General features: G+C 31.9%; 110 protein-coding genes, 1 tRNA gene and 2 pseudogenes (2 of these 113 cut by a window edge). 50 read left to right on the top strand and 63 right to left on the bottom strand.

Features of this window, described 5'->3' with window-relative positions:
* The 5 genes from H2650_RS03330 to H2650_RS03350 form a co-directional block, all read right to left on the bottom strand.
* A protein-coding gene (locus tag H2650_RS03330; RefSeq protein ID WP_255462787.1) for a cytochrome c peroxidase crosses the window boundary here: on the bottom strand, positions 1-925 show its 5' portion. The gene continues 893 nt to the left of window position 1, outside the view; 925 of the gene's 1,818 nt are visible here — the first part of the coding sequence; it begins with the start codon at positions 923-925; its stop codon lies off the left edge, out of view.
* A gap of 67 nt (positions 926-992) precedes the next feature.
* A complete protein-coding gene (locus H2650_RS03335; RefSeq protein WP_188049334.1) occupies positions 993-2,465 on the bottom strand; it encodes an alkaline phosphatase PhoX in 1,473 nt (490 codons plus the stop codon).
* 304 nt (positions 2,466-2,769) lie between these two features.
* The gene (locus tag H2650_RS03340; RefSeq protein ID WP_188049335.1) at positions 2,770-3,354 is read right to left on the bottom strand and encodes an NUMOD4 domain-containing protein; all 585 of its coding nucleotides are present in this window, start codon (positions 3,352-3,354) and stop codon (positions 2,770-2,772) included.
* Between the two features lie 520 nt (positions 3,355-3,874).
* Entirely contained in the window at positions 3,875-5,554 is a 1,680-nt protein-coding gene (locus H2650_RS03345) for a hypothetical protein (RefSeq protein WP_188049336.1), read from the bottom strand.
* Positions 5,555-5,557: 3 nt separating this feature from the next.
* Positions 5,558-7,105 (bottom strand): McrB family protein, encoded by a 1,548-nt coding sequence (locus H2650_RS03350; protein ID WP_188049337.1) that lies wholly within the window; start codon positions 7,103-7,105, stop codon positions 5,558-5,560.
* A 175-nt stretch (positions 7,106-7,280) separates the two neighbouring features.
* On the opposite strand from H2650_RS03350, the gene rpmB reads away from it, so the two are divergent.
* The 3 genes from rpmB to H2650_RS03365 are packed head-to-tail and all read left to right on the top strand — an operon-like array spanning position 7,281 to position 7,915.
* Positions 7,281-7,517 (top strand): 50S ribosomal protein L28, encoded by a 237-nt coding sequence (gene rpmB, locus H2650_RS03355; RefSeq protein ID WP_103806174.1) that lies wholly within the window; start codon positions 7,281-7,283, stop codon positions 7,515-7,517.
* A 27-nt stretch (positions 7,518-7,544) separates the two neighbouring features.
* Positions 7,545-7,727, top strand: coding sequence for a 50S ribosomal protein L33 (gene rpmG / locus H2650_RS03360; RefSeq protein WP_007805817.1), 183 nt, complete (start codon positions 7,545-7,547; stop codon positions 7,725-7,727).
* A 35-nt stretch (positions 7,728-7,762) separates the two neighbouring features.
* Positions 7,763-7,915 carry a DUF4295 domain-containing protein gene (locus H2650_RS03365; RefSeq protein WP_188049338.1) on the top strand — a complete coding sequence of 51 codons (153 nt, stop codon included), beginning with the start codon at positions 7,763-7,765 and terminating at the stop codon, positions 7,913-7,915.
* 53 nt (positions 7,916-7,968) lie between these two features.
* On the opposite strand, the gene H2650_RS03370 is transcribed toward H2650_RS03365, so the two are convergent.
* The 16 genes from H2650_RS03370 to rseP form a co-directional block, all read right to left on the bottom strand.
* Positions 7,969-9,063: a protein NO VEIN domain-containing protein gene (locus H2650_RS03370; protein WP_188049339.1), complete on the bottom strand. Its 1,095-nt coding sequence runs from the start codon at positions 9,061-9,063 to the stop codon at positions 7,969-7,971.
* Positions 9,063-10,160 (bottom strand): DNA cytosine methyltransferase, encoded by a 1,098-nt coding sequence (locus tag H2650_RS03375; protein ID WP_188049340.1) that lies wholly within the window; start codon positions 10,158-10,160, stop codon positions 9,063-9,065. The genes H2650_RS03370 and H2650_RS03375 overlap by 1 nt, the downstream gene beginning before the upstream one ends.
* 2 nt (positions 10,161-10,162) lie before the next feature.
* Positions 10,163-11,563 carry a DNA cytosine methyltransferase gene (locus H2650_RS03380; RefSeq protein ID WP_188049341.1) on the bottom strand — a complete coding sequence of 467 codons (1,401 nt, stop codon included), beginning with the start codon at positions 11,561-11,563 and terminating at the stop codon, positions 10,163-10,165.
* 219 nt (positions 11,564-11,782) lie between these two features.
* Entirely contained in the window at positions 11,783-12,022 is a 240-nt protein-coding gene (locus tag H2650_RS03385; RefSeq protein ID WP_188049342.1) for a hypothetical protein, read from the bottom strand.
* 283 nt (positions 12,023-12,305) lie between these two features.
* On the bottom strand, positions 12,306-12,956 hold the full coding sequence (locus H2650_RS03390) for an NUMOD1 domain-containing DNA-binding protein (RefSeq protein ID WP_188049514.1): 651 nt from the start codon (positions 12,954-12,956) through the stop codon (positions 12,306-12,308).
* Positions 12,957-12,981: 25 nt separating this feature from the next.
* Positions 12,982-14,418, bottom strand: a complete 1,437-nt coding sequence (locus tag H2650_RS03395; RefSeq protein WP_188049343.1) for a hypothetical protein — start codon at positions 14,416-14,418, stop codon at positions 12,982-12,984.
* Positions 14,419-14,834: 416 nt separating this feature from the next.
* A complete protein-coding gene (locus tag H2650_RS03400; protein ID WP_188049344.1) occupies positions 14,835-15,083 on the bottom strand; it encodes a hypothetical protein in 249 nt (82 codons plus the stop codon).
* 71 nt (positions 15,084-15,154) lie between these two features.
* Positions 15,155-16,132 carry a DUF3871 family protein gene (locus H2650_RS03405; RefSeq protein WP_188049345.1) on the bottom strand — a complete coding sequence of 326 codons (978 nt, stop codon included), beginning with the start codon at positions 16,130-16,132 and terminating at the stop codon, positions 15,155-15,157.
* Complete coding sequence (locus H2650_RS03410; RefSeq protein ID WP_188049346.1) at positions 16,113-17,006, bottom strand: AAA family ATPase; 894 nt, start codon at positions 17,004-17,006, stop codon at positions 16,113-16,115. The genes H2650_RS03405 and H2650_RS03410 overlap by 20 nt, the downstream gene beginning before the upstream one ends.
* A gap of 99 nt (positions 17,007-17,105) precedes the next feature.
* Entirely contained in the window at positions 17,106-17,450 is a 345-nt protein-coding gene (locus tag H2650_RS03415; RefSeq protein ID WP_188049347.1) for a hypothetical protein, read from the bottom strand.
* A 224-nt stretch (positions 17,451-17,674) separates the two neighbouring features.
* A complete protein-coding gene (locus H2650_RS03420; protein ID WP_188049348.1) occupies positions 17,675-18,289 on the bottom strand; it encodes a hypothetical protein in 615 nt (204 codons plus the stop codon).
* 868 nt (positions 18,290-19,157) lie between these two features.
* A complete protein-coding gene (locus H2650_RS03425; RefSeq protein WP_188049349.1) occupies positions 19,158-19,565 on the bottom strand; it encodes a hypothetical protein in 408 nt (135 codons plus the stop codon).
* A gap of 25 nt (positions 19,566-19,590) precedes the next feature.
* Entirely contained in the window at positions 19,591-20,046 is a 456-nt protein-coding gene (locus H2650_RS03430; RefSeq protein ID WP_188049350.1) for a hypothetical protein, read from the bottom strand.
* Between the two features lie 507 nt (positions 20,047-20,553).
* Entirely contained in the window at positions 20,554-21,774 is a 1,221-nt protein-coding gene (locus H2650_RS03435) for a site-specific integrase (protein ID WP_188049351.1), read from the bottom strand.
* 229 nt (positions 21,775-22,003) lie between these two features.
* Positions 22,004-22,077: transfer RNA gene (locus H2650_RS03440), tRNA-Asn, on the bottom strand.
* Between the two features lie 103 nt (positions 22,078-22,180).
* Positions 22,181-23,524 (bottom strand): RIP metalloprotease RseP, encoded by a 1,344-nt coding sequence (gene rseP / locus H2650_RS03445; protein ID WP_188049352.1) that lies wholly within the window; start codon positions 23,522-23,524, stop codon positions 22,181-22,183.
* 189 nt (positions 23,525-23,713) lie between these two features.
* On the opposite strand from rseP, the gene H2650_RS03450 reads away from it, so the two are divergent.
* The 8 genes from H2650_RS03450 (at position 23,714) to hflX (ending at position 35,144) form a co-directional block, all read left to right on the top strand.
* Entirely contained in the window at positions 23,714-24,781 is a 1,068-nt protein-coding gene (locus H2650_RS03450) for an NADH:flavin oxidoreductase/NADH oxidase (RefSeq protein WP_188049353.1), read from the top strand.
* Positions 24,782-24,887: 106 nt separating this feature from the next.
* Positions 24,888-25,928 (top strand): Gfo/Idh/MocA family oxidoreductase, encoded by a 1,041-nt coding sequence (locus H2650_RS03455; RefSeq protein ID WP_188049354.1) that lies wholly within the window; start codon positions 24,888-24,890, stop codon positions 25,926-25,928.
* A 276-nt stretch (positions 25,929-26,204) separates the two neighbouring features.
* The gene (locus tag H2650_RS03460) at positions 26,205-27,416 is read left to right on the top strand and encodes an MFS transporter (RefSeq protein ID WP_188049355.1); all 1,212 of its coding nucleotides are present in this window, start codon (positions 26,205-26,207) and stop codon (positions 27,414-27,416) included.
* 434 nt (positions 27,417-27,850) lie between these two features.
* Positions 27,851-30,688, top strand: coding sequence for a carboxypeptidase-like regulatory domain-containing protein (locus tag H2650_RS03465; RefSeq protein ID WP_188049356.1), 2,838 nt, complete (start codon positions 27,851-27,853; stop codon positions 30,686-30,688).
* Positions 30,689-30,698: 10 nt separating this feature from the next.
* Complete coding sequence (locus H2650_RS03470) at positions 30,699-32,054, top strand: DUF5689 domain-containing protein (RefSeq protein WP_188049357.1); 1,356 nt, start codon at positions 30,699-30,701, stop codon at positions 32,052-32,054.
* Positions 32,055-32,154: 100 nt separating this feature from the next.
* Complete coding sequence (locus H2650_RS03475; RefSeq protein ID WP_188049358.1) at positions 32,155-32,604, top strand: FKBP-type peptidyl-prolyl cis-trans isomerase; 450 nt, start codon at positions 32,155-32,157, stop codon at positions 32,602-32,604.
* Positions 32,605-32,805: 201 nt separating this feature from the next.
* Positions 32,806-33,672 (top strand): hypothetical protein, encoded by an 867-nt coding sequence (locus H2650_RS03480; protein WP_188049359.1) that lies wholly within the window; start codon positions 32,806-32,808, stop codon positions 33,670-33,672.
* Between the two features lie 221 nt (positions 33,673-33,893).
* A complete protein-coding gene (gene hflX, locus H2650_RS03485) occupies positions 33,894-35,144 on the top strand; it encodes a GTPase HflX (RefSeq protein ID WP_188049360.1) in 1,251 nt (416 codons plus the stop codon).
* A gap of 123 nt (positions 35,145-35,267) precedes the next feature.
* On the opposite strand, the gene H2650_RS03490 is transcribed toward hflX, so the two are convergent.
* The 7 genes from H2650_RS03490 to H2650_RS03520 all read right to left on the bottom strand — a co-directional run bounded on the left by H2650_RS03490 (position 35,268) and on the right by H2650_RS03520 (position 39,863).
* Positions 35,268-36,116 (bottom strand): DUF3078 domain-containing protein, encoded by an 849-nt coding sequence (locus H2650_RS03490; RefSeq protein WP_188049361.1) that lies wholly within the window; start codon positions 36,114-36,116, stop codon positions 35,268-35,270.
* A gap of 65 nt (positions 36,117-36,181) precedes the next feature.
* Positions 36,182-36,694 (bottom strand): DUF2480 family protein, encoded by a 513-nt coding sequence (locus H2650_RS03495; RefSeq protein ID WP_188049362.1) that lies wholly within the window; start codon positions 36,692-36,694, stop codon positions 36,182-36,184.
* 70 nt (positions 36,695-36,764) lie between these two features.
* Complete coding sequence (locus H2650_RS03500; RefSeq protein WP_188049363.1) at positions 36,765-37,088, bottom strand: SUF system Fe-S cluster assembly protein; 324 nt, start codon at positions 37,086-37,088, stop codon at positions 36,765-36,767.
* Between the two features lie 185 nt (positions 37,089-37,273).
* A complete protein-coding gene (locus H2650_RS03505) occupies positions 37,274-37,687 on the bottom strand; it encodes a GxxExxY protein (protein ID WP_188049364.1) in 414 nt (137 codons plus the stop codon).
* A 70-nt stretch (positions 37,688-37,757) separates the two neighbouring features.
* Positions 37,758-38,177, bottom strand: coding sequence for a SufE family protein (locus H2650_RS03510; RefSeq protein WP_188049365.1), 420 nt, complete (start codon positions 38,175-38,177; stop codon positions 37,758-37,760).
* 23 nt (positions 38,178-38,200) lie between these two features.
* A complete protein-coding gene (locus H2650_RS03515; RefSeq protein ID WP_188049366.1) occupies positions 38,201-38,635 on the bottom strand; it encodes a hypothetical protein in 435 nt (144 codons plus the stop codon).
* Positions 38,636-38,648: 13 nt separating this feature from the next.
* Positions 38,649-39,863: an aminotransferase class V-fold PLP-dependent enzyme gene (locus H2650_RS03520; protein WP_188049367.1), complete on the bottom strand. Its 1,215-nt coding sequence runs from the start codon at positions 39,861-39,863 to the stop codon at positions 38,649-38,651.
* Between the two features lie 164 nt (positions 39,864-40,027).
* Here H2650_RS03520 and H2650_RS03525 point away from each other — a divergent pair, with 164 nt between their 5' ends.
* Positions 40,028-41,392, top strand: a complete 1,365-nt coding sequence (locus H2650_RS03525) for a serine hydrolase (RefSeq protein WP_188049368.1) — start codon at positions 40,028-40,030, stop codon at positions 41,390-41,392.
* A 67-nt stretch (positions 41,393-41,459) separates the two neighbouring features.
* Here H2650_RS03525 and sufD read toward each other — a convergent pair whose 3' ends face one another.
* The 8 genes from sufD to H2650_RS03560 form a co-directional block, all read right to left on the bottom strand.
* Positions 41,460-42,776, bottom strand: coding sequence for a Fe-S cluster assembly protein SufD (gene sufD, locus H2650_RS03530; RefSeq protein ID WP_188049369.1), 1,317 nt, complete (start codon positions 42,774-42,776; stop codon positions 41,460-41,462).
* A 128-nt stretch (positions 42,777-42,904) separates the two neighbouring features.
* Positions 42,905-43,066 (bottom strand): four helix bundle protein, encoded by a 162-nt coding sequence (locus tag H2650_RS15990; RefSeq protein ID WP_370566799.1) that lies wholly within the window; start codon positions 43,064-43,066, stop codon positions 42,905-42,907.
* The gene (locus H2650_RS15845; protein ID WP_370566800.1) at positions 43,003-43,260 is read right to left on the bottom strand and encodes a four helix bundle protein; all 258 of its coding nucleotides are present in this window, start codon (positions 43,258-43,260) and stop codon (positions 43,003-43,005) included. Before H2650_RS15845 ends, H2650_RS15990 begins: the two co-directional genes overlap by 64 nt.
* 46 nt (positions 43,261-43,306) lie before the next feature.
* Entirely contained in the window at positions 43,307-44,059 is a 753-nt protein-coding gene (sufC, locus tag H2650_RS03540) for a Fe-S cluster assembly ATPase SufC (RefSeq protein WP_188049370.1), read from the bottom strand.
* A gap of 11 nt (positions 44,060-44,070) precedes the next feature.
* Entirely contained in the window at positions 44,071-44,343 is a 273-nt protein-coding gene (locus H2650_RS03545) for a Txe/YoeB family addiction module toxin (protein WP_188049371.1), read from the bottom strand.
* Positions 44,334-44,540 (bottom strand): DUF2683 family protein, encoded by a 207-nt coding sequence (locus H2650_RS03550; RefSeq protein WP_188049372.1) that lies wholly within the window; start codon positions 44,538-44,540, stop codon positions 44,334-44,336. Before H2650_RS03550 ends, H2650_RS03545 begins: the two co-directional genes overlap by 10 nt.
* 25 nt (positions 44,541-44,565) lie before the next feature.
* Entirely contained in the window at positions 44,566-46,014 is a 1,449-nt protein-coding gene (gene sufB / locus H2650_RS03555; RefSeq protein ID WP_188049373.1) for a Fe-S cluster assembly protein SufB, read from the bottom strand.
* An 18-nt stretch (positions 46,015-46,032) separates the two neighbouring features.
* Complete coding sequence (locus H2650_RS03560) at positions 46,033-46,362, bottom strand: iron-sulfur cluster assembly accessory protein (protein WP_188049374.1); 330 nt, start codon at positions 46,360-46,362, stop codon at positions 46,033-46,035.
* Positions 46,363-46,607: 245 nt separating this feature from the next.
* Here H2650_RS03560 and H2650_RS03565 point away from each other — a divergent pair, with 245 nt between their 5' ends.
* The 4 genes from H2650_RS03565 to H2650_RS03580 all read left to right on the top strand — a co-directional run bounded on the left by H2650_RS03565 (position 46,608) and on the right by H2650_RS03580 (position 51,533).
* Complete coding sequence (locus H2650_RS03565) at positions 46,608-47,468, top strand: MBL fold metallo-hydrolase (RefSeq protein WP_188049375.1); 861 nt, start codon at positions 46,608-46,610, stop codon at positions 47,466-47,468.
* Positions 47,469-47,541: 73 nt separating this feature from the next.
* Entirely contained in the window at positions 47,542-49,164 is a 1,623-nt protein-coding gene (locus tag H2650_RS03570) for a S8 family peptidase (protein WP_188049376.1), read from the top strand.
* Between the two features lie 67 nt (positions 49,165-49,231).
* Positions 49,232-51,103, top strand: a complete 1,872-nt coding sequence (locus H2650_RS03575; RefSeq protein WP_188049377.1) for a M1 family metallopeptidase — start codon at positions 49,232-49,234, stop codon at positions 51,101-51,103.
* Positions 51,104-51,131: 28 nt separating this feature from the next.
* Positions 51,132-51,533: a hypothetical protein gene (locus H2650_RS03580; protein WP_188049378.1), complete on the top strand. Its 402-nt coding sequence runs from the start codon at positions 51,132-51,134 to the stop codon at positions 51,531-51,533.
* A 58-nt stretch (positions 51,534-51,591) separates the two neighbouring features.
* Here the strand turns inward: H2650_RS03580 and H2650_RS03585 are convergent, their stop codons facing one another.
* The gene (locus H2650_RS03585; RefSeq protein ID WP_188049379.1) at positions 51,592-52,797 is read right to left on the bottom strand and encodes an FAD-binding oxidoreductase; all 1,206 of its coding nucleotides are present in this window, start codon (positions 52,795-52,797) and stop codon (positions 51,592-51,594) included.
* A gap of 538 nt (positions 52,798-53,335) precedes the next feature.
* Between H2650_RS03585 and H2650_RS03590 the strand changes: the two genes are divergently transcribed.
* The 3 genes and pseudogenes from H2650_RS03590 to H2650_RS15850 all read left to right on the top strand — a co-directional run bounded on the left by H2650_RS03590 (position 53,336) and on the right by H2650_RS15850 (position 55,513).
* Entirely contained in the window at positions 53,336-54,397 is a 1,062-nt protein-coding gene (locus H2650_RS03590; protein WP_188049380.1) for a hypothetical protein, read from the top strand.
* A 9-nt stretch (positions 54,398-54,406) separates the two neighbouring features.
* Positions 54,407-54,985, top strand: coding sequence for a hypothetical protein (locus H2650_RS03595; protein WP_188049381.1), 579 nt, complete (start codon positions 54,407-54,409; stop codon positions 54,983-54,985).
* A gap of 18 nt (positions 54,986-55,003) precedes the next feature.
* Positions 55,004-55,513: pseudogene (locus tag H2650_RS15850) on the top strand (transposase).
* A 51-nt stretch (positions 55,514-55,564) separates the two neighbouring features.
* On the opposite strand, the gene H2650_RS03610 reads toward H2650_RS15850, so the two are convergent.
* Entirely contained in the window at positions 55,565-56,503 is a 939-nt protein-coding gene (locus H2650_RS03610) for an L-threonine 3-dehydrogenase (RefSeq protein ID WP_188049383.1), read from the bottom strand.
* A gap of 221 nt (positions 56,504-56,724) precedes the next feature.
* Between H2650_RS03610 and H2650_RS03615 the strand changes: the two genes are divergently transcribed.
* Complete coding sequence (locus H2650_RS03615; RefSeq protein ID WP_188049384.1) at positions 56,725-57,330, top strand: hypothetical protein; 606 nt, start codon at positions 56,725-56,727, stop codon at positions 57,328-57,330.
* Positions 57,323-60,691 carry a transcription-repair coupling factor gene (mfd, locus tag H2650_RS03620; RefSeq protein WP_188049516.1) on the top strand — a complete coding sequence of 1,123 codons (3,369 nt, stop codon included), beginning with the start codon at positions 57,323-57,325 and terminating at the stop codon, positions 60,689-60,691. Before H2650_RS03615 ends, mfd begins: the two co-directional genes overlap by 8 nt.
* Positions 60,692-60,744: 53 nt before the next feature.
* Here mfd and H2650_RS03625 read toward each other — a convergent pair whose 3' ends face one another.
* The 4 genes from H2650_RS03625 to H2650_RS03640 all read right to left on the bottom strand — a co-directional run bounded on the left by H2650_RS03625 (position 60,745) and on the right by H2650_RS03640 (position 63,612).
* Entirely contained in the window at positions 60,745-61,353 is a 609-nt protein-coding gene (locus tag H2650_RS03625; RefSeq protein ID WP_188049385.1) for a hypothetical protein, read from the bottom strand.
* A 74-nt stretch (positions 61,354-61,427) separates the two neighbouring features.
* On the bottom strand, positions 61,428-62,084 hold the full coding sequence (locus tag H2650_RS03630) for an aspartate kinase (protein ID WP_188049386.1): 657 nt from the start codon (positions 62,082-62,084) through the stop codon (positions 61,428-61,430).
* Between the two features lie 110 nt (positions 62,085-62,194).
* Entirely contained in the window at positions 62,195-62,554 is a 360-nt protein-coding gene (locus tag H2650_RS03635; RefSeq protein ID WP_188049387.1) for a YraN family protein, read from the bottom strand.
* 161 nt (positions 62,555-62,715) lie between these two features.
* The gene (locus tag H2650_RS03640) at positions 62,716-63,612 is read right to left on the bottom strand and encodes an LD-carboxypeptidase (RefSeq protein WP_188049517.1); all 897 of its coding nucleotides are present in this window, start codon (positions 63,610-63,612) and stop codon (positions 62,716-62,718) included.
* A 264-nt stretch (positions 63,613-63,876) separates the two neighbouring features.
* Between H2650_RS03640 and H2650_RS03645 the strand changes: the two genes are divergently transcribed.
* The 3 genes from H2650_RS03645 (at position 63,877) to H2650_RS03655 (ending at position 67,407) form a co-directional block, all read left to right on the top strand.
* Positions 63,877-64,986, top strand: a complete 1,110-nt coding sequence (locus tag H2650_RS03645) for an endonuclease/exonuclease/phosphatase family protein (RefSeq protein ID WP_188049388.1) — start codon at positions 63,877-63,879, stop codon at positions 64,984-64,986.
* 38 nt (positions 64,987-65,024) lie between these two features.
* Complete coding sequence (locus H2650_RS03650; protein WP_188049389.1) at positions 65,025-65,555, top strand: 3-hydroxyanthranilate 3,4-dioxygenase; 531 nt, start codon at positions 65,025-65,027, stop codon at positions 65,553-65,555.
* A 304-nt stretch (positions 65,556-65,859) separates the two neighbouring features.
* Entirely contained in the window at positions 65,860-67,407 is a 1,548-nt protein-coding gene (locus H2650_RS03655) for an aldehyde dehydrogenase family protein (protein ID WP_188049390.1), read from the top strand.
* Positions 67,408-67,498: 91 nt separating this feature from the next.
* On the opposite strand, the gene H2650_RS03660 is transcribed toward H2650_RS03655, so the two are convergent.
* From H2650_RS03660 to H2650_RS03680, 5 genes are all read right to left on the bottom strand, one after another.
* Positions 67,499-67,996: a DUF6646 family protein gene (locus H2650_RS03660; RefSeq protein WP_188049391.1), complete on the bottom strand. Its 498-nt coding sequence runs from the start codon at positions 67,994-67,996 to the stop codon at positions 67,499-67,501.
* Positions 67,997-68,038: 42 nt separating this feature from the next.
* On the bottom strand, positions 68,039-68,764 hold the full coding sequence (locus H2650_RS03665) for a metallophosphoesterase family protein (protein ID WP_188049392.1): 726 nt from the start codon (positions 68,762-68,764) through the stop codon (positions 68,039-68,041).
* A gap of 424 nt (positions 68,765-69,188) precedes the next feature.
* A complete protein-coding gene (locus tag H2650_RS03670) occupies positions 69,189-70,328 on the bottom strand; it encodes an ATP-binding protein (protein WP_188049393.1) in 1,140 nt (379 codons plus the stop codon).
* Between the two features lie 85 nt (positions 70,329-70,413).
* Entirely contained in the window at positions 70,414-71,166 is a 753-nt protein-coding gene (locus tag H2650_RS03675; RefSeq protein ID WP_188049394.1) for an SDR family NAD(P)-dependent oxidoreductase, read from the bottom strand.
* A 260-nt stretch (positions 71,167-71,426) separates the two neighbouring features.
* Positions 71,427-72,299 carry an aldo/keto reductase family oxidoreductase gene (locus tag H2650_RS03680; protein ID WP_188049395.1) on the bottom strand — a complete coding sequence of 291 codons (873 nt, stop codon included), beginning with the start codon at positions 72,297-72,299 and terminating at the stop codon, positions 71,427-71,429.
* A gap of 211 nt (positions 72,300-72,510) precedes the next feature.
* On the opposite strand from H2650_RS03680, the gene H2650_RS03685 reads away from it, so the two are divergent.
* From H2650_RS03685 to H2650_RS03730, 10 genes are all read left to right on the top strand, one after another.
* A complete protein-coding gene (locus H2650_RS03685; protein ID WP_188049396.1) occupies positions 72,511-73,515 on the top strand; it encodes a MoxR family ATPase in 1,005 nt (334 codons plus the stop codon).
* A gap of 125 nt (positions 73,516-73,640) precedes the next feature.
* The gene (locus H2650_RS03690; protein WP_188049397.1) at positions 73,641-74,504 is read left to right on the top strand and encodes a DUF58 domain-containing protein; all 864 of its coding nucleotides are present in this window, start codon (positions 73,641-73,643) and stop codon (positions 74,502-74,504) included.
* 91 nt (positions 74,505-74,595) lie between these two features.
* The gene (locus H2650_RS03695; protein ID WP_188049398.1) at positions 74,596-74,955 is read left to right on the top strand and encodes a four helix bundle protein; all 360 of its coding nucleotides are present in this window, start codon (positions 74,596-74,598) and stop codon (positions 74,953-74,955) included.
* A 151-nt stretch (positions 74,956-75,106) separates the two neighbouring features.
* A complete protein-coding gene (locus H2650_RS03700) occupies positions 75,107-76,738 on the top strand; it encodes a hypothetical protein (RefSeq protein WP_188049399.1) in 1,632 nt (543 codons plus the stop codon).
* Positions 76,738-77,739: a VWA domain-containing protein gene (locus tag H2650_RS03705; protein WP_188049400.1), complete on the top strand. Its 1,002-nt coding sequence runs from the start codon at positions 76,738-76,740 to the stop codon at positions 77,737-77,739. Before H2650_RS03700 ends, H2650_RS03705 begins: the two co-directional genes overlap by 1 nt.
* 66 nt (positions 77,740-77,805) lie before the next feature.
* Complete coding sequence (locus H2650_RS03710; protein ID WP_188049401.1) at positions 77,806-78,186, top strand: GxxExxY protein; 381 nt, start codon at positions 77,806-77,808, stop codon at positions 78,184-78,186.
* Between the two features lie 58 nt (positions 78,187-78,244).
* Positions 78,245-79,279 (top strand): VWA domain-containing protein, encoded by a 1,035-nt coding sequence (locus H2650_RS03715; RefSeq protein ID WP_188049402.1) that lies wholly within the window; start codon positions 78,245-78,247, stop codon positions 79,277-79,279.
* Positions 79,280-79,325: 46 nt separating this feature from the next.
* The gene (locus H2650_RS03720) at positions 79,326-80,090 is read left to right on the top strand and encodes a tetratricopeptide repeat protein (RefSeq protein ID WP_188049403.1); all 765 of its coding nucleotides are present in this window, start codon (positions 79,326-79,328) and stop codon (positions 80,088-80,090) included.
* 20 nt (positions 80,091-80,110) lie between these two features.
* Positions 80,111-81,856, top strand: a complete 1,746-nt coding sequence (locus tag H2650_RS03725; protein WP_188049404.1) for a BatD family protein — start codon at positions 80,111-80,113, stop codon at positions 81,854-81,856.
* 106 nt (positions 81,857-81,962) lie between these two features.
* The gene (locus H2650_RS03730) at positions 81,963-82,706 is read left to right on the top strand and encodes a tetratricopeptide repeat protein (protein WP_188049405.1); all 744 of its coding nucleotides are present in this window, start codon (positions 81,963-81,965) and stop codon (positions 82,704-82,706) included.
* A gap of 49 nt (positions 82,707-82,755) precedes the next feature.
* Here H2650_RS03730 and H2650_RS03735 read toward each other — a convergent pair whose 3' ends face one another.
* Positions 82,756-83,262 (bottom strand): CvpA family protein, encoded by a 507-nt coding sequence (locus tag H2650_RS03735; protein WP_188049406.1) that lies wholly within the window; start codon positions 83,260-83,262, stop codon positions 82,756-82,758.
* 147 nt (positions 83,263-83,409) lie between these two features.
* On the opposite strand from H2650_RS03735, the gene H2650_RS03740 reads away from it, so the two are divergent.
* The 3 genes from H2650_RS03740 (at position 83,410) to H2650_RS03750 (ending at position 85,487) form a co-directional block, all read left to right on the top strand.
* On the top strand, positions 83,410-83,766 hold the full coding sequence (locus tag H2650_RS03740; RefSeq protein WP_188049407.1) for a hypothetical protein: 357 nt from the start codon (positions 83,410-83,412) through the stop codon (positions 83,764-83,766).
* 111 nt (positions 83,767-83,877) lie between these two features.
* Positions 83,878-84,897, top strand: a complete 1,020-nt coding sequence (pheS, locus tag H2650_RS03745; RefSeq protein WP_188049408.1) for a phenylalanine--tRNA ligase subunit alpha — start codon at positions 83,878-83,880, stop codon at positions 84,895-84,897.
* Between the two features lie 182 nt (positions 84,898-85,079).
* Entirely contained in the window at positions 85,080-85,487 is a 408-nt protein-coding gene (locus tag H2650_RS03750; RefSeq protein WP_188049409.1) for a hypothetical protein, read from the top strand.
* A 110-nt stretch (positions 85,488-85,597) separates the two neighbouring features.
* Here the strand turns inward: H2650_RS03750 and H2650_RS03755 are convergent, their stop codons facing one another.
* The 4 genes from H2650_RS03755 to H2650_RS03770 all read right to left on the bottom strand — a co-directional run bounded on the left by H2650_RS03755 (position 85,598) and on the right by H2650_RS03770 (position 89,099).
* Positions 85,598-85,813, bottom strand: coding sequence for a hypothetical protein (locus H2650_RS03755; RefSeq protein ID WP_188049410.1), 216 nt, complete (start codon positions 85,811-85,813; stop codon positions 85,598-85,600).
* A 34-nt stretch (positions 85,814-85,847) separates the two neighbouring features.
* A complete protein-coding gene (locus H2650_RS03760) occupies positions 85,848-86,843 on the bottom strand; it encodes an NAD(P)H-dependent glycerol-3-phosphate dehydrogenase (protein WP_188049411.1) in 996 nt (331 codons plus the stop codon).
* A 316-nt stretch (positions 86,844-87,159) separates the two neighbouring features.
* The gene (locus H2650_RS03765) at positions 87,160-88,323 is read right to left on the bottom strand and encodes an iron-containing alcohol dehydrogenase (protein ID WP_188049412.1); all 1,164 of its coding nucleotides are present in this window, start codon (positions 88,321-88,323) and stop codon (positions 87,160-87,162) included.
* A gap of 5 nt (positions 88,324-88,328) precedes the next feature.
* A complete protein-coding gene (locus H2650_RS03770; protein ID WP_188049413.1) occupies positions 88,329-89,099 on the bottom strand; it encodes a type 1 glutamine amidotransferase domain-containing protein in 771 nt (256 codons plus the stop codon).
* An 86-nt stretch (positions 89,100-89,185) separates the two neighbouring features.
* Between H2650_RS03770 and H2650_RS03775 the strand changes: the two genes are divergently transcribed.
* Positions 89,186-90,082, top strand: a complete 897-nt coding sequence (locus tag H2650_RS03775; protein ID WP_188049414.1) for a LysR family transcriptional regulator — start codon at positions 89,186-89,188, stop codon at positions 90,080-90,082.
* Here the strand turns inward: H2650_RS03775 and nadD are convergent, their stop codons facing one another.
* The 7 genes and pseudogenes from nadD to H2650_RS03810 all read right to left on the bottom strand — a co-directional run bounded on the left by nadD (position 90,083) and on the right by H2650_RS03810 (position 95,077).
* Positions 90,083-90,664, bottom strand: coding sequence for a nicotinate (nicotinamide) nucleotide adenylyltransferase (nadD, locus tag H2650_RS03780; RefSeq protein WP_188049415.1), 582 nt, complete (start codon positions 90,662-90,664; stop codon positions 90,083-90,085).
* 25 nt (positions 90,665-90,689) lie between these two features.
* A pseudogene (locus H2650_RS15995) lies at positions 90,690-90,943 on the bottom strand (four helix bundle protein).
* A 121-nt stretch (positions 90,944-91,064) separates the two neighbouring features.
* Positions 91,065-91,643 carry a guanylate kinase gene (gene gmk / locus H2650_RS03790; RefSeq protein WP_188049416.1) on the bottom strand — a complete coding sequence of 193 codons (579 nt, stop codon included), beginning with the start codon at positions 91,641-91,643 and terminating at the stop codon, positions 91,065-91,067.
* Between the two features lie 128 nt (positions 91,644-91,771).
* The gene (locus H2650_RS03795; protein ID WP_188049417.1) at positions 91,772-92,632 is read right to left on the bottom strand and encodes a YicC/YloC family endoribonuclease; all 861 of its coding nucleotides are present in this window, start codon (positions 92,630-92,632) and stop codon (positions 91,772-91,774) included.
* A gap of 181 nt (positions 92,633-92,813) precedes the next feature.
* Positions 92,814-93,710 carry a DMT family transporter gene (locus H2650_RS03800; protein WP_188049418.1) on the bottom strand — a complete coding sequence of 299 codons (897 nt, stop codon included), beginning with the start codon at positions 93,708-93,710 and terminating at the stop codon, positions 92,814-92,816.
* The gene (locus H2650_RS03805; RefSeq protein WP_188049419.1) at positions 93,703-94,059 is read right to left on the bottom strand and encodes an arsenate reductase family protein; all 357 of its coding nucleotides are present in this window, start codon (positions 94,057-94,059) and stop codon (positions 93,703-93,705) included. Before H2650_RS03805 ends, H2650_RS03800 begins: the two co-directional genes overlap by 8 nt.
* 274 nt (positions 94,060-94,333) lie before the next feature.
* Positions 94,334-95,077: a DUF3298 and DUF4163 domain-containing protein gene (locus tag H2650_RS03810; RefSeq protein WP_188049420.1), complete on the bottom strand. Its 744-nt coding sequence runs from the start codon at positions 95,075-95,077 to the stop codon at positions 94,334-94,336.
* A gap of 91 nt (positions 95,078-95,168) precedes the next feature.
* Here H2650_RS03810 and H2650_RS03815 point away from each other — a divergent pair, with 91 nt between their 5' ends.
* Positions 95,169-96,323: a cystathionine gamma-synthase gene (locus H2650_RS03815; RefSeq protein ID WP_370566802.1), complete on the top strand. Its 1,155-nt coding sequence runs from the start codon at positions 95,169-95,171 to the stop codon at positions 96,321-96,323.
* 77 nt (positions 96,324-96,400) lie between these two features.
* Here H2650_RS03815 and H2650_RS03820 read toward each other — a convergent pair whose 3' ends face one another.
* Entirely contained in the window at positions 96,401-97,201 is an 801-nt protein-coding gene (locus H2650_RS03820) for a glutamate dehydrogenase (protein ID WP_188049422.1), read from the bottom strand.
* A 277-nt stretch (positions 97,202-97,478) separates the two neighbouring features.
* Here H2650_RS03820 and gdhA (H2650_RS03825) point away from each other — a divergent pair, with 277 nt between their 5' ends.
* From gdhA (H2650_RS03825) to recO, 4 genes are all read left to right on the top strand, one after another.
* On the top strand, positions 97,479-98,822 hold the full coding sequence (gdhA, locus tag H2650_RS03825) for an NADP-specific glutamate dehydrogenase (protein WP_188049423.1): 1,344 nt from the start codon (positions 97,479-97,481) through the stop codon (positions 98,820-98,822).
* 397 nt (positions 98,823-99,219) lie between these two features.
* Complete coding sequence (gdhA, locus tag H2650_RS03830; protein ID WP_188049424.1) at positions 99,220-100,563, top strand: NADP-specific glutamate dehydrogenase; 1,344 nt, start codon at positions 99,220-99,222, stop codon at positions 100,561-100,563.
* Between the two features lie 126 nt (positions 100,564-100,689).
* The gene (locus H2650_RS03835) at positions 100,690-102,978 is read left to right on the top strand and encodes a two-component regulator propeller domain-containing protein (protein WP_188049425.1); all 2,289 of its coding nucleotides are present in this window, start codon (positions 100,690-100,692) and stop codon (positions 102,976-102,978) included.
* Between the two features lie 49 nt (positions 102,979-103,027).
* Positions 103,028-103,741 carry a DNA repair protein RecO gene (recO, locus tag H2650_RS03840; RefSeq protein ID WP_188049426.1) on the top strand — a complete coding sequence of 238 codons (714 nt, stop codon included), beginning with the start codon at positions 103,028-103,030 and terminating at the stop codon, positions 103,739-103,741.
* A gap of 3 nt (positions 103,742-103,744) precedes the next feature.
* On the opposite strand, the gene H2650_RS03845 is transcribed toward recO, so the two are convergent.
* A complete protein-coding gene (locus H2650_RS03845) occupies positions 103,745-104,437 on the bottom strand; it encodes a WG repeat-containing protein (RefSeq protein ID WP_188049427.1) in 693 nt (230 codons plus the stop codon).
* Positions 104,438-104,521: 84 nt separating this feature from the next.
* Positions 104,522-104,878, bottom strand: coding sequence for a hypothetical protein (locus H2650_RS03850; RefSeq protein ID WP_188049428.1), 357 nt, complete (start codon positions 104,876-104,878; stop codon positions 104,522-104,524).
* Between the two features lie 270 nt (positions 104,879-105,148).
* Between H2650_RS03850 and H2650_RS03855 the strand changes: the two genes are divergently transcribed.
* The 6 genes from H2650_RS03855 to H2650_RS03880 all read left to right on the top strand — a co-directional run bounded on the left by H2650_RS03855 (position 105,149) and on the right by H2650_RS03880 (position 113,651).
* Entirely contained in the window at positions 105,149-107,041 is a 1,893-nt protein-coding gene (locus H2650_RS03855; protein ID WP_188049429.1) for a PQQ-binding-like beta-propeller repeat protein, read from the top strand.
* Between the two features lie 279 nt (positions 107,042-107,320).
* The gene (locus H2650_RS03860) at positions 107,321-107,875 is read left to right on the top strand and encodes a hypothetical protein (protein WP_188049430.1); all 555 of its coding nucleotides are present in this window, start codon (positions 107,321-107,323) and stop codon (positions 107,873-107,875) included.
* 254 nt (positions 107,876-108,129) lie between these two features.
* Complete coding sequence (ileS, locus tag H2650_RS03865; protein WP_188049431.1) at positions 108,130-111,588, top strand: isoleucine--tRNA ligase; 3,459 nt, start codon at positions 108,130-108,132, stop codon at positions 111,586-111,588.
* A gap of 7 nt (positions 111,589-111,595) precedes the next feature.
* Positions 111,596-111,976, top strand: a complete 381-nt coding sequence (locus tag H2650_RS03870; RefSeq protein WP_188049432.1) for a TraR/DksA C4-type zinc finger protein — start codon at positions 111,596-111,598, stop codon at positions 111,974-111,976.
* A gap of 113 nt (positions 111,977-112,089) precedes the next feature.
* Complete coding sequence (locus H2650_RS03875; protein ID WP_188049433.1) at positions 112,090-112,689, top strand: lipoprotein signal peptidase; 600 nt, start codon at positions 112,090-112,092, stop codon at positions 112,687-112,689.
* A gap of 245 nt (positions 112,690-112,934) precedes the next feature.
* Positions 112,935-113,651 carry a DsbA family protein gene (locus tag H2650_RS03880; RefSeq protein ID WP_188049434.1) on the top strand — a complete coding sequence of 239 codons (717 nt, stop codon included), beginning with the start codon at positions 112,935-112,937 and terminating at the stop codon, positions 113,649-113,651.
* 93 nt (positions 113,652-113,744) lie between these two features.
* Here the strand turns inward: H2650_RS03880 and H2650_RS03885 are convergent, their stop codons facing one another.
* A complete protein-coding gene (locus H2650_RS03885) occupies positions 113,745-114,335 on the bottom strand; it encodes a hypothetical protein (protein WP_188049435.1) in 591 nt (196 codons plus the stop codon).
* Between the two features lie 403 nt (positions 114,336-114,738).
* Here H2650_RS03885 and H2650_RS03890 point away from each other — a divergent pair, with 403 nt between their 5' ends.
* Positions 114,739-115,343, top strand: the start of a protein-coding gene (locus H2650_RS03890) for a Y-family DNA polymerase (protein WP_188049436.1). Its footprint extends 670 nt past the window's final position; 605 of the gene's 1,275 nt are visible here — the first part of the coding sequence; it begins with the start codon at positions 114,739-114,741; the stop codon falls past the right edge of the window.

Genomic DNA, 115,343 nt, shown 5'->3' on the forward strand with positions numbered 1-115,343 from the left:
CCACTTTCTCAGCGGTATATTGATATTCTTTTGAAGGAATAAAAGCATTTACATCAAACGCATTTTTATCAAAAATAGTTGTTGCCTCAGGATTGACTACACTATTCTGATCTATATTTTTTATTGCGTTTGTTTTTTGAAAAGCAATCAAATTTTTATAGATTGGATTTAAGAAATTGGTAATAAAGTAAATTCTATCAAAAGCGAAGAAATCATTATTTGTTTGGCAATACTTGGATGCTTCATTACAGCTATTTACTATTTCTTTTACTAGTTTAGTAGATTCGTCTCCATGATAATCCATTTTGCTAATCAAATTGCTAATAGAATTCAAACCTATTTTGGCTTCCGGAATTGATAATTGTGCAAGCGGAGAATCAAATCCTGTAATTCCAAGTGCGAGAATGCGATTTACTTGCATTTTTATAGCGTCCAAAACAAAATCATCAGAAATGGTTATCACACTAATACTTTGTTTAACCTGATTCAAATTTGCTTTGATCATTTTTATCTCTCGAACTAAAGTAGTTTTGTTTTTAGAATCATATTCTGGATAGAGAATTTCTTCAATTACTTGAAAACCATTTGGCGGTAAAAACTTATTTTCGGCAACTTCTAGTTCATCTAATGCAGGACCATTTATAAAACGTGCTGGATCAGGAGTAAAATATTCTACCGCCCATTCTATTTTTTTATAAGCTAGGCGTGTATGTGCAAAAGCCTGTTTTAATTTATTTAGATCCGTTTCTTTTTCAGCCAGTTTCTCAAAATGGTTCGTTTTTAACTCTAGATTTTCAATATCAGCTAATAACTCTTTTTGAACTTTCAAAGGAGTGTATTCTTTTTTGCAGCTTTGTAACATCATTACCAGACTGCAACACAGAATAATACTAATTTTTAGAATACAATTTTGATTGAATTTCATTTTGAGGTAATTATATATACCAAAACAACCTAGTAAAGGTTGTCTTGGTATAATTGATAATCAAATATTATCGTTGTACATTTCTTATTATAACAGTTTGTCCACCTTCTTTGTTGGTATTAACACCGCTTCCGTCAGGGTTTAGGAAAGCATCTTTTTGCCAAGTATGTGGATGAATGTTTAGGATAAATGTATTAGGTACTCCAATTACATCAGATATATCTTCCATTGCACCATATTCCCAACTTCCTAATTTAGTAGTATTGGTTTGATTGTAAGTGGCATTCCAAACTGCATCATCTCTTTTGTGATTCATAGTCATCCAAGGCTTATTTGCCTTGGTTGCGATATTGTATTGCCAGATGTACGAATCGTGTTTTGCATCTGCATAATAGGAATCGCCATCTTCTTGGATGTAAACATAGTTCTCTGTTACACAAATGTTATCTGGATTTATAATTCCAGTTCCAGGAGTAGAGTCGCCCTCAACTACTAATTCTAATTTTCCTATTAATGGGTTAGTATCGTTCAGTACTAACCTATAAACTCTTCCCCACATGGTATATCCTTCTACTGGAGCATTATTACTAGCTTGTCCTGTAGCAGTAAAGTAAATTTCTCTATTATTTTTAGCAGATCCTTTTCTATAATCGATATCTTCAACTCTAGAAAAGCGAATGGCTCCTAAGTTGTTTACTGTTTTGTTTATAGCAGCTCCCGTTAAGTTTTTTGCATTTGGAATTTCTACAAATGATACTTCAAAAGAATTTCCTACTTTCATTGTAGTTTCTACTTGAACCCCATCATTTCTTTTTAAGGCATATAATTTACCGTTATTAAGATCACCAACAACATCACTTACATACATGATAACTTGTCCTGCGCTTGTGTGTCCTGTAGCATATCCTTGATCTTCTCCTATTAGAATTACTGTTTTGCCAGAGTAGGCTGCTTTTGTAAGCGGAACAGCGTTTTCCATGCTTGCTTTTCCTAAAGCAGGTAATACGCGGTCGGTTCTACTTTTCTGGCTACTTAAACTAAATGGATCAATCCCGTGCACCATACTTTCTTCTCCACTTTCTCCAGCTGTTAAAAACATTGGTCCAAACCCGTGAATGGCTGGAGTAGCTAATGTTGCTGAACACAATCGGGTCATTCCTCCAATTCCGTCAACGATGTATTCTCCTTTTACAGGCTTTAATGTTTTATCAAAATAGACTCTTGAAACTGATTTTAAAATCTCATGATTGGTGATCATCATATATCCTTCTCCATTTGGATCTTTCATGAATCCAGCTCCGTCCGGTTGCGCACCATAGACAAATGAAGGTGATTGCGATAAAACATCAGTACTACTGATCAGCGAATTAATTTTTAAGTTTTCAAAACCTTCTTTTGGCACTACTAGAGCAGGCATTGAAGACGTATTAAAATCTATTAATGAATTCGGTTTCTCTTCATTTGAGTCATTTTGACAACTTACAACTGATAAGCTGACTGCAGATAAAATTCCGAGTTGTTTCAGGTAATTAAATTTCATGATTCTTTATTTAAATTATTTTTGACAAAGAAACACGGAACAAATTGTAATGAGGTTAAAGTAGTTTAGGTAAATAATGACCATTTTGTTAAGAGTAAGTAATGGCAATGTTAGTACGTTAATTTTAAGTAAAGGAAAGACAGTGAATAATAGAACTTGATAGATAATGAGTTCTAACGGAAATATTTTATTTGTCATTTAGCAAAAAAAAAGACCATCTGTTTGAGATAGTCTTTTTTTATAATGATTTGAAAGTTTTTTGAATTTTCAATAATTTCTCAATGATTCTATGTCATGATTTGATTTAGACTTTTACTTGGCTCCAATTTTCACCAGTTTTAATTCTTCTAATTTGCATTTCACTTACACCAAACTGTTTGGCAATCATTTTTATTCTAGTAGTTTGATTGGGTTTTGCCAAAAGTTTTTTTATTCTCATTACTTTTGTAACAGTCAATTTTTTACCATCCGACTGTAAATTATGTTCTATCAGATTGATTTGTGCTTGTTTTACAAAAGGGCTTTTTCTTCTGTGCTCTTCCATTTCCTCTTTGGTTGCCCATTTTAGATTTCTATAGTCGTCGTTATCGCGTTTTCTGTCTAAATGTAAAACGTAAGTTTGATCTTCGGATGTTTTAGGAATGAAATATTCTGCTACAAGTTTATAAATAAATTTGTGTTTGTTTTTAATTTTTTCTTCGCCGTAAATTTTATACCTAAACATTCTATAGCCGTCGGTAATACTTCCTTTTAATTCTCTTCCTATTTTTATATTGTCAACAAAACTAATTAATCGTCCTTTGTTTGACACTGCATAACGTAATTTGAGTTTATCCTCGATTTCTATTTCTTTGAACTCTTCGTTTGGGTAAACGATTATCTTTTTCATTTCTTCAAGTTTCATAATAAGTCTATTATAAATTTAAATTTTTCTTTGTTATTCAGGAGTCCCGTCAAAAGCCGGATAATTTAAGTACAATTATAAAATTAAACGCTAGATCTGCTATTTAATATATTATCTGCTGTATTTATTATACTATGTAACAATAGTATTTCTAAATCATAAGTTTTTAAAACGCAAAACGAGTTTAATTTGTGATGTAAATAAAATGTACACTTTAGCAACTGATTCAAATCTAATAAAAAAAGCTTGACATTTATAATGAATCATACTAAAAGCTACTGAATTGGGTGTTTCAAGCTAGTTTTGAACGATATTACTCGCATTAGAAAATAAGGGTATTCACTTTATTCCAAAAAAAAAGACTTTACATTGCTGTAAAGTCTTTTTGTAAAAGCTCCCTCTCTTGGGCTCGAACCAAGGAGTGTGACTAGCAGTGAAATCTATACTTGACGTTAATTTACTTTTTTATGTTACCGAATTGTATGCCTTTACTATATTAAAATAATTAATGTAGATTTTCTATTTTCTTAAAATTTATTAATATTCCTTCAATTTCTTTATCTTCATTATGCTTAGCAAGTAGTAACCTGTTATCAATTGTGCAAAAGCATTTACCATTTAACTTTTTGAAATTAATTTGAATAAATTGTTCATAATCTTCTGGTTCTAAAATTGATTCATAAAATTCAAAATCACATTCTTTACTGCTGTTAAAAAAATCTAAAAAATGATTTCGGAATGTCTTTTTTACCTCTTTCCGAAATGTTTGAATTTCAAATTCATTAAAGTTTGTATAAGCTTTTAAAACGTATAAGAAATTGATCTTATACTGATGTACAAATAAGGTATCTCTATCAAATAATCTTTCTTCAAAGTGATAGGAAGATATGGGACTTCCTTTTTTAGTTATGGAATGTGAGTCGTAATTTGAAATATCATCAATAAATCCATAGATAAAAAAGTTTGGAGAAATATTATAGCCTTCTGTTACTTCATCTCTATATCTTAAATTTCCGATTTGATTTTGATTGTTTTTATTTAGTAAGTCAATATTGAACTGAATTACATTTTTGGCATAAGTAAACTGTTTGTATTTTGATACTTTACCTGCTGCATTATCTGATTTATAGTATTTAGAATCGCCAATATAGAAAATATCACTAGTATCTATTAATGATTTATAATCATAAATATGGTCGATGATTTTGCCATCATTATTGTGTTTTAGCTTATCGATTGTCACACCGTCTACTTCAAGAGTATTTAATTCATTTGAAAATAGTTTGTCAACCATATCTTCAAAAACTAAGTTGTAATTACTTATTGCTAAAAAATCTTCTCTTTTTCTTTTAATACTACTTTTGTCAAATTGCGAAAAATACAATTCACACAATCCATACATTTTTTTTAAAGTATCATTGAAATAACGATGTTTAATTTTTCTAAGTTTGGCACTACCATTTAAGCATAAAATATCAAAAGGTTTACCTTTTGTTAGTTTGAATGATTTATCAATTTTAAGGTTAAGATTGTGTTGTGTGTTAAGATGATTTAGTATAGAAAAGAAATAGGTCAGTAGTTCTTCTTCCGTATTTATTATTTTTTTCTTATTAGTAATTTCAACATATAAAGGTGTTTTTCCGTTTGTCAAAATAGGTAATGACTTTCTAATTGTTTTTTCCCATTTTGGTTTTTTGGTTTGATTGGAGATAAACTCTACGTGTTTGAATAATATTTGTTGTTTGTTCTTTTTATAGAAGTTTACAAAGCTTAACAACAAGTCAAGAAAGGAATATTCTTTGTCTCCTAAATTGGTATTTAGTTCAAAAGTTTCTGTATTATGAATTATTGAAGTGTCATTATACCGTTTTTTAAATTCAGACAAACTATTGTAAAAATGTACCGATAATTGGCGAACCCAATTGTATTGTGTTTTATGTTTAACAGATACATTTTTAATTAAATCAACTAACTCGCTTTTTTCACAACCAAACACCGTTTTTTCTTTATCTTTCATAAAAACTTTTGGAAGCATAAAAACCAAACTATTTTTTTCAAATGAATGGTAATAACCTACGGACGTGATTATTCCGTCCAAACCATTTTGTTTATAAAACTTTGGATCTTCGAATACTTCTTCAAGTAATTCTATTGGATATATTTCATTTTCTATTAGGATTTTCATTTCCTACGACTCTATTGCCTCAGTGTCTTCTGCTACTTGTCCTAATTCAGAATCATCTTCAATAATCACTAAAGACTTTTTAGGTTGTAACTCAATTCTATCAAATAATTCTTTGATTTTCTTTTTACCATTAATATTCATTGGAAAGAAATCTTCATATGAAGTGTTTTCTTCAAAAACTTTATTGTCTTCATCTTTAAAAACATCATTCCATAAATAGAATATTACTTTATTGATAAAAGGTTTTAATGAAATAGTAATGTCATTATCAGGTTTAATAAAGTAATTACCTATACATTTATCCATTCCTAATGATGGATTGTTTTTTATGTGATTTAAATTAATTTTTTCAATGAATTTAATCCAACTGTATTTTTTTCCATCTTCAATATCAATATCAATTTCAAAATCGAAAGAATCATTATCATTTCCAAAGTCATCTTTTGGATTATAACAAATAGGTATATATTCCCAATCCCAACGTCTTTTAAATGCACTATCCATAGGGAATAAAGATTGGTCGGAAGTATTCATTGTTGCTAGAATACTTAAATTAGGAGGTAATTTTAAACCATTTATAATACCTAAGTGGCTTTCATCTTTAAAAGCTTCGATTTTTAAATATTCTTTCAACTCTTTTGAAGGAGTTACAGTATAATTAGAAGTTCTATCTAATAATTGGAAAATCTCCCCAAAGATTTCAGCACAGTTCCCTCTGTTGATTTCTTCAATTACTAGATAATATTGATTGTCTAAATCTTGCCAAGCACGTTTGTATATATTGGTAAATGCTTGAGGAACGAATTTGTAATGTACTTCATTGCTGAAAGATTCCATGCCATTATCTTCGTGTTTTACTAACACAGAAATAGGCTTGTACCCGCCTATAAAACTCGAATTATCATACTCTGGATGAAAAGTTATTCTTTCATAATATTTAGGTTTTAATTCTTCAATTATTTTATCAACTTTATGTGATTTACCCGTTCCAGGAGCTCCATAGTAGATCGTGTTTTTGTTAGTTATATGGATGTTTTCGTTTAGTAAGATATTATCAGAAAGGGGTTCGTTAGTACTATCAATATACTCTTCATTTGAAAAATCTATATCAATAATTAAAATATCTATTTCTTTTTTAAAAATTAATTTCACATGATCTTGAATAAATAAATCTCTTATATTAAGACCACTTGGTTGTTGAATCGTAATAAAATAAAATCTTTCTTGAGATTGCTTTTTTACTTCAAAGGTAAACCAAGAAGTTTCTTTGTAATGTTTATTAATTAAATCAAGCATCTTCTGAAACCATATTATGTCAAGAATTATTCTATCTTGTTTTTTATAAAAAAGCTTTTTATAGGAGAAAGTAAAACAAAGTAATTTTATAGCATTTTCTTTACTAATATTAAATGTGATTTTAGATTCATGTGAAAGATTAAGTTTTTCTGCTAAATCACCAGCAATAAAAATACTTGCTTCGTTACTATTGTTTTGTTGGATTTTATATTTTGCATCCTGTAATCTAATTATTTTCTCACCTATTAGCTCCATGTAAAATTGATCTTAGTTGTTTAATAATTCCAAATATACAAATGTAAGTTCTCTTTTAATAATATACTCAAATGAGATTTCAAGTGATAATCTTAAATAACAGTAATATTGATGTTTAATGGTTTATTTTCCTTTTCTTTGCACCCTAATTTTGAATAACGATAAAAGATATATAATGTCAAGAGTTTGCGACCTTACAGGTAAAAGAGCGATGGTAGGAAATAACGTTTCTCACGCTATGAACAAAACTAAGAGAAAATTTTCTGTTAACTTAGTGAAAAAGCGTTTTTATCTTCCAGAAGAAGATAGATGGATTACTCTTAGAGTAGCAGCATCTACAGTAAAAACAATTAATAAAAATGGAATTGCAGCAGTTTTGAAAAAAGCTCAAGCAGGGGGATTTATTAAATAATCTTTTCCAAAACAACTATATAGCAAGATGGCAAAGAAAGGTAATAGAATTCAAGTAATTTTAGAATGTACTGAGCACAAAACAACTGGTGTTGCAGGAACTTCTCGATACATTACAACTAAGAACAAAAAAAACACTCCAGATAGATTAGAGATTAAAAAATTTAATCCAATCTTGAAAAGAGTAACTGTTCACAAAGAAATTAAATAATTTGATATTTTATTAAAATATAAAACATTTGAATCATGGCAAAGAAAACCGTAGCATCTTTACAAACAGCTTCTAAGAGATTGTCAAAAGCCATCAAAATGGTAAAATCTCCAAAAACTGGTGCGTATACATTCATAGAATCTATTATGGCTCCTGAAGCAGTTGATGAATTCTTGAAAAAGAAATAGTCACATTACATTTTATAGGTAAGCTACTTTCTTTTGGAAGTAGCTTTTTTTATTTAAAGAATTATTTCATTATTAAAATTTAAAACTTGTAAATCAGTTGGGACTGCTAATTTTATCCCATTAACTAGTAATCTTTCATTTTTTAGTGATTGATTAAGAGTTTCAAAATTAGGAAGAAATATATCTGAGACTGTGTAAATATTATCACAAACTCTCAATTTTGGATTTTCATTAATCGAATACAATCTATGTATTAAATATTGATCTTTATGATCATTAATAAATTTTAACTCACCAGAACTCAATATCATCGGTAACTCAAATTTATAACTAGTAGACTTAGTATCAGAGAACACAATGGAATTATCCAAATTAGTTATTTCAAAATCATAAGGCATTCCTGTTTCCTTACTTTGGTTCATCCATTTAAAATCTGTTATTTCTTTATTAAATTTTTGAAGTTCAAAATAATTAAAAAGAAGCTCTTCTCCTTTGAACCCTATGCTTCTAAATAATGCATTTGCTTTTTCTATATCTATAGCTCTAGGTATAATTCGCTTTGTCACTCTTTCTTCTCCCGTTTGAGAAGCGATTTCTAATTCTTCGTAGTATTCAATATTTACTGACTCAATCTTATTATTTAAATGCGTTACAAGCCTTGCAAATTGATTTGATGTATTGCCTATTTGTTTCCTAGCATCAATGTTTCCAACAATATTTGAAATTTCATTAAAATCTACTGACGCATTTTTGAATAATAGAAAAACTAGTTCGTTTGTATCGAGTCCAAGCCAAAGTAAATACCAAGTTTCATTTGGACTAGCAGCAACTATATCTCTTAACTTTCGAACTACAGAATCAATTCTTAAATCTCCAACTAATAATTCATGCTCATAGCCTTTTCTGATTTTTGGACTTCTAAATGATCCATCTGGTTTTTCTATATAATCTAATAATGATAATAAATCAAATACTTGATTTTGATAAATTAGTTGGGAAGATATGGTTAAATGGTCTCCTATATTCAAAAAACTTAATGTGTTTTCAAATAACCCAATATGAGTAACTCCATTATCAGCAAATCCAAGATCTGAAGAGGTTAGTTTTTTAATTCCAATTACAGAATCGTTGTGTACTTGATTTATCATTATAATTTTATTAAATTTTTATTGAATAAGTAATGTATAATTGAATAAACTGTATTGACACTAACTGCATTACCAGCTTGTTTATAGAGTTGATGATTACTCACACCTGCTCTAGAAGCATTAATGCAAAAATCTTCATCAAAACCTTGAAGTTTTAAAGCCTCTAAAGGAGTTAATTTCCTAATCCTATGTTTTACTTCCTCATCTTTAGGAATATCTGTTTCAAGATATTTATTTGGGTTTGGGTGATTTAAGAATTCATCTGAATAGTAGTTATCTTGACAAGCTCGATGCATTTTTACCATAGTAGCGGTTAATGGTCTAGCTATAAGCTGGTTTATTTTTGAATTAGATTTAAAGTTTTTACTTCCATTTGATAAAATCGTAGGTTTTAATTTCTCAGACAAATAATATTTCTCTTCAACTTCTTTTTCAAGTAAATCATCTAAAACATTTTTATATTTTTTCAAGCTAGTTGACCCATTCAAGAGGCTTACAGACTCTTTTACTGATTGATTATCTAAAATTATTGCATCACGAATATTAATTAGATCCTTTCTAACTGCAAAAAAAAACACTCTTCGTCTAGTTTGTGGTAACCCAAAATCGGAGGTGTTAAAAACGTCCGAAGTAACATGATAACCTGCGTCTTCATCTAGAGAACGAATTATTTCTTTATAAGTTTTGCCTTTGTCATGATTTTTGATATTTCTAACATTTTCTAGTAATACATATTTAGGTTTTTTTATGGATAGGATATCAATAATATTATAAAATAGATTACCTCTATTATCATCAAACCCTTTTTGTTCCCCCATCATGCTAAAAGCTTGACATGGGAATCCACCAGAAAGCAAATCGAAATCGGGTAGTAATTTGATGTTTTCTTTTTTTGAAGTAAAAAGCTGGATATCACCAATTTCAACTTCAGATTCAGTGTCATAATTGGCCTTATAAGTTAAGGTTGCATATTTATCTACTTCAGAAAACGCGACGCAATTCGAAGTAATATTATTGTCCTTGCAATATAAATCTATAGCTTTTCTAAATCCACCTATTCCGGAAAACAACTCTAAATGTCTTAACGTTTTTTTCATTATTACTTTACTAAGTGTTTTGCAATTTGTTTGCTAATTACTTCTGCTAATTTTACTGGTACAGCATTACCAATTTGAGCATACCAAGTGTTATTAGCCCCCATAAAAATAAAATCATCTGGAAAGGTTTGAATTCTAGACGCCTCACGGGGACTCAAGCCTCTGGGTTGAGTGGGGTGAATATACATATTACAATCCATTTTCATATGTGATGTCATTGTTTTAGAAACCTCAGTTTCTTTAAGTTTAAAGTATTTGTCCTTAAACATATGATTTCTACTAGTATATGGCATGATTTCTTTTATTGATTCGTGCAATGAGTTTGCTCCTTGCGGTAGTTTGTCAAAAATCTCTATATCTCGATCGTTGTTGTATCTATTTGTGTGGTTAGCTAAATAACTTGAATGTTTTTTATTATTAATTTCTTGAACAAATTCGTTTTGTATGTATACATTCAGTCTAAATTTATAGCCAATTTTGTCATTTTCAATTCCTTTGGTGTTTTTATCTCTCTTTGGTTCCAATGGAGGCAAGCCAAAAAGGGCATCTTTCAACTTAACTGGCTTTGATTTAACTCTTTGATCCAAAATATCTTTTATTATATCTTGAGCTTTAACATTATTAATACTGCTTCCTATTACAAAAACACGTTCCCTATTTTGAGGAATACCATAATCTCTAGCGTTTAGTAGAACCATCTCTATAGAATAATCATTTCCTAAAATTGAATAGAAATTTTCTAAAATTTCATTTGATTTTTTCATCATCCCCTTTACATTTTCCATAATGAAAAATTTAGGTCTAACATTGGACAGTAGATCTAAATAATTTTTATAAAGTTTGTTTCTTGGGTCATCAATAATTCTTTGTCTATTTGCCATCGAAAAACCTTGACATGGTGGACCACCAACAACTAAATCAATGTTTTTATGACTTTTTATTAGTTCTTTATTTTCTGCAAGATCTTTTATGTCACCACAATGATAATTATTCAAATGAATGTTGTGATTAAAATAATATGACTCAAGGTATTTAGGTTCAATTTCATTTATTAACGAAGGATTGAAACCGGCATTCATTAAGCCTAAGCTTAAACCACCACAACCTGCAAAAGTGTCAATACATTTTAATTTTGATTTATTTATTTTTTCAGTTTTATTAATAAACTTTTTCAAAGTAGAAGACACCTTATCTTCGTTTAATCTAATTGTATTATATAAGCGATTTATTTCGATCCAAGTTTCAATATCTAAACTTCCTTTAAAAGCTTCATCTAAAACAATAAAGTTGCTATTAACTACAAGAATGTTTTCAAGCTCTAATAGCCTTTTTATGTCAAATATTAGTTGATTTACCTTTGACTTATAGTTTGATTTAAAATATCTGTTATAAAATTCGATCATTATTTATTATTTTAATATTGAGTGTTGTTTGGTCCAAAATGCTAATTAGTTATCTTCTTAGAACTTTAACACTAAGGTCAATTTTGGGATTTGTTCTCCTTTTTCCATTCTGTGTGTTAGGTTACTTTTAATCAGTATTACTGTATCTATATCTAAAAAAGCAGCTGACTACGTTTTTAGTAATTGAATTCATTATTGAAATTATTTTCAAGTTAATTATTATTCCGAAATTTGTCTCACTATAATTTTGATTGCTTCTTTTTTGCTTAAGATGTTGTCAAATTCTCTTAATGAATCTTCGTCTTTGTAAACACCATTTCTATCATTCCAACTAAGCCATTTAATTAAATCTTCACGAGACCAAGAATTCAATTCTTTGTTAAGTGAATTTTCCTGTAGCTCCATTAATTTATAATATGGATGTTCCAATTTTTCTTCGTCATCACTTTTTAATATCATATTATTTTAATTTTATTATTAAATAAGTCATCCAAAATAAATAATTTATTTTAGATTTTTATCGAGAACTTGGTTATTAAATATTACGGGTTGTGAATTTTGTGACTTTATCTGATAGTGCACAAATCTACTGAAAGGAATGTAGATAAATGTATGATATTGTTCAATTATTTTTCATCCCTAATATTTCTAATTAAACTTATTTACTCATTAGCATATTGATATCAATACAGATAAAAACAGAATGAATAAAAAAAAGGCGGTTTTTACACCGCCCTTAATGTTATATATATTTCCAAATAAAACCTGCTGATTGTTCTCGTTCACCTCGGCAACATCGAGTTATGCAGGTTTTGCTTATTCCTGTCTTCCTCGAAGCCTCAGATGCTGAATTAAAACTTTCAATAATTTCTTGATTAAAAGAATATTGATTTACAGCTTTTACTCGTAGATCAGTCTTTGGGGTTATCTTTTCCAATTGTCTATAAGACCAGAAACTACCATCATACATCGTGGAATTTAAACAAGCACTTGAAATTCGCTGTTTGTCTATTCCTAATATTTCTTTAATTTCAGTTAAACTATTATAAGTTTCAATTAGAATTCCATCTTCATCGTATTGAAACACTATCTTTTGAAAACCTCCGCCAGAATCGCTATTATAACCATCCTCTTGCGCTTTAAAATCATAAATATACTTAGTTTCCTTTTCAGCTAATTCGTTCGGGTCTGAGGCTGTATCGAGTTGCTCCCAAGTGAAATTAGTAGCTCCAGTTGAGGAAATAGCATCATGAAATTTCTGTCCGTGACCTGAATTTGCCTTTTGCAAATGATCTTGTTTTCGCTCTTCAATAGATTTTGTTGTTGCACCAATGTAACATTCTCCTGTTAACGTGTTCTGTGCTTTGTAAATGATGTAATTTTTGTTTTCCATGTTCATCTTCTCTTTCATTTAATTATTAATCTGCTATTGTATAAACCGCTAATTCTATTGCAACCTCATTCATTATTTTTTGCACTATTTCTCTCTCACTTTCTTTACAAAACAAAGCGTCATAAACGTACCCAACATAAATTCCAATTCCATTTAATCTTATAATACATTCTGTCATAATAGCCACCTCTTTTCCAAACATTTTCATAGAAGTAATTTTATGCTTGAATTCACTACTCCTTTTCTCTTCTTCAATATTTTTAAGTAATAAAGGTTCTGATTTGTGATAATAATTATAAAGTGGACTTTTTTTCATATCCCGCACTTGTTTGTTAAAAAATGATAAGTGTTGAATTTTCACATCTTTTAAGTCGATTCCGCTTTCCTCAGCAACTTGTTGATGCGTTAAATATCTTTTTGAACCTTGATATAAAGACATCGCAATATTTGGATGTAAGGCTTTGAAATCAACTTCAACAATAGATTCTCCATCTATTTTAATTCGTTTTCTAATCCAACCTGGAATAAGTATGAAACTATCAACAACTCTTCCACCGGATTTAGCATCACCTATTGAGGGAATCATATAGCTTATATCCGTATAAAATTTAAATGCTTTAATATTTTCTTCTACATAACTTCTTTGAGAGGCGTCTTTAAAATAATCTTTGGAGTGATTGTTTAACTTCGTAAGAAATTTTCCTTTTTTAGTTCTGTGCTTTTCTCTAATTAATCGATTTGCCTCAGCTTTTAACTCATTTTCAGTAGGAAGCTCTATTCTTGGGTACAACTTTAATAAATTAGTTGCTATTACATTATCAGCGGCTCTAGCGATTTGACTGTAAATGAATTTGTTTCTTTTAGCAATAATTTCAGGATTTGTAATTGTATATTTTACTAAGTTGTTGCTATAAAAGGTGTCTGTAAATGAGTATGATTTACAAGTTATTCCTTCTTGATAAGTGTCGTTACCTTGCTTATTTTTCTTAGTTTGTATAATTGAATCAGTCGTGATTGACTCATACTTTAATGCTTCGACAACATGGGTATAGGTAATTGTATTGTCGTTGCCTTTTTTGAATTGTTCAACTAATATTTTTGATGATAGTGATTTCCATTTGTCTTCAAAGAAGATAGTTGACGTTAAATTACTAATGAATAGCAAGCAATTTTCAACAGCATACTTTCTGTTTTTGTCTATCTTGTTTAAAAATCTTTTCGGAACTTCTCTCTCAATATGACGTTTGATATTTTGAGGAATACTGATTGTTGTAGCATTTTGAAAAAATAGCGGATATGTGTCACAAAATTGGTCTAAATTTTCAGCGTTAAAATCGTTGTTAGCCATCGTATTTGCTACGATTTTAGTTGGTTTAACTACTTCTGGACTTGTAGTAACATAATTGAGGGTAGTAGGATGGTGATAGGATTGATTAGAACTAGAATAGTAAAGTTTCTTCATTTTAATAATTTAAATTCGTAAATAATTTAAATTACAATATGCCTGTTCTCTTGATTTTAGATAATCAAAGGAGTCTGTTGAGTCAGACTACGCTATCAAGAGGATATATTAAATGATAATTTTTTTGTAGATTTTTTTGAAATTTTTATAATATTTTGACACACTTAAAAGTCAAAATTGTAATATTAATGCAAATATAAGTAATAATTATGACAATTCCTAATATATTAGCAACTATTTTGATATAAATAGTTAAATAAGTTTTTAATTTTCAGTAAATTTAGAAAAAACGGATGAAAGCACAAGTTATGTACAATCATCCGCTAGCAATGCTAACTTTTTCAGTGGTTTTTTGATATAGCAGAACCGTCTCAAAAGTTTGGTTATACCAAATACAGCATAACTGCTTGCTTACTCTATACAATTATGTCAAAGTGATAATAGTAATAAGCTTGGTTTTTTATTATATATACAGTTTTTAATTCTAAGGTGGCTTTAACTTCATCTACAAATACAATTTGTCCTGTATTAAGCTCTCCAATTTTTTGCAAAACCTGTACTTGAAATGGACAAAATATTCTTTTTAGAACATTATAATGCGTTATTACATAGATTTCACGAGGAGAGCTGTATTTTAATAAGTCTGCCAGATCTTTTTTTGTCATTTTTTAGTATTAATTATATCTTTTTTAGATGACTAACTGTCTCATTAAATACACATAAAAGCTATGTTATATTAATAGAGAAAGTAGTTTGGTTGCTCACTTTTCATGTATTTTATCAAGTAATTGATAAACTCGTACGCATTTAAATTTCTTTCGAGATTAGTGTCTATGTAAGTACTTTTGTTAGCTTCGGTAAAGAGATTGTAGACATTCCAAAAATTAATGGTGTTGTTTTCTGCTTTAGAGAAATAAGGATCTAAATGATAATTTTTAACAACCATATTTAGTTGACTATCACTTATTGCTAAAGGAAACAGGTTTTGTTTTTCCTCCTTATTGAGATATGTAAACAACTTCATTTTTCCAATCAAATGAGCAAATTGAATCTCTGTGAAATAAAAATTAAACATTTGTTCCAACTGAATAAGATGGTTTTTCCTTTTGTAATTTGTGATTAGTTCATAAACTTTTGCTTTTAATTCTAAAACTGAACTTACTCTTAAATCTTGAATTAATCCATCTGATGAAACGCATAGATTAGTACATACCGTATTCTGAAAACCAATAAATATTTTAAACCTTTCCATTGACTTCCTGCTATAAAGATTCTCTTGATTGTAAGATCTCACACCTCCTATTACCAAATTCAACTTATTGCCGTTAATTATTTCACTTATTTCTGGAATTTCAATTGCAAAAGCCATACGCTCATAATAGATGGTTTTTTCGTCATCTAATAAGTCTTTTGCAGGTTTTAAAAGAGCAGTTGGAATTCTTCCCTTAATTACGTGAGAAACTCTTATGTCGGGCTTTAAATCACTTCTGTAATCAAGAATTCGTTCAACAACTTCTTTAGTATTATTAATGAACTCATAATGGCTTATTGTGCACTCGTTGTCTTTTGCAAACACTGGAACAACGCAATCATTTTTTAGGTGTTCTAAGGATACTTCGATAGTGTTAGCCTCAATAAAATTTCTTCTAGGAAACTGGATAATTTCGTTTTCATCAATAATTTGATGTTCTATGTTATTTGATACTAAATTCATGTTTATCTGTTTTTAAATTTTTAATAATTTCATTATTGCTGATTAATTGGTTAGATAATGTATCTAGGATTTCTTTTCTTGTAACTATTATAGGGTACAACTCAGAGCTAAGATTTGGATATTTAGCATAGATTAACTTTAATTCTTCTTGAGAATTACATGTGTTTATCTCTTGTATAATACTATCAATTGAAACGCCTTGATTGCACCAACTAATTAGCTTTTGTCCTGTAGTTGAATTAATAATAAATTCTGGTTTTCCAGAAAACAAACCAGTTCTATCCTTTGATGCTGATACTAAATGATTGTCATTCAGAAGTTCAAAATTCACTGTAAGCTCATACTCAAAACCCTCACGAGTAATTTCTTTAGTTCCTAATTTCATTACTTTAGTTTTTCCATTACCATCTTTATCTAGACTATAATCTACCTTTCTTCTAGAAGTTGTGATAATATGGCAACTACTTTGAATGATTGCATCAATAAAGCTATTATGTCTAGGAGTTATACGAGACCAATCTTGAAATCGACCGCCTAATTGTTCATGAAGTTCCAAACAGCCTCCTTTACCTTGCCATTCGTGACTTATACTGTCTACTATAATGATTTCCATACCTGAATCCTCACAGAGCTTAATTGCTTTGTTATAGCGTTCTGGAGCAAATGGTTCTTCTAGAGACAATACATTAAAATCTCCCAAATGAGAATATAAACTTGCCGATTTGTTTTCTGTGTCTATAACAGCAATTTTGCTCCAATCATTTGTTATTCCATACGCTAGTAACAGAGCTGAATAAGTTTTTCCAAATCCTGAAGGACCTGAAAGTCCAATTCTTAATTTTACTTGATGTCTTTCTGCTTTATGTAATTTCATAATTTTATGTTTTTAAGTTTGTTTTTAGAACTCCTAAAAAGAAGTCACAAAAAAAGGCCTCCCATTTGGAAGACCTTTTAGTTATATTGTTTGATTTATTTAGTGAACTAATTCACCATTTATTACTTGTTCTTGAATTACCGCATCAACATCTGTTACATATTCGTAGCGATGCTTTAGTTTAATTATTTCTCCTGTCTCTTTGATGGTATATTCATAAGAATCACATGGAATCTTTATAATTGTTCCTTCAAACTGACTACCAACGATACTTTTACAAGTGTCCTCGTCAAATGTTGCAGGAACTTTCACAGTTCTTGCAGTAAAATACATTTTACCTGTTGTTTCACTTTTTACAGCTTCAATTCCACCCTGTAATACTAACAATAAGAAATCTTCACGACCTTCTTTTTCTACTAACTGATAACCAATAACTTGAACCATAGTTTTTTATTTATTAAGATTAAACATTATGGGTAATTTCCAAGGATTGAAATAGTTTAGAAAATCAATTCAACTCTTCAACCCTCGGGTATATCCCAAAATTTGAAAAGAGTCCGGGGATGATGTTGGGTTAGTAAGCACATTCAAGGATTAAAAAAAATTAAAAAAAATTGAGAATATATGATATCTCTAATTTTTATAAGATATTGCGTTACCCTTATGTTTTAGGAAATAAATTTAATATACTCTGGACTTTGTGGCTTCAATTGTATGTTTTTGTTTTTTAACCAATCTTTCCAAGTTATATCTTCGACATCAATTTTATAATAATCGTCCGTTAAAACGTCTCCGATTTCATACTTATTCTCATTCCAATGACACTTATTAATTAAATTATTAAACTGCCATATTTCTAAAATTTTTATATCCTCACCAATTGAGGTAATTTTTAATTGTTCCGCAATACCATCCAGTAATTCTACTCTGCTTAATTCTCTGTTGTCATCGAATATGTAAAAAATATAATCTTGATATTTATATCCTATTTTTCTCTTGTTTCTTTTATTTTGTTCAATTTCTAAAGCCCGTTTTTCTTTAGAACAGATATTTTCTGCAATAACAATCTTCTCATCTTTGTCTTTCAAAATTTCACTAATTTTTTTTTCAAGTTGTTCTTTGGTTAAAATGGGTTTACCTTTTTTGACAGATATTTCATAATTGAAAATTAGATTTTTACAGGTTGTGCTATTTTTAATCATATTTTGTCTTTCGACATCTTTACTTTTACTTCTTTCAGAAATATTAATAAGAGCATAAATAACAATAATAAATATTGACATTATTCCGATAGATTCCAGCATATTTAGTTAATTTTAATTAATTATTTTTTGAAGTTTTAAAGTTTAAGTAGAAACTAATTTTGATTTTAATCAAAATTTCAGCGTTTAATTAATTTGTCCTGTAGTTAGTCTTTTTCGATACAATTATAATTTCTTTTAAATACTGAAACAATAAATGTGTTACTTAGAATTGTAACTGCCCACCTAATATATTTTAGCACCTAATATAGATATCATTCTTGTCTATAATCAATGTCGTTAAAAAAAAGGAAAAACTAATTTCTGCGTTTAAGTCATTGTTTTTAGGTGTATTAAAGCTAGTTTCACACTTATCGGAAGAATTGATTTCTTTTATAAGTGTCATAATTTATATAGAATTAGTTTTGATAAAGATCATTGATTCCACACCTTTATAATGAGCTAACAGATGATGAATATTAAACATGAATAAGGACTTTATTTTTATTGAAGTGAAATTTAAAAGTTTCACATTCTAATTTGCAATATGAAATCAACTTGTGCTGAGTTAAACGTTTGGGATGAAATTGCGAGCACTATTTGTTTCGATTATCTTGTGATGATCAACTTTTTAAATATTTTTTGGGACGTATCCTTCACTAATTTCAACGTAATTATTCGTATGAAATTCATAATTTAAATTATTGATTGTTCTGCAAGCCTTATCACAGAAAAAATTACTGCACCTTAATAAAAAACAGAACAAGCTTTACTGTTTCATTTGCTTCTTTCGAAATTCCTTCTGCATAGACTTCTCAATTTACTATGCCTGACAATCCAGCGAATACAGTTCAAAAGATTGCAAATACAAAATATCCTTAAGCTTTATCGTTTATTGATTTTATAAATTTTATGCTAAATCTTTAATCGTTTTAGGTCCATTTGAATATGGATTATTATTTAATTCAACTTCTAATTTATTCAAAAAGTCCTTAGTGAAATACGCTTTGTAATTCACTTTAAATTGATCTCTACATGTAAAAATATCTTTTTCAATTAAGGAATATTTCGAATCTAATTGCCTGCTAATTCTTTTGACATCTGAATGATATTTTTTTGATAAAACTTTATTAGGTTTATATGAGTTGTATATTTCGACAAGTTTAACTACATCAACGTCATTTTTAATAAGTGAAATATTTGTACAGTTGCAGATAAAAGCAGCACCTTCATTTGCTTTGATATTAATATCTGATTGTGCAAAGGAATAAAAAGGGAGGAAAATAAGAGTAAGAAGTAATAGATATGATTTATCCATAATTATTTTGTTTTTAAAATTTTTGCTAGAGAAACGTAAGACTGTATATTTTTTTTCCATTGTCAGGGTTTATTGAAGTAACTAAATATATGGTTTCTTTATTTTTGGTGTATGTTTCCATTTCTACATTGTTTTTTAGGTTTTTGCCTAAATACTGATAATCTGATATTTTTAAATCCTTCACATAATCTTTGAAGGTTTTTAAATTATAAGTTGCTACAACAAAAACTCCTTTACCACTAAACTGGATGACGTCTTCACTATGTTTAGACTTCCACTGAAACCCCGCTGACTGATCACTTAAAAATTCATAATTGCATTTTTTTAAATATAATTCAATCTCATTTTTTTGCTTTTGTTTGATTGAATCCAAATCTTTAAAGTTGATTTTGTTTGAGTTAGTAATCAGATTCGATCTGTTATTTTCTTTACAGGAAATAATAGTTAATGTAATAATAACTAAGAATAAAAATTTTTTCATTTTCATAATATTTTGTTGTTTGGCTTACTCTATTCAGTTTTCAGCAACCCTGTTGTGATCCTATGTTTCGAAAGTAGTTACATACTCATAATAAGTGCGATCTTAATTCCTCGACTTTTAGCTCCTGGATAATTACAAAAAATAATAGTGTTAGTTAGCTTTGGTGGCAAACTTCAAGAGCTTCATTTAACAAGAAGTTTTACTCAAGAATAACTTGTAAATAAACTAGGTTTTGAAACATTTCAAATAAGCAGAATGTAAAGAGGTGTTATTAGCACCTCTATTGGAATTCATTATACTGCCTCTATACCGTTAAGGATCGACATTTCTGAATTATTTTTTTTAATGAAACCGAATGATTTTTAGTTAAAAACTTAATTGATGGTTTGTCACAATTTTTACGGTTGTTCTTAAATAGATAATTTTTTAAATTTACTTTTATTTAAACATTTGTAAAAGAAGGTATTTAGTTTTATTGAAACAATACCCACTTTTAGTGATTTGAGGCTAAGATTTTGAGGCTATGCTGATTCTTAATTTCAATTTTTTCATTTCCTCACTAACTTTCTTTTGCACTACCTTCCCATAACTTTCTTGTGTAATAACCATGTTAGAATGACCCAATAGTTCTGATACGATTTCCATTGGAACATCATTATACAGTAATACAGTAGAGGCAAATGTTTTCCTAGCAATGTGGTGTGTTAATTTTTTTTCAATTCCTATAATTGCTGAAATTTCTTTGAGATAAGAATTAAATTTTTGATTGCTAATGGATGGAAATACTCGATTATTTAAATCAGAATATTTTTCAATAATTTCTTGTGCTTTTGGAAGTAAAGGAATTGAGATTTGTCTTTGCGTTTTTTCACGCTTCATTTGAATCCAGTTCATGTCATCAAATCCTATCTGAATGTTCTGCTTCTCAAGATTCGCCATTTCATTATAGGCGAGTCCTGTGTAACAGCAGAAAATAAATAAGTCTTGAATGGTGCTTAGTCGCTTTTGTTGTAAAACTGCTTTCTCTAGGGTTTTGAGTTCTTCTGTAGAAAGGAATATTACGGTTTTACGTACTGTTTTAGACTTGTGAAGTATAAATGGATCTCTATCTAAATAGCCTTCTGAAATAGCTTGTTTTATAGGTGTTCTAAGTCTTTGAATAGTTTTGTTGATGGTAATTTGCTCTTGCTTCTTCTCGGTTTTTAAATAGTAGTCAAAATCATCTAGAAACTGCAGACTCAATTCTTCTAGTGGGAAATCAGTTTTTTTAAATTTCCATTTTAAGAATGCTTCCAAATGGTTTCCAACATAGACGAATTTTTTATAGGTGTTGTCTTTTATTTCTAAACCTACTAGTTTTTTGATTTTTGCTAAATACTGTTTGTAGTAGGAAAGAACATATTCCTTTTTCTTAATTTCTATACCGATGTATTTATTAAAGATGTTATCAAGAGTGCAATTTCCGCCTTGAAGTTGGAATACTAAGGCAATGTTATTTATCTTGATCTGAATTTGCTCTATTTGAGCATTAATGAATTTGTGGTTGACATCTTGACTGTTGACCTTTTGAAGTTTGTTTTCCCAGTAGTTTGGGTTTACGAATAGTCCAGTAGAGAATTGTTTTCGCTCCTTGTTAAGAGTAATTCTGCAATTAAGAGGACATAATCCTTTTTGATTGACTTTGGTTGGACTAATTACAAATAGAATTGTAGTTTTTTCTTGGTGCATGTTTCCAATTAATTTTGAGTTAAACAATTGGCATAACAATTCGGAATTTAAAATGGGAACCTCGAGATTTTAGATAGGAACCTCCATGGGAACCTTTTTTCACTAAAATAACTTGTAAGCTTACAAATGACAAAAATGCCCTATTTTCAATTTAACGCTGTGAAGCACTATTCCACTTCACTTTAGTGCAAAAAAAAGACTATCATTTCTGATAGTCTTTTTATAAAAGCTCCCTCTCTTGGGCTCGAACCAAGGACCCTCTGATTAACAGTCAGATGCTCTAACCAACTGAGCTAAGAAGGAAACTGAGCAGTAAAAATCAACTTGCGTTACATCTTTAAAGCGGTGCAAAGATAGGCTATCATTTGGTTTGTGCAAATAAAAAACCAACTTTTTTTTATTTTTTTTATCTGCCGACGATTGCTTTATAAATATCGTTTCCGTTTGCGAATAGTAATAGAGTTATAAGTAAAACAAAACCAACTAATTGCGCATTCTCTAAGAATTTGTCACTCGGTTTTTTACCGCTAACAATTTCGTATAATAAAAACATAACATGACCACCATCTAGGGCTGGAATAGGTAATAAGTTCATTACACCAAGCATTATTGATAATAAAGCGGTGATATTCCAGAACGTTTCCCAGCTCCAAGTATTAGGAAAAATATCAAATATGGCTTTGAAACCACCTACTTGTTTGTATGCACCGGTACTTGGACTAAAAATCATTTTTAATTGTTTTCCGTAACCTACTAATTGATCTTTCCCTTTTGTAATTCCAACAGGAATTGCCTCTAAAAGACCAAATTCTTGTTTGCTGACTTTATAGTAACCCAATTTTTCAAGATTACTCATACTTAATCCTCCAACACCAATTCCTAATTTACCATCATTAGATACAATAACAGGAACTTCAATTTCTTTTTGATCTCTTAATACAGTCGCTGGAATTGTTTTGTTTTTATTGCTCTCCAGTATTGCTTTTGCTTGATCATAATATTTTGCTTGTTGTCCGTTTAAGGTTAATACAACATCTTTTGGTTGTAAAGCTGTGTTTTTTGAATCTTCTGAAATTGCTGCTACTACAAATGGCATTCTGATGCTCATCAACGGACCTTTTTCATGTTTTGACAATTGATCTACAAAATCACTTGGTATTTTTATAGTTTGTTCTACTCCATTTCTTTCTATTAAGACTTGTTTTGCCATAATAACTTTCATGGTAATGTCATTGTCAAATTTTGGTATTTTCACGCCATCAGCTGCCAAGATTTTATCGCCAGTTTTAAAACCAATATTCATCATAGCTTTATTTTCAATCAACAATCCATCTTTCATATCCGAAGTAGCGATATAAGTATCGCCATAAGCAAATGCCATTCCGATATAAATGATGAATGCTAAAATAAAGTTTACCGTAACTCCACCTAACATAATTATCAAACGTTGCCAAGCTGGTTTAGAGCGAAATTCCCAAGGTTGAGGTGGCAATGCCATTTGCTCCTTGTCCATACTTTCGTCTATCATTCCAGAAATTTTTACATAACCACCAAGAGGCAACCAACCGATTCCGTATTCGGTTTCGCCAATCTTCTTTTTTAGAAGGGAATATTTAACATCAAAAAACAAGTAAAATTTTTCGACTCTGGTTTTGAATAATTTTGCAGGAATGAAGTGTCCTAATTCGTGAAGTATAATCAGTAATGATAAGCTCAATAAAAATTGAGAAAGCTTTATAAATATGTCCATTTTTTAATTTTAGTTCTTTTTTAACTCACAAAAGTAAGGTTTTCTATTTGTTTAATTTACAATAATTATTCCATAACGTTTTAAAACTTTGTTAATTATTATAAAATGAATATAGTGTTTCAGGGTAGTCGCGTAACTTTACTTTTCTAAACAAATTTTTCGTCTTAACTTCATTTTAAAAACATCATGATGTCTTCAAAATTATTTTCTCCTCTTTCGATAAAAAGTATCACACTCAAAAATAGAATCGCCATTTCTCCGATGTGCCAATATTCAGCAACTGATGGTTTTGCCAATGATTGGCATTTGGTTCATTTAGGCAGTCGTGCCAGTGGTGGTGCAGGCTTAATTATTCAAGAAGCCACTTCTGTTTCTCCAGAAGGTAGAATTTCACCTGAAGATTTAGGGCTTTGGAAAAACGAACAAATTGAAAAACTAAAACAAATCACCCAATTTATTATAAGTCAGAATTCAGTTCCCGGAATTCAATTGGCACATGCCGGACGAAAAGCAAGTGCTGCTTCCCCATGGAACGGTGGTAGAAAAGTAGCTAATGATAATGGTGGTTGGGAAACCGTTGCGCCAAGTGCTATTGCTTACCATGACAATGAAACAGCACCTATAGCATTGGATAAAAATGGAATTCAAAAAGTGATTTCAGATTTTAAATCAGCGACTAAAAGAGCTCTTGAAGCAGGTTATCAAGTACTCGAAATTCATGGAGCTCACGGTTATTTGTTACATCAGTTTATGTCGCCTTTATCTAATCTTCGCACCGATGAATATGGTGGAAGTTTTGAAAATAGAATAAGATTAACCCTTGAAGTAGTTGCGGCAGTACAATCAGAATGGCCGGAAAACTTGCCTTTGTTCATTAGAATATCAGCAACAGATTGGGCTGAAGGCGGATGGAATCTTGAAGAATCAATTCAGCTTTCTAAAATATTAAAAGAAAAAGGTGTCGATTTAATTGACGTTTCTTCAGGAGGAGCAGTTTCACACCAACAAATCAAATTGTGTGCAGGTTACCAAGTTCCTTTTGCCGAAAGTATAAAAAAGGAATCTGGAATATTAACAGGAGCAGTAGGTTTAATTACCGATGCTACTCAAGCAGAGGAAATCGTGGCTTCTGGAAAAGCAGATTTAGTTTTGTTTGCTAGAGAATCGCTTAGAAATCCTAATTTAGGATTAACATTCGCTAATGATTTAGAGGCTGATGTGCAATGGCCAAAACAATACGAAAGAGCTAAAATCTAACTTGGCTACATAAACACGAATTTCACGAATTTGCACTAATTAATTTAGTCCAAGCTTGTTAAATTCGTGTTTTACTTTTTTCAAATAAATATTCTACTATTTTATTATGCAAAAAATAAAAACAGCCTTACTTTCTTACGGAATGTCTGGAAAAGTATTTCATGCTCCTTTTCTAAGTTTCCATGCTGGTTTTGAACTTATTGGTTCTTGGGAAAGAAGTAAAAAATTAATAAATCACGATTTTCCTGAAGTAAAAAGCTATGCTACAATAGAAGAACTTCTGGAAGACGATGTTGATTTAGTTGTCGTGAACACGCCCGTTGAAACGCATTACGATTATGCTAAAAAAGTTTTACTCGCAGGCAAACACGCGATTGTCGAAAAAGCATTTACTACAACCGTTGCTCAAGCTCAGGAATTATCGGCTTTAGCCAAAGAAAAAGGACTAAAATTAGCCGTTTTTCAAAATAGAAGATGGGATAGCGATTTTAAAACTGTACAGAAAATTATTTCTGATGAGGTTCTTGGCGAAATTGTAGAAGCTGAATTTCATTTTGACAGATACAATCCGTCGCTGAGTCCGAAACGGCATAAAGAAACTGTTAATTCTGGATCGGGAATCTTGAAGGATTTCGGTCCTCATATTATAGATCAAGCTTTGTACTTGTTTGGTTTACCAAATTCCGTTTTTGCTGATATTCGTATTACTCGGGAACATTCCTTAGTAGATGATTATATTGATATTGTAATGTATTATGCTGCTTTTAGGGTCCGTTTAAAAGCAGGATTTTTTGTTCGAGAAGCAAATCCAGCGTATGTTATTCACGGAAAAAAGGGTTCATTCTTAAAACATCGGGGCGATATTCAAGAAGACGAATTAAAATTAGGAAAAAAACCAAATCTAACTACTTGGGGAACTGAACCACTTGAAAAAGAAGGGTTATTACACACGGAGATCAATGGTGAAATTGTAAAAAAAAGTATCTCTACACTTGAAGGAAATTATTATACTTTTTTTGATGGTGTTTATAATTCGATCATAAATAATAGTTTAGAGCCAGTAACTGCAAAAGATGGCGTTCATGTAATGCAAATTATCGAAGCTTCTATTCAAAGTAGTTCTCAGAAAAAAGTGGTTGATTTATAGTGTTTTACACGAAATAAATTGTGGAAATTTTTGGTGAAATAAATTTTTGTCTATGACTATTATCCTGCAAGGTTTTAAAAACCTTGTAGGTGTATTTAATCAAATATTATTTCTCCAGTTTTAAAGTTTTTAAAAATCTTTAGTTATGCATTAATCAAGATCAAGCCTTTAATTTTATAAACAATAACGTTGTAAATTTTTTAGGCTCGTTAGTTTTGATTGAATTGCCAATTGCTTGTCGTATTTTTGCCAATTAAAATTTAAAAAAAAATCAGTTTGATAGATTTAAACTTCTTAGGAAAGTCAAAAACAAAAGCAAAGTTCAAAAAGCAATATAGAGACATTAAGATTTCGTACTTAAACCGAATTCGTTGGGCAGTTTCTATGTTTTATTTTGGAATGGGTTTGTGCTTTGCTACTTGGGCGAGTAGAATTCCAGACATCAAAACAACTTTGCAACTCAGTGAAGGAGATTTAGGCACCATTTTATTTGCGCTTCCATTTGGACAATTAATAATTATGCCATTTTCTGGAAAATTAGTGAGTCGTTTTGGGAGTCATCGCATGTTAGTGTTTTCATTGTTATTTTACGTTTTTAGCTTAACAAATATAGGTTTGGCAAACAACGCTTGGCAATTATCAGCGGCATTATTCGTATTTGGGATTTTCGGGAATCTCTCTAATATTGCTGTAAACACTCAAGGCGTTTATACCGAAGTACTTTTCAAAAAAACTATTATGTCCTCTTTTCACGGTATGTGGAGTTTTGCAGGATTCATGGGTGCCTTAGTAGGATTAGTAATGCTTGCCTTCGATTTAACTCCATACATTCACTTTCTGATTGTGGGTGGAGTAGTATTTTTAATGATGGCTTTCAATTTTAAATTTTTAATAAAAGCCAAAGAAACCATCAAAGTCAAAAAGAAAAAAATGTTTTCAAAACCAGATTCTGCTTTAATTTGGTTGGGAATAATTGGGTTTTGTAGCATGGCCAGCGAAGGCGTTATGTTTGACTGGAGTGGCGTTTATTTCAAAGATGTCGTCAAGGCGCCGGGACCATTAGTAATTTTAGGGTACATTTCATTTATGATCATGATGGCTGGAGGACGATTCCTTGGAGACAGCTTAATTCGTAAATTTGGAAGAAAAAATGTGCTAAAAATCAGTGGAATAATGATTTCGACTGGACTTTTTATAGCGGTGTTTTTTCCGTTTATCATTCCTGCAACTCTTGCCTTTATGTTAGTCGGACTCGGAGTTTCCACGATTGTGCCGACGGTTTATAGCCTTGCTGGAAAAAATCCAAATGTTTCTCCAAGTATTGCTTTAACTACCGTTTCGAGCGTTAGTTTCCTAGGTTTTTTACTAGGACCACCTATTATTGGCTACATAGCTGAATTATCTAACCTGCGATTTTCATTCGCATTCATCGGTGTTTTTGGAGTTCTAATCGCATTTATGGTTTCTAAAATAGAAGCAATAGAATAATTTTATTCAACGAACATGATTCTATTTTATAAAATCCATATTGTTCGCTCCAAAAGTATTGTGGGATTGTACTTCTTTTTGTTTTAAAATCAAATGTAAAAACATCATATTAGATATTCGTAAAAAATAATTTTATTGTAAATCAATAAGTTATAGTTTTTATTATTATATTTAACCTTATTATTCTTTCAATTGAATCTATTAAGTGCTGAATTTAAATACCACATTTTTCAGCAATAGTATATAGAAGGCTTTTGCCACTTTTCCAAATCACATTTTTAATTATTTAGTGTTGTTTTCTTTCAAAAAAAAATACCACTAAACTTTTAGTTCAACCTGTAATTCTATTTTATGGGTTGAACTTTTTGTTGCAAATACGTAATCTTTTTTATTGGCATTTATCTAAACGTACTCATTAATACCATTTTGATACTATGAATAAATTTTACTTTACGATTGTCTTTATAATGCAATTTTGGTTTTCAAGTGCACAAAATAGCAATAGTTTTTTTGGAAAAGTTATCGAATCTAAAACTCAAAAACCATTGAGTTTCGTAGTAGTTAGTATCCAGAATACGAATTTGATGCAACTTACTAAGACGGATGGCCAATTTAGTTTTGATGACGTTCCTTCGGGTCATTTATTGATCCTTGTTCGAAGTCAAGGATTCAAAGATGCTTTGTATCCAATAGAAATGAACCAAGGAGATAAGTTAGATTTAGGAATTATAGCATTAGAAGAAGATCAGACCTTAGAACAACAAAGCAGTATCATTACACTTTTAGAAAGTGATTTCATTGATGAAAATAGTAGTTCTGAGAGTACATCGGGACTTTTGCAATCCTCAAGAGATGCTTTTTTGCAAGCAGCCGCTTTCAATTGGGGACAAGCTCGTTTTAGAGTTCGTGGATTAGATAGTGAATATTCTACCTTGATGATCAATGGCGTTTCCATGAATAAAATATATGATGGTAGACCACAATGGGGAGAGTGGGGCGGATTAAATGATGCCTTGCGTAATCAAGAATTTACATTAGGAACGGCTCCTTCTGATTATGCTTTTGGAGGAATTTTAGGAACACAACAAATAAATACTCGCGCTTCAATATACAGACCTGGCTCCCGAATCACTTTTTCAGGAACTAATACCAATTACAGTTGGCGTACTATGGCCACTTATGCTTCTGGAATGTATGCTAATGGTTGGGCTTTTGTTATTTCGGCAGGAAAACGCTGGGCACAAGAAGGCTATTTTGAAGGAACGAATTATGATGCTAATTCTTTTTTTATAAGCATTGAAAAGAAATTGGGGCAGAATCATTCTTTGAATTTAACTGCAATCTATACGCCCAACACAAGAGCTAAAAACTCTCCTAATACTGCAGAAGTGACAGCGTTAACTAATGTGAAATACAATTCCTATTGGGGTTATCAAGACGGTAAAAAACGAAATGCTCGTGTAAAAACCATTGAAATGCCCACAATTATGCTCAATCATTATTTTAAAATTAATGATAAAACGAACTTAAATTCTAGTGCAACCTACCAGTTTGGAAAAATAGGAAATAGTAACATTGATTATCAAAATGCGGATAGTCCAGATCCATCTTACTACAAAAAAATGCCTAGTTATTTTAGTTCTTTATATGCAAAAGATAACGGAGAATTTTCTGGTGCTTTTATACCAGATTATGAAAATGCCGAGAAAAGTAAATCATTATTTTTAGCTCATTCACAAATGGATTGGAATGCAATATATAAAGCCAATCAAAATCCTATTCTAGATTCTAATGGCATTATATCAGGGTATGAACCTAAAAAAAGTAAATATGTTTTATACGAAGATCGAGTAGAAGACCAAACCCTTGCACTAAACACTAATTTGAGTTCGCAACTCTCTGACAATATATTTCTGAATGCCGGAGCTTCATTCAAAAAATTAAAATCGCATTATTCTCAGCATTTATTAGACTTAATGGGTGGATTGTATTTTGATGACATAGATCCTTTTTATAAAGGGACACAATCTCAATCGGATCTTAATAATCCGGACAGGCAAGTAGTAGTTGGTGATACTTACGGATACAATTTTAATTATTTGGCTACTGTAATCGAAGCTTTTACTCAATTTAAATTTACCTATAACAAAGTCGATTTTTATCTAGCCCAACAATTTTCTGTTAGAGATTATCAAAGAGAAGGTTTATATAAAAACGGAATTTATGAAACTAATTCTTTTGGGAAAAGTGAAAAAGTAACCTTTGAAGATTTTGGTTTTAAAGGCGGATTGAACTTTAAAATTTCTGGCAAACAATTGCTTGCTTTCAATACGGCACATATGACCAAAGCACCTTCATTACGAAATACTTTTGCAAATTCTCGTTTGAATAATTCGGTAGTCAATGACTTAGAAAGTGAGAATATAAATAGTGCTGATATAAGTTATGTATATCGATCACCAAAATTAAAAGGGAGATTAACAACCTACTATTCTTTAATAAAAAATAGTACTCAAATTTCCTTTTTTTATGCCGAAGGAATTTTTGATAATGGTGCGGGATATTTAAACACGGATGCTTTTGTAAGCCAAACATTAACTCAATTAAGCAAGAAAAATATTGGTGCCGAATTAAGTTTAGAATACCAATTAAGCGCTACTTTCAAGACTACTTTTTCTGCCGGTTTTGGAGAGTATACTTATGCCAGTAATCCCAATGTTACTTTGATTAATGACGCCAAAGCCTCTTTAGAAAATACAAATCCGCTTTTTGATTTTGGAACAGCTTCCCTTAGAAATTACAAACAAGCCGGAATGCCACAGCGAGCTTATTCATTTGGTTTAGAATATAGAGATCCAAAATATTGGTGGCTGAGTACAAACATAAATTATCTCACTAATACGTATATTGATATAGCAGCGATTTCTAGAACTAAAATATTCTACAAAAATCCAGCTTCTGGTTTCAACTTTCCAGAAGCAACAGAGGAGAGAGCAAAAGAGTTATTGAAACAAGAAAAATTTGATCCATTAATGCTTTTGAACGTAGTTGGCGGAAAATCTTGGCGCGTATACGGAAAGAATTTAGGGGTTTTTGCTAGTATTAATAATGTGCTTGATGTTACTTATAAATCAGGCGGTTATGAGCAATCTCGAAATGCTAATTTTAGAGGAATGAACCAAGATTTTTCTAGTGGCACTCCTTCATTTGGTAATAAATACTTCTATGGATACGGTAGAACCTATTTTGTGAATCTATACATTAATTTATAAATAAAAAAAGATGAAAGCTACATTTCAAAAAACCTATTTTTTTTTACTGCTACTTCTTATACTTTACAGTTGTGCGAGTGATACTCTTGACGCTCCAAAAATCACTTGTACCCAACCAGATTTACGCACCAATATGCAGGTAAGTCAAGTACGCACCAATGCTAATGCAATCGTAGCCCAATACAAATATGATGATGTCATTGAGGCGTACGTAGTTTCGAGTGATGAAGCAGGAAATTTTTTCAAAACTATTTCCTTTCAAACTTTGGCTATCCCCACAAATCCTGCTATTGGTTTTAGCGTTCCGGTAGATGCTACGAATCTCTATGTAGACTATAGGCCAGGAAATAAAGTATTTGTAAAGCTAAAAAATCAATACACTGATATTTCATTTGGTGCTTTGCGAATTGGTGGGATCACGGTAAGTTCCTATAATGATGGTGGAGTTGGACGAATTTCGCAGAATGATTACAAGGCAGTTTTGAATGCTTCTTGTACCAATCTTAAAGAAGACGAATTAGTCAATAAGGTTACGATGAAAGATTTGCTAAATGATGCTTATCTAAATACATTAGTAGAAGTTTTGGATGTTCAGTTTGCTGCATCAGCGGTAGGACGCCATTACTTTGAAGAAGGGAAAAATGTAGGTGGTGCGACCAATTGGGATTTACAAGATAAATCGGGTAACCAAGTCTATTTTAGAACAAGTAGTTTTGCAAATTTCGCTACAAAATTAGTTCCTGAAGGAAGTGGGAAAGTGAGAGGAGTTTTAACAAAATATGGTAATGACTATCAATTGTTAGCACGTTCCGAAAAAGACATTGTAATGACTGCTCCTAGAACAGTATCGTTTTTCTCTGAAGATTTTGAAACTGTTGTAGACAAGTCCAATTTAAGTCTTCCAGGTTGGGCAAATATTGTTCAAAATGGTAAAATTGTTTGGAAAGGTGGCGTTTACGCAGGAAATGGTTGCGCTGAATTTACTATTTCTGGCACTAAAGTAATTTCTAATGTTGCTTGGCTCATTTCTCCAAAAATTGACATGGATCTATACAATAATGAAACCTTAACTTTTAGAACAGCACAACATCATTTAGATGTCGATTCCCCTTTAAATACAATAGAAGTTTATATTTCTAACAATTTTGATGGTTTAAATGTGGCAAAAGCAACATGGATTCCATTAGTAGTTAATTTACCAAAACAAGCAACACCGTGGTATCAATTTGTAGGAAGTGGTGCGGTAGACATATCTTCGTATAAAGGCAAAATCAATATTGCATTTAAGTACATTGGTTCAGGAAAAGACTTGGCTTTAGATGGTTCTTTTAGACTTGACGATATTCATATTTATGGTCAGAAGTAATTTTACGATGAATTAAATTTACAGCTATCGGAAAATTTTTTATCTTATTGGAACAGTGTGTAGTTTTACTATATTTGCGGCTTCAATAAATAAAAAAATCATGAAATATACTCTGTTTGCCTTAATTTTTATACTTTTTATCTCTTGTTCAAAAGAGAAAGAAGTCGATTATACTGCTAAAAATGAAAAAGAAATAGTAGCATATATAGCCAAGAACAAGTTGAACGCTCATAGAAGTACTTCTGGATTGTATTATGTTATAAATGAGCTTGGTACCGGTGCTCAGCCTAATGCAAATTCGACAGTAACGGTTGCATACAAAGGTTATTTTACTGACGGATCTCCATTTGATGAAAGCAAACCGGAAGGAATTTCTTTTGGATTGCAACAAGTTATCAAAGGATGGACTGAAGGGATTGCTTATTTTAAAGAAGGTGGTAGCGGGGTACTTTTAGTGCCTTCAAATCTTGGTTATGGTAGTGAAGGAAGATCAGGTATACCTGGAGGTTCAGTACTTATTTTTGATGTCAAGCTGATTTCTGTACAATAATCTAAAATAGTTTTTTAACCTAAAACACTATTTTAATAAACATCTATTTGTTTTACTGCTTGTTAATTAATGAGACAACAAGCAGTAAAAACTATAAATCTTCGACAATTTCGCCCAACAATTTCCCCAAATTTAAATTAGTACTGTTATTGAAAAAATTGGTCTTAGGATTAGGCCAATAAAAATTGAAATAAATACCACATGAAAACCTACATTATTGCTCTATTTTTAATGGTATATCCTTGCTTGACGCACAGTCAGGTTTCGGATAATTCCGTGAAGTTAAAACAAATTAATATTATTAAAACCAATTTTCGCAATTTAAAAAGTGGTGAAATTGTAAACAAAACAATTTTGTTTAATGATGGTAAAATTCAATCCATAAAAACATCAGATGTTATTCAAAGTTTTTTTTATAATCCAAAAGGATTATTAGACATGACAGTAAAGGAGAGACAAGCTAGTAACTGGAAAGAGGTTGTAAATTACACTTATAACAATGAAGATCAGTTAGTAAAGTTTGTAAAAAAATATGAAGAAGGCGGCGAACTCGTTACTAAAACAGTTGCAGTAAGTTATGAAGGTTCAAGAGTAAAAGCAATAACTAAAAAAAGTAATAGCCATCAAACTTTAATAGATGATATCGAATATGTTGTCGAAAATGGACTTGTGGCTAGACGCTCTTCGAGAGATAGAAACAAGCAAATTTTCAATAAAATAGAGTATGTATATTTCAAAGATAATATCATTAGACACAAAGTAATGATTGGTGATAAATCAATGAATAATTATACTTTTGATGATAAAAATTCAGCAGATTTATTAATAGTTCAAAATTTGTTTGGGAAAAATTATAAAGTTATTGTTCCTCTGATCTCGTTTCATGAAGACGAGTTTGCTTTAGGTTCTATATCCATTAATAACGAATTAAGTTTTGCTTCGACAGCATTAAATGCTATTGGTAAAACCAAAAAGTACAAATACAATACGCTGAATTATCCTAGTGCTTGTTCTATAATTGAAGAAAATGGAATAGTAAAAACAGAGGTTAATTATTTATACGAATAGAGTATAGTAATCATCAAAAAACGATTTTAAATAGAGCATTTATCCTAAAAAATAAAATACTGAAATGTCTTTAGAATGCAAAAATAGTCTTCAATATTCATTTTATTTATTGGCATTTAAAATTCGTTTTTAAATTTTTTTTAAAAGCTTGTGATTTTTTTATTATTTCAGAATCTCATAAGTCCCTTACAAATCATTAAATTTGTAACTTATTCAAAGACATGTTAGAAAAAGAAGTAATAAATTTCGAAAAAACGGCTATTGTTGGTATTGTAACTCAAAATCAAAGCGAAGAGAAACTAAATGAGTATCTTGATGAGTTAGAATTTTTGACTTTTACCGCGGGAGGCCAAGTAGTGAAACGTTTTTCTCAGAAAATGGAACGACCTAATCCCAAAACTTTTGTGGGTACAGGAAAAATTGAAGAGATTCATCAATTTGTAAAAGAGAATGATATTTCGACTTTAGTTTTTGATGATGAATTATCACCTTCACAACAAAAAAATATCTCTAAAATAATTGAGGAATGTAAAATTCTAGATAGAACGCACCTTATTCTTGATATTTTCGCTCAGCGTGCAGAGACTTCATATGCTAGAACCCAAGTAGAATTAGCACAATGTCAATATTTATTACCAAGACTTTCCGGAATGTGGACGCACTTAGAGCGTCAAAAAGGAGGAATTGGAATGCGTGGACCTGGAGAAACGGAGATCGAAACCGATAGACGTATTGTACGGGATCGTATTGCCTTATTGAAGGAGAAAATAAAAACAATAGATAAGCAAATGGGTGTGCAACGCGGCAATCGTGGTGCAATGGTTCGTGTGGCTTTAGTGGGTTATACGAATGTAGGCAAGTCAACTTTAATGAATGCTGTAGGTAAAAGTGACGTTTTTGTAGAGAACAAACTTTTTGCCACTTTAGACACTACCGTTCGCAAAGTGGTTATTAAAAACCTGCCTTTTCTATTATCCGATACCGTTGGATTTATAAGAAAATTGCCAACACAATTAGTAGATTCTTTCAAAAGCACATTAGATGAGGTTCGAGAAGCCGACTTGTTATTGCATGTGGTTGATATTTCTCATCCAGAATTTGAAGACCATATTGCATCGGTAAATCAAACCCTTTTAGATATCAAAGCCAATGATAAATCAGTAATTATGGTTTTCAATAAAATTGATGCTTACAAACATTTGACTATTGACGAAGATGATTTAATGACTGAAAAAACAACCAGACATTACACGCTGGAAGAGTGGAAATCAACTTGGATGAGTAGAGTAGGAGAACAAAATGCTTTGTTTATATCGGCTACTAATAAAGAAAATTTTGAAGAATTCAGAGAACGTGTATACGAAGCTGTGAGACAAATTCACATTACGCGTTTTCCTTATAATAAATTCTTATATCCAGATTATAAAGATGCAGTGGAGAAAGATGAAAAAGAAGATAATGAAGAGGAATAATAAAAGTTTTTCTATACACTAGATTCATATTTTTTTTGCCAGCAATTAAATACTATCTTGAAATACCTATAAAAAAAAATGCCCTTAAGAAAATTTCTTAAGGGCATTTTTAATGTTTTTTTTCTAGAAACCGTAATTTACTCCTAATCCAAAAACCTCTCTAACTTGTACTGCTTGTATTGAGTTATCATCATAAATAGCTTGAACAGCAACATTGGCAGATAAGTATTTATTAATTTTCATTACTACATTCATCTGGTAATCAACATCTACATTCTGAGGTTTATCAAGATAATTAGCGTATAAATTTAATCTGTTTTCAATACTTACGTTAGTCATTAAATTGAGCTTATAGTATCCTGAAACACTAGCACCAAATTCAAATCTTGAAGAATCCCCTTGTAAGACGCCAAATGAAGGTCCTAATTCTGTAAAATGAGGATGTACAACGATTAGTTTTGCAGTTGCAGGTGAAAAATTGACACTTAAATTATCATTTTTCTTCCATAAAATTCCGGGACCGAACTGAAAATAAGCAGGAGAAAAGAAATGAGAAATTTTCACACCTTCTTTATCTAAACCAGTATCCATCTGAGTTTTAAAATTAAAAAACATAGAGTAATACCATTCACCACATGCTTTTTTACCCCAAAGTGAATTTAGTTCTAAGCGATCATCTGTCTTAGCTGTTTTAGCATCTCCTTTTATTTTGCTTAAACCATAAGCTAAAATAAATTTGTTGTCCCATACAACGTCTCCATTTTTATAATTGAAGTCATAGTTGATGCCTAAATTTCCAGCTATGTTTGAAGTTCCACCACCTAACCACTGTTTGTTATAAGCTGATTGATTAAAAAGTATAGAAATATTTCCTTTTTTAGTCCAAAGTTTGATGGTGTCTTTCTCGGTTTCCTGAGCCTGAAGGGACATAAAACTAGAAACAAAGAGTAAAGCAAATGCTATTTTTTTCATGAAATTGCTATTTAAAAGTTTTACCAAAATTAAATAATTTTATGGGAACACTATATTTTTTGAAATTAAACTTTACTATTAGTCTTATATAAAGGAACAGCCGAACACGCTTCTCCGTACATAATACTTCTGGCAAAGGGTTGTAAATAATGAGCTGCTAATACATAAGCGCGCATAGGTACTGGCTTTCTAGAGCATCCTTTTATTATTATGGGTTTATTTGTATATACTGAATAATCGATTTTAGAGAGCAGTTCCTCATAAAGAGAAGATTCTAAATCTTCAATAGTTCCATTAATTATTTTTTTTGCAAATGGTGCCAATTGTATCGCAACTAAAATAGAAGCCCATGCGGGAACAATTGCATCCGTACTGCAATTAATAGCCACAAATTGGTCTTTATACTGTGCCCAATCGTAATTTTTAAGCTCTTCTCTGAAATCTTTTTCTTTGAGCAAAAAGCCTTCTATAAGCCATTGAGAAATATCTATTTGTGCACGAATTCCTTTGGGATAATAATCTTCGAGATCAAAAATTTCTAAAACACTATTGGCTACTTTATTTATTATCTCTTCCATATTTAAGTCTTAAACACAAAAGTCATAAAGCAAATTTTGTAGACTTTATGACTTTTTATTTTTTTAATAATTATAGCATTCCTAATTCAAGCTTTGCTTCTTCACTCATTAAATCTTTGCTCCAAGGCGGATCAAATGTAATTTCTACTTCAGCGTCTTTCACATTTTCTATCGATCTTACTTTCTCTTCGACTTCTCTAGGTAAACTTTCCGCTACAGGACAGTTTGGAGAAGTAAGTGTCATCAGGATTTTAACTTCGAAATCAGTATTTACCATTACGTCGTAAATCAATCCTAATTCATAAATATCTACAGGGATTTCAGGATCGTAAATTGTTTTTAATATTTTTACGATTGATTCTCCTAACTCGGTGGTGTCTATTTCTTGTTCCATTATTGTTGTTGTTTTGTTATTTTAATATATATGACTTTTCGGTTAAAACATATAAGCCATTTAAGTTTTTATTTTTATTTAAAACTACCTATTTAATCTATTTCTATCCAATTTGAATAACATAAGTTACATTCATTATGATAGTCGATAGTTGTGTGAATATTATACTGAAAATAATTTATTTACTAATCTTTAAGTTGTGAATAAAGTTTATTTACTAATGTTTTTTGACCTTCAAAGAATATATTTTTAACATTAAAATTGATCAGTAAACCAATTGGTACATTTAATAAGTTCATATAAGTTAGTAACTGTGCATCAAATATTGGATTAACTTCATTAACTGATTTTAATTCAACAACTAGAGCATTTTCAACGAACAAATCACATCTTAATTTAGATTGTAATTCGAACCCTTTATATTTTAAAGGAATTATTAATTCTGATGAAAAATTTATTTGTCGTATTTCTAATTCTTTTTTAAGGCATTGATGATATACGTCTTCCAATAGACCGGGGCCAATACTTTTATGAACTTCAATTGCTGCTCCATTTACCTGATAGACTAGATCTTTTAGAAAACTTTTTGTGAAATTCATATCTATCAGATTATTATCAAATTAAAATCTTTAATTGTATTAAAAATCTTAAATGACTTATATGTTAAAACTAATTTTGAGTATTAAATGCCAAAGCATACATTTTAATGTTTTTTATCATCGAAACCAATCCATTGGCTCTTGTTGGAGACAAATGCTCTTTTAAGCCTATTTCGTCAATAAAATTCATGTCTGCGTCTAAAATATCTTTAGCACTTTGATTCGAGAACGTACGAATTAAAATAGCGATAATTCCTTTTGTCAAAATAGCATCGCTATCAGCTGTAAAAACTATTTTATCATCATTTTGTTCCCCTTGCAACCACACTTTAGATTGGCAACCTTTGATTAAATTAGTGTCTGTTTTGAATTCTTCTTTGATTAAAGGAAGTTTTTTTCCAAGTTCGATGATGTATTCATAACGCTCCATCCAGTCATCAAACATCGAAAATTCATCAACGATTTCTTCTTGTATTTCTTTAATTTTCATAGTAATCTGAATTTATTTCAGTATTATTCTTTTTTAACAAATGAGTTTATTTTATCTACTAATTTCTTAATTTCTTTGGGTGGAAAACCATCGTCAAAACTTGTTGATTCGTAGGTTTTGTCTTTATAAGTGATTTTTAAATTAGCAATTGCAGCACCATCATAAAAACGTTTTTCAGTGGGAGCTTTGTACTGAGCCAATTCCTCTAATTTAGTTTCCTTAAAATAAAGCCCTAACTCATTCCAGTCAGCATCTGTTATTTTTTTAGGAACAAGTTTTTTATTATTATCTCTATCATTAGAAACCGTAATTTCTTGATTTTTAATGCTTATTTGTTGGTAAAAACCTCTAGTGTTTGCTGTATATTCTAAAACTACTGCATCCATGTTTTGATTTTTTGGGCTATCGCAACCTTTACTAAATACAACGGTCAAAATTAATAAGGAAAGTAATTTCATAATTTTATTTTTTTTAAGAGAGCATGAGTTTTGCTTTTTTTACTGCTTCCACCATACTATCAATTTCTTCTTTGGTGTTATAAAAAGCAAACGAAGCTCTAATGGTTCCTGGAATATTAAAAAACTGCATAATTGGTTGTGCACAATGATGTCCAGTTCTAACTGCTATTCCTAGTTTGTCAATTATGGTGCCAATATCATACGGATGAATTCCTTCTATATTAAAAGAAATTACGGAAGTTTTTTCTTTCGCTGTACCAAAGATTTTCAAACCTTCAATTTCTAATAATCGTTTGGTTCCGTATTCTAATAATTCTAATTCTTGTTTCTGAATATTTTCAAAACCAACTTCATTCATATAATCTACAGCTGTTCCTAAAACAATTCCACCCGCTATGTTTGGTGTTCCGGCTTCAAACTTGTGAGGAAGTTCAGCATAAGTAGTTTTTTCGAAAGTTACTTCTTTGATCATTTCACCACCACCTTGATAGGGCGGTAATTTATTTAACCAAGCTTCTTTTCCGTATAAAATTCCGGTTCCGGTGGGTCCACATATTTTATGACCTGAGAAGACGTAGAAATCACAATCTAATTCTTGAACATCTGGTTTTAAATGTGGGACCGCTTGAGCACCATCAATTAAAACAGCAGCTCCATATTTATGTGCTTCATCAATCATATATTTAATAGGATTGACCGTTCCTAAAGCGTTCGAAATATGATTTACGGTAACAATTTTGGTTTTATCCGAAAGTAATTTATCGTATTCAGCCATTATCAATTCGCCATTTTCATTCATAGGAATCACTCGCAAGATAGCTCCAGTTTTCTCGCATAACATTTGCCAAGGCACAATATTACTATGATGTTCCAATGCCGAAACTAAAATTTCATCACCTGCTTTCAGTAACGAAGCAAATCCATTAGCAACTAAATTGATTCCGTGCGTTGTTCCCGAAGTGAAAAGTACTTCATTTGAGAATGTTGCATTGATATGGTTTTGAATTTTACCACGGGATATTTCATAGGCATCGGTTGCCAATTGGCTTAGCGTGTGTACGCCACGATGAATGTTTGCATTAATTTCTTGATAGTATTTGGATATCGCATCAATCACTACTTGTGGCTTTTGCGAAGTAGCTCCGTTATCAAAATAAACCAATGGTTTACCATTTACCTTTTGAGAAAGAATAGGAAAATCTGCTCTAATTTTATTTATATCTAGCATAATTATTTAGAAAAGTTCTAAATACAAAAGTAATGAAAAACCGTACCGTTTAAGCTATGAATTAATTAATTTTTATGATTGTTTCTTATACTTTAATAGAAATATCTTATTGAATTTTAGTTTGATTATTTTATTAAATTGCATTAAATTAATTGTTTACCAATATGAAAAAATTATTTAAGTTCCTTGGTCTTGCCTTACTTATAGCGATAGTATATTTAGGATTTACTATTTATCCTAAATTAGATTTAATTTCAGGCTTCTCCGCCAAAAGTATTGCTTCGGGACATTTTATTGATGGTCGTTCTCAACAAATGATTGAGAAAGGAGATAATGATATCAAATTGATTGATTTGGCAAAGAATACTATTAATGAAGCAGGGAAATTTGCAATAGCTTCTGTTTATGGTTTAAAAGAACGAAAAGCAATTTATCGCGAAGGTTTAGGCGCAACATTAATTACAGCTGATTTTGATGAGAGTAAGCCTTATGAAGTTCCAAAAAGAACTAAAACAAGTAGCAATTTACCATTTCCTTATGGGAATTTGGAACCGAAAGACACTATTTTTGATAATGTAGATTATACTAAATTGAATGCTGCTGTTGCCAATGCTTTTGATAAAAAAGGCGAAATCAATAAAAGAACACGTTCTGTTTTAGTAATTTATAAAGACAAAATCATTGCTGAAAAATATGATACAGGATTTACAAAAGATAGTAAAATTTTAGGTTGGTCCATGACAAAAAGTATTACGGCTACGATGTTTGGAATTCTTCAAAAACAAGGAAAATATGATATTTACAAACCAGCTCCTATAAATGAATGGCAAAATGATGATCGTAAAATAATCACCACTAATGATTTATTGCATATGAATTCCGGTCTGGAATGGGAGGAAAATTATAGCACAATTTGCGATGCTACTAATATGCTTTTTCAAGAGAAAGATATGTCAAGATCGCAACTAGTAAAACCAGTGGCTTTTAGACCTAACACACATTGGAATTATTCTTCAGGAACTACCAATTTGTTATCAGGAATTTTGAGAAAGCAATTTAAAACCCAAAAAGAATATCTTGATTTTTGGTACACAGATTTAATTGACAGAATAGGAATGAACTCGATGGTAATCGAGACGGATATGAAAGGGAATTTTGTGGGTTCGTCTTATGGCTGGGCAACAACAAGAGATTGGGCTAAGTTTGGCTTATTGTATTTGCATAAAGGAAACTGGAATGGCGATCAAGTCTTTGATGAAAGTTGGGCAAAATATGTAGCAACTCCTACAAATGGATCTAAAGGTGATTACGGTGGACATTTCTGGCTAAACGCTGGCGGCAGATATGCTGATGCGCCAAGAGATTTGTATTCTTGTAACGGTTTTCAAGGACAGAAAGTATTTATTATTCCGTCACTCGATTTAGTAATCGTCAGAATGGGATTGACGGAAGATGCGAAATTTGATGTAAACGGAATGTTGAAAGGAATAATAGGGAGTTTGAATTTAACCACAAAGAGCACAAAGTAAAAAAACAAAAAGGTCACAAAGTTCAGTTATAAACTTTGTGACCTTTGCTTAATTTTTGTGGTTAAAACTACAAATCAAATCCCATTTTAACGCCTAGTTTGGTAGCGATAATTTTGGTGATTCTTTGTTTTAATTCGGGTATTTTTATGTTTTCGATAACCGCATTCGAGAAGGCATACATCAATAATGCTTTAGCTTCTTTCTGAGGAATTCCACGTTGTTGCATATAGAATAAAGCAGTTTCGTCTAATTGGCCAACAGTACAACCGTGAGAACATTTTACATCATCTGCAAAAATCTCTAACTGTGGTTTAGCATTAATAGTTGCTTTATCGCTCAACAATATGTTGTTGCTTTTTTGGAAAGCATTTGTTTTTTGAGCTTCTTTTTCTACATATACTTTACCATTGAAAACTCCCGTTGCACGATCTGAGTAAATTCCTTTGTAATCTTGGAAACTTTCACAATTGGGAGTGGCGTGATTTACTAAAGTATAATGATCCACATGTTGCTTTTCGCCAATAATTGTAATTCCGTTTAACGTACTTGTCAATCTTTCACCAAAGTGATAGAAATTCAAATTGTTTCTAGTTAAATTTCCTCCAAAAGAAAAAGTATGTACATAAACATGACTTTCTTGTTGCTGAGAAACGAAAGTATTATCGATCAAGTTCGCTTCATGAGTATCATTTTGAATTTTGTAATAATCTACAATAGCGCGTTTTTCGGCGAAAATTTCAGTAACAGAATTCGTAAGTACTGGATTTTCATTTAAACTTTGATGACGTTCTATAATTTGAACATGCGAGTTTTCACCCACAATCACTAAATTTCTTGGTTGCACCAATAGTGCTGCTTCATTTCCTGTAGAGAAATACATGATTTCAATAGGTTTTGGCGCTACTTTACCTTTCGGAATATTGATGTAAGCACCTTCATTGGCGAAAGCCGTATTTAATGAAGTTAAGCTATCGTCTTTATTCGCGATTTGATTAAAATATTTGTCAATAACCATTTTGTATTTTGGTTTGTTCAATGCCGAAGCCATCAAACAAACGTCAATTCCTTCATGAGTTGTTGACGATAAATGCGAACTAAAAACACCATCAACAAAAACCACTTTATAAGTGTCTACTTCGTTTAAAAAGTACTTACTAACTTGGCTAAATTCGATTGAATTTTCATGCTTTGGAAAAACAGTAAAGTCATTTTTTAAAATGGCATTTAATGAAGTGTATTTCCAAGCTTCTTCTTTTTTGGATGGGAATCCTTTATTTTCAAAGTTTTTTATAGCAGCAGTTCGAAGATCATGAAGTTCAGAGTGAACATCAATTTGCTCTTCAAAAGCCATAAAAGACGATAGTAATTTTTCTTTTAATTCCATTTTTAATTAAGTCTTAAAGTTGAAACTCAAAAGCCAAAAGACTTAAGATAGTCAACGAAATGTTATTTTGAGTGTTCTAAATTATAAATTAGAGAGGAATTCCCTTTTCTAATTTAGATTTAAAACTTTTAGAGTTTTGATAAATATTTAATAAAACCACTTAACCACTTTGATATTTCAGTTAGGCATTCTAATAAAATTTCAAACTCTTCTTTTGTAATATATTCTAAATCGTACGCCAAATATAATTGAGAACGGACTTCTCCAGCTGATGCTTTCGCGCTACATATAAAAAGTAAATAAACTCTTTATCTGTATTTCGTTCAAAGCCTTCAGCAATATTTGAGGATATAGAGATTGATACCAGTCTAATCTGTCTAAATAAGTCAAAGTCTTTTCTAATATTAAAGCTTTTGGTATTTGAATATATTCTTCTATTAAAAAACTCTTGATTTTTGCCAAGAATTAATTTCTTCGAAAGAATTAAATTTACCTATTCTTTTTTTCTTTTGACTTTATGACCTTAGACTTTAAACTAAATTTTCAGCTTTGATCCAATCGTATCCTTTTTCCTCTAATTCTAGCGCTAAACTAGCATCACCAGATTTTACAATTTTTCCGTCCATAAGAACGTGAACAAAATCAGGAACGATATAATCTAATAAACGTTGGTAGTGTGTAATTACAACCACAGCGTTTTTATCACTTTTCAATTTGTTTACACCATTAGCAACAATACGCAAGGCATCAATGTCAAGTCCAGAATCAGTTTCATCAAGAATCGCTAATTTTGGTTCTAACATTGCCATCTGGAAAATCTCGTTACGTTTTTTCTCACCACCAGAGAAACCTTCGTTAAGAGAACGAGACAAAAATTTTCTGTCAATTTCTAATAATTCTGATTTTTCACGAATTACTTTTAGCATTTGGTTTGCTGGCATTTCTTCCAGACCTTGTGCTTTACGAGTTTCGTTTATAGCTGTTCTCATGAAGTTTGTTACTGAAACTCCTGGAATTTCTACTGGATATTGGAACGAAAGAAACACCCCTTTGTGCGCTCTTTCTTCTGGTGCCAAATCAGCAAGATCTTCTCCATCTAATGAAATTTCTCCTCCTGTTACTTCGTAGTTTTCGTTTCCTGCAATGATAGAAGCTAAAGTACTTTTACCAGCACCGTTTGGTCCCATTATCGCATGAACTTCTCCTGCTTTTACTTCAAGATTAATTCCTTTTAATATTTCTTTGTCGCCAATTGTGGCATGTAAATTTTTTATTGATAACATGTTGTCTTTATTTATTCGTAATGACCTTTAACTGAAAGGATATTTAATATTTCTATTGTTTTTTCGTCTATAATCTCATAAACTAATCTATGTTCTTTATCAATTCTTCGAGACCATACTCCAGATAAATTATGTTTCAACTGTTCTGGTTTTCCAATGCCTTCATAAGGACTTCTTTGAATGTCTCGTAATAATTTAGATATTTTCTTTAGAATTTTCTTCTTCCCTGATTTGTTCCAAAGTAATATGTCATTTTGCGCTTTTTTAGAAAAAACTATTTCCATAGTTTGTCTATTTCTTCCAATGACATTTTTATTCCTTTTCCTTGCTTTAATTCTTCTCTTGCTTCTAAAATTTCTTTTACAAACTCAGGGTTGTAGGGCTTTTCAATTTTTTCAATAATTTCAAATCCAAGCGACTTTGACAATGATTTTAACACTGGAAAATCTTTCTTCTTTACATTTTTTAAAACAATATCCATAGCTATTTAAATTTAAATAAATTTTCTAACCTACTGAACCTTCTAAACTAATCTCTAGCAATTTTTGAGCTTCTACTGCAAATTCCATTGGCAACTTATTCAAAACATCTTTACTAAAACCATTTACGATTAAAGCGATTGCTTTTTCAGTTGGAATACCACGTTGGTTACAATAAAAAACCTGGTCTTCACCAATTTTTGAAGTTGTAGCCTCGTGCTCAATTTTAGCCGTTGGATTTTTAGTTTCGATATATGGGAAAGTATGCGCTCCACAATTGTTACCCATAAGTAACGAGTCACATTGTGAAAAGTTTCTCGCGTTATCCGCATTAGGTCCAATTTTAACTAAACCACGGTAACTGTTTTGCGATTTTCCTGCTGAAATACCTTTAGATATAATAGTCGATTTAGTATTTTTACCTAAATGAATCATTTTCGTTCCAGTATCTGCTTGTTGGTAATTATTAGTCACAGCAATCGAATAAAATTCACCTACTGAATTATCTCCTTTTAAGATAACTGATGGATATTTCCAAGTCACAGCAGAACCAGTTTCTACTTGTGTCCAAGAAATTTTAGCGTTTTTCTCGCAGATTCCTCTTTTAGTTACAAAATTGAAAACTCCACCGATACCTTCTTTGTTTCCTGGAAACCAGTTTTGAACGGTTGAGTATTTTATTTCAGCATCTTCCATTGCGATTAATTCAACAACAGCTGCGTGTAATTGATTTTCATCACGACTTGGAGCAGTACAACCTTCAAGGTAACTTACATAACTTCCTTCGTCAGCGATTAAAAGTGTTCTTTCAAACTGTCCTGTTCCTGCTTGATTGATTCTAAAATAAGTCGAAAGTTCCATTGGACAACGTACTCCTTTTGGAATATAACAGAAAGATCCATCAGAGAAAACAGCTGAATTTAGCGCCGCGTAGAAATTGTCTTTTTGTGGTACAACAGTTCCTAAATGCTTACGAACTAATTCTGGATGTTCTTTGATCGCTTCAGAAATACTCATAAAGATAATTCCTTTTTCGCCTAATGTTTTCTTGAATGTTGTCGCTACAGAAACGGAATCTACAACAATATCCATTGCAACATTATTCATCATTTTTTGCTCATCAACAGAGATTCCTAACTTTTTATACATTTCTAAAAGTTCCGGATCTACATCATCTAATGTTTTATTAGGGTCAATAGTTTTTGGAGCTGAATAATAAGAAATAGCTTGAAAGTCGGGTTTGGTGTAATTCACATTTGCCCATTCTGGCTCAGTCATCAATTCCCAAGCACGAAAAGCTTCTAAACGCCAATCCGTCATCCATTGCGGTTCTCCTTTTTTTTGTGATATAGCGCGAACAATATCTTCATTTAAACCAATAGGAAATGTTTCAGATTCTAAATCCGTGTAAAATCCGTACTCGTATTCTTTAGTTTCGAGTTCGATTTTTAAATCGTCTTCGGTATATTTTGACATATTTTTTTGTTTAATGTTTTACAAAGAGAAACTCTCTCCGCATCCACAAGTTCTGTTGGCATTAGGATTGTTAAAAACGAATCCTTTGCCATTTATTCCTCCTGAAAATTCTAAAATTGTTCCAGCCAAGTATAGAAAAGATTTTTTTTCTACAGCTATGGTTATGTCGTTGTCAATGAAAATCTTATCATCTTCATTTTTGGTTTTATCAAATTTCAAATCATAAGACAATCCAGAACATCCGCCGCTTTTTACACCAACTCTCACGTAGTCTGTTGCAGCATCAAAACCATCATCTGACATTAGATCGATGATTTTTTTTCTTGCAGTGTCAGAAACTTTTATCATAAGTTCGTTTTTATTTGTTTTTATAAGTTCTGTAGCTCAAAAAATCAATTTAGTTCGATTTTTTAATTTACTATCGCACCTTATATTGATTTTGTCTAAATTAAGCACAAAGATAGTATATAAAATGCTTTTTCCATAACGGATAACATTTTTATAACTAATCATCAAATAGAAAAAAGTTATTTGTAAGGGCGAATCGGATTTGAATTCCTTAACTTTGAATTCTTTCAAAATTTACAACATACATGAAATTATATCCTATAGAAACCGGAAATTTTAAATTGGATGGTGGCGCTATGTTTGGAGTGGTGCCTAAAACGATTTGGAATAAAACAAATCCAGCAGATGAAAACAACTTAATTGATATTGCCGCTCGCTGTTTGTTAATTGAAGATGGTAATAAACTGATTCTGATAGATACTGGAATGGGTAACAAACAATCGGAAAAGTTCTTTGGTTATTATTCCCTTTGGGGAAGCCATTCGATGGATAAGTCTTTAGCAAAATACGGTTTTCACCGAGATGATATTACCGATGTTTTTATGACGCATTTGCATTTTGACCACTGTGGAGGAAGCGTACAATGGAACTCAGCTAAGACAGGTTATGAACCTGCTTTTAAAAACGCTAAATTCTGGAGCAATAAAGGCCATTGGGAATGGGCTACAAAACCAAACCCGAGAGAGAAAGCCTCTTTTTTGTCTGAGAATATTTTGCCAATGCAAGAAAGTGGACAGTTGCATTTTATTGAGAAACCAGAAGGAGATTTTCTAGCAGAATCAGAACTTGGTTTTGGTATTTTCTTTACCGACGGACATACTGAAAAACAGATGATTCCGCACATAAAATATAAAGATAAAACTATCGCTTTTTGTGCTGATTTATTGGCTACAGCAGGGCATATTCCTATACCTTATGTAATGGGTTATGATACGCGACCTTTATTAACCATGCCAGAGAAAACAAAATTTCTTACTGCGGCTGCAGATAATAATTATTTTTTATTCTTAGAACATGACGCACACAATGAAATTATAACAGTTCAGCACACCGAAAAAGGCGTTCGATTAAACGAGGTTTTTAGCTGTGAAGAAGTCTTAATGTAGTGTTAATAAGAGTTGACGTTGTAACAAAAAAAATTATTTTAGACAAATATTTCAAAAATTAAATAGAAACGAAATGAATACCATTAAACCCATTTACATATCTGCCTTCGCTTTGTTAATTTTGGCAGGATGTGGTACAACAAAACAGGTTGTAAAAACTACTGATCATGTTGCTATAACTGCTCCTTTAAATGTTCATAAAAAGGCACCATTAACCGAAATGGAACTAAAACGATGGAGTCATTTAGATATCGTAAACGATACCATTCCTGGGATGAGTGTAGATAGAGCTTATGCTGAATTATTAAAAGATAAAAAAGGAGTGCCTGTAATTGTTGGAATTGTAGATTCAGGAGTAGATATTGAGCACGAAGATCTTAAATCAGTACTTTGGACTAATACTAAAGAAATTCCTGGTAACGGAATAGACGATGATAATAATGGTTATATAGATGACATTCACGGTTGGAATTTTCTGGGTGATATCACTAAGGAAAATTTAGAATACGAAAGGATTATAAAAGATAAAAGCATAGCAGATGATGCAACTTATCAAGCAGCAAAAGCAACGAACGATAAAAAAGTTGCTGAGGCAGTTATGGGTAAATCTCGTTTAGAAGAAATGCTAGCTGCTATAAAAGAAGGTGATGCCGTTTTGGTAAAACATTTTGGTAAACTTGTATATACTATTGAAGATGTTAAAGCAATAACTTCAAAAGATGCTGCAGTAGAAAAAAGTAAAACAGTGATGCAAAGAATGCTTTCTTTTGGTTTGCCTGTGGCTGAATTAAAAGAGGCAATCGAAAAAGATCTTGAGGATTCTAAAGCACTAGTTAGTGGAGAAAATCTTAAAACAGATTACCGTAAAGTGTTAGGAGATAATCCAAACGATATTAAAGATGTGAAATACGGAAACAATAATGTAATGGGTCCAGACAAGAAAGAAATTCTTCATGGTACGCACGTTGCAGGTATTGTAGCTCAAAGTAGACACAATGATTTAGGTGGAGATGGTGTTGCTAATAATGTTCAAATTCTTACTGTTCGTGCAGTGCCAGACGGTGATGAGTACGATAAAGATATTGCTTTAGGGATTCGTTATGCAGTAGATAATGGAGCTAAAGTAATTAATGGAAGTTTTGGAAAAAGTTTTTCTCCGCACAAACAATGGGTTTATGACGCTATAAAATATGCAGAATCAAAAGATGTATTGTTTGTTCATGCAGCCGGTAATGATGCAAAAGATATTGATTATGCAGATAATTATCCAACAGACGCAGATGATAAAAAAACGGAATATGCAGATAATGTAATCACTATTGGAGCCTTAAATTATGAATACGGCGATAAAGTAGTGGCTCGTTTTTCTAATATCGGAAAAATAAATGTAGACGTTTTTGCACCAGGAGTACAAATTTATGCTACTACGCCAAACAATACTTACCAGTATTTACAAGGAACTTCAATGGCTGCACCTAATGTTGCTGGTGTTGCTGCATTGATCCGTTCTTATTATCCAAAATTATCAGCAAAACAAGTAAAACAAATTTTGATGGATTCTGGAGTGGCCATTACAACTAATGTAATTGTAGGAGGAAAAGCTAATGACACTCGTCCTTTTACGGTTTTATCTAAATCAGGAAAAATAGTAAATGCCTATAATGCTTTATTGATGGCAGAAAAAATGTCTAAATAATACGAATAGTTAAATCATTCACTTAATGGAAGGGCAATTTGTCCTTCCATTTATATTTTAATTTAATATGAAAAAAATAATAGTATTCGCATTTCTTACTCTAAGTTTTGGAACTGCATTCGCTCAGAATAATGCCTATTGGCAGCAACACGTTGATTACAAAATGGACGTGACGATGGATGTTAAAAATTATAAATACAACGGGAAACAAGAGTTAGTCTACACAAATAACTCATCGGATACTTTAAAGAAAGTTTATTATCACTTGTACAATAATGCTTTTCAACCCGGAAGCGAAATGGATGCCAGGGTGCAAACCATAAAAGATCCAGATGCAAGAATGGTAAATAAAATAAAAGTAGATGGAAAAGACGTTAAAGAAAGCCGAATCAAAACTTTAAAACCAAATGAAATAGGGTATTTGAACATTACTAATTTCAAACAAGATGGTGTAACAGCTGCAACAAAAACGGCAGGGACAATTCTTGAAGTTACTTTGGCTAAACCAATTTTACCTAATACAAAAACTACTTTTACATTAGATTTTGCTGGTCAAGTTCCCGTTCAAATTCGTCGTTCTGGAAGGAACAATGTTGAAGGTGTCGAGTTGTCAATGGCGCAATGGTATCCAAAAATGGCCGAATTTGATTTTGAAGGTTGGCATGCAGATCCTTATATAGCGAGAGAATTTCATGGGGTTTGGGGAAATTTTGATGTAAATATTACCATTGACAAAGATTATGTTTTAGGCGGAACAGGATATTTACAAAACAAAAACGAAATAGGATACGGATATCAAGACGCTGGAGTTGTAATATCTATTCCTAAGAAAACAAAGACTTTAACTTGGCATTTTAATGCACCAATGGTTCATGACTTTACTTGGGCTGCAGATAAAGAGTATATTCACGATGTAGTCAAAGGACCAAATAATGTTGATTTGCATTTTCTTTACAAGAACAACCCGAAATACATTCAAAATTGGAAAAATTTGCAACCAAAAACGGTTGAGTTAATGAATGTTTACAATCAAACAGTTGGAGATTATCCATACAAACAATATTCAGTGATTCAAGGTGGCGATGGCGGAATGGAATATGCCATGTGTACTTTGATCTTAGGACAAGGTACTTTTGAAGGTTTACTTGGAGTAACTGCTCATGAAATGGCACACTCTTGGTTTCAGCACGTTTTAGCTTCTAACGAATTAAAGCACGGATGGATGGATGAAGGATTTACTTCATTCCTTGAAGATTTTGGATCTAATGAAATAGCAGATAAAAAAGTAGAAAATCCATTTGCAGGAGCGTATAAAAATTATTATTCGATGGCAAATTCAGGTAAGGAATTACCACAGACTACTCATGCTGATCGCTTTGATGAAAATCGAGTTTATAGTATTACCTCTTATAGTAAAGGAGAAGTTTTCTTAGCACAATTAATTTATTTGGTTGGGAAAGAAAATCTCATGAAAACTTTAAAGAAATATTATAGTGATTTCAAATTTAAGCATCCTACTCCAAATGATATTAAAAGATCTGCAGAAAGAGTCTCTGGTGCAAATTTAGATTGGTATTTGACAGATTGGACAAAAACGACCAATACTATTGATTACGGTATAAAATCAGTTGAAGAAAACGGAGATCAAACGAAAATTAGTCTGGAAAGAATCGGTAGAATGGCTATGCCAATAGATCTTTTAGTAGAATATACAGATGGAACAATGGAGAGTTTTTATATTCCCTTGCGAATGATGAATTTTGAAAAAGAAAATCCAACGCCAGCAATCAAGAGAACGGTTCTTTCTGATTGGGCTTGGGCGTTTCCTACCAAAGAATTTACCATTGCAAAAGCAAAGAGTTCAATTAAGAAAATTACTATAGACCCAAGTGGTTTAATGGCGGATGTAAAACAAGAAAATAATGTTTACAAACAATAAAAATTTTCTAAAAATTCAAGATTGATTTATGGACATTAAATTTAATGAAGCAGGCAAAACTCTCGAAATAAAAGATGGACTAAGAAAAAATGTATTTTTAATCAAGTTTCTAATGATTTTAAATTTGATTAATTCTGTCCTAAATTTATCTGATTTGAATAGTGGTAACTTTGGATTTATAAAAATAATCTGGGCCATTTTAGGAGCTATATCAATTGTAATTCTGTATAAGTTTATTGTAAAAAAATCCTCTTTAGAGAAAGTTCCTATCGATCAAATAAAAGGATTAAAGGAACGAATTTTCATGGGTCGAAAGAAATACTTTTTAGAATTGACTAACGGTAAAAACCGGGATCTTTTAGAGGTGAAATCAGAATCAGATTTTAAGCAATTGAAAAAAATGCTTCAAAAAAATGATATACAAGTTTAAATGTAAAAGGGTGCAAATATTTATTTGCACCCTTTTTTATTTATTATAAATACCAGAGCTATCTTCTAAATTTAAAATAATCAGAAAGAGCATGTTTCTTGTTTTTTAGCATTTCAGAGACTAACTCCATTCCAATTACGGAGAAAGTAATTCCATTTCCGCCAAAACCTAAAACAAAATAGGTACTTTTAAAATTTGGATGTTCTCCTATATAAGGCAATCCATCTTTGGTCTCGCCAAATGTTCCTGCCCAAACAAAATCCATGCGAAAGTCATAATTTGGTAAAATTTTGTTTAAATACTTCGTCAATTTTGTTGCCTTATCAGTAAGTAGTGAATCCCTTTTATGTGCATCTACAAATTCTTCGTCTTCACCGCCAATCAGCAACCGGTTGTCATCGGTAGTTCGCATATAAATATAGGGTTCTGCAGTATTCCAAAAAAGAGTATTATTAAGATGAGATTGATCATCTTCAAATCTCTCACCTACCATTGCATAGGTAGATAAAAGCTTCACAAAATCATCTTTAATGATGTCGGTACTTTCAAAACCATTGCAATAAATTAGTTTCTTAGCCTTAATTGTAGTGCCATGTTCTGTTAAAACTTCAACTCCAGTTTCAAGATAAGTTACTTTTTTGATGTCTGTTTTATCAAATATCTTTAATCCTTTTTTATGATTAAAGGCTAAAATATCATGAGCTAATTTAAACGCATCAATACTTCCTCCTTGTTCAGAAAGGATGCCTCCATATGAATTTTTAATTTGAAATTGACTATCAATCTCATCAGCTTCAAGCCACTTAACGGGCATTCCAATGTTTTTTCGGGCCTCAAATTCTTTTTTTAATCCAGCAACATCTTTTTTGAAAGCCGCAAAATAAAGGGATTCTTTTTTCTTAAAACCACAATCAGATTTTATGTCTTTAACAATTTGCTCTAAGGCATCAATAGATTTATAACACGCCCAATAACTTTCTTCGGCAGCTTTTTTACCAATTTGATCTGTAAGTTGATAAAGCGGAATGTCAATCTCATATTGAAGCATTGATGTTGTAGCTGATGTACTACCATGCCCAATTTCTCTGCGATCTATTAAAGTAGTTTTATAGCCGTCTTTTATGCATTGATGGGCAATTAGACTTCCTGTAATTCCGCCACCTACAATTAAAACTTCAGTTTCTAAATCTTCTCTCAAGGAAGGATAGGAATTGATTATTCCATTTTTTACTAACCAAAAAGGTTCACTAGATTTTAGTTTCATAAAGCTTCTTTTTTATCAAATTTAGTAAAAAAAATCTTTTTAATAAATTACATAATGATAGAATAAGAGATTGAATTAAAAAAAATGAGCTTATAAAAATCAGATTTTTGTCTAATTTTTATAAGCTCAACTGCCAAAATATTATAAATATTATTTTTTAGGTTCACTAAGGTTTTCCAACATATCCGTTGTCATGGTTTCCAAATCAAATTTGTGTTTCTAGTTTCAATCTTTTCTAGCTTCAGCATCATCAATACTGGCAGGCCAGCTGTCCGCAATTTTTTGACGGAAGGAAGTTTTTTATCTTTTGAATTAACTAAATAATTGTAAAACATAACTTACTTTAAATTATTATTTAGTATTTTCGTTAAAACATAAACTAAATACTATTGACTTATAACCAAGATATTAAGCATGAAAAAGAAAATTATCCCCTCCCCCCTTCTTTAATTTAAGAAATATCTTAAAAAAGTGAATTATATATTTTTAAAGCTTCTATTTTAAAATTTATGCTAGCGGTAGGCAAATTTGGGATTATATGTACACCACTTGTTCTTGTGAAAAAAACATCTATAGAGTAAGCACTTGCGGAATAGAAGGTGGAGGAGCAGGTGGAAATGGAGAAACACCAAGTTTTCCTCAATTTCCCACTGAGAATCAAATTATTGATTTTTTATCGCCTGAAGGTAAATTCATTAGATACCAATTTATAAATAATATTTGGAAAATAGTGCTCATAAATCTTGCTGATGTTATTGTTAAATCAAAACCGGCAAAATATTCGTTTTTAATTTTTAATTATCCTGTTAATCAGCAAAAAGTTTATAACGATGGAATGGTTTATACATTTGAGTCTGAAATAAATACATGGAGTGGGGTTATAGCTACAGATGAGTTAACAGCACAAGCTATTGAAGACCAAATTGATGATAGCAAACTCGATCCTTGTACGAAAGCAGTTTTAGATAAATTGAAAAAACTAACACAAAGTGATATTGCAGATATATTTAAAAAGCTTGGAAAAACTTCAACTGTTTATAATCTAACTTACGAAATAAAACCTAACAATGGTAATCCAGGTTCAACTAAACAAACCGCTCCAAATAATTATTCTACTACATTGGATAGCGATTTTTTATATGGTATAGATGGAACAGGTATAAATAAGCCTCCCACAAATCATGCAATTGCAGCAGTAATGATTCATGAGATGGTTCATACTTATTTTTTTAGTCTATTTGATGATAACAAAAATAATGGAGTTCCCAAAGCACTTGACAATTTTGATATTTTATACAGTAAATATGTGTCAAACCAATATGTAGGGGCAGATGATGCTCAACACGCCCAAATCTGGAAAAGTTTTATTAAAATTATGGCATCTTCATTACAAGAATTTAACACTGGAATACCGACCGATTCTCCTACTCAGTTTTATCAAGATATTATGATGGGGACTTTGATGACTACTAATATTTTTAAAAGTAAATACAATGAAGGTAGTGCTGAGTATAATAGAATTAAAAACAATTATATCACTGAAAAAAAGAATGGTAGTAATGACCCTAGTTATTCTCCAAAAGGAAAACCTTGTCAATAAATCGAAATCATGAAAAAAACGATAATCGCAGTTTTTATAACGTTATTTATTTCGTGCTCCTCTACAAAAGTTGAAAAAGAAATTATAAACGATTTTATAAAAAATCAATTTATAAATGATAAATATAGTAACATTTTAGTTGAAGAGGCTTTGCCCAGAACAATGGCCCTACAGTACTATGAAAATGCTTATAATCAAAGAAATCTTTATGACGGGGTAAAGAGTTTTATGCCCAATGGAGCTCCTCCATATTCGTGGGAGATTGATTCAGTTGAAATCGCTACATTAAAACAGAAATATAAGAATGACAAATTATCCTATAAGTGGAAAAAATCTGATTTTATTAACCATAAGTTTAAAATTTTCCCCTACGAAACTTTACGTAAGCGCGGAAGTAGTGAATTAGGAGGGTACGGTTTTTATATGTCGCAACCGTTAATTACTTTAGACCAAAAACATGCCTTTCTATTTTATCGATCTTTTGCTATTGAAATAGGATTTAGCACAGAAAAAGCTATATTATTAAAAAAGGTAAACGGTATTTGGGTAGAATCCTATCATTATAATAATGTCAGTGAAATTAATTAATTCTTTATAACTTCTTTGATGACGACTTTATTGACAAAAAATGACCAAAATCTATACAAAGAATCACAAACAACAACAGTATTCATACAATACCACTCTGTTTGTCAAGAGGTTAATTGTAATGATTTCTCCGTGAGAGGACAGTGTTTTAAAGCACAAGGAAACAGGATAATAGAAATTAATCATAATCTTCAAAAACTTAAAACCAAAGCAAGAGAAAATTTAAAAATTGAATTAGGACAGGAAGTTTATTCTAAAAGATGTATTTAACCAGAACCTGTTTTTGGAAGTATTGAGCAAAACAAAGGATTTAAAAGATTTACCTTAACCAAAATAACCAAAGTAAACATTGAATTTGGATTGATTGCCATTGCTCACAATTTTTCTAAATGGATAGCAAAAGTATGGTCACAGAATTTTAAACCATTTTTTAACTTTACTAACCAACTCACTAATCTTTTAAGACAATTTTTGATACCAAATTTAGAATATTCTAAAAATTATTTAGAAATCAAAACTTATAAATAAAAAAAAGAGGCTGTTTTTTCGGACAGCCTCTTTTTTGTGACACTTAAGTTTTTACTTTAAATGTTCTAGCATATCTGTTGTCATGGTTTCCAAATCAAATTTGTGTTTCCAGTTCCAATCTTTTCTAGCTTCAGCGTCATCAATACTGGCAGGCCAGCTGTCCGCAATTTTTTGACGGAAGTCTGGTTCGTATGTGATAGTGAACTCAGGTATATGTTTTTTTATTTCAGCAGCAATTTCTGTTGGCGTAAAGCTCATTGCAGCTAAGTTATAGGAAGAACGAATTTTTATTTCTTCCACTGGCGCTTGCATGATTTGAATCGTTGCAGCAATTGCATCGTCCATATACATCATTGGCATTTTAGTTTCAGATGATAAAAAACATTCATATGTTTTATCAGAAAGTGCTTTATGGAAAATATCCACTGCATAATCAGTAGTTCCGCCACCAGGAGGCGAAGACCAACTAATTAAGCCAGGATAACGAATGCTTCGCACATCGACACCAAAAATATTATGATAGTATTCACACCATCTTTCACCAGCTTGTTTACTGATTCCGTAAACTGTAGAAGGTTCCATAACGGTATATTGAGGCGTATTTTCTTTTGGAGTAGTTGGACCAAAAACGGCAATACTAGAAGGCCAGAATATTTTTTTAATTTTTCCAGCTTTGGCTAAATTTAAAACATGAAATAAAGAATTCATATTCAAATCCCACGCAAATGCAGGGTTTTTTTCGGCTGTAGCCGATAATAAGGCAGCCATTAGATAAATTTCATCTATTTGATGCAATTCTACAAGGTGCTCAATTTGATTGAAATCTAATGCGTTTACTACTTCAAAAGGACCGGAATTAACAACATCTGTATTCAGTTTCCTGATATCTGATGCAATTACATTTTCGGTTCCATATATCTCACGTAATTTATGGGTAAGTTCTGTCCCAATTTGTCCGCAAGCGCCGATAATCAATATTTTAGTACTCATTTTGTCTATTTTGAAATACAAATATAATGTTTTCGTAGATATCTTTATTTTCAAGAAAAGATTTATAAATTCACAAATCGAATAGTAATCACGAACTTTCTCTCTTAATTTTCACTCGTTTAGTCATAAAAAAAGCGATAATACTATTAGATTGTTATTCCTAGATGTGAATTCGTAATTGTAAATTTACTTTGTAACTTTGTGTTTTAATTCAAATCGAAATGATAAATAAAATAGCAATCTTCTTTTTTTTGGTTTTCATTTTTTCATCTTGTCAAAATGACGATCAAAAACGAATTGCAGAAAATAATAAAGAGATTCAGAGAAAGGAAGTTCAATTTAAAAACATTGAAAAAAGTTGGGTTTTTTATGATACTCCGATAACCGAAGCTTCTGAAAAAAGCATGGCTAATTGGAACGAATGGCGCCTTTTTTTGAATGAGTTAGCTCAAAAGCCCAAAAAAACGCTCGGTGCTTTTCAACAAAAATCAAAAGTGCTAACTAAAAAAGTCATGGCTTTAAACGATAATATTCCTGCTGAATTTAATATCCCTCCCATAAAAAGTAGAATTTCTACTGTATTAGCTAAAGTACAAATGCTGAATCTATATATTAATTTAGACGTGATACCAGAAAAAAAAGTGGCTAGTATTATTGCAGAAATCAATACAGAACTAGTTTCCTTGCAGAGACAAATGGAAAAAACGATTGATAAAAGTAAGATTCCAGTCGAAGTAGGCGAATCTGATTTATTAAAAATGATGGATGCTTCGCGAGCTATTCCAAACACACCAATTACAGATCCAAACACACCTAGAGTTGAGTAAAACAGTCTTATATAATACCTACGATAATTCTCCAAAAACACAGCAAATAGCTGCTAGTTTGCTAGAAAATAATCAAGTAAAAATGCATCTTTCTGGTTTGATAGGATCAGCATTTTCATTTGTAATTCGCTCTATTTTTAAAAAAGCAGAACTTCCTTTTCTAATAGTTTTAAACAATAAGGAGGAAGCTGCCTATTATCTGAACGATTTAGAACAAATGATTGGCGATCAGGATGTACTTTTTTATCCGGGATCCTTTCGCCGTCCGTACCAAATCGAGGAAACGGACAATGCGAATGTTTTGCTTCGTGCCGAAGTTTTAAATCGTATTAATTCGCGAAAAAAACTAGCTATTATTGTTACTTATCCCGAAGCACTTTTTGAAAAAGTTGTGACTCGAAAAGAATTGGATAAAAACACCTTGAAAGTAGCTATTGGCGATAAAATTTCTATCGATTTTATCAATGAAGTTTTATTTGAATATGAATTTAAGAGAGTCGATTTTATTACAGAACCCGGCGAATTCTCCGTTCGTGGAGGAATTGTAGATGTTTTTTCTTTTTCAAATGATAATCCGTACCGAATAGAATTTTTTGGCGATGAAGTAGAAAGCATTCGTAGTTTTGATGTTGCTACACAATTATCCATTGAAACGCAAAAGAAAATTACTATAATTCCCAATGTTGAAAACAAAGTTTTTCAGGAAAATAGGGAGAGTTTCTTAGATTACATTTCGGAGAAAACAGTCATTTTCATCCAAAACACCGAAGATTTTTTATCGCAATTAGACAAACAATTTGCAAAGGCAGAAGAAGCTTTTTCTAAATTATCTCAAGAAATAAAACGCTCTACACCAGACGAATTGTTCTTGAATCAAGCTTCTTTTATAAAACGAGCTTTGGATTTTTCTGTTGTTGAGGTGAGTTCTAAACCTATTTTTAGAACTACTAAAAAATTCGAATACCACATTCAGCCGCAACCCTCCTTCAACAAACAATTTGATTTATTACTTAATAATTTGAGTGAAAACCATTTCAATGGCTATAAGAATTATTTGTTCTGTTCGAATGAAGCGCAAGCAAAGCGATTTCACGATATTTTCGAAACTTTAGACGAAGCTAATTCTGAGAACATCCGCAAGCAATATCATACTGTTGTTTTGCCTTTATACCAAGGATTTGTTGATGAAGAAAACCAAATTACTTGTTATACGGATCATCAAATTTTTGAACGCTATCATAAATTTAATATCAAAAGTGGCTATTCAAAAAAACAAAATATCACTTTAAAAGAGCTTACGACTTTATCCGTTGGTGATTATGTAACGCATATTGATCATGGAATAGGGCGTTTTGGTGGCTTGCAAAAAATACAAGTAGAAGGTAAAACGCAAGAAGCCATCAAATTGGTTTATGCTGATAATGATATTGTGTACGTGAGTATTCATTCGCTTCACAAAATTTCGAAATACAACGGAAAAGATGGAGCGCCACCTAAAATATATAAGTTAGGTTCGAATGCTTGGAAGATTTTAAAACAAAAAACCAAAGCTCGAGTTAAACACGTGGCGTTTAATTTGATTCAACTCTATGCTAAAAGACGCTTGGATAAAGGATTTCAGTTTGCACCAGACAGTTATTTGCAAAACGAATTAGAAAGTTCGTTTATTTATGAAGATACGCCAGACCAGACCAAATCAACGGCTGAAGTAAAAGCCGATATGGAAAGTGATCGCCCGATGGATCGCTTAGTTTGTGGTGATGTAGGATTTGGTAAAACCGAAGTGGCAATTCGCGCTGCCTTCAAAGCAGTTGATAATAGCAAACAAGTGGCCATTTTAGTTCCAACGACTATTTTGGCGTATCAACATTACAGAACTTTTACCGAAAGGTTGAAAGATATGCCGGTTTCAATTGGTTACTTAAACCGATTTAGGACCGCCAAACAAAAAGCTGAAACCTTAAAAGATTTATCTGATGGAAAACTAGACATCGTTATTGGCACACACCAATTAGTGAACAAAAATGTAGTTTTTAAAGACTTGGGATTGTTGATTGTGGATGAAGAACAAAAATTTGGTGTAAATGTTAAAGATAAACTTAAAACGATTGCTGCCAATGTTGATACACTTACCTTAACGGCAACACCAATACCTAGGACTTTACAGTTTTCATTAATGGCAGCGCGAGATTTATCAGTAATTACCACTCCGCCGCCCAATCGATATCCTATAGAAACGAATGTAGTTGGTTTTAGCGAAGAGCTGATTCGGGATGCGATTTCGTATGAAATTCAGCGTAACGGTCAAGTTTTTTTCATTAATAACAGAATCGAAAATATAAAAGAAGTTGCTGGAATGATTCAACGTTTGGTGCCTAATGCCCGTGTGGGAATTGGCCACGGACAAATGGACGGAAAAAAGCTAGAAGAGTTAATGTTGGCTTTCATGAATGGCGAATTTGATGTTTTAGTAGCTACCACAATCATTGAAAGCGGATTGGACGTTCCTAATGCAAACACGATTTTTATTAATAATGCCAATAACTTTGGATTGTCAGATTTGCATCAAATGCGGGGTCGAGTAGGACGAAGTAATAAGAAAGCATTTTGCTATTTTATTTGTCCTCCATATTCTGCGATGACCGATGATGCTAGAAAGAGAATTCAAGCATTAGAACAATTTAGTGAATTAGGAAGTGGTTTTAATATTGCCATGAAAGATCTTGAGATTCGAGGTGCTGGAGATTTATTAGGTGGTGAACAAAGTGGATTTATTAATGAAATAGGTTTTGATACCTATCAGAAAATTCTAAACGAAGCCATTGATGAATTGAAGGAAAATGAATTCAAGGATTTATATCCGGAAGAAAATGATATTGAAACAAAAGAATATGTAAAAGACTTGCAAATCGACACGGATTTTGAGTTATTGTTTTCTGATGAATACATCAATAATGTATCGGAACGATTGAGTTTATATAATGAATTAGGAGCGGTAAAAAACGAAGAAGAATTGATTGTTTTTCAAAATAAATTGATTGACCGTTTTGGTCCGATGCCGCCACGAGCAAAAGCTTTGATGAATAGTATTCGCATCAAATGGATCGCAACTCGATTAGGAATTGAGAAATTAGTAATGAAGAAAGGAAAAATGATTGGTTATTTTGTATCCGATCAGCAATCCGATTATTACCAATCGAAGCGATTTACTAATATGTTACAATTCGTTCAAAAGAATAGTGCGATTTGTAAAATAAAAGAAAAAGAAACCCCAACAGGTTTAAAGCTTTTATTAACTTTTGAAAATGTTAAGAATACAAGGACTGCTTTAGAATATATGGAAATGTTGGGAGGGAAATGATAATTTAATTATAAAGCTTCCAGCCTTTCAAAGGCTGGAAGCTTTAAATTTATTTATTCTATAATCAAATCTTCGATTTCACCTAAATCGTGATCAATAGTATGACAATAGATAAAGTTTTCTACATCATGAAAAGTTTCAATTACTTTTTCTCTTTGTAATTTGGTTGTTTTTTTTGATATAACAGTACCGTACGAAGTCCAAGGATATTCAATTATCGTTTCTGTAAACTTATGATGCACAGGATTATTATGAATATAAAAAATAAGTTTTTGGAAATAAGCATCAGAACTAACTAATTTTCTCCTAAAATTTTTCTCAAATAAACTACCAGTTCTTTTATATCGTTTATTCATTGCTAAGGTATAAGCATTAAATAAGTTCGAAAACTGTTTTGAAGCGCTTATGGCTTTCGGTTTATCAGTAGAGGAATATTCTAATGTTGAAACATCAATTTCGTCGATTTCTTTTATATAAACCAGAATATGGAAATGATTCCTCATTAAACACCAAGCATAAGTTTCTGCTATTGGATCAATGTATTTTGTGTACAATCTTAAAAAATGATTGTAATTTTCGGTTTCAAAAAACAAATCAATTCCATTATTGCCTCTATTATAAATGTGATAATATTTACCGTTTTCTAGAGGAATTGGATTCATAATAGTCTTTTTCAAATAGTAATTTTTCTAAAGCTTCCAGCCTTTCAAAGGCTGAAAGCTTTAATATGTCATCATTAATTCTTCAAATCCTTTATCACTTTAAATGCCACATCAACTTGCTCTTCACTTACTAAAATCGTAAACTCATTAGAAGTGGATATAACCTCGTTTATTATAATTCCTTCCCAAGCCAAACGCTGAAAAATGAAGTAATAAATACCAGGGACAACAATATTTTCTTTAGGTAATTTTACCGTTATCGAGGCTAGATTGTCCAGTTTTTGAATCAATTTTTCACCAGCAAAGTGTTTGTCAACCAAATGATTAACGCTATTGCTTACGACAATGTTGGTTTCATTTACTCCTCTTGAAGAAGTGTAAAAAATGTCAGGAAAAGAGTTAATATCTGTAATTAAATCGGCTTGTTTGTTCAAAACAGTATCGGATGCGGCAAAGGTATAATCAGTCAAGGCAGAACGAACGGTTATTTCTCCGATGTTTTTGATGACTTTATTAATTTTATGATTTAATCGAAAATCTAGTTCTTCTGTAAGTCTTTTTAAAGCCATTACAACAGCGCCTTGTTTTACTTCTTTGCCAAAATCATTTTCCAATTCGGTCATTATATTTCTTGATAATGAGGTCAAATTGATAATACCAAGTGATAAGGCATTCAATAAAAAAGGCTTGGTTTTAATGTAGTTTTCTACAATGGAAGATACCGTTTTCATAAGGAACTATTTTTTTATTTAAAGTAAAAATGCTTTTGCTCCGAAGTGAAACAAAACGCAAATGTAAATAAAAAAACAATTTGTTACAAATATAACATTAGCAAAAGCCTTTAAAAGTAATAAAAAGCATCGATAAGATGCTCAATAACAAAAGATTTGTCTTCTTTGTGAATGGCAATGATATCGAAACGAACTTCGAGGTCGATATTTTTTTGGTTTACAAAAGCATCTACGGCTTTAACGAGAAGTTGTATTTTTTTGGGTTTAACAAAATCTTGTGGGAGACCAAAATCTAAGGATGATCTCGTTTTAACTTCGACTATGGCAAGTATATTTTCTTTTTGTGCAATAATATCAATCTCTGCTTTTTGAAAAGTCCAATTGGTTTCTAAAATTGTGTAGCCTTCTTTGGTTAAAAATTCAACAGCCATTTCTTCCCCTAATTTACCAAGTTCGTTGTGTTCAGCCATTTATTTCAGTTTACAGTTTCAGTTGTTAGTGTTCAATCAAAAATTAATTAAAGAAATCATTCGTAATTAATCTAAAATACGCAATCTAAAAATCAATTAATGATGTGTTTCTATTATAAAATCTTAAATCGTTAATCAGCAATCTGAAATGTAAATCGTAGCTATTCAAAGACTACAGTACTCATCTTATTATTTACGTCAAGGCTCACTTTATTGCCCAAAATTAAAGCTCTATTGTCTTGAATGTGTCCTGCAGGAAAATTATATAACACTGGAATATTGTATTTTTTGGTGACATCATCAATAATTTCAATAGCATTTTTTCCCCAAGGAATGTCGTTATCTTTCATTTTTGTCATCGATCCTACAATAATTCCTTTGATACTTTCTAAACAACCATTGCGCTTTAAGTTCATCATCATTCGATCTATATGATATAAATATTCATCTAAATCTTCTATAAATAAAATTTTATCAGAACAATCAATGGCTGATGGAGAGCCAAAAAGGCTGTATAAAATAGATAAATTTCCGCCAACTAATTCTCCTGAAGCTTTGCCAAGTCTGTTCATGGCAAAAGGTTGTACCTCATAACTTAACTTTCCTCCAAATAAAGCAGTTCGTAAAGTTTCGATGGCTGCGGGTGTTGCTCTCGCAACAGTTACTGGCATAATACCATGAATAGATTTAAATCCCATGGTATTCAAATGATTGTGTAAAGCTGTAACATCGCTAAAACCTATAAGCCATTTTGGCTGCTGTTTAAACTTTGTAAAATCTAGTAAATCAATGATTCTAACTGTGCCATAACCCCCTTTTACACACCAAATTGCTTTTATATTTGGATCGTCCATCTGTTGCTGAAAATCAGCAGCTCGTTCTGCATCCGTCCCTGCCAATTGATTATTGTCTAAGCCAATTGTATTGCCAATTACTACATTAAGTCCCCAGCTTTTTAATAAATCAATTGCGGGTTGTAAGTTATCATCTATATTTTTTCTGGCTGTTGCCAAAATAGCTACCGTATCTCCTTTTTGTAATTTTGGTGGTGTAATCATCTGTTTTTGGGCTTGACTATTAAAAGATTGTAAAATAAAAAGAATAAAAATTATTTGATATATAAAAGGGTTGCGTATTGTAATGTGAGTTTTTTTATGAAGCATGCTTTGTGTTTTATTGAAAAAATAGAATAATAAAGCGGTTTTATTGTAGAAACAAAGATAGACAATTCCAAAATAATTTTAAGTTCCAATTCCAATTGACTATTTTTACTCGTAACTGATTCATTTGAAATCGAATTAATGATTGTAATAATTAAATTTATGAGAATACTATTTTGGATTCCTTTTCTTATTTTATGTTTTGCATTCACAAATAGTCATGCGCAACCCAAGAAATACATCATTCACACCGTTGCTTTTTACAACTTTGAAAATCTTTTTGATACTATTGATGATCCAGAAACTTTTGATGAAGAGTGGACACCAACGGGTTTGCAACGTTGGACAATTGATAAATACCAAAAAAAATTAAGTAATTTAGCTCGTGTTTTAGCTGAAATCGGCTCTTCTGAAAATACAGATGCTCCCACTTTTATTGGTGGATGCGAAATCGAAAATAGAAACGTTCTTGAAGACTTGGTAAAACAACCCCAACTGATCGAGAAAGACTACGGAATTATTCATTTTGACTCACCAGACAAACGCGGAATTGATGTGGCGTTATTGTATCGGAAAAATAAATTCAAGCCCACAAGTTCCATAAACATTCCATTGTACATTTATAAGAAAGAGATTTATAGAAAGGAAGAAATCAAAATTAATCCACAAGATATTACGGATGATGATTTGCAAGTGAGTCCAAAGAATTATAGGGTGTATACTCGGGATCAATTATTAGTAACAGGGTTTTTAGATGGTGAAGAAATTAACATTATTGTCAATCACTGGCCGTCTCGTTCTGGAGGTGAAAAAAAGTCAAGTCCGTTTAGAGAAGCTGCAGGTACATTAAATAGAAAAATAATCGATTCACTGCAACGTATAAATCCAAAAGCAAAAGTGATTACCATGGGTGATCTTAATGATGGGCCGTATAACAAAAGTGTCAAAATTGCTCTTGGAGCCAAAGCGAAAAAAGCAGAAGTTAAGGAATTTGGAATCTACAATCCATTTGAAGAAATGGCTAAAAACGGAATGGGAACTATTGCGTACCGTGACGCATGGGATATTTTTGATCAAATAATGGTTTCCGAGACTCTAATTCAAACCGATTATTCTAGTTTTAGGTATTGGAAAGCAGGAATTTACAATAAACCCTTTTTGATTCAAAATAGTGGTCAATACAAAGGATATCCGTTGCGACATTCAACCACCGAAATTGGTTTTAGCGACCATTTCCCCGTCTATATTTATTTGATCAAAGAAAAAAAATAGTTTTATTATTTCATAACTTTACCTTTAAAACAAAAAAAATGGCAATAGCAAAACCCTTCAACCTCAGTAAATGGATTGAAGAAAACCGGGAACTACTAAAACCTCCTGTTGGAAATAAAAACTTATATACGGATTCTGGAGACTATATCATTATGGTAGTTGCGGGGCCAAATGCCCGTAAAGATTATCATTATAATGAAACCGAAGAGTTGTTTTATCAGCTAGAAGGCTCTATAAAAGTAATTGTTCAAGATAACGGAGAACGCCGAGAAATGGAACTTCATGCGGGAGATATGTACTTGCATCCAGCCAAAACTCCACATTCGCCTGTCCGTTCCCAGGGTTCAATTGGTTTGGTAATTGAGCGCAAAAGAGCAGGTTTAGGATATACAGATGGATTGTTATGGTTTTGCGATAATTGCAATCATAAATTACACGAAGTTTATTTTGAGTTGCACGATATCGAAAAAGATTTCTTACCACATTTCAAGCATTTTTATAGCTCAGAAAAGTTGAGAACGTGCTCCAAATGTGAAACTATCATGGAAACAGATCCTAAGTTTGTTTAATTAAGTTCTAATTTTTTTTATAGCTATTCCTGCTATCCGCTGTATCTTTTATCTCTAAAGAACGAGATAAAAGGATGCCGCTACTATCAGGGCTAAAAATCATCCATAGAAAAACAGTAAATTCTACTTCCAGAACAGAATAATGGTAAGCTAAATTCCATGCGCAATTGAAGTATAATTTAAAAAAAAAGCATTTTAAATTTCCTTTACTTATAGAGGAAAATAAAAATAATACTGATTATTATTTCACCTTAAATCGGTATGTTTGTATAAAAATATAACAATTTTTAATAAAAAAGTTACAATGATAACAATAGCAGATCAATTCGGAATCAAAGAAGCCCTTAAGCAATTAGGGATTGAAGCCATAAATGAAGGAACATCTACAGGTGAATCTAATTTTGCCAACGGAAAAATCATCGAAAGTTATTCGCCAGCAGACGGCGCTTTAATTGGAAAAGTAAAAACTTCTTCAAAAGAAGATTATGAAAAAGCAATGCAAAAAGCATCAGAAGCTTTTTTAGAATGGCGTATGATTCCAGCTCCAAAAAGAGGGGATATCGTTCGTCAGATGGGGGATGAATTAAGAAAATTTAAAGAACCTCTTGGAAAACTTGTTTCTTATGAAATGGGAAAAAGTCTTCAAGAAGGATACGGAGAAGTTCAGGAAATGATTGATATCTGCGATTTTGCAGTAGGATTATCTCGTCAACTTTACGGATTAACGATGCACTCTGAAAGACCTTTGCACAGAATGTACGAACAATACCATCCAATAGGAACCGTTGGAATTATCTCTGCCTTCAACTTTCCAGTAGCGGTTTGGAGTTGGAATGCTATGATTGCTTGGGTTTGTGGTGATGTTGCTATTTGGAAACCAAGTTCAAAAGTGCCTTTATGTGGTATTGCTTGTCAAAACATAATCAAAACTGTTCTTAAAAGAAATAATGTACCAGAAGGAGTTAGCTGTTTAGTAACTGGAAATGAGTCAGGTGATTTAATCAATAATGACAAAAGAATTTCTTTAGTTTCTTTTACTGGATCAACTAGAATTGGTCGTCACGTATCAAAAACTGTGGCGGAACGTTTTGGAAACACCATTCTTGAATTAGGTGGAAACAATGCAATTATAGTTTCTGAACATGCAGATATTAGTATGGTTTTAGTAGGTGCTGTTTTTGGTGCAGTTGGAACTGCCGGACAACGTTGTACATCAACAAGACGTTTAATTATTCACGAAAGTGTGTATGACAAAACGATTAGTGTTTTGAAAAATGCTTACGGTCAGTTACAAATTGGAAATCCATTAGACGAAAATAATCACGTTGGACCGCTAATTGACAAAGGTGCTGTGAAAGATTATTTAGAAGCTATTGAAGCGGCTAAAAAAGAAGGTGGAAAAATTATTGTAGAAGGTGGTTTAGTAGAAGGTGAAGGTTACGAAAGTGGTTGTTATGTAAGACCATGTATCATTGAAGCGGCCAATCATTTTGATATTGTTCAAACTGAAACTTTTGCACCTATTCTATATGTAATGAAATACAGCACAATCGAAGAAGCAATTGCAATGCAAAATGGAGTTCCACAAGGACTTTCTTCTTCTATCTTTACCAATAGCATGAGAGAAATGGAATTGTTCCTATCTCAATCGGGTTCTGATTGCGGAATTGCCAATGTAAATATTGGAACTTCTGGAGCAGAAATTGGTGGTGCATTTGGTGGAGAAAAAGAAACTGGTGGTGGCCGCGAGTCAGGATCGGATGCTTGGAAAGCGTATATGAGAAGACAAACCAATACAATCAATTACGGTACACAGTTGCCATTGGCACAAGGAATCAAATTTGATTTGTAGTCTAAAATAAAATACTAAAAAAGGCAATTTGAAATTTTCAAATTGCCTTTTTTTATACTTACTACTTTGTGAAATTTATGTTGAAATAAAACTATAAATTAAAAGAAGCACCAATGTTAAATGCAAATTGGTTGTTTAATCGATCAAACCCAACAGGATTTGTTTTGTAACTTGCAATTGGAATTCCTGCTTCTGTAAAAATACCAAAACCTTCTGTAAAGAAATAACGGAAACCTAAATGTGCTCCGAAATTTCTTAACCCTAAATCTAATCCTGGATAAATATCCATTTTTGGATCTAATTGAAATACATTCCCTAAGTTCGCATTAAAACGACCTTTAACATCTACTCTATCTCCAAAAGACGGTGTGTTGTCTAATTCATCTTTAGAAACAGATAATAAATAAGAAGTAACGAATCCAAAAGACATGTTTTCTCCAAGACCAAAATCTGTAGAGACTCTAATTCCAGATCCTCCGTTTTGAATGTTTGCTCCAATATCAAATTTCACATCTCCATTTCCTTTAAATGCTTGTGCATTTATAAGACCGATAGTGAATAGTAACGCTAATGTAATAGTCTTTTTCATACTCTTCAATTTTAAATTTGACGTAAAATTAGTTCAATTAATCTAATTTCTTCCTTTCTCATCAAAATATAATTGATGTAAGGGTTCACTCTGCCAAAATTCTTTAGTATCAACATCCATAATGGTCAACGGACCTTTAAAAGCTGCTCCAGTATCTACATTCCATATATTTGCTTTTTGAACAGGAGTTGTTTCTCCAATTCGGGTAACAGGAGTATGTCCAATATAAATCTCATTATAAAGTGTAAAACGTTTTGGGTAGAATGGGTGGTCTAAATTCATTCTATTATCAAGTGACAAAGCCGTTTCCCATAAAGTTCTGTCCCAATAAAATTGGTTCGGAAAATACTCATATTCAACCCCATTCATATTAGTAAAGCCAGCATGAACAAACAAACGACCTTGCTCATCTAAGAAAAAATTATGAAGTGATTTTAAGAATTCGATATGCTTTTTTTTGGTTATTAAACTAACAGATTCATAAGCAGTTACGGTGGCTTCTCCACCATGTTTATACCATAACAAATTATCTTTACTTTCATCAAGCCACTCCAATAATAAATCGTCATGATTCCCACGAATGCAGATGCAGTTTTGCTTTGTTTTTAATGCAATAAGGAAATCGATGACTTGTGGAGATTGACTCCAGCCATCAACATAATCCCCCAAAAAAATCAAAGTGTCATTTTTAGTAACTTTAGCTCTTTCCATAATTTGGTGAAGCGCTCTCAAGCCACCGTGGATATCGCCTATAACAAGTGTTCTCATGTCCTATTTTGTCTTTTTAATAATGTAAAAATAGCATAAAGGAAATGCTATTTTTCAATTTATAAAAATAAGTAAAACAGTCCTGAAACAGTGTGTTTTTAATATATATTTTAAAAATTAATTACAATAAGGTGAACATAAAATTCAATCTAGTTAAACTCAAATTCCAATTATAAATTATTTTTTAATTAAGGTTAAATATCACTAATTTAGGGGATTGTTTTTGAGTATTTTTAAAATTAACTTTACAAAAAATAATTTAAATTTGTTCAAGATGAGTACGTTTCTTTCTCTATCCTTACTTTTAGCTAAAATGATTTCTTTGGTTTTAAAAGCAGTAATTTCTTTATTTTAGAATTTATAAAACCAAAAAATCTTTATTATTTTAATTGTTCATTCTTTCTAAAATAGGAGGAGTTTCTATCTATTGTACATCATACTTCATTTTTCTTAAAATACGTAGTGCCTCTTTAAACGATAGGTATACGGATAAGAATGGCTTCAATAATGCTTTTGCATCTATCAGTTTTTGTTTTGCATCATCAAAACCGTTAAGGTAACAAATCATAAAGGTTGAGGGTAAGTTCTCTAAATCTTTCTGTTCTTGATTGGATAATGAATGTCCTTTTTGTAATTTGTTCAACAAAGCAATGTTTGAATTGTAAATATGAAACAGCATTTTTTTATTGAATTTCGGTGGTTCAAAAAGCATTACTCTATCAATTTTGTAATACCCATTATCTTGAAAATGAATCGTCTGTTTTTCTAACGGATAATAACTTGTTTTGTCATTTAATCCCAAAGGAACATATTCTATAATAGTAAAGCTATCCTCATTATAAGTAATTTCAACCACATCTTGAGCGGAGTAAAATAACTTAATCTGTTCATTAATGAGTTCAATATCTACGCGCGATAAATAGGTTTTGTCGCGCGATCTTTTAGGAATCCCTGCCCAACAAATTACAAATAATTCTTTAAATACTTTATATTTCGGCGCCATGTCTTTGTGCCGAAAATTCAAGAAATCAATTACACCATCAAGCGTATAAGCAATACTATTTCTAGAATTATTCTCGATACCTAAAACAGTTTCTGTATTTTGGTAATTTTTTTCAATTTTACCAATAACTGGCATGGTATTGCTGCCTTGACGCATATAAACACTGTAAATTGGAATGGTATAAATCCCTTTTTTAAAATGTGACGTATTGCTTTTTGGACTTATAGTAACCAATCCAATTACTTTATCCTTGGGTAAATTTGGAAAAGGAATATTCTCATATTGTATTTTCGGAGGATTTTCTAGATACGCATTTACTAAATTCTGAATTCGGCTGTCGTCAAAAAAGTCATCTCCTACAATTGTATTATCTTGATCCTCAACACCCACAATTATATAGGAATTGTTTGTGGGATTCGAATTTGATAAGGCGCAAATATGTTTCAAAAACTTAGCTTTTCCTTCTTGCGAATGTAAATTCAACTGACGCTTTTTATCAAAAAAACTGCTCTCGTCATTATGAGCGAGAAGATTTTTAATAAGAATGCGTTTGTTGATCATTGAATTCTTTTTTTTAAAACACGTTATAAAAATTACCGCAGATTCGCAGATTTATTTTCACTTTATAATCTGCGGTTCACTTTTATTAAGATTTATTCATCACCGTCGCCGAGGCTTGCGCAGTAGGAAGTACAATCAAATCAGCAATATTTACATGATACGGTCTAGAAACTACAAAATGAATAATATCAGCAATATCTTCAGCTCGCAACGGATCAAAACCTTTGTAAACATTGGCCGCTCTTTCCGAATCTCCTTTAAAACGCACTTCGCTAAACTCTGTTTCAACTGCTCCCGGATGAATTCCACCAACGCGAATTCCAAAAGGATTCAAGTCAATTCGCATCGCCTGATTTAATGCGTCAACAGCATGTTTAGAGGCGCAGTAAACGTTGCCATTTGGGTACACTTCTTTTCCAGCAATCGAACCAATGTTAATAATATGACCTGATTTTTGCGCAATCATTTTCGGGATTATAGCTTTCGAAACATATAAAAGTCCTTTTACATTAATGTCGATCATTGCATCCCAATCGTCTAAATCTCCATTCTGAATTGAATCCAAACCATGTGCATTTCCGGCATTATTAATCAAAACATCAATTTTAGAAAATGCTTCTGGCAAGGAATTAATGCTGTCAAAAACTGCTTTTTTATCTCGAACATCAAAGGATAAAGTGTAAACTTCTGTAAAAGCGGACAATTCCTTTTTCAATTCTAATAAGCGATCTTCACGGCGACCACACAGAATAATTTTGTAGTTATTTTTGGCTAATATTTGCGCAGTTGCTTTCCCAATTCCGCTGGTAGCACCAGTTACTAAAGCTATTTTACTCATTTTTTTTATTTTTTATCTCATGCTAAAATTATTCCTACTTTTATTTGGGCGTGACCTAAAATTTCGTCGTCGTTCCTCCTCGTAACTTTAGGTCGGGCTTTCCGTTCCCGCTTTTATTTATTTTTTCTCGTCCAAAAACGAGAAAAAATAAATAAAGAGCTCCACTGCAATCCCTCACGCAAACCTGTATTCATTAACACAAATTCGTTAAAAATAGAGCTTTGAAACTCGGAGAAATCCGTGTCAATTGAAAAAAAAAATTACGCTACATCTTCGCCCATGCTTGCAGTCCAAATCGCAAACCAGTCTTCTTTGTCTAATTTTAATTCTACCGCTTTTTTTAATGATTGAATACGTGCCACATTTACTGTTCCTGCAATAGGAATTATTTTTGCCGGATGTTGTAAAATCCAAGCGATCAATATGGAATCTGAACCTAAATGGTATTTTTCCATTAAGGTAACCAATAGTTTTTTTAATCTGCGAGTTTGTGAATTATCCTCTCTAAATACAGAACCTAAAGGATTTCCGGAAAGCGGACGAATGTTATTCATCTGCATATAATCAAAACTTCCGTCAACCATCGGTTTAAAGTTAGTTGCCGAAAACTGCACTTGATTGTAACTAATTTCCGTTTTTTGACGAATTAATTCTGTTTGCGAAGCAGTAAAACTTGCCAATCCAAAATCGATTATTTTTCCATCTGATTTTAATTTCAAAACCGCTTCTGCAATTTCATCCGCTTCCATCAAAGGACTTGGTCGGTGCAATAAAAGAACGTCTAGATAATCAGTTTGTAAATTTTTTAATGAATTCTCAGCCGAAGAAATGATATATTCTTTAGAATAGTCATAATGTCTAATCGTATTTTGGCGACTTTCTGTTACTAATTGCACGCCGCATTTAGAGATTAGTTGCATTTTTTCTCTTGCAATTTTGCTGGAAGCAAGTGCTTTTCCAAAATCAGATTCGGTTGTATAATCGCCATAAGTATCTGCATGATCAAAAGTGGTTACTTTATTTTCTAAACACACATGAATCATATTCTCCATTTCTTTGGTATTTAGTTTTTTATCCCAAATTCCCCAATTCATGACACCAGCTATAACGGGTGATAAATTTGTTTTGCTCATTGTTTTTATTTTTTGTTGAATACGTAAATTCTCTAATTCAAAGTTTATTTTTCAAAGTTCTTAAAAATATAAAAATTGTATCATAATTCATCCTTAAAATTAAGGTATTTACTGAAGTTTTAACCATTTTTTAACATCTTACCTCTAAAAAAAAATTCAATTTGCACCTTCAAAACAAAGGCATTAAATTCAAGGTTTTAAAAATAATAAAATGGAACAAAATACGGCTACTTTAGACATCAGAGCAATCAATGAAAAAATTGAAAGAGAAAGTGCTTTTATAGACCTTCTCACCATGGAAATGAACAAAGTCATTGTGGGTCAAAAGCACATGGTGGAGCGTTTGTTAATCGGACTTTTAGGTCAAGGACATATTTTATTAGAAGGAGTTCCGGGATTGGCAAAAACATTGGCGATTAATACGCTTTCGCAAGCCGTGCAAGGATCGTTCAGTAGAATCCAATTTACACCAGATTTATTGCCAGCAGATGTTGTAGGAACTATGATTTACAATATCAAGTCAAATGAATTTTCTATAAAAAAAGGACCTATTTTTGCCAACTTTGTACTTGCCGATGAGATTAACCGTGCACCTGCTAAAGTGCAATCAGCTTTATTAGAGGCGATGCAGGAAAAACAAGTGACTATTGGTGATACGACATTCAAGTTAGACCGACCATTTTTAGTTCTTGCTACTCAAAACCCTGTGGAGCAAGAAGGAACCTATCAACTTCCAGAGGCACAAGTCGATCGTTTTATGCTAAAAACAGTGATTGACTATCCAAAAATGGAAGACGAGCGATTAGTAATTCGCCAAAACCTAAAAGGAAGTTACGAAAAAGTAAATGCTGTAGTTTCTGTTGAACAAATTTTACGAGCTCAAGAAGCGGTTCGTGAAGTGTACATGGATGAAAAAATAGAAAAATACATATTGGATATTGTTTTTGCAACACGTTATCCAGAGCAATATAAATTAGCCGAATTAAAACCATTAATCAGTTTTGGAGCTTCACCTCGTGGAAGTATCAACTTAGCCAATGCGGCAAAATGTTATGCATTTATCAAGCGTCGTGGTTATGTAATCCCGGAAGATGTTCGCGCTGTAGTGCATGATGTATTGCGTCACAGAATTGGAATCACTTATGAAGCAGAGGCTGAAAACATAACGTCTGTAGACATCATAAACAAAATCGTAAACGAAGTTGAAGTTCCCTAAGATTTCAGATTTATGATGCAAGATTTTTAGATCTGAAATCATCAGTTGTTAATCACCAATCAAATGGATATAAAAGAGCTTTGAAAAAAACTTAGCGCCTTGACGCCTTTGTGGCAATAAAAAACATGGATACAAAAGAGCTTTTAAAAAAAGTACGTAAAATAGAAATCAAAACCCGAAGATTGAGCGATCACATCTTTTCTGGGGAATATCATACTTCGTTTAAAGGACGAGGAATGACCTTCAGCGAAGTACGACAATATCAATATGGAGATGATATTCGTGCAATTGATTGGAATGTTACTGCGCGTTACAATGAAGCTCATGTAAAAGTTTTTGAAGAAGAGCGAGAATTAACCATGATGTTGATGGTCGATATTTCAGGATCTGAAAGTTTTGGTTCTAAAAATCAGTTTAAAAAAGATATTGTTACAGAAATTGCAGCAACAATGGCATTTTCTGCCACTCAAAATAATGATAAAATAGGTTTGATTTTGTTTTCAGATGAAATCGAGTTGTACATTCCGCCAAAAAAAGGAAGATCTCACGTACTTCGTATTATTAGGGAATTAATTGAATTTCAACCTAAAAGTCACAAAACCGATATTGCACAAGCACTAAAATTCTTATCGGGAACTCAAAAAAAGAAAGCGATTGTATTTGTAATTTCAGATTTTATGTCCGAGAATTACGAAAATACTTTAAAGATTGCTGCGAAGAAACACGATATAACTGGAATTCGAGTATACGATATTCGAGAAGAAAAAATGCCAGATTTAGGAATGGTTTCTATGCTTGACGCTGAAACGGGCGAAATTCAATTGGTAAATACAGGTTCGAAATCAGTTCGAATGAATTACGAAAAATTATATCATGAAAAGCTGAACTATTTTAAAGATACTTTTAGTAAATCAGGATCTGGTGTTGTAAACACAAGAGTTGACGAAAGTTATGTGACAAAATTATTAAGCTATTTTAAATCGAGATAAAAATTTTAGATTTTTGATTAACGATTTTTGATTTCAGATCTATTTATAATTGATTTTTGATTTCAAATATAGAGATTGAAATAATAAATATATGAATAAACAAGAATTAGAAAACAGATTGATTGATTTTGCAGCAACAATTATAATTCTTGCAAATAAATTTGAAAAAAATTACGCTGGAAATCATTTAGCAGGACAAATTATAAGATCAGGAACTTCACCGGCTTTAAATTACGGGGAAGCGCAAAGTGCTGAGAGTACAAAAGATTTTATCCATAAAATGGGTGTCTGTTTAAAAGAATTAAGGGAAACTTTTGTTTGTTTGAAAGTTATTGAAAAGGCAAATTTAGTTTCAGATTTAAAAAGTTTATTAATTGCTAAAGAAGAAGCAAATGAGCTAATTTCTATTTTCGTTTCAAGCATTAAAACAGCAAAATCAAATTTGAAATAGAGCAGATATGATTAGTAGCAGATTCGAAAGAAATCTGAAATCAAAAAACCGTTAATCTTCAATCATAAATAAAAAAATATTTAATAGCAGAAATCTGAAATCAAAAATCGTTAATCTTCAATCATAAATCAGAAGCTTGCAATAATACAAAATGAAAAAACAATTACACATACTTCTTCTACTGCTTTCCACGGCTGTTTTTGCGCAACAAAAACAAGTGGTTACAAGTATTGATACGCTTAAAAATAAAATTGGTGCGGAGTTTAAACTGTCAATAAAAACAACGGTTGATCCATCGTCTAAAGTTATTTTTCCGAAATTAAAAAATGTTGGTGCTTTAGAGGTTATTCGATCCTATCCTGTTGATACCGCTAAGATAGATGGGCGTTATGAATTAATCAAAAAATACGGACTGACTCAGTTTGATTCTGGGCGTTATGTTGTTCCAAGTATCAAAATCTTTATCGATAGCAAACCGTTTTTGACGGATTCGCTTTTGGTTGAGGTAGCCAATGTTCAAGTGGATACATTAAAACAAAAAATGTTCGATATTAAGGATATTGCACCTGCTGAAAATCCTATTGGGAACTGGTGGAAATATCTTTTAGGCATTGCATTGATAATTGCAATTGGGGCTTTTATTTATTGGTTCCTTAAAAAACGCCAAGAAAAAAAATTACAAGAAGCCATCATAAAAACACCTATAGAGAAAGCCACTACTTTGCTAGATACTTTGGAGAAAAAAGAATTGTGGCAAAAAGGAGAAGTCAAAGCCTATTATAGTGAGTTAACCGATATTGCCAGGAATTACATCGAAGAGGCGATTGAAATTCCAGCAATGGAAAGTACAACGTCTGAATTGATTCAAGGACTTAGAGCTGCTTCTGTCAAAAAGAAAATGACGCTTTCGCAGGAAATTATTGAAAACTTAGAGCGCGTCTTAAAACAAGCCGATTTAGTAAAGTTTGCCAAATCAAAACCATTGGATTTTGAAATCACTGAGGATCGAAATAAAATTCAAAAAGTAATTTTAACTTTAGATAAATCGATTCCAGTAGCGGTAGAAGTTGAGGAAGATACCTTATTGAATGAAGCTCAAAGACAAAAACAGATCCAAATTCAATTACAAAAGCAGCGTAAAAAGCGAATTATTACGGCAGTGGCTTCAGTGCTGTTTTTGCTATTGGCTACAACGATTTTTTTAATTGCTACCAAGGGATTTGATTATGTCAAAGATAATTTACTGGGACATCCTACAAAAGAGTTATTAGAAGCAGAATGGGTTAAAAGTGAATACGGAAATCCAGGCGTTGTAATTGAAACTCCAAAAGTGTTAAAAAGAGTAGACTTGACCAAAACTTTGCCAAAAGAAGGTATGGCTTTGATCAAAGAAATGCAATCTTTTGCTTACGGAAGTGTTTTAGATCATTTTTATTTAATGGTTTCGACCTTAAAATTCAAGCAAGAAACAGAAATCGATTTGACTAAATCAATGGATGGAATTTTACAATCATTAGAATCGCAAGGTGCTCAAAACATGATTGTGAAGCAGGAAGAATTTGAAACCAAAGAAGGTGTAAAAGGTGTAAAAGCCTATGGGACTTTTTCGCAAATGGATGCTTTGACAAAATCGAGTGCTAAATTATATTATGAAGCTTTGTTGTTTAGTCAAGAAGGTGGATTACAGCAAATAATATTAATGCACGAAGAAGGAGATAAATACGGTAATGAAATTTCAGAACGAGTTTTAAACTCGGTGGAATTAAAACAAGTAACTAAATAATGGATAAAATAACTTTTTTGAACCCAGAATTTTTTTGGTTATTTCTACTCATTCCTGTAGCCGTTTTTTGGTTGTTTTGGAAAAAGAACGAGCAAACAGCAACTTTAAAAATAAGTTCTTTGCAGGGTTTTAAAGGATCAGAATCTACTTTAACGAAATTAAAATCAATTTTAAATGCCTTTAGAATTGTTGCGTTGTGTTCTTTAATTATTGCCTTAGCAAGACCAAGAACGGTGGATGTGAGTAACAAAACTAAAACCACAAAAGGAATTGATATTGTAATGGCAATTGACGTTTCAGGAAGTATGCTGGCTAAAGATTTAAAGCCTAACCGACTCGAAGCGCTTAAAAAAGTGGCAGCCGACTTTGTAGAAGAACGACCTAATGATAGAATCGGATTAGTGATTTATGCATCAGAAGCTTACACAAAAACACCAGTAACCAGCGATAAACCAATTATTCTGGAGGCGATCAAAACCATCAAGTACGATAATGTTTTGCAAGATGGAACAGGTATAGGAATGGGTTTAGCCACTGCTGTGAACCGATTGAAAGATAGTAAGGCAAAAAGTAAAGTGATAATTCTGTTGACAGACGGTGTCAATAACGCTGGATTTATTGAGCCAGAAACAGCGGCAGATATTGCAAAACAATACGGGATTAAAGTATATACCATCGGAATTGGAACTAACGGTATGGCAATGTCTCCTTATGCTGTTGCGCCGAATGGACAGTTTTTATTTCAAAACATGAAGGTTGAAATTGACGAACAATTGATGAAAAATATTGCGGCCAAAACCGATGGAAAATATTTTAGAGCAACGAGTAATTCTAAGTTAGCAGAGATTTATGCTTCTATCAATAAACTGGAAACTACTGAAATAGAAGAATTAAAATTTTATGATTATGATGAAAAATACAGAGCGTTTGTTTGGCTTGCTGGTTTTTTATTATTGGCTGAATTTGGGTTGAGAAAAACAGTTTTTAGAAGTTTTATTTAACTTTTAAACACAAGGTTTACAAGTAAGGCACTGTGGTCACTAAGTTTAAAACAAATTATATTTAATATGGATGAAAATGAGATATCAAAAATTGTTTTTGAAAGTGCATTAAAAATTCATAAAGTTTTAGGCCCTGGTTTATTAGAGAGTGCATATGAGGAATGTTTATTTTACGAACTTAAGAAGTCAGGTTTAAAAGTTGAAAAACAAAAACAATTACCGCTGGTCTATGAAGAAGTTAGATTAGATGTTGGTTATAGAATTGATATTATTATTGAAGATAAATTTATTGTTGAAATAAAATCTGTCGAGGCGCTCACTCATGTGCATTTAGCTCAGTTGTTGACTTATTTAAAATTATCAAATTGTAAATTAGGATTGTTGATCAATTTTAATGTCAGTTTATTAAAGAATGGTGTTAGAAGAGTAATTAATGGAACTTTATAAATGCACATAAATTTGGTGCACTTTGTGAAAAACTTTGTGACCATTGTGGTTAAAGAATATGGAATTAGACGAAAAAAAATATTTGTATCTCCTTTTTATACTACCGCTTATCGTGTTAGTTTTTCTTGCTAATTTATATTGGAAAAGAAAAAAGAAACGAGAGTTTGGAGATTTAGAAATGGTGAAAAAATTGAGTCCGGAGAGTTCGGTTTTTAAGCCCGTATTGAAATTAGTAGTTTTTGTTGTGGCTTTATTAGCACTAATTATTGCTTTGGTTAATCCAAAGATTGGTACTAAAATGGAAACGGTAAAGCGAGAAGGAATCGACATTGTTTTTGCAATGGACGTTTCTAAGAGTATGCTTGCTGAAGATGTTGCGCCCAATAGATTAGACAAGAGTAAACAAATTGTTTCCCAAATTATCAATCAATTAGGAAGTGATAGAATAGGGATAGTCGCCTATGCAGGAAGTGCTTTCCCAGTGTTGCCTATTACAAGTGATTATAGTGTGGCCAAAATGTTTTTGCAAAGTATGAATACCGAAATGGTTTCGTCGCAAGGAACATCTCTAGATGATGCCATACGACTGGCGATCACTTATTTTGATGAAAAAAGTAAAACAAGTAAATTATTAGTTTTGATTTCGGATGGCGAAGATCATTCTGACGATGCCCAAGCGGCAGCCGAAGAAGCCAACAAAGCAGGATTAAAAATTATTACAATAAGTATAGGAACTGAAAAAGGGGCTACGATTCCGTTGAAGAGTAATGGTGTTGTTCAAGGTTTCCAAAAAGACAACAATAATGAAGTGGTCATTACCAAGATGAACAGAGCGAGTTTAGAAGCCATTGCAAAAGCGACTAAAGGAGGTTATGTAAACGGGAATAATACTAAAGAGGTTTTAGAATACATCAAAGCTACTTTAGATAAAATTCAAAAGACAGAATTTGAAGCTACTGAAATGGCTGATTTTCAATCGCAATTTCAATGGTTTTTGGGTTTTGCATTTTTGCTGTTATTTGCTGATGTTTTTCTGTTGGAAAGAAAAACGAAGTGGGTTAAAAAGTTAGATTTATTTAACGAGAATAAATAATTATTTCTAAAAGGCTTACCTCCTTTTAGACATATAGACACAATAAATGAAAAGATTTAAAACTATCATACTGACTTTTTTTATGTTCGCAAGTTTGGCAACTGCTGGATTGTATGCGCAAGAGAAAGATCGAGTTTTGCCTAAAGCAAATAAGGAATACGCAGAGAGTAATTTTGCAGACGCTGAGGCAGATTATAGGATTTCAGATTCTAAGTTTCCTAATAAAGCAACTGCGCCTTACAATCTTGGAAACAGTATTTATAAGCAAAAACAATCCTCAGAAGCAAAATTTGCTTATGCAAAAGCATTAAAAAACTCAAAAACTAGGGAAGAGAAGCATCGCGCCTTTCATAATCTAGGAAATGTTTTTATGAATGAGAAAGATTATACGCAGGCAGTGGAAGCTTATAAAAATGCATTGCGAAATGATCCTACTGACGAGCAAACCCGATATAATTATGCTCTAGCAAAAAAAATGTTGAAAGACAATCCTCCAAAGGATGATAAGAAAAAAGACGACAAGAAGGATAAAGACAAAGACAAGAAGCAGGATAAAAAAGACGGCGAAAAAGACAAAAAAGACCAAGATAAGGATAAGGATAAGAAGGACGATAAAGGCGATCAGGATAAAAAGAAAAATGATCCTAAACAAGATGATAAAGGAGAGCCTAAGCCAACTCCAGGTGGGATTTCTAAAGAGCGCTTAGAAAATCTTTTGAATGCCGTGAATAAAGAAGAAAAGAAAGTTCAAGATAAAGTGAACGCTCAGAAAGTAAAAGGAAAACCGGTTAAAACAGAAAAGGATTGGTAATTCAATCTCATACTTTGAAAATGAAAAAATATTTAGTAGCAATTGTCTTATTGGTATGCGGTTCTCTTAGTGCGCAGGTTCAATTTGAAGCTCGAGTTAGTAAAACTACAGTAGCTTTAAACGAAAGATTGCGTATTGACTTTATGATGAATGTTGATGGCGATAATTTTGTACAACCTTCATTCGAGGGATTTAGAATTATTGCTGGACCTAGTCAGCAAGTGAGCCAATCATGGGTAAACGGAAGAAGCTCTTTTGAAAAAGCATATTCCTATTTTTTAGTGCCAAATCAAAAAGGAACATTTATTATTAAGCCTGCAGCCATAGAATATAATGGTCAAATTTATAGAACATCGCCTATAAAAATTATCGTTACTGCTGCTCAAGAACAGCCAAGAGATCCTAATGATACGCAACAAATAACTGCTGATGAAAATCTATATTTGGTTGCAGATGTATCCAAAGATAATTTGTATGTAAACGAACCTACAACGGTAATTTACAAACTGTATTTTGCAAATGTTGGAATTTCTAATTTTAGAGAGTTAAGCAAGCCAAAATACAATGACTTTTGGAGTCAAAATATTGAAATCAAACAACTTGAAGCGGAGGAAGGATTGTTTAGAGGACAAAACTATCGCTACGTGGTACTTAAGAAAGTAGTTTTATATCCACAAAAATCAGGAAAACTTAAAATTGAGCCTTTATCATTAGAGATTGATGTGCAATTACCTTCCAATCGTAGGGATATGTTTGGTAGAATGGTGCTGACTGAAACGAGCAAAAGAGTATCGGCAGGAACTAAGGTTATTAATGTAAAACCATTACCTGAAGCTGGAAAACCTGATAATTTTAGTGGTGCTGTAGGGAACTTTGATTTTAAAGTAACGCCTTCTAAAAACAACTTAAAGAATGGCGAAAGTCTAGATTTAGTGGTAAGTGTAACTGGAAAAGGAAACTTGAAATTATTTAGTTTACCAAAACCAGAAGTGCCTAATGCGCTAGAAATGTATGATGCTGTGCATAGCGAAGATATTAGTACTCCACTTTCTGGTATGAACGGAAAATCATCCGATAGTTATACGATAGTTCCGCAGTATAAAGGCAATTATCCCGTAAAACCTCTGCAGTTTTCATATTTTGATTTGAGTTCAAAAACCTATAAAACCATTACTTCTCCTGAGATAATGATTAATGTTCTCGAAGGTGCGGTTCCTGTTGATTCGACATCAAATAAAAGTAATAAAAATAAAATTGCTGACATTGAACATTTCTCTTCTATTAAGAAAAAGACGCAATTGATTGCGATAGAAAAAAATGATTTCTTTGGTTCAAATTTATTCTTCTTATTACTGTTTATACCCTTTTTACTTTTACCATTAATTGTTTTATACAAGAATAAAAAAGACGCCTTGGCTGGCGATATTAGTGGCAATAGAATTCGTATGAATAATAAATTGGCTAAAAAATATTTATCAGAAGCCAAAAAACAAATTAAGAACAAAGAATTATTCTATATCGCATTAGAGAAAGCAATGCATAATTTTCTGAAGGCAAAATTACATATTGAAACCTCAGAAATGAGTAAAGATAATATTCAAGAGTTACTATTGTCTCGAAATGCGAATCAAGAAACCGTAAATGCGTTTATTGTATTGACAGAAAATTGCGAGGTTGCTCGTTATGCACCTTCCTCAAGTGCTACGATACAACACGATTTTGATCAAGCAGTTTTAATAATCTCTGAATTAGAAAAACAGATATAAAGAATTAGCTATTAAGTCTTAACATTTTAGTAAATACAAGTTATTTTTTAAAATTGAATATTTAAATAAATAGAGAAATAAAGTCTTTGTGGCAAAAAGAAATAAAATGAAAAACATATTATACCTATTTTTACTTTCAACCCAATTTTTCTTTGCTCAAAATGGCTTCGAAAAAGGGAATGCTCTTTATGAAAAAGGGAGTTATGCGGATGCCGCTGTTGCGTATGAAAGTGTTTTAAACAGCAATCAACATTCTGCTGAGCTTTATTTTAATTTAGCCAATACCTATTACAAATTAAATAAAGTGGCTCCAGCTATTTATTACTACGAAAAAGCATTAGTGCTGAATCCAAAGGATCAGGAAAGCCAAAATAATTTAAAATTTGCGAATAAAAGAACCATCGATGAAATCAAAGTTATTCCTAAAGTTGGCTTTGCTAAATTAGTTCGTGACTTTACAGGAATTTATCATTATAACACATGGGCATGGGCAACCATAGGATTAGCAACATTATTTTTATTTTTTTTTATAGGTTATTATTTTTTGCAAATCACAGTATGGAAACGCCTATTTTTTATAGGAATGTTTCTAGCAATTTTACTCATGCTCATAACAGTATCCTCAGCGATTTTTGAAAAAAAATATTTTGATACGGAGAAACCGGCAATTATTTTTGCAGAAATGGCTAATGTAAAAAGCGAACCTCGAGACGGTGGGAAACCATTGTTTTTGTTACATGAAGGAACAAAAGTTTATGTAGAGGAAGTTATTGGGAAATGGAAAAAAATTCAACTTACAGATGGATCAGAGGGTTGGATAGAAAGTAGCGCCATCAAAGAAGTAAAGTAAAATTCTAAAGCTTCCAGCCTTTTAAAGGCTGGAAGCTTTAATTTAAACCCTAAGCTTTCTTCTTCATTTCCTCATATCCTTTTTTAATGGAAGGGAAAAAGTAACCTGCAATTTTTTGTATAGGATTGTAAAACACAGAATTGTCAAGCGTTTCTTTTTTGGCTAAATAATTATTATAATTTATTTTTTCAAAAACAGAAAAAACAATACTTACAATCAGAATAGTTTTTAGTACTCTAAAAAAGCCTCCACCAAGTTTATTTAACCATCCTAAAAATGCAAAATTAGCTATGCCTGTTAAGAATTTTGCTAAAAGATGAATCACTAGAACTACTACAATAAAAGTAAGTACAAAAGCAACAATCTGAATAGTATTGGGATTCCATTTTACAAAACCCATTAAGATATTCTTCATGAAAGAAGAAAATTTAATAGCAAAATATATCCCAAGGATTAATGAAATCAGCGAAGCCAATTCGACAAAAAGACCGTTAACGACGCCTTTATAGAAAGCAAATACTAGTAAAGCACACAAAATGATATCTAAAAATCCCATTGTAATTTATAATTTATTGCGAGCACAAATATAAAAGAATACTTCAACATCAAATGCCAATTTTCAAGTTCTTATCTTTGCGCAAATAATAGATTGTTTTTTGGAAAATCAAACTCAAAAAATATTAATCTGCAATCACAAATCAACATGTCAAGAGACACACAACTTAAAGAACGCTGGGAACAGCTTGTACATATACTTTCGGAACAATTTTCACAAGGAGAGGATTTAGATTTAGACGCCATTATTTATTTAATTGGAGTACAAGAACTCGGTAAAGTGCATAGAGAATACAAAAAAGATGAAAAATTAAACCTAATGCACATCGCTATTTGTCGCTTATTAGAACCGTATGGTTTTTATGAATTCGAATATTTTGATGAGGAAGGCTGGCCACATTACAAAGTAAAAGAGGAGTTGCCGCCACTAAAAGCGGGAGAACAATCAGTTTTGATGAAAGAAGCCATTGTGAATTATTTTCTTGAAAGAGAAGTAATTGAGTAATTTTTTTTGAATAACGATTATAGATTACTGTTTTACTTTAAAAACTAGAAATTTTAAAGAGTAAACTCAGAACAAATTACTTATTTTTGCACTCTCAATTATTGAATGAAAATGATAGACAAGATAAAAGAATATATTGGTGAAGCACAAGCTTTCTCAACTCAAAACACAGCCGAATTAGAAGCTTTTCGTATCAAATTCTTAGGAAGTAAAGGACTTTTAAAAGAACTTTTTGCTGAATTTAAGAATGTTCCTAATGACCAGAAAAAAGAGTTTGGACAAGTAATTAATTTGCTAAAAACTTCTGCTGAAGAAAAGGTAAAATCCATACAAGAATCTTTAGAAAGTAAAGAGGAAAGTAAGGGGTTTTATGGTGACTTAACGCGGTCTCCTGAATCTAGTATTATTGGTTCTCGTCACCCAATTTCATTGGTAAAAAATCAAATTGTAGATATCTTTTCTAACATCGGTTTCAACGTTTCTGAAGGACCAGAAATCGAAGACGATTGGCACAATTTTACTGCCTTAAACTTGCCAGAATACCATCCGGCACGTGATATGCAGGATACCTTTTTTATACAAACAAATCCAGATATTTTGCTTCGTACGCACACTTCATCCGTGCAAGTGCGTTACATGGAAAACAATAAACCGCCTATTAGAACCATTTCTCCAGGAAGAGTTTTCCGTAATGAAGCCGTTTCTTCGCGTTCGCACTGTATTTTCCACCAAGTGGAAGGTTTGTACATCGATAAAGACGTTTCATTTGCTGATTTAAAGCAAACACTTTTATATTTCACTAAGGAAATGTTCGGGAAATCTAAAATCCGTTTACGTCCTTCTTATTTCCCATTTACAGAACCTAGTGCTGAGGTTGATATTTATTGGGGTCTGAAAACAGAAACTGATTATAGAATTACCAAAGGAACAGGTTGGTTAGAAATCATGGGTTGCGGAATGGTCGATCCAAATGTGTTAAAAAACTGTGGTATCAATCCTGATGAATACAACGGTTTTGCCTTTGGAATGGGAATCGAAAGAATTGCCATGTTACTGTATCAAATTGGTGACATTCGTATGTTTTACGAGAACGATGTTCGTTTCTTAGAGCAATTTAAATCTAGTATTTAATTAGAAGCTATTTCCAGCTGTACACTATATCTTTTTATAAGGCGATAAAAATCGCCTTATAAAAAGGATGTCGCTTCCATCTGGGCTAGGAAACCTCGGTTTCAAGAAAATTTTACTTTTCAAAACCTCACATTATTAATTAAAGAATCAATTTCTTTATTGCTTCCTTTTACTCAAACAATATGAAAAAAGACATCATTATTCCCGAAGTAGAAAATGTTTTCGTTGCTGTAGTTCAAGAATGGAGTGATGATTTTATGGAAAAAGTGTGGTATGCCTATTTGGTAAACGACAGTGATTTTCTTATAGAAAGCGTTATGGTTGTTTCTAAAGCTTTTGGAACTATTGACGGTGAAATGAAAAAAACATCGCTCTTGCGTCATGCTTTTGTTGAAGTTCCCGCTGTCTCAGTAGTCAAAATAGAAATGATAGAGAAAAGCGTTTTAGTACTTAATAATGAGTTTATGGTAACTTTCTTTATGGACAATAAACTATACGACAAAAAGTTCATCTTTAAGGCAAATTCTATAAACGAGACCGATGTTGAAGAAGTGCCTATTTTATTTATTGATGGTGTTATTGTAAGATAGACTATTTCGAATAAAATATGCTCTACAATTTTGTAACTTGAAAGCGTCTCTTACTTTAAATGAATAAAATCTTGTTTGGTTTTATTTTCTGCAGTAATAAAAAAAAATATCTAGCGATTTTGCTGTTTGGTTTTAGATTTCCAAGTAATATAGCCCAATACAAAAATCCCTAGGATAATGAAAGTTGCAGCGCGAATATAAAAACTAGGTTGAGATAGTTGCTCAGAAACCGAAATTGTTTTTAGGTCAAATAAGAGCATGAATAAGGACATGAATACGCCCCAGATACCGCCCATTTTAATCTGATATTTCCATCTTTCACTCATCCTAATTTTTTTTACTATTAAGTTTCTTAAAGATTTAATCTAGTTTATCCGTTAATTTCTTAAAAACAGTTTTGGCTTCTTTTCCTTCGTACAGAATGGAATATACCGCATCAATAATAGGAGTATTTGCACCATAAGCTTGATTGAGTTTATAAGCACTTTTTACGGCATAATATCCTTCGGCAACCATGCTCATCTCCATCATAGCAGATTTTACCGTATATCCTTTTCCAATCATGTTTCCAAACATTCTATTTCTAGAAAATATAGAATAACCGGTTACTAATAAATCACCTAAATAAGCTGAATCATTAATGTTTCGTTTCATTTTGTGGACTTTTTTGATGAATTTTTTCATCTCACGAATCCCATTACTCATCAACACGGATTGAAAGTTGTCTCCATAACCTAAACCATGTGCAATTCCTGCCGCTATTGCGTAAATGTTTTTTAGCATTGCAGCATATTCAGTTCCTATAATATCATCAGTGATTTTAGTCTTGATGTAGTTACCAGATAAATTTTTAGCAACCACTTTTGCTTTGTCAGGATCACCACAAGCGATAGTCAAGTAAGAAAGACGTTCTAAAGCGACCTCTTCTGCGTGGCAAGGTCCTGTTATTACTCCGATATTGTAATACGGAATATCATATTTTACATGAAAATGTTCTCCAACGATTAAGCTTGTTTCTGGAACGATTCCTTTAATTGCAGAAAAAATAATTTTATCTTGTAGGGAAACTGTTAGATTTTTTAATTCATCATTCAAAAAAGCAGAAGGAATAGCAAAGATGATATAGTCAGCATAAGCTACAGCTTCATTGATGTCATGAGTCAGTTTTAATTTTTTAGTATCAAATTCAACTGAACTTAAATAATTTGGATTATGCTTGTGAGTTCTAATATGCTCTATTGCAGTTTCATTTCGCATGTACCACGAAATTTCAGAAAGATTTACGCACAACATTTTTGCAATCGCAGTTGCCCAACTACCACCACCAATTACTGCAAATTTTTTATTCTCAGTCATTTTTTTATTGAATTTAATCAAAAGTAATTAAAAAAGTACTAATTAAACAAATTAAATTGAAAGGGATACTCTAGATATCATAAGGGTTTAAGGTGTAATTTCACAATATTTTAAATTTAAAACACTAATTTTCAATTTTTTAAGCAATATAGTTAGTGATATTTCGTTATCTTTATATATTGTTATTTAATTTAACAAAAAAATCCGAATTGAATTAGTTAGTTAGTATATTTTGAATTTTAAAAGGCGCCTCCCACTAAAATTGGAAGACGCCTTTTTATTTTGCACTGAAATTTACAGTCAAGATTTAAGTTTGTTAATAACTCATTTCGACAATAGATTTAACTTTATCTAAAGTGATATTTTGTTTTTCACCCAATCCTAACCATCCTCTCTCTTCAAAACGTTTTACGATAAAATCAGCTGTTTTATCATATTCCTTTGTATAATCAGAAAGGTTTGTATCCATTCCCATCGTATGAAAGAATGCAACTGTTTTCTCAATAGCTTGAGTAGCAATTTCATCTTCTGTACCCGTCAAATTAAATATGCGTTTTCCGTATTGTGCTAGCTTACCTTTTTTAGTTTCAAACATTACTCGATATAAGTTTGGTCCTACAACTGCAAGAGTTCTAGCGTGATCAATTCCGTATAAAGCGGTTAACTCATGACCAATCATGTGAGTTGCCCAATCTGAAGGAACTCCTTTTTGAATTAAGCCGTTTAGCGCCATAGTGCAGCTCCACATAAAATTAGATGCCAACGCATAATCTTTAGGGTTCTCTACTACTTTTGGTCCAACCTCAAGTAGAGTTTGCAAAATACCTTCTGCAATGCGATCTTGAAGGAAACCTTCATGCACATAAGTTAGATATTGTTCTAATACGTGGGTGTAAGCATCTACAACTCCGTTTTGCAATTGTCTTTTTGGCAAAGATTCAATTACAGTTGGATCACATATAGAGAATTTTGGAAATAATGCTGAACCACCAAAAGCTAATTTTTCTTGTGTAGCCTCAATTGTTACCACAGATCCAGAATTCATTTCACTTCCAGTTGCAGGCAAAGTTAAAATGGTTCCAAAAGGAATTACTTTAGATAAATCTTTGATCAATAAGCGTTTTTGAAGAATGTCCATTGGATTTCCATCAAATTGTGCTGCAGCCGAAATGAATTTAGTTCCATCAATTACAGATCCACCACCAACAGCAAGAATAAAATCAATCTTTTGCTCCTTAACTACAGCTACTGCTTTCATTAAAGTTTCAAAACGAGGATTTGCTTCGATGCCACCAAATTCAACTATTTCAAAACCTTTTAAGTTTTCTATAACTTGGGCATGGATTCCATTTTTAAAAATACTTCCACCACCATAAGTCATTAATATTTTTGCTCCTTGTGGAACTAAGGTCGCTAATTTTTCAATTTGTCCTTTACCAAAAATTAGATTGGTTGGGTTGTATAATTCGAAATTTAACATAGTTATTATTTTTTTGAATTCAATTGAGCTAATAATTTTTCTGCAACCAATTTAGATGAAGCTGGGTTTTGCCCTGTGATAAGCAATCCGTCTTCTACTGCGTAAGGTTGCCAGTCTCCAACTTTTGAATAACTTGCGCCATTAGCTTGTAAAGCGTCTTCTAATAAAAAAGGAACTACTTTAGTTAATCCTACTGCTTCTTCTTCAGCATTTGAAAAACCAGTTACTTTTTTTCCTTTTACTAAATATTCACCGTTTACTTTTACATTTTTCAATGCACCAGGAGAGTGACATACAAAAGCTACTGGTTTTTTATTGGTATAAAATGATTCAATTAATGCAATTGAAGTTTTATCTTCTGCTAAATCCCAAAGTGGTCCATGACCTCCAGGATAGAAAACTGCATCGTAATCTGCCTGATTCACATCAGATAATTTATGAGTGTTTTTTAGTTTTGCAAGAACAGCAGTGTCTTTGTCTAATCTTTTAGTGTCTTCTGTTGCTGCAGTTGGATCTTCACTTTTTGGATCAATTGGTGGCTGACCTCCAAGCGGTGTTGCAATATCTATGACAACTCCTTTATCAGCTAATTCGTAATAAGGTGCTGCAAACTCTTCTGTCCAATATCCTGTTTTTTCTCCAGTGTCTCCTAGTTTATCGTGACTAGTAAGTACAAATAATACTTTTTTCATATCTTTTTTATTTTTTTTCTGTGCAGTTGCGTTTAGACAACTTACGGTTAATGCTACAATGGTAAATAAGGCAATTTTTTTCATGTTATATTTTCTAAGTACAAATTTACAGCGAATATGTTATTAGTAAAAATAATTTAAATTATGTTTGTGATAAATATATTTATATCATGGTCAATCTAGAATGGTACAGAACTTTTAAATCAGTTTATAAAAACGGTAATTTTTCATTGGCAGCCAAAGAACTTTTTATAAGTCAGCCAGCGGTTAGTCAGCAAATAGGAATGTTGGAGGCGCACGTGGGCTACAAGCTTTTTAATAGGAAATCTAAAGGAGTAGAACCAACCGAATATGCTAAGTTACTTAATAATTTGATCATTGAGGCGCTGGACCGATTGGAAAATGTAGAAAACGGTTTTAGAGCGAAAGCATTCAATGCCAATAGATTAATTTCAGTAGGGATATCAAAACACTTCATGATCAGTTTAGGAAGTGTACTGCTTTCAAAATTTGATTTTATCGATTTTAGCTTTTATGAAAATGATCAATTATTCGAATTGGTCGATTCAAAGAAGTTAGATTTTGCCATTGTTACCAAACAATATGACACTTTTGATACCACTCAGAAAAATGTTGGAAAAATCAAGCAAGTGATTGTTGGTTCTTCGGCTCTCGAGGTTTCTTTATTAAAACTGAACATTAAGAATAAAGATTTTAATGCAACCGAAAGTTGGTTAAACGATCAAAAATGGTTCAGTCATGATGCTGGAATTCCGCATATCAAATTATTTTGGTTGCACGTTTTTAATAAAAAACGACCTTCGATGGTTCCTAATTATATCATTCCTTCAGAACACGAAATGATAGAGATACTTTCTAGGAATTTGGGAGTTTCAGTAGTTTGGGATATTAATGCTCGGAATTTTATTGCCGATAAAAAAATTCAGTTATTGTGGAATAGTAAAGAAATGCCAAGTACAGAAGTTTTTCTTTTATCAGCCAAAAAAGACAATTTAAATACTATTTTCGAAAAAATTGAAATAGAATTAAAAAATGCTTTGGCCTAACTATTTTTTGTAAAAATTATTGTGATCAATATATTCCCAAACTTTATTAGGTAATAATGGCTGCACGTTTTTTCCTTTTTTAATATTATCCCGAATAAAAGTTGATGATATTTCGACAACCGGTGCGTCAATAAGGTGAATTTTTGGATGATTCTTTAATTCTAAATTTTCAGATTCCTCTGAAATTCTTGGATAAACATAAATTTGATGATGTTCTAAAATGACTTCGTAATTCTTCCATTTATGTAAAGACTTTAAATTATCCTCACCCATAATAAGAGAAAATTCATAATTGGGATATTTTTCTTGTAAATGAGCTAGTGTATTTATGGTATAATTAGGTTGTGATAATTTAAATTCGATATCGGAAGGTTTTATTTTTAGAAAATCTTCGGAAGCAAGATGTACCATTTGCAAACGATGAGAATCATCTAGCAAAGTACTTTTCTTTTTCAAGGGATTATGAGGCGTAACTACCATCCAAATTTGATCCAAATCAGAATATTCTGCCATGTGATTGGCAATAATCAGATGCCCAATATGAATGGGGTTAAAAGTTCCGAAGTATAGTCCTATTTTCATTATCCTAGTAAATAGTAATTAGTAATTATTTTTTGAGCATTTTTGAAAAAGAATTTATCAACTTAGATTCTTCCTCAATTTGTCCCAATATTTCTTTGTAAAAAGGTTGATCTATTATAAAACCAAGTTCATTAATAATGAGTAACTGAGTTTCTATTTCAAATAATGAACCTCTACACAAATCTAAAAATGACTAAATGATTTTTGAGTATTTCTACCATAACCTTCTGCAATATTTGATGGATTAGAATCGAAAGCCCTTTTCAATTGACCTGCCAAGGCATATAGTTTTTATGAGGAAATGCTATTAATAGCTGATATACTAACAGACAATTCTAATTCCTTTTTGCAAAATCAATAACTCTTTATTTGATTTTATTTCTAGTATCTTAAGCTAATATTATTTTTTATCTACAAAATCCTTTACTAATTGATGTGCTTCTTCTAGTGCAATAGTTAAATCATAATTTTTAATAACAACATCAAATTGTGGTGCAGTTGCTAACTCAACCGAAGCTTTGGCAATACGCATATTGATTTTATCTTCACTTTCGGTGGAGCGTTTTTTTAAACGAATTTTGAGTTCATCAATACTTGGTGGTTTAACGAAAACAGCCAGCGTTTCGTTGGCAAATTTATGCTTAATTCGTAATCCACCTGCTACATCAATATCAAAAATCACATTTTTTCCAAGGCTCCAGATGCGTTCTACTTCACTTTTTAATGTGCCATAAAAATTATCTCGGTACACTTCTTCCCATTCTAGAAAGTCATCATTTTTAATGTGTTTTTTGAATTCTTCTGTCGATATAAAGTAATAATCTTTTCCGTTTACTTCTTCGCCTCTGGCGTCGCGAGATGCAGCAGAAATAGAAAACTCTAAATTTAAATCATCTTGCGCTAATAAATGTTTAACGATAGTTGTTTTTCCAGATCCAGATGGTGCCGAAAATACAATTAATTTACCTCCTTTGTTCATGCTTATTTTTTTATGCGTTTTTAACTAATTGTTATAAATCAGTTTGTTTTATTTATGTTTTACTAGTGTAATTTTTTAAATCGAGTGTAATAAAAAAGACGCGATAAATCGCGTCTAGTATATAATTATTACAATACGTTTAAAACCTGTTCTTTTATCTTCTCTAATTCGTCTTTCATCTGAACGACTAATTTTTGCATTTGAGCATGATTGGATTTCGAACCCATCGTATTGATTTCTCGACCCATTTCTTGAGTGATAAAACCTAGTTTTCTACCATTTGCCTCAGTTCCGTTGATAGTTTCTAGGAAATAATCTAGGTGGTTTGTCAAACGTACTTTTTCTTCGGTAATGTCTAGTTTTTCTAGATAGTAAATCAATTCTTGTTCAAAACGATTCTCATCAACGTTTACTTTTAGTTCAGCAATTGCCGTTTGCAAACGATCTTTAATGGCCTGAACACGTTCTGGATCTAAAGCCAAAGCATCGGTCATATATTGTCGAATATTGCCAATGCGCAATTGAAATTCTTTTTCTAAAGACATTCCTTCATCTTTTCTAAAAGTCAAGATGTTTTGTAGCGCTTCTTCAATAACTGTTTGGATTTGTACCCAATCATTTTCGTCAATTTCGTCGCGTTCTATTTTCATCGTATCCGGCATGCGAATCGCCATTTTCATCAATTCCGTTTCATCAGCATCGGCATATACTTCTCGTAATTGATTGATGTATCCTTTTACAATAGGCACATTTACTTTTGTCGAAGTTTGTTCAGCAGTACTTTCGATAAAAACAGAAAAATCTACTTTTCCTCTTTCTAATTTCAAAGCAATTTGGTTGCGCAAACCCAATTCCATTTCGCGATACAGCGAAGGCATTCTTACATTAAGGTCTAATCCTTTACTATTTAGGGATTTTACTTCTACTGTTATTTTTTTGGATGGTAATTGCAAACTTGCTTTCCCAAAACCCGTCATCGATTGTATCATATAATTTTCTAAAAGAGGGCAAAGATAGTAAAAAATAAGACCTCAAACCCGCAAAGTAAAAATTGAAGATTTGATTGATTATAATCTGAAAATAAAGGGAAATAAGTACTTTAAACCACTATCAAGATAATGCTCAATCAAGATAATTACTCAAAAATAAGTTATGTTTTTCAAATTTTGATTAGATTTCTTTTTTTGGGTTTTGTGGAGAGGATACCAAATAAACTCCTATAAATATTAAAATAGCGGAGATGATTTTAACCAAACTCAGTTCGTCTTTTCCTAGACCAATTGCAAAAATGGTCGCAAACAAAGGTTGCAAATATATAAAAACAGCTACCGTTGTTGGTTTTAATTCTTTCATTGATAACAAATTTAATAAATAGGTTAAGAATGTAGATATCACGACCACAAATGCTATTTTCCAAACAATTGCATCCGGAATGGCAGACCAATTTACTACTTCAAATTCCCTCCATCCAAAAGGCAAAACCATTATAAAACCAAATAAATATATCCATTTTACAAACGTAAAGGCATTGTATTTATTCATTAATTTCTTGACTAGAATTAAGTAAAAACCATAGGAAATAGCATTGACTAAAACTAGAAAATTTCCTAAGCCAGCATTGGTGGCATTACCAATTGATTTTCCGTACAGAATCAAAAATCCAGTTCCTACTAAACCCAAAAGAATACCCAATATCATACGGATTTTCATTCGCTCTTTTATGAGGATTGCCGAAAGAGCTAACACAATCATAGGTGTAGAAACCATAATAACTGCTGCCGAAATAGGTGAGGTTAAACTCAAACCTTTGAAAAAAGTAAGCATATTAAAGGCTACTCCAAAAAATGCGGCGGCAATAATTCTTGGAAAATCAGAACGCATTATTTTTTCTTTTGGCATAAATAACCAAACCAACCAAAAAAGAAGCACTGATCCGCCTACACGGAGTAATATAAAACCATAAGCATCAATATACAATGGCATTACATCCTTAGCAATTGTAAAGGTAACACCATAAATGATCGAGACAATTGTGGCTCCTATAAGAGCGAGATTTCTTTTAGACATTTCCTAAAGCCAGCATTACTTGATGCATATTTTGTTGGGTATTACCAATATAAATTTTGTTATTGATAATAAAAACGGGACGACTCAAAAAAGTATAATGTTCCAAAATATATTTTTTAAAATCCTCCTCAGTCAATGATTTATTTTTCAAATCCATCGATTTGTACAATTGTGCTTTTTTGCTAAAAAGAGCTTCGTAACTTCCGGAGAGTTCGCGCATATGTTCTAATTCCTCTACCGTAATTGGATCTTGTTTGATATCATGAAACTTAAACTCATGATTTTTGGGTAATGATTTTATAATTTTTCGGCAAGTATCGCAGGAAGCGAGATAATATATTTTGTCCATAATAAGGTTGTTTTCTTAGTGCAAAGAAAAATAATTTGACACTGAAAATTATTGATTTTATAAAAAAAGATGCAAAACAAATAGTAAAACAGGTGTATTTCTTTTTTGTTCAGAAGCTATTCCTGCTTTACATTACAATCTCATGTTGCTAACCCTTTTTTTTCTATGGCATAAAAGGAGCTTCCAAGGGTCGCTCTTTTCTACCAGAAAAAAATAGACTTATCAACAAGAGGATTTTCATTTCTATCAGGGCTACTGCGTTTCTGTCACCAAGTTATTTAATTGCTAAATAATCATTTACTTCTTTATAAGACAACAGTATTTCCTTTGTTCCGTCAGCATAAGATGCGACTTCATAAGAGTTGTAATACAAGAGCAATCCTTTATCAGTAAAGAAAATATTTTGTGGTAACTGAAATTTTTCTTTTTCAAACATCAAACCCGTTGCATTAATTGGTTTGTTTGCAGGGATTTTATATTTGGCTCTGAATTTTTTTTCAGCAAAAGCTTTAAAAGCCTCTCTATTAGTAAATAATTGATCGTTTGAAATTGATTTTCCAGTATTTATATCAAAAATTAAGGAGCGTAATCCTTGGTAACCATGTGCGCCACCAGTGTACGTGTAATGGTTGATTTCTATATTCAATATATTTTCAGATTGGTATTTTACACTTCCTTTGATGTCTGCTTCCCAACCAAATTTATCATTTGGATATTCTTTCTGAAGTTTTTCATAAGAATTGATAAATGAAGTTAGCAATCCGTTATAATCTTTTGAAGTATAGGGTTTTTCACCAAAATAAACAATTTCCTTTAATACTGAAAACACTTTTTTATTGATGCTATCTGCCACAACAGGCACGCCATCCGCAACTGGGATTTTCACACTTATTGCAGGACAATCTCCTGTGCAAGGCAGAGTAGTTTTTTTCTGAAAGGATTCGTCTTTAAAAACCAATTCATTAGAACATTGTGCTACAGAAAAAAGAAGTAGGGAGTAAATTATAAAGTATTTCATGTCAAAAATGTTAATTAAAAACAAAGGTACTTACTTGTTTCTTGGTTAGATAAAATTAAAGGGTAAATTTGCAAAACAATTTTCCTTTAAAATTCAACTTATGAAATTCAATACTAAGGTTATTCACGGTGGACAACACCACGATCCAAGCACAGGAGCTGTAATGCCTCCTGTATATCAAACGTCAACATTTGTACAAACGAGTCCTGGTCAACCTTTAAACCCAGATTATGAATACAGTAGAGCAGCAAATCCTACTAGAAGCGCTTTAGAAAACGCCTTGGCAAGTATAGAAAACGGAACACGAGGATTGGCTTTCTCCTCTGGATTAGCAGCTACTGATTGTGTTTTGCGTTCTTTTAAATCTGGCGATGAGATTATAGCGATGGATGATTTATACGGCGGAACCTATAGAATGTTTACACGTATTTATAAAGATTCAGGAATAAAATTTCATTTTGTCGATATGAATGACTTAGAGAAATTCAAATCCTTAATTAATGAAAACACCAAATTGGTTTGGGTAGAAACTCCAACTAATCCGTTGATGAAATTAGCAGATATTCAAGAAATTGCTAAAATTACAAAAGAGAAAAAAATACTTTTTGCAGTCGATAATACATTTGCAACACCTTATTTGCAAAAACCATTAGACTTAGGAGCAGATATCGTAATGCATTCGGCTACAAAATATTTAGGAGGACATTCTGATGTTATTGCTGGAGCTTTGATTGTAAAGGACGAAGCACTGGGCGAACAACTGCATTTTCAACAATTTGCAACAGGCGCTACTTTAGGGCCAATGGATAGTTTCTTGGTTTTAAGAGGAATTAAAACCTTGCATTTGCGTGTACAAAGACATTGTGAAAATGGAGGCAAAGTAGTTGAGTTCTTAAATAATCATCCAAAAGTTAAGACCGTATATTATCCAGGATTGCCAAGTCATCCGTATCATGAAATTGCTAAAAAGCAAATGAGTGGTTTTGGAGGAATGGTTTCCTTTACTTTTGTTTCTGGTAAAAAAGAAGATGCGATTGACTTTCTTGAAAAAGTAAAAGTATTCACTTTAGCAGAATCTTTAGGAGGAGTAGAATCATTAGCGAATCATCCTGCATTGATGACACATGCTTCAATTCCGGAAGACAAACGAAAAGAAATTGGAATCACAGACGATTTAGTTCGATTGAGTGTAGGTATAGAAGATGCAGACGATTTAATTGCAGATTTAAAACAAGCATTAGCATAAAAACGGTGTTTCTATAAAAAAAGCTCCAATTCTGAATTTAAAGAATTGGAGCTTTTTTTTATAAAATACTATTCAGTTTATAAGTAGTAGATGTAACCGACATTCAGCCACACTAACCAATCATTGGCTTTGTTTTCTTTATAAATTTCTGGATTAGGATTTAAACCATCAACCCAGTTAGAAAAGAAATACTGAAAGCGGAGATCCAGTAATAAATCGGAGGAATCATCTAGTTTATAACGGGTTCCTAAACTACTAACCACGGAGAAAACAGTTTTGCTTTCATTAGAATATCCATGAGCACGACCATCAGAAGGGGTTAAATACTTAGGAAAGGTAGTTGCTGAATTACCCAAAGCGCCCAATGATGTGGTGGCTTTAGCATTGTAATAACTAAACTGACCTCCCAGACTAGCATAAGGTGCAAAACTACCAATTGTAGCTGTAAAATCGCGAATGTTTAAAGGGAAAAGCTCTAGTTGTGTTCCTATATTCATGATGCTTGAACTTCCTTCCATCGCTCTTAGTTGCTTTGCTCCAAGAGAAGTTTTATCAGGAGAAACATATTCGCCATAATGTTTTAAGTTGGTTTTATTAAATGATAATTCCGATCTTAATTTAAAATGCTGATTAAAATACGTTTTAGGAGTATAATTATATTCAGAATTATACGTAAAATTTAAATAATGAATAATTCCAACACCAAAACCTGTGTTGCCAGAATTAGTAGACAAGTCATGTCTTTCCCCATAATCAGATTGAAAAGCGACCGGCCCCACAACAACTCCTATTTCGTGAGAGTGACCGTCGAACTGAGCATTTGAATTATTAGAAAATCCAATAAAAATAAATAATATGAGTATTAATTGTTTGATCATTAGACTGTAAAATTTTCAAATCCTTACAAATATATAAAAACCGCAGTCATAATGCAGAATTATTAAAAAATAATAGGTGTAAGCTTGATTCTTTCAAGAGTATAAAAAATGCTGTTATGCACGTTTGAAAGTGTTTCTCAAATGGAGAACTTATTAAGAAATCTTCATATAAAGATTATTCTATTGATATATTAAAAAAAATAAGTATGAATATTTTATAAAATGTATATTTGTGATTAATTACGAAATCGTTTTTACAATTTAAATATATTAGTCTATGTCACTAAAAATTAATGATTTTATGGCTCAAGTTGAAGCTAAAAATCCTAATGAACCAGAATTCATCCAAGCGGTAAGAGAGTTTGCAGAAACCGTTATTCCATTTATTGCAACTAAGCAAAAATATGATGGTAAAAATCTTCTATTAAGAATGTCAGAACCGGAACGATCTATTATTTTCCGTGTTCCTTGGGTAGATGATATGGGAGAAATTCAGGTAAATAGAGGTTTTAGAATTCAAATGAACTCTGCCATTGGACCTTACAAAGGGGGAATTCGTTTTCACCATACTGTAAATTTATCAGTACTTAAATTTTTAGCTTTTGAGCAAGTGTTTAAAAACAGCTTAACTACTTTACCAATGGGTGGAGGAAAAGGAGGTTCTGATTTTGATCCACAAGGAAAATCGGATGCTGAAGTAATGCGTTTTTGCCAATCATTTATGACTGAATTATGCAGACACATAGGTCCACAATTAGATGTTCCTGCAGGAGATATTGGTGTTGGTGCTAGAGAAATTGGTTATTTATTTGGTCAATACAAAAGAATTAGAAATGAGTTTACTGGAGTTTTAACTGGTAAAGGTTTAGCTTACGGAGGTTCTTTAATTCGTCCAGAAGCAACAGGTTACGGAGTTGTTTATTTTACTGAACAAATGTTGCAAACTATTGGTCATACAATCAAAGGCAAAAGAGTAGCTATTTCTGGTTTTGGTAACGTAGCTTGGGGAGTTGCTTTAAAAGTAAACGATCTTGGTGGAAAATTAGTTACAATTTCTGGGCCAGACGGTTACATTTATGATGAAGAAGGAATCTCAGGAGACAAAATAGACTTTATGCTTGAAATGAGAGCAAGAGGAGATAATAGAGTAGAATCGTATTTAGAGAAATTTCCAAATGCAACTTTCCATAAAGGAAGAAGTGTATGGGAAGTAAAAGTAGATGTTGCTATTCCTTGTGCTACTCAAAACGAATTGCACGAAGAAGATGCTAAAAAATTGATCGCTAATGGAGTTATTTGTGTTACTGAGGCTGCAAATATGCCAAGTACATTAGGCGCTATTAAAGAATTTTTAGCTGCCAAAGTTTTATTTGCTCCTGGAAAAGCTGCAAATGCAGGTGGTGTAGCAGCTTCGGGATTAGAGATGACTCAAAACTCTATTCGTCTAAACTGGACAAGTGAAGAAGTAGACTCAAGATTAAAAGAAATTATGACGGGTATTCACAACCAGTGTAAAAAATACGGTACCGATGAAGATGGTTATGTAAACTATGTGAAAGGAGCTAATATTGCAGGCTTTGTAAAAGTGGCCGACGCAATGCTTGCACAAGGAGTGGTGTAATATCAATTTTAAAATAGCTTAAAAAAGCCTCTTGTCATTATCTTGACAGGAGGTTTTTTTTTTGAATTTTATTCCTGTTTTACTTTTACAAAAAAGAATATTTTTTTTTTATAAAAAACAAAGCACAACCAATTAATAGACCAAAATTGACTGTTATGGAGTGATTCTAAGCTTAATTTAATCGAATTTTTTATTTTTAAAGGATTGCATTTTTTATTTTATTACGAATTTCATAATAATCAGCAATCGATTTTGCTTTAAAATAAATAGTATTGGTCTTAATTATGGAATGGGGAATTCTTTTGCTATATCTAAATAATGGTATCGATATTTGTATTCAGGGCTATCTTTGTAAATCTCATAAACTAGTGCTAACAATGCTTATAATTTAAATGCCATGTCACAAAGTATCTCCGTTTTTATTGAAGAAGTTGCTAAAAATAATCCAAATGAACTTGAATTTATGCAAGCGGTTTTGGAAGTTGCTGAAGCTGTAATTCCATTTATTGAAAAGAATAAGAAATACCAAAATAAAATGCTTTTGGAGCGGATGGTTGAGGCAGAAAGAATTGTAATTTTTCGGGTGCCTTGGATTGATGATAATGGACGAACACAAGTAAATAGAGGTTATCGCGTTCAGATGAATTCTGCAATTGGACCTTATAAAGGAGGCATTCGTTTTCATCCTTCTGTAAATTTGAGTATTCTAAAATTTTTAGCCTTCGAGCAAACCTTTAAAAATAGTTTAACGACTTTGCCTATGGGCGGAGGAAAAGGTGGAGCTAATTTTGATCCTAAAGGGAAATCAGATATCGAAGTGATGCGCTTTTGTCAAAGCTTTATGAATGAGCTATGCCGACATATTGGTCCAGATACAGATGTTCCCGCGGGAGATATTGGTGTAGGAGCAAGAGAAGTAGGATATATGTTTGGACAATATAAAAAAATAAAAAATGAATTTACTGGAGTTCTAACCGGAAAAGGAATGTCTTTTGGCGGTTCTCTAATTAGACCACAAGCCACAGGCTACGGAACTGTATATTTTGCACAAAGTATGCTAGCTACAAAAGGGCATAATTTTAAAGATAAAATTGTCGTTATTTCAGGATCTGGAAACGTAGCGCAATATGCTACAGAAAAAGTAACCGAATTAGGAGGTAAAGTCGTAGCGCTTTCCGATTCATTGGGTTATGTTTATGATCATGACGGTTTTGACGCGGAGAAATTAGCTTACATTATGGAATTAAAAAACGAACTCAAAGGAACTCTTAAAGATTATGTTACTAAGTTTCCAAAAGCAGAGTATGTATTAGGAGCTCGTCCTTGGGATGTAAAATGCGATATTGCATTACCGTGTGCAACCCAAAATGAACTAGACGATACAGACGCAAGAATTTTAGTAGCCAATGGATGCATCTGTGTTGCCGAAGGCGCTAATATGCCTTCTACAGCAGCGGCTATGTCTGTTTTTCAGCAAGCCAAGATACTTTATGCACCTGGAAAAGCATCTAATGCAGGTGGTGTGGCGACCTCAGGTCTAGAGATGTCTCAGAATTCATTACGACTAAAGTGGTCTTTTGAAAAAGTAGAGGAAAGACTAAGAGAAATTATGACGGATATTCATCAGTCTTGTGTTAAATACGGTACAGACGAAAATGGCCATGTAGATTATGTCAAAGGAGCAAATATTGCAGGATTTGTAAAAGTAGCAGACGCGATGTTAGCTCAAGGAGTAGTTTAAAATCAATGTTTTTAGAGAAAAAAAGCCTTCGATTAATGAGCATTAGATCGAAGGCTTTTTTTTGCGCTAACAAAATGCTAAGACTTCTGTTTGTTCTATATTTGTAAACCAATATTTATGCAAATAATGAAAAATAATAGTTTCTATTTTTTGATGCTGCTTTTAATGCAAATCTCTTTTGCCCAAAATAAACCAGTCTGGCAGGGTTATTTTTCTTATAATGAAATAAAAGGAATTTCAGAATCTGCAACAACAGTTTTTGCTGCTTCAGAAAATGCATTGTTTTCAAAAAATAGCACGAACAATTTGCTTAAAACAACCAATACTATTGATGGACTTTCAGGACAAACTATTTCGGCACTTTACCATAGTGTAAAATACAATAAAACGATAGTCGGTTATAAAGATGGATTACTAATACTCGTTAATGAAAACGATGGAATAGTGAAGAAATTCGTAGATATTATAACCAAGCAACTTCCGTCAGAAATAAAAAAAATAAATCACTTTTTAGAATATGAAGGTTTCCTCTATATTTCATGTGATTTTGGAATCGTACAATTTAATTTGAACACCCAGCAATTTGGGGACACTTATTTTATGGGTGCTAATGGCCTAGAAACAAAGGTAAACCAAACAGCGATCTATAATGGTTTTATTTATGCAGCGACAGATAATGGCATAAGAAGTGCTGCTGTCGAAAATCAAAATTTAATTGATTTTAATCAATGGACAACTATAAATGCCGGAATATGGACAAAAGTAATCGCTTTTGGTTCCGATTTATATGCGATTAATAACGTTGGAAATATTCATAAATTTAATTTAGTTTCAAATAATTTCATAGCTATTACTCAGCTCCCACAACCCGCATTAGATACTAGATTTACCTCAGGTTATTTTATAGTAACCACGTTAAACAATGTTTATGTTTATAATAATGAGATGGTTTTGATTCGTCAAATAATGAGCAATCAAGTTTTGCAAAGTACTGTAACTTTTACTTGCGCAACCATCATAGGCGATACCGTTTTTATAGGAACGAAAGAAGAAGGGATGTTGACAACCCCACTTTCGACAGTAGCAGCCTTCGAAAACAGCACGCCATCTGGACCTTCTAGAAATAATATTTTTTCATTTCAAGCAACATCAAAATCCCTTTGGACAGTATATGGAGATTATTCGGTTGATTATAATCCCTATCCATTGGACAATTATGGTTTGAGTAAGTTTTCTGAAAAAGGTTGGCTTAACATACCTTATCAAAAAGTTTTTAATGCAAAATCAATAAGCAGTGTCACCATAAATCCAAACAATGAAAATCAAGTTTATGCGAGTTCCTTTTTTTCTGGATTATTGAAAATTGAAAACGATGAACCTACAATTTTATATAATCAAACCAATAGTGGTTTAGAATCCTTAACCTTTGCAGGAGCCAATTACATTGATATTCGTGTTAATGGAACTGCATTTGACAAATCAGGGAATTTATGGGTGACCACAAGCCGAATTATAAATGGATTGAAGGTTTTAAAAACCAACGGACAATGGCAAAGTTATGCTATGGATGGTATTTTGGATTCAGCTATTGATAATAATTTTGGTGCGATTGTCATAGATAAAAATGGAACAAAATGGCTAGCAACCAGCTTAGATGGAGTAGTTGCTTTTAATGAAAGTAATAACAAATTTAAAAAAATAACAATGGGATCGGATACGGGCAACTTACCCGCTGTAAATGTCCGAACCATAGCTGTAGATAATAAAAACCAACTTTGGATAGGTACAATGAAGGGATTGCGAGTTTTGCCTAATGTAGGAAGCTTTCAGACAGAGGGGCAAATGACTGCTAAGCCAATAATTATTCTAGAGGACGGCCTTGCCCAAGAATTGCTCTACGAGCAGTTTATCACTAGTATTGCTGTAGATGGCGCTAATAATAAGTGGATTGGCACTGCCGATTCTGGTGTATTTCTAGTTTCGCCAAATGGTCAAGAAACTAAATATCATTTTACAATAAATAATTCTCCGTTGCCTAGCAATACTATAAATGCCATAACAATAAATAGTGTTACCGGTGAGGTTTTTATAGCCACTGCCAAAGGGTTAATTTCTTTTAAAGGGACAGCTACTGCTGCAAATGATGATTTAAGTAATGCCTATGTATATCCTAATCCTGTAAGACCAGAATATACAGGAACCGTTAAAATAGCTGGTTTGTTGGACAAAGCAAATGTAAAAATTACTGATATTGGCGGAAATCTAGTCTATGAAACTACTGCTCAAGGTGGGACAATAGAATGGGATACAACGGCTTTTGGTAAATATAAAGTCGCCACGGGAGTATATATGATTTTTATTTCAGCACAGGATGGAGCCGAGACAAAAGTCAAAAAAGTAATGATTATTAGATAGCTATTATAAATGATTGTCTATATTATTTTCCCTATTTAAATTTCAAAAAATGCACATTAAAACTAAAGCAATTGTTCTTTCATCATTAAAGTTTCAGGAGAAAAGCTTGATTGTGAAATGCTTTACGCTTTCGCATGGATTAAAGTCCTATTTTGTTCGTGATGCATTCTCATCGCGCAAATCAAATCAAAAAATTGCTTATTTTCAGCCGTTGACAATTTTAGAAATTGAAGCCGTTCATAAAAACAAAGGAACTCTAGAAAATTTTAAAGAGATTAAAATTGCTTCTCCTTTTCATTCCATCCATTCTGATATTTATAAAAGTACCATTGTAATGTTTATTTCCGAAATATTGCATCATTCCATTCATGAGGAAGAGGAAAACGAACACTTATTTACTTTTTTAGAAACGGCATTAGAATGGTTAGACAATCATGACGAAATTGCCAATTTTCATCTGATTTTAATGCTGGAAACTACAAAATATTTGGGTTTTTATCCTGACATTTCTGATATTGAGATGCCTTTTTTTGAAATGACCGAAGGAATTTTCACCCCTTTTCATGCCGTCAATTCGTTGACAGAGCACGAAACAAATCTTTTTAAAAAATTAATTGATTTAAAGTTCGATAACAATCAAAAAACGTTTCATGTTATTGAAAGGCAAATCATTTTACGCATATTAATTGATTATTATAGCTTTCACCTCAGTGGTTTTAAAAAACCAAAATCACTCGATGTGTTAAAGGAAATTTTTTCTTGACAATCAATTAGAGAACTGCTCATCGAAATTTATTTTTCTTTTAGAACTTAAAATGGGTTTATATTCATGCGTTTGATTTTTAAATAAAACCTCTTTCAATTGATAAAGTTCTGTTTCATATTCAAATCCTTCTTTATCTACTAAATAAATATTGCCCTTTCTTTTGGCAACTACATAATCGCTAGTTCCAAACCAATCAACTTCAGAATAAATGGCGGGAATAATGACTTTCTCATTAGTACCAAAACCGTATTTATCGCCAAGTTTTAGTCTGAATTCAGGATAATAAAGTCTGTCTATTTCGTCATAAAGAGTGGGAACTATTTCTTTGCCAAGTAGGTCTATTATCCCTTTTTTATTATTTTTTTCTAAAAGATAAATGGGTTGTTTGTTATAAAGATAATCTGCTGTAATGACATCAAACTCTAGTGGGATAATTTCAGTTCCGTCTGGATCTATAATTCCCCATTTACCATTGCGTTTTACTTTTGCGGTATTATTATTAAAGGCATAGACAAAATCATATTTGGGAGCAATAACCAATTCTTTTTTGCTGTTGCTAAAACCCCATTTCCCATTGATGAACGTAGGAAGTAAACCCATATATTTATCGGACTTGCTATAATGACAAGCTCTTTCGGAACTGCTACCGGCTCCAAAAACTAAAAAATTCCCGCTATTGTCAAAAAAATCCATAATTAGTAATTCCCCATTTTTGTCCTGGCCAATTCTTATTCTCCGCACGTTTATTGTGCTATAAATTAAAGGAAGGAAGGATTGCTATTTGGAGAAATAAATTTCTAAAAATTTACTTTTTCGCACTCCTTTTAGTATTAATTCGCGCTCCAATGTGCCCGATTTGCTGTCTGCTAAATAAGTTAATTTTACGGTATCTGGTTCTTTAAAAGTTAGATTAACAAAGTCTGCTTTTTCATCATTAATATTAAAATTTTGTAAAAGAGAACTAAGGTTTTTGTTGCTTTTTGTAACTTTTGATCTAGCAATGTAATTTCCGTTTAAGCTTTGTAAATCAGCTATTTTGACAAATTCAGATGTCTTATTGACGCGATACGTGCCACACGAATGAAGGACAAAGAGTGATGCACTTAAAATTAAAATTCTAAATTTTTTTTCCAACACAGTGTTTTTTAAAGAATTAAAATTAATCAAAATTAAATGGACTTAAAGGACAAATTACTTTAAAAATAGCAAATAGAATACTATAATTTCTCATTTGGAAATTTATAAAACAATAATCAATGTTTTTTTTGCAAGAAATTTTTTCTTAACAAAATCTAAATTTTACATATATTTGGCCTTTTATAAAAGCAAATTTTTGTTTTTTATGGAATTTTTTAAAAGCAAAACAATAAGAATTCTTAATTATAAATAATTTAATAAATATTGATGAAAAAAATTACCCTTTCAATTTTGATGGCTTTGTCGCTAAGTTTTTCTGGATATTCTCAACGGAGTTTTGATGAAAAAATCACAACAGAATCAAATATTCAAGATTTAGTTCAAAATGAGATTACTGGAGTGATTGTGTTTAAAGAAGGAAATACCATCAAAGGTATTAATCCTGAGACTAAGAAAATTATCTGGACTTTAACTAGCGAAGATTTTGGAAAAACTTCAGCAGCAGATATTTTATCAGATCCAGATTTTGGTAAAATATTTAAAGATAAAAGTGATTTAACAAGTATTGCTGGAAGTCCGTATGTGGAGGCTTATATCAATTCAAAATTTATAATCATAAACACAGATACTGGAAAAGTTGTTTACAACTCTTCTAAAGAATCCTTTTGGGTAACCCAATCTGATTTTCTTCCAGAAACGGACGAATATTTGCTTACGCTAAAAAGTGGTGGCGACATGGCAATTGCTTTAATTGACATGAAAACGGGTAATTTAAAATGGAATACGGTTGTTGATAAAGCAAAATCTTTGTTTAGTTTTTCTTTGAAAGAATCAGCTAATACTAATATTGCTCGCGTAAACGGTTCCGTTATATATTATTTGCTTTATGGTAAATTATATTCTTTCGAAAGAGAAACTGGTAAACTGAACTGGAAAGCAGAAGAGGATTATTCTAAATTTTTCCTAACTCAAAACGACAAAAATATTGTTGTTGTAAATAGTAAAGGATTATTGTCTTCAAAAGAGTACTTAAATGTATTGAGCACAGACAATGGTAAAAGTATCTGGAAGGAATCTATCAAAACCAAAAAGGTAATTTATTTAGAAGACTGGGGAACAAAGTTATTAATTGCTCATTATGGTGGTTTTAACTTTTATGATTTAAAATCAGGAGAGAAAATCTGGAAAAAAGATGCTAGAGGTGACGGATTGAAAAAAGTGATTCCTATAGAGCAAGACTTTCTATATGTTGCTGAAAATGAAATGATGCTTATCGATAAAGATGGTCAAAAGATCTGGAAAAAATTCATCGAAATTGCTGATGATAAAGAAGATCCTATTTATTATTTAGGAAGAGTAGGTGATAAAGTGATGTACTTAACGGGAACGTATGGTAATTTAGTTGATTACAAAACGGGAGTTAAATTATGGAAACGTAATATTAAATTCAACGAGAAAAGACCAGTATTACCTACTTATGATGAGGCAACCAATACGTACTTAGTGTATAATGATGAGAAACTTTACAAATTTGATCCAAGTATCAGTGATAAACCAGAGCCGTTTGCAAAGGTGAATGTGAAAAACGAGAAAGATCTAAATAGTATCGAAAACTATCCTTGGGGAGTGGCTATATCTGGTCCTGTAGAAGTTATGGGCGTAGCCTTAGACGGAAGTATTAAATACCATAATGTATATAAACAACCAGGAGAAACAGGAAGAAGATTGTTAAAAGGTGTTTCTGGAGCGGGAAGCTTAGCAATGGGAGCGGCCTCTGCAATAAATGGTTTAGTAGGTCAAGAAATTGATTTGATAGTTAGAGATGAAAAAGGCAATATTGTGGGTAATATTCACAAAGATGCTGATGAAAAATTATTGAAAAAATCTAAAAATCAAGCTGTAGCATCTGCAGCAATGGGAATTGTAGCAGCGAAATTTAATTCTCGTTTTAATGCGATGAAACAAAACAGAGACTTTTCATATATTTTTGCTAAAGCAGAAACAGGAGAGAAAGTCTTAGTAAAAGTTAGAAAAGCAGATGGTGTTGAGGTTGATAAAATTATATTTAAAAACAACAAACCAATCTATGAAATAGATCCTGCGACACAAAATATTTTTTATGTGTTAGATAACTCTATTCAGATTTTTAACAAGAAATAATTAACCAAAACCAACCAAGCCATCAAGATTTATTTTGATGGCTTTTTTTTTTGCTATGAAGAAAATAATACTACTTTAATTTTTCGTTGGACTTTCGTTTGTGCAGGCTCAAGAGAAAGTTAATTTTAAGAAAAAGAAATTTTACATACCAGCAATTGCTTATTCGCAATATCCTTTTTTGGATAACGTATTGACACAAACTACAATTTATCAAGTTGATAGCGAGTTGAAAGCTGAAGAAAAATGGGCAACACCCACGAATTATCTTCTTAGGAAAAAATGCCTGATAATTATTACGAAATAATAAATGGTCCTGAGGCATGGAGTTACCAAAATCGAAACGTAGTAGAAAAATGGATAAAATTAAATAATTCAGATTACTGGGACATCAGTAATAATCTAGATCTAATTCATTTAGTAACCTCTTTCCGATTTGATTTATGGAATAAACTAGAATTATTACCAGATGAAACTTCGGATGGCAGACTTTGTTATCATTTGAGTTATACCGAAAAAATAGTCAATGCTAAAAATAGAGTAATTCCAAAAACAGAATATCATTTTTTTATTGATAAAGAAAATTTTCAGTTAGTTTCATCAGAAAAAACAACATTTGAAGACGGAAATAGAAACTCATTCGAAAGAAAAGTGTATCAAGATTATAGAGAAATTGCAATAGTAAATAAGAGTAAAATACCACATAAAATTTTGTACGAATTTGAAGATTTTTATGGAGATACTTTTTATCAAGAAACTCGGGAAAAAGTAGAAATAAACTCTGCTTTTTCAAATAGAATTTTCATCAAGGAAGTGTACGCAGGAGGTTTTAAATAACTAAATAAGAAGTCTTAATTGTAAAACTGCTATTAAGACTTTTTTATTTTTAGCTATTAGGCTGTTGGAATTATCAAAAGGATAGGTAAATCAGTATTTTTTTTGAATTAGAAAATAATAAATAAGTGTTTTTTTAACTTGAATAAGAGATTTAAGAGATTGGATTGTTGGTTAACTCGTAACTTTCTAGCTGCGACTTTCAACTTTCGACTTTAATTTATTACTTTCGCACATCGATTAAAGAAAAGGATAAAATGAGCACAAAATTTACTGAATACAAAGGACTTGACTTACCTACAGTAGCGTCAGAAGTTTTAGATTTTTGGAAGAAAGAAAACATATTCGAGAAGAGTGTAACCACTCGTGAAGGAAACCAACCATTCGTGTTTTTTGAAGGGCCACCTTCAGCAAATGGATTACCTGGAATTCACCACGTAATGGCGCGTGCTATTAAAGATATTTTTTGCAGGTATAAAACTCAAAAAGGGTTTCAAGTAAAGCGTAAAGCAGGTTGGGATACGCATGGTTTGCCTGTAGAATTAGGTACAGAGAAGGAATTAGGAATTACGAAAGAAGATATTGGGAAGACTATTTCTATCGAAGAATATAACGAAGCGTGTAAAAAAACCGTAATGCGTTATACCGATGTATGGAATGATTTGACCGAGAAAATGGGATATTGGGTGGATATGGAAGATCCGTATGTGACTTATAAATCCAAATACATGGAAACCGTTTGGTGGATTTTGAAACAAATCTACAATAAGGATTTGATGTACAAAGGCTACACGATTCAACCTTATTCGCCAAAAGCGGGAACAGGATTGTCTTCGCATGAAGTAAATCAACCGGGAAGTTATAGAGACGTAACTGATACTACTGTTGTAGCTCAGTTTCAAGCAGTGCTTTATCCTAATGGAGCAACTAAAGAAAATACAGTTGAAAAAGCTTTCAAATTGAAACATCCTCTTTTTTATGGAGAAGGTTCAATGAGAGGTTGTTTTCAATTTTTGGCTTGGACAACAACGCCTTGGACATTACCTTCAAATACCGCTTTGACTGTTGGTCCAAAAATTGACTATGTTTTGGTTAGAACCGTCAACCAATATACTTTTAAGCATATAAATGTTGTTTTAGCTAAAAACCTAGTTGGAAAACAATTTGGGAAAGGTTTTTTTGAAAGTACAGATGATGCAGATTTTGAAAACTTCAAAGAGGGTGATAAAAAAATACCATTTCAAATTTTAGCTGAAGCAAAAGGAGCTGATTTGGTTGGAATTAAATACGAGCAATTATTGCCATTTGCATTGCCATATCAAAATCCAGAAAATGCTTTTAGAGTAATTGCAGGTGATTTTGTAACTACCGAAGACGGAACAGGAATTGTACATACAGCTCCAACATTTGGTGCTGATGATGCTAAAGTAGCTAAAGAGGCTTCTCCTGAAATTCCACCAATGTTAGTTTTAGACGAAAACGGAACTCCAGTTCCTTTAGTCGACTTACAAGGAAAATTCACTTCTCATGTAGGTGAATATGCTGGTAAGTATGTTAAAAATGAATATTACAATGATGGTGAAGCTCCAGAACGTTCTATAGATGTGGAACTTGCCATCCGATTAAAAGAAGAAAATAAAGCCTTTAAAGTAGAAAAATATGTACACAGTTATCCACATTGTTGGAGAACAGACAAGCCTATTTTATACTATCCTTTAGATTCTTGGTTTATAAAGATCACGGAAGTAAGAGATCGTATGTTCGACTTGAACGAAACCATCAACTGGAAGCCGAAAGCGACTGGTGAAGGAAGGTTTGGAAACTGGTTGAAAAATGCAAATGACTGGAATTTGTCTCGCTCTAGATATTGGGGAATTCCGTTACCTATTTGGAGATCTGAAGACAAACAAGAAGAAATTTTGATTGGTTCGGTTGAAGAATTGTACAACGAAATAGAAAAATCAATTACTGCTGGTTTCCAAAAAGAAAATCCTTTTAAAGGTTTTGAAATTGGAAATATGGCGGAATCAAATTATGATTTGATTGATTTACATAAAAATGTAGTAGATGAAATTACCTTGGTTTCTGCTTCTGGGAAACCAATGAAACGTGAAGCTGATTTGATCGACGTATGGTTTGATTCGGGTTCAATGCCTTATGCACAATGGCATTATCCTTTTGAAAACAAAGATAAAATTGATCAAAACAAAGATTTTCCAGCTGATTTTATTGCAGAAGGAGTCGATCAAACGCGTGGTTGGTTTTATACTTTGCACGCTATTGGAACTTTAGTTTTTGATAAAGTTGCCTATAAAAATGTAGTTTCAAATGGTTTGGTTCTGGACAAAAACGGACAAAAAATGTCTAAACGTTTAGGGAATGCTGCCGATCCTTTTGAAACTTTAAAAGAATATGGTCCTGATGCAACGCGTTGGTACATGATTTCGAATGCAAATCCTTGGGATAACCTGAAATTTGACTTAGAAGGAATTGCTGAGGTTCGCCGTAAATTCTTTGGAACGCTTTACAATACGTATTCATTTTTTAGTTTATACGCTAATATTGATGGTTTTAAATACGAAGAAGCAGAAATTCCGTTGAACGAAAGACCGGAAATTGATCAATGGATCATTTCAGAATTGAATACATTGATAAAAGATGTAGATGGTTTTTATGCGGATTATGAACCTACTAAAGCAGCTCGTGCTATTTCTGATTTTGTACAAGAAAACTTGAGTAACTGGTACGTTCGTTTGTGTCGTCGTCGTTTTTGGAAAGGAGAATATGCACAAGATAAAATTGCAGCTTATCAAACTTTATATACCTGTTTGCTAACTATTAGTAAGCTTGGAGCGCCTATTGCGCCATTCTTCATGGACAAACTTTACAGAGACTTAACTTTGGCAACACAATCAGAGGAATTTAGTAGTGTACATTTGGCCGAATTTCCTAAATACGTTGACAACTTTGTTGATAAGTCGTTAGAGAGCAAAATGCAGAAGGCACAAACAATTTCGTCACTGGTTTTATCATTGCGTAAAAAGGAAATGATTAAGGTACGCCAACCCTTACAAAAGGTAATGATACCAATACTTGACGAGAGTCAAAGAGCTGAAATCGAAGCCATTTCTGACTTGATAAAAGCAGAGGTAAACGTGAAAGAAATCGTACTTTTAGATGATGCTTCGGGTGTTTTAGTAAAGCAAATTAAACCTAATTTTAAAACACTAGGACCTCGTTTTGGTAAGGAGATGGGCTTGGTTTCTAAGGAAATACAAGGGTTTTCAAAAGAGCAAATTAGTACATTAGATAAGAAAGGAAGCTTAGAGGTTGTTATTGCAGGAAATAATGTACTTTTAACCCTAGAAGATGTAGAAATAACCTCTCAAGATATTGAGGGTTGGTTGGTAGCAAACTCAAACGGAATAACGGTTGCGCTTGATATTACAATATCTGACGAGTTGAAACAAGAAGGGATTGCAAGAGAGTTAGTAAATAGAATTCAGAACATCCGTAAAGATTCTGGTTTTGAGGTTACAGACAAGATTAAAGTACAATTAAAAAGAGATGGAATTTTAGAAACTGCCATTCTTAAAAATGAAGATTATATTAAATCCGAAACATTAACGAGCGAGTTGGTTTTTGTGGATGAAATAGAAAACGGTACGGAAATTGAATTTGACGAAATAAAAACAATGATATTAATTTCAAAATAATACGAAAATGGTAGACGAAACGGCAAGGTACTCTGATACAGATTTAGCAGAGTTCAAAGAAATAATCCAAGGCAAGATTCAAAAAGCACAAGTAGATTTAGATTTAATCAAAAGCGCTTATATGAATGACTTGAATAATGGGACTGATGATACTTCGCCTACATTTAAAGCTTTTGAAGAAGGAAGCGAAACAATGTCAAAAGAAGCAAATTCACAATTAGCGATCCGTCAGGAAAAGTTCATACGCGATTTAAAAAATGCACTTTTCCGTGTAGAAAATAAAACATACGGCGTTTGTAAAGTGACTGGAAAATTAATCGGGAAAGATAGATTAAGAATCGTCCCTCACGCCACAATGAGTATTGAAGCAAAAAATTTGCAACGATAAGAAATTTATAGTTTAGTATTAAATTCCAAATTCCATAATTTACTTATAAAATTATTGGGATTTGGAATTTAGTTTTTAGAATTTACCTACTTTTGCCCATTAAATTTTATAAAATGTCATTACGAAAAGCGTATCTCCTTATTTTTATTCTTTTGCTTGTTGATCAAGTATCCAAAATTTACATTAAAACTAATTTTATTTTAGGAGAAGAAGTTCAGGTGTTCAACTGGTTCAAGATTTTATTTATAGAAAATGAAGGAATGGCTTGGGGAGTTCAAATTCCTGGACAATACGGAAAATTGTTTCTAACTCTTTTTAGAATTGCAGCCGTTGGAGGAATAGGATATTGGCTATGGGATTCCGTAAGAAATAAATCCTCAAATTATTTAATTGTTGCCATTTCCTTAATTTTAGTCGGAGCTTTTGGAAATATTATTGATTCTGTTTTTTACGGAGTTATTTTTAATGATAGTCATTATGAAGTAGCAAAGTTATTTTCAGATCAACCCTATGGAACATGGTTTCATGGAAAAGTAGTTGACATGCTTTATTTTCCTATATGGCACGGAAAATTACCAGTTTGGCTCCCATTTTGGGGCGGAAATGATTTTACTTTTTTCAATGCCATCTTCAATGTTGCCGATATGGCAATTTCAACAGGAGTCGGAATATTGATTGTTTTTAATAAAAAAGCATTTCATAATCAATTATAAAATCAATCCTTTTTTAAAGATTTAGATTGTTATAGTACACTATAAAAAGCAAGCCTTCTTGAGTTAAATCTAGAGGGCTTGCTTTTTTTATTAGGTGTATCACTTGGTAAACTTACTAATGCTGTGTTTCTATTGCCAACTTGATAGCATTTGCTAATATAAAGCTAAAATAGAATTAGCTACAGTAGGAATTCCTTAATTTTGTGCAACAGAATTATTGTGAATTTTGTCAAAAAAAAGTAATTATGGAAAACACCTTAAAAGTACAAATTTGGTCGGATATCATGTGTCCGTTTTGTTATATCGGAAAAAGAAGAATTGAAGAAGCATTGAGCCTTTTTGAGCATAAAGATAATGTTGACATTGAATGGAAAAGCTATCAGTTAGACGCCAGCTTTGTAGCTTCTCCTAACGATAATATGGTAGAACATCTAGCACATAAATATGGAAAAGATACAGCTTGGGCTCAAGGAATGCTAGATAATATGACGCAAAACGCTAAAAATGCAGGGTTAGATTTTCATTTCGAAAAAGCAATTTTGGCTAACTCTTTTGATGCACATCGATTATTGCATTTGGCTAAAAAACATAATTTAGCAAATGATTTAGAAGAACTTTTGTTCAAAGCGTATTTGACCGAGGGTAAAAATATAAATGACAAAAGCATTTTAAAACAATTGGGAATTTCAGTGGGCTTAAATGCGGATGCAATTGATGAAGTATTACTTTCTGATGCTTATGGTGCAGCTGTTAAGAAAGACATTGAAAATGCAAATTCAATTGGGGTGCAAGGGGTGCCTTTCTTTGTTTTTGATAATAAATATGCAGTTTCAGGAGCACAACCGGCAACTACTTTTTTAGAAACTTTACAAAAAGTATGGCAAGAAGGAAAATTTGATTCTAAAGTGACTTTACTGAATACAACAGAAGGTGATTCTTGTGGAATTGATGGTTGTGACTAAAATTTAACTGTCTTATAGTAATGTAAAAATCCCGTTGGTACGAATACCAGCGGGATTTTTTTTGATAATTTTAATTACTAATTCAAAATTATTTTATCTTTTAATGACCGTTACATTTAGTTTCTCTTCTCTTGAATTGTTTTTTCTGTAGTAATCATCATTACTATTGTTATAAGCGTAGGCTTTTGTACCATTCACCATACCTTTAGTGCTAACAATTTGACCACGGTTGTTGTAGAATATTTTTAAACCTCCTACTTGTTCTAATGAATAACGGTTGTAAGTCATGTTCACTGATCCTACTCTTTTTACACGATCACTTGAATCATAATTAACCGACACATCTCCAACACGTTTTATTCTACCTTTTTTATCGTATTCTACTTTTACACCATAATTTTTGTTTTTATATGGGTTAGATGCTACATAGGTTCTGTTTACGTCACCTCTGCTATTGGATTTGTAATACATATCTCGACCAGTTGTTGGACGTGTATTAAAATCTAATTGTCCGTCAGGAAACAAATAAAACTCAATCCCTCTTTCTGTGAATACAATTGGTTCTGATTTTCTATAATCTACTAGAGATTTTCTTTCTACAGAAAAAGCGATTTTTTCTGCTGCGTTAGCTACACTACCTCCAAAAAGAAAGATACTAGCTACTAATAAAGTAATTTTTTTCATGATACATATATTTTGGATTGTTGCCTACTCTTGAGCTTTTCGGCTTTCGCTTTTTTTACTTATTTGATTAGGGATTTTCAAGTAGCATGCCAGAAATTGAAAGTGTAAATCTTTCACTATAATATTTAGTTTGTTTTTTAATTTTTAAAACGCATAAAAACAGCATGTTAGATTATTTTTTAAACACCTGAAATTATTTTAAAAAAGGAATTTTTACGTTTTTTTTAATAGATTTCAATTTTATTTTCAAGTTTTGTTTTGGTTTTAAAAAGAAAAAATGTTTTATAATAGCATCAGTTTTAGATTTGAATTAGCTTTCTATTGCCAAACTACTTATCAACAATCCTCTAAAATTAACTTTAGTAAGCAACCTGCATCAATGCATATTGGCTAATTTTGCAGCATGTATGCTTTAGTAGATTGTAATAACTTTTATGCTTCTTGTGAACGGGTTTTTCAGCCACAGTTCGCAGGAAAACCTGTCGCCATATTGTCAAATAATGACGGTTGTGTAATATCTAGAAGTAACGAGGCAAAAGCAGTAGGGATTAAGATGGGTGCGCCAGCCTTTCAAATTAAGGAATTAGTCAAAGAAAAAAACGTCAAATTATTCTCATCAAATTATGCGCTTTATGGTGATTTGAGTAATAGAGTGATGAAAATTTTGGAACAGTTTACACCAAATCTGGAGATCTATAGTATCGATGAAGCCTTTATGAATTTTGATGGCTTGGAGGTTTCCGATTACCACAATTACGGTATTCAAATGAAGAATCGAGTTCAAAAATGGACCGGAATTCCCGTTTGTATTGGTTTTGCACCTACCAAAGCGTTGTCTAAAGTAGCCAATAAAATTGCCAAAAAATTTCAAGAAAGAACACAAGGTGTTTATGTGATTGATAGCGAAGAGAAACGCATTAAAGCGCTAAAATGGACAAAGATTGAAGATGTTTGGGGCGTTGGATATCGGACCCAAAAAAAAGCAAGAATTAGAAATATTGTTACTGC

Origin of the sequence: Flavobacterium sp. GP15, assembly GCF_014281985.1 — a bacterium.
GTDB lineage: Bacteria > Bacteroidota > Bacteroidia > Flavobacteriales > Flavobacteriaceae > Flavobacterium > Flavobacterium pygoscelis.

What these genes read in the sequence shown, in the direction of transcription:
- H2650_RS03335 (WP_188049334.1), bottom strand. Translation starts at nt 2,465, where the DNA reads ATGAAATTTAATTACCTGAAACAACTCGGAATTTTATCTGCAGTCAGC.
- H2650_RS03340 (WP_188049335.1), bottom strand. Translation starts at nt 3,354, where the DNA reads ATGAAAAAGATAATCGTTTACCCAAACGAAGAGTTCAAAGAAATAGAA.
- H2650_RS03345 (WP_188049336.1), bottom strand. Translation starts at nt 5,554, where the DNA reads ATGAAAATCCTAATAGAAAATGAAATATATCCAATAGAATTACTTGAA.
- H2650_RS03350 (WP_188049337.1), bottom strand. Translation starts at nt 7,105, where the DNA reads ATGGAGCTAATAGGTGAGAAAATAATTAGATTACAGGATGCAAAATAT.
- rpmB (WP_103806174.1), top strand. Translation starts at nt 7,281, where the DNA reads ATGTCAAGAGTTTGCGACCTTACAGGTAAAAGAGCGATGGTAGGAAAT.
- rpmG (WP_007805817.1), top strand. Translation starts at nt 7,545, where the DNA reads ATGGCAAAGAAAGGTAATAGAATTCAAGTAATTTTAGAATGTACTGAG.
- H2650_RS03365 (WP_188049338.1), top strand. Translation starts at nt 7,763, where the DNA reads ATGGCAAAGAAAACCGTAGCATCTTTACAAACAGCTTCTAAGAGATTG.
- H2650_RS03370 (WP_188049339.1), bottom strand. Translation starts at nt 9,063, where the DNA reads ATGATAAATCAAGTACACAACGATTCTGTAATTGGAATTAAAAAACTA.
- H2650_RS03375 (WP_188049340.1), bottom strand. Translation starts at nt 10,160, where the DNA reads ATGAAAAAAACGTTAAGACATTTAGAGTTGTTTTCCGGAATAGGTGGA.
- H2650_RS03380 (WP_188049341.1), bottom strand. Translation starts at nt 11,563, where the DNA reads ATGATCGAATTTTATAACAGATATTTTAAATCAAACTATAAGTCAAAG.
- H2650_RS03385 (WP_188049342.1), bottom strand. Translation starts at nt 12,022, where the DNA reads ATGATATTAAAAAGTGATGACGAAGAAAAATTGGAACATCCATATTAT.
- H2650_RS03390 (WP_188049514.1), bottom strand. Translation starts at nt 12,956, where the DNA reads ATGGAAAACAAAAATTACATCATTTACAAAGCACAGAACACGTTAACA.
- H2650_RS03395 (WP_188049343.1), bottom strand. Translation starts at nt 14,418, where the DNA reads ATGAAGAAACTTTACTATTCTAGTTCTAATCAATCCTATCACCATCCT.
- H2650_RS03400 (WP_188049344.1), bottom strand. Translation starts at nt 15,083, where the DNA reads ATGACAAAAAAAGATCTGGCAGACTTATTAAAATACAGCTCTCCTCGT.
- H2650_RS03405 (WP_188049345.1), bottom strand. Translation starts at nt 16,132, where the DNA reads ATGAATTTAGTATCAAATAACATAGAACATCAAATTATTGATGAAAAC.
- H2650_RS03410 (WP_188049346.1), bottom strand. Translation starts at nt 17,006, where the DNA reads ATGAAATTACATAAAGCAGAAAGACATCAAGTAAAATTAAGAATTGGA.
- H2650_RS03415 (WP_188049347.1), bottom strand. Translation starts at nt 17,450, where the DNA reads ATGGTTCAAGTTATTGGTTATCAGTTAGTAGAAAAAGAAGGTCGTGAA.
- H2650_RS03420 (WP_188049348.1), bottom strand. Translation starts at nt 18,289, where the DNA reads ATGTCAATATTTATTATTGTTATTTATGCTCTTATTAATATTTCTGAA.
- H2650_RS03425 (WP_188049349.1), bottom strand. Translation starts at nt 19,565, where the DNA reads ATGGATAAATCATATCTATTACTTCTTACTCTTATTTTCCTCCCTTTT.
- H2650_RS03430 (WP_188049350.1), bottom strand. Translation starts at nt 20,046, where the DNA reads ATGAAAAAATTTTTATTCTTAGTTATTATTACATTAACTATTATTTCC.
- H2650_RS03435 (WP_188049351.1), bottom strand. Translation starts at nt 21,774, where the DNA reads ATGCACCAAGAAAAAACTACAATTCTATTTGTAATTAGTCCAACCAAA.
- rseP (WP_188049352.1), bottom strand. Translation starts at nt 23,524, where the DNA reads ATGGACATATTTATAAAGCTTTCTCAATTTTTATTGAGCTTATCATTA.
- H2650_RS03450 (WP_188049353.1), top strand. Translation starts at nt 23,714, where the DNA reads ATGTCTTCAAAATTATTTTCTCCTCTTTCGATAAAAAGTATCACACTC.
- H2650_RS03455 (WP_188049354.1), top strand. Translation starts at nt 24,888, where the DNA reads ATGCAAAAAATAAAAACAGCCTTACTTTCTTACGGAATGTCTGGAAAA.
- H2650_RS03465 (WP_188049356.1), top strand. Translation starts at nt 27,851, where the DNA reads ATGAATAAATTTTACTTTACGATTGTCTTTATAATGCAATTTTGGTTT.
- H2650_RS03470 (WP_188049357.1), top strand. Translation starts at nt 30,699, where the DNA reads ATGAAAGCTACATTTCAAAAAACCTATTTTTTTTTACTGCTACTTCTT.
- H2650_RS03475 (WP_188049358.1), top strand. Translation starts at nt 32,155, where the DNA reads ATGAAATATACTCTGTTTGCCTTAATTTTTATACTTTTTATCTCTTGT.
- H2650_RS03480 (WP_188049359.1), top strand. Translation starts at nt 32,806, where the DNA reads ATGAAAACCTACATTATTGCTCTATTTTTAATGGTATATCCTTGCTTG.
- hflX (WP_188049360.1), top strand. Translation starts at nt 33,894, where the DNA reads ATGTTAGAAAAAGAAGTAATAAATTTCGAAAAAACGGCTATTGTTGGT.
- H2650_RS03490 (WP_188049361.1), bottom strand. Translation starts at nt 36,116, where the DNA reads ATGAAAAAAATAGCATTTGCTTTACTCTTTGTTTCTAGTTTTATGTCC.
- H2650_RS03495 (WP_188049362.1), bottom strand. Translation starts at nt 36,694, where the DNA reads ATGGAAGAGATAATAAATAAAGTAGCCAATAGTGTTTTAGAAATTTTT.
- H2650_RS03500 (WP_188049363.1), bottom strand. Translation starts at nt 37,088, where the DNA reads ATGGAACAAGAAATAGACACCACCGAGTTAGGAGAATCAATCGTAAAA.
- H2650_RS03505 (WP_188049364.1), bottom strand. Translation starts at nt 37,687, where the DNA reads ATGAATTTCACAAAAAGTTTTCTAAAAGATCTAGTCTATCAGGTAAAT.
- H2650_RS03510 (WP_188049365.1), bottom strand. Translation starts at nt 38,177, where the DNA reads ATGAAAATTAAAGAAATACAAGAAGAAATCGTTGATGAATTTTCGATG.
- H2650_RS03515 (WP_188049366.1), bottom strand. Translation starts at nt 38,635, where the DNA reads ATGAAATTACTTTCCTTATTAATTTTGACCGTTGTATTTAGTAAAGGT.
- H2650_RS03520 (WP_188049367.1), bottom strand. Translation starts at nt 39,863, where the DNA reads ATGCTAGATATAAATAAAATTAGAGCAGATTTTCCTATTCTTTCTCAA.
- H2650_RS03525 (WP_188049368.1), top strand. Translation starts at nt 40,028, where the DNA reads ATGAAAAAATTATTTAAGTTCCTTGGTCTTGCCTTACTTATAGCGATA.
- sufD (WP_188049369.1), bottom strand. Translation starts at nt 42,776, where the DNA reads ATGGAATTAAAAGAAAAATTACTATCGTCTTTTATGGCTTTTGAAGAG.
- sufC (WP_188049370.1), bottom strand. Translation starts at nt 44,059, where the DNA reads ATGTTATCAATAAAAAATTTACATGCCACAATTGGCGACAAAGAAATA.
- H2650_RS03545 (WP_188049371.1), bottom strand. Translation starts at nt 44,343, where the DNA reads ATGGAAATAGTTTTTTCTAAAAAAGCGCAAAATGACATATTACTTTGG.
- H2650_RS03550 (WP_188049372.1), bottom strand. Translation starts at nt 44,540, where the DNA reads ATGGATATTGTTTTAAAAAATGTAAAGAAGAAAGATTTTCCAGTGTTA.
- sufB (WP_188049373.1), bottom strand. Translation starts at nt 46,014, where the DNA reads ATGTCAAAATATACCGAAGACGATTTAAAAATCGAACTCGAAACTAAA.
- H2650_RS03560 (WP_188049374.1), bottom strand. Translation starts at nt 46,362, where the DNA reads ATGATAAAAGTTTCTGACACTGCAAGAAAAAAAATCATCGATCTAATG.
- H2650_RS03565 (WP_188049375.1), top strand. Translation starts at nt 46,608, where the DNA reads ATGAAATTATATCCTATAGAAACCGGAAATTTTAAATTGGATGGTGGC.
- H2650_RS03570 (WP_188049376.1), top strand. Translation starts at nt 47,542, where the DNA reads ATGAATACCATTAAACCCATTTACATATCTGCCTTCGCTTTGTTAATT.
- H2650_RS03575 (WP_188049377.1), top strand. Translation starts at nt 49,232, where the DNA reads ATGAAAAAAATAATAGTATTCGCATTTCTTACTCTAAGTTTTGGAACT.
- H2650_RS03580 (WP_188049378.1), top strand. Translation starts at nt 51,132, where the DNA reads ATGGACATTAAATTTAATGAAGCAGGCAAAACTCTCGAAATAAAAGAT.
- H2650_RS03585 (WP_188049379.1), bottom strand. Translation starts at nt 52,797, where the DNA reads ATGAAACTAAAATCTAGTGAACCTTTTTGGTTAGTAAAAAATGGAATA.
- H2650_RS03590 (WP_188049380.1), top strand. Translation starts at nt 53,336, where the DNA reads ATGTACACCACTTGTTCTTGTGAAAAAAACATCTATAGAGTAAGCACT.
- H2650_RS03595 (WP_188049381.1), top strand. Translation starts at nt 54,407, where the DNA reads ATGAAAAAAACGATAATCGCAGTTTTTATAACGTTATTTATTTCGTGC.
- H2650_RS03610 (WP_188049383.1), bottom strand. Translation starts at nt 56,503, where the DNA reads ATGAGTACTAAAATATTGATTATCGGCGCTTGCGGACAAATTGGGACA.
- H2650_RS03615 (WP_188049384.1), top strand. Translation starts at nt 56,725, where the DNA reads ATGATAAATAAAATAGCAATCTTCTTTTTTTTGGTTTTCATTTTTTCA.
- H2650_RS03625 (WP_188049385.1), bottom strand. Translation starts at nt 61,353, where the DNA reads ATGAATCCAATTCCTCTAGAAAACGGTAAATATTATCACATTTATAAT.
- H2650_RS03630 (WP_188049386.1), bottom strand. Translation starts at nt 62,084, where the DNA reads ATGAAAACGGTATCTTCCATTGTAGAAAACTACATTAAAACCAAGCCT.
- H2650_RS03635 (WP_188049387.1), bottom strand. Translation starts at nt 62,554, where the DNA reads ATGGCTGAACACAACGAACTTGGTAAATTAGGGGAAGAAATGGCTGTT.
- H2650_RS03640 (WP_188049517.1), bottom strand. Translation starts at nt 63,612, where the DNA reads ATGATTACACCACCAAAATTACAAAAAGGAGATACGGTAGCTATTTTG.
- H2650_RS03645 (WP_188049388.1), top strand. Translation starts at nt 63,877, where the DNA reads ATGAGAATACTATTTTGGATTCCTTTTCTTATTTTATGTTTTGCATTC.
- H2650_RS03650 (WP_188049389.1), top strand. Translation starts at nt 65,025, where the DNA reads ATGGCAATAGCAAAACCCTTCAACCTCAGTAAATGGATTGAAGAAAAC.
- H2650_RS03655 (WP_188049390.1), top strand. Translation starts at nt 65,860, where the DNA reads ATGATAACAATAGCAGATCAATTCGGAATCAAAGAAGCCCTTAAGCAA.
- H2650_RS03660 (WP_188049391.1), bottom strand. Translation starts at nt 67,996, where the DNA reads ATGAAAAAGACTATTACATTAGCGTTACTATTCACTATCGGTCTTATA.
- H2650_RS03665 (WP_188049392.1), bottom strand. Translation starts at nt 68,764, where the DNA reads ATGAGAACACTTGTTATAGGCGATATCCACGGTGGCTTGAGAGCGCTT.
- H2650_RS03670 (WP_188049393.1), bottom strand. Translation starts at nt 70,328, where the DNA reads ATGATCAACAAACGCATTCTTATTAAAAATCTTCTCGCTCATAATGAC.
- H2650_RS03675 (WP_188049394.1), bottom strand. Translation starts at nt 71,166, where the DNA reads ATGAGTAAAATAGCTTTAGTAACTGGTGCTACCAGCGGAATTGGGAAA.
- H2650_RS03680 (WP_188049395.1), bottom strand. Translation starts at nt 72,299, where the DNA reads ATGAGCAAAACAAATTTATCACCCGTTATAGCTGGTGTCATGAATTGG.
- H2650_RS03685 (WP_188049396.1), top strand. Translation starts at nt 72,511, where the DNA reads ATGGAACAAAATACGGCTACTTTAGACATCAGAGCAATCAATGAAAAA.
- H2650_RS03690 (WP_188049397.1), top strand. Translation starts at nt 73,641, where the DNA reads ATGGATACAAAAGAGCTTTTAAAAAAAGTACGTAAAATAGAAATCAAA.
- H2650_RS03695 (WP_188049398.1), top strand. Translation starts at nt 74,596, where the DNA reads ATGAATAAACAAGAATTAGAAAACAGATTGATTGATTTTGCAGCAACA.
- H2650_RS03700 (WP_188049399.1), top strand. Translation starts at nt 75,107, where the DNA reads ATGAAAAAACAATTACACATACTTCTTCTACTGCTTTCCACGGCTGTT.
- H2650_RS03705 (WP_188049400.1), top strand. Translation starts at nt 76,738, where the DNA reads ATGGATAAAATAACTTTTTTGAACCCAGAATTTTTTTGGTTATTTCTA.
- H2650_RS03710 (WP_188049401.1), top strand. Translation starts at nt 77,806, where the DNA reads ATGGATGAAAATGAGATATCAAAAATTGTTTTTGAAAGTGCATTAAAA.
- H2650_RS03715 (WP_188049402.1), top strand. Translation starts at nt 78,245, where the DNA reads ATGGAATTAGACGAAAAAAAATATTTGTATCTCCTTTTTATACTACCG.
- H2650_RS03720 (WP_188049403.1), top strand. Translation starts at nt 79,326, where the DNA reads ATGAAAAGATTTAAAACTATCATACTGACTTTTTTTATGTTCGCAAGT.
- H2650_RS03725 (WP_188049404.1), top strand. Translation starts at nt 80,111, where the DNA reads ATGAAAAAATATTTAGTAGCAATTGTCTTATTGGTATGCGGTTCTCTT.
- H2650_RS03730 (WP_188049405.1), top strand. Translation starts at nt 81,963, where the DNA reads ATGAAAAACATATTATACCTATTTTTACTTTCAACCCAATTTTTCTTT.
- H2650_RS03735 (WP_188049406.1), bottom strand. Translation starts at nt 83,262, where the DNA reads ATGGGATTTTTAGATATCATTTTGTGTGCTTTACTAGTATTTGCTTTC.
- H2650_RS03740 (WP_188049407.1), top strand. Translation starts at nt 83,410, where the DNA reads ATGTCAAGAGACACACAACTTAAAGAACGCTGGGAACAGCTTGTACAT.
- pheS (WP_188049408.1), top strand. Translation starts at nt 83,878, where the DNA reads ATGATAGACAAGATAAAAGAATATATTGGTGAAGCACAAGCTTTCTCA.
- H2650_RS03750 (WP_188049409.1), top strand. Translation starts at nt 85,080, where the DNA reads ATGAAAAAAGACATCATTATTCCCGAAGTAGAAAATGTTTTCGTTGCT.
- H2650_RS03755 (WP_188049410.1), bottom strand. Translation starts at nt 85,813, where the DNA reads ATGAGTGAAAGATGGAAATATCAGATTAAAATGGGCGGTATCTGGGGC.
- H2650_RS03760 (WP_188049411.1), bottom strand. Translation starts at nt 86,843, where the DNA reads ATGACTGAGAATAAAAAATTTGCAGTAATTGGTGGTGGTAGTTGGGCA.
- H2650_RS03765 (WP_188049412.1), bottom strand. Translation starts at nt 88,323, where the DNA reads ATGTTAAATTTCGAATTATACAACCCAACCAATCTAATTTTTGGTAAA.
- H2650_RS03770 (WP_188049413.1), bottom strand. Translation starts at nt 89,099, where the DNA reads ATGAAAAAAATTGCCTTATTTACCATTGTAGCATTAACCGTAAGTTGT.
- H2650_RS03775 (WP_188049414.1), top strand. Translation starts at nt 89,186, where the DNA reads ATGGTCAATCTAGAATGGTACAGAACTTTTAAATCAGTTTATAAAAAC.
- nadD (WP_188049415.1), bottom strand. Translation starts at nt 90,664, where the DNA reads ATGAAAATAGGACTATACTTCGGAACTTTTAACCCCATTCATATTGGG.
- gmk (WP_188049416.1), bottom strand. Translation starts at nt 91,643, where the DNA reads ATGAACAAAGGAGGTAAATTAATTGTATTTTCGGCACCATCTGGATCT.
- H2650_RS03795 (WP_188049417.1), bottom strand. Translation starts at nt 92,632, where the DNA reads ATGATACAATCGATGACGGGTTTTGGGAAAGCAAGTTTGCAATTACCA.
- H2650_RS03800 (WP_188049418.1), bottom strand. Translation starts at nt 93,710, where the DNA reads ATGTCTAAAAGAAATCTCGCTCTTATAGGAGCCACAATTGTCTCGATC.
- H2650_RS03805 (WP_188049419.1), bottom strand. Translation starts at nt 94,059, where the DNA reads ATGGACAAAATATATTATCTCGCTTCCTGCGATACTTGCCGAAAAATT.
- H2650_RS03810 (WP_188049420.1), bottom strand. Translation starts at nt 95,077, where the DNA reads ATGAAATACTTTATAATTTACTCCCTACTTCTTTTTTCTGTAGCACAA.
- H2650_RS03820 (WP_188049422.1), bottom strand. Translation starts at nt 97,201, where the DNA reads ATGATCAAACAATTAATACTCATATTATTTATTTTTATTGGATTTTCT.
- gdhA (WP_188049423.1), top strand. Translation starts at nt 97,479, where the DNA reads ATGTCACTAAAAATTAATGATTTTATGGCTCAAGTTGAAGCTAAAAAT.
- gdhA (WP_188049424.1), top strand. Translation starts at nt 99,220, where the DNA reads ATGTCACAAAGTATCTCCGTTTTTATTGAAGAAGTTGCTAAAAATAAT.
- H2650_RS03835 (WP_188049425.1), top strand. Translation starts at nt 100,690, where the DNA reads ATGAAAAATAATAGTTTCTATTTTTTGATGCTGCTTTTAATGCAAATC.
- recO (WP_188049426.1), top strand. Translation starts at nt 103,028, where the DNA reads ATGCACATTAAAACTAAAGCAATTGTTCTTTCATCATTAAAGTTTCAG.
- H2650_RS03845 (WP_188049427.1), bottom strand. Translation starts at nt 104,437, where the DNA reads ATGGATTTTTTTGACAATAGCGGGAATTTTTTAGTTTTTGGAGCCGGT.
- H2650_RS03855 (WP_188049429.1), top strand. Translation starts at nt 105,149, where the DNA reads ATGAAAAAAATTACCCTTTCAATTTTGATGGCTTTGTCGCTAAGTTTT.
- H2650_RS03860 (WP_188049430.1), top strand. Translation starts at nt 107,321, where the DNA reads ATGCCTGATAATTATTACGAAATAATAAATGGTCCTGAGGCATGGAGT.
- ileS (WP_188049431.1), top strand. Translation starts at nt 108,130, where the DNA reads ATGAGCACAAAATTTACTGAATACAAAGGACTTGACTTACCTACAGTA.
- H2650_RS03870 (WP_188049432.1), top strand. Translation starts at nt 111,596, where the DNA reads ATGGTAGACGAAACGGCAAGGTACTCTGATACAGATTTAGCAGAGTTC.
- H2650_RS03875 (WP_188049433.1), top strand. Translation starts at nt 112,090, where the DNA reads ATGTCATTACGAAAAGCGTATCTCCTTATTTTTATTCTTTTGCTTGTT.
- H2650_RS03880 (WP_188049434.1), top strand. Translation starts at nt 112,935, where the DNA reads ATGGAAAACACCTTAAAAGTACAAATTTGGTCGGATATCATGTGTCCG.
- H2650_RS03885 (WP_188049435.1), bottom strand. Translation starts at nt 114,335, where the DNA reads ATGAAAAAAATTACTTTATTAGTAGCTAGTATCTTTCTTTTTGGAGGT.